Source organism: Achromobacter spanius (genome assembly GCF_039673305.1).
Classification (GTDB): domain Bacteria; phylum Pseudomonadota; class Gammaproteobacteria; order Burkholderiales; family Burkholderiaceae_B; genus Achromobacter; species Achromobacter spanius_F.
In genome coordinates, this window is the sequence record NZ_JBDJLJ010000014.1 from 1 (window position 1) to 112,854 (window position 112,854).

The window sequence follows — 112,854 nt, forward strand, 5'->3', positions numbered from 1 at the left end:
GCGCCGGTCGCCAGGGAGGCGCCGGCGGGAGGTTGGGTGTTCTGGGGCAGGATGTGCACGAACACTTCGCCGTCGCGCATCATGCCCAGTTCTCCGCGCGCCCGTTCTTCGATGGCGCCGGAGCCGCCTTCAAGATCCCGCACTTCGGCTTCGAGCGCGGCGTTGCGCGCGCGCAGGCCTTCGTTGGTCTCGCGCTGCTCCGCCACCTGGCGTTGCAGATCCCAGACCTTGAACCACCCGCCCTTACCCAGCCACAGCGGGTATTGGATCAGGCCTAGCAGCACGAACAGCACCAGGAACAACAGGCGCATACGCGGGAACCCTCAGCAGTCGTGGCGTGGATGCGGCCCCGGCGTCATGCCGCGGCCGCGCTTCTCATCAACGCAGGTTGTAAAAAGCTTCCAGGCCGGGGTACGACGCCACTTCAGCCAGTTCCTCTTCGATACGCAGGAGCTGGTTGTACTTGGACATGCGATCCGAACGCGACAGCGAACCGGTCTTGATCTGCATGGCGTTGGTTGCCACGGCGATGTCGGCGATGGTCGAGTCTTCGGTTTCGCCCGAACGGTGCGACACGACGGCGGTGTAGCCGGCGCGCTTGGCCATTTCGATGGCGGCGAACGTTTCCGTCAGGGTGCCGATCTGGTTGATCTTGATGAGGATCGAGTTGGCGACGCCCTTCTGGATGCCTTCGCGCAGGATCTTGGTGTTGGTGACGAACAGGTCGTCGCCCACCAGCTGCACCTTCTTGCCCAACTGGTCGGTCAGGAGCTTCCAGCCTTCCCAGTCGTTCTCGGCCATGCCGTCTTCGATCGAGATGATCGGGTACTTGTCGCACCAGGTGGCCAGCAGGTTGGTGAATTCCTGCGAGGACAGCGAGATGCCGCCTTCGCCGGCCAGCGTGTACTTGCCGTCGCGGTAGAACTCGGAGCTGGCGCAGTCCAGGCCCAGGGCGATCTGCGTGCCCGGCTCGTAGCCGGCTTCGGTGATGGCCTTGAGGATGAGCTGGATGGCTGCTTCATGGCTGGGCACGTTGGGCGCGAAACCGCCTTCGTCGCCCACGGCGGTGGACATGCCTTGGCCGTGGATCAGCTTCTTGAGCATGTGGAAGACTTCAGCGCCCCAGCGCAGGGCTTCGCGGAAGCTGCCCGCGCCGACCGGCAGAATCATCAGTTCCTGCAGGTCGAGCGTGTTGTTGGCGTGCGCGCCGCCGTTGATGACGTTCATCATCGGGACGGGCATGCTCATGGGGCCGCTGCCGCCGAAATAGCGATACAGGGACAGGCCCGATTCGTCGGCGGCGGCGCGGGCCACGGCCATGCTGGCCGCCAGGATCGCGTTGGCGCCCAGGCGCTCCTTGGACTCGGTGCCGTCCAGCTCGATCAGGGTGCGATCGACGAACGTCTGTTCCTGGGCGTCCAGGCCCATCAGGGCCTCGGAGATTTCCGTATTCAGGTTTTCAACGGCGCGCAGCACGCCCTTGCCCAGATAACGGCTCTTGTCGCCGTCGCGCAGCTCGATGGCTTCGCGGGCGCCGGTGGATGCGCCCGACGGCACGGCCGCGCGGCCCATGGCGCCGGATTCCAGCAGCACATCGCATTCCACGGTGGGGTTGCCGCGCGAATCCAGAATCTCGCGGCCGATGATGTCGACGATTGCACTCATGACTTTACATTCCCTGAACGATAAACATATTCATGACGGCCGCGCCTTCGCGGGCATTGCGGGCGCGGCGGTACTGCCAGGAGTCGTAGAAGGCCTGGGCCGCGGCCATGGACGGAAACTCCATGACGACGGTGCGGCCGGGCTCACGCCCCTCGAGGTGCCGGGATTCGCCGCCGCGCACCAGGATCTTCGCATCGTACGCGCGCATCGCGAGCGTGGACAGACGCTTGTAATCCTCGTACTGCGCGGGCTTGGTGACTGTGACGTCGGCGATCAGATAGGCACTCATGGGGTTCCTTCAGAGCAGTTGCGTTAGTTTCGGTCTGACGCCGGATACGGCGCCGCCGCCAGTGTCGCGCAAGGCGGACGGGCGACGCATATCCGATGCTAATCGGTTGTATCCGAAAGAAGCGCCGCCGTATAGGGCGGCGCTGGGGAAACGGCCCGCGGCCCCGAAGATCCGCTTACGGAACTCGAGACCGCGGACGCGCATCAGGCCTCCTGGCCGCGGCGAGCCTTCTGCTCGATGGCGGCGCGGATGTAGCTGGAGAACAGCGGGTGGCCGTCGCGCGGGGTGGACGTGAACTCCGGGTGGAACTGCACACCCACGAACCACGGGTGGTCGGGCAATTCCATCATTTCCGGGAGGTTTTCGGTCGGGGTACGGGCGCTGATCACCATGCCGGCCTCTTCCAGGCGCGGCACGTAGACGTTGTTGACCTCGTAGCGGTGACGGTGACGCTCGTTCACCTCGTCGCCGTAGATGGACTGGGCGCGGGTGCCCGACTTGATCGGCACGCGCTGTGCGCCCTTGCGCATGGTCCCGCCCAGGTCGGACGAGTTGTCGCGCTTTTCGACCTTGCCTTCGCGGTCCATCCATTCGGTGATGAGGGCGACCACGGGGTGCGGCGCGGAAGGATCGAATTCCGTGCTGTTGGCGCCGCCCAGCCCGGCGACGTGGCGCGCGAACTCGATGACGGCCAGTTGCATGCCCAGGCAGATGCCCAGGTAGGGCACGCCATTTTCGCGGGCATAGCGGATGGCGGCGATCTTGCCCTCGGTGCCGCGCTTGCCGAAGCCGCCCGGGACCAGGATGGCATCCAGGTGCTTGAGCTGGTCGGTGCCGCGGGTTTCGATGTCTTCCGAGTCGATGTATTCGATGTTGATCTTCGAGCGCGTGTGGATGCCGGCGTGGACCAGGGCTTCCGTCAGCGACTTGTACGACTCGGTCAGGTCGACGTACTTGCCGACCATGCCGATGGTGAGTTCGTGCTCGGGGTGTTCCAGCGCTTCGACCAGGTTGTCCCACATGGACAGGTCGGCCGGCGGCGGCGTCAGGCCCAGGGCCTCGCAGACGATGTTGTCCACGCCCTGCTTGTGCAGCATGGCCGGGATCTTGTAGATCGAGTCGGCGTCCCAGACGGAAATGACCGCGTCCAGGGGCACGTTGGAGAACATCGAGATCTTGGCGCGCTCGTCGTCGGGAATACGGCGGTCGGCGCGGCACAGCAGCGCGTTCGGGTAGATGCCGATTTCGCGCAGCTTCTGCACCGAGTGCTGGGTGGGCTTGGTCTTCAGTTCGCCGGCGGAGGCGATGAAGGGCACCAGCGTCAGGTGGACGAAGGCCGCGTTGTTGCGGCCCATGCGCAGGCTCATCTGGCGGGCGGCTTCCAGGAACGGCAGGGACTCGATGTCGCCCACCGTGCCGCCGATTTCGACGATGGCGACGTCGGTGTTGCCATTCCAGCCGGCTTCAGCGCCACGGGCGATGAAGTCCTGGATTTCATTCGTGATGTGCGGAATGACCTGGACGGTCTTGCCCAGGTAGTCGCCACGGCGCTCCTTGCGCAGCACGGATTCGTAAATCTGGCCCGTGGTGAAGTTGTTCACCTTGTGCATGCGGGCGGAGATGAAACGCTCGTAGTGGCCCAGGTCCAGGTCGGTTTCGGCGCCGTCTTCAGTGACGAACACTTCACCGTGCTGGAAGGGGCTCATCGTGCCCGGATCGACGTTGATGTAGGGGTCGAGCTTCAGCATGGTTACCTGCAAACCACGCGACTCAAGGATGGCGGCAAGCGACGCAGCGGCGATGCCCTTGCCCAGGGAAGACACCACACCGCCGGTGACAAATACGTATTTGGTCATCGTAATGAGCACCCGGGACGAGCGGGCGCGTGCGGGAAATTTGGATTATAGCCGGGTGGCGCGACTTATTTGGGTTTTCCCCTAGCGCCGCTCACGTAACATTTGGCTGCACTCGGCATGAAGCCGCTGCGAAGCGCGCGGCGCCGTCGTGCTATGTTCGATCCCTATTTTTTAACCGCTGTTTTTCTACAGCCCCCCTTGTCCTCTGCAAGACGCCGATGACCACCCCTTCCCAACCCGCCTACTCCCTTGCCTGGCGCCTTGCCGTCGCTGCAGTCCTGCTGCGCCTGGCCTATACCGCGCTCGTTCAGGCCTATTCCCTGATGGGCCCTTCGCCCTACCTGGACCAGGTCCGGGAGAGCTTCACGCAGCCGCCGGTGCTGGCGCCGCTGCTGTCCAACGTGGTGTCCACCCTCCTCATCGTCGGACTCGCCGCCTGGGGCGCGACGCGCCAGTGGCTGGCGCGGCATGACACATCCACCGTCGACCAGCCTGGCCGGCTGCTGGCCACGTTCCTCGCGTTGCAGGCGCTTTATACGCTCTGCCTGACGAGCGGCATGGGCATCGCGCAGAATGCGCTGCTGGGCAACCTGATCAAGAGCGGCTCGCTGCTCGAGGAATGGTTCGGCCTGGGCATCGCCGGGCGGTTCCTCGCCATGAATCTGCTGATCCGGGCAATCACCATCCCGCTGGAAATCATCGGCATCTGCCTGGCGCTGCGCATCGCGGCCTGGACGGCCGCGCCCGCCGGCCCCTCAGGCAGCCCGGCCCTGACGCGGCGGCACGTGGCGTGGATCTGCGGCCTGACCGTCCTGGCCTGGCAGACGAGCGTCTCGATCATGCTGGGCGGCTATCTGCAGATGCAGACGCTGGAAGCGGGCTGGGCGGAATACGCGCTGGGGTACTGGATGCTGCCCATCGCCCTGCTCGCGCTGTCCTCGCTGGTCAGCCTGAACGTCCTGCCCCGCCGCCTGGAGCGCCCGGGCCTGGGACGCGCCGTGGCGCTCGGCAGCCTGGCGTTCTGGTTCGCCCAGGCGGTGGGCATCGGACTGGGCCTGGTGGTGCTGACTTCCATGACCTGGGAGCAGCTTGCCTGGGCCAGCCAATCCCAGGCGGCAGCCGGCCTGGCCCTGCTGGCCTATGGCGCGCTGCTGGCGCTGGGCTGCCGCATCGGCTCGCGCGTGCTGTACCGCGAGCGCGCCGCCTAGCCTCGGGCGTACGCCGCAAACAAAAAAGCCGCGGGCATGGCCCGCGGCTTTTTACATTGCGCCGGCGGTTTCACGCCAGCACCGCGATCGGCCTCAGATGGCCGCGCAGCGCAGCGTCAGCCAGGCCAGGGCCTCACCGTCGACCAGCGGCGACAGGCGTTCGAACACCGTCTTGTGATAGTCGTTCAGCCAGTCGATCTCGTCCTCGCGCATCAGCGAGGGTTCGATGCAACGCGTGTCGATCGGACACATCGTCAGGGTTTCGAAGCACAGGAATTCGCCCAGCTCGGAAGTCAACCAGCTGCGGTTGGCCACCAGGTTCTCGATGCGCACGCCCCAGCGGCCCGGGCGGTAGATGCCGGGTTCGTTCGACGTGATCATCCCCGGTTCCATGGCCGTGTGCGGACCCGGCATTGCGCGGTACGAAATGACCTGCGGACCTTCGTGCACGTTCAGGAAGTAGCCCACGCCATGGCCGGTGCCGTGGCCGTATTCCGCGCCGCCCGCCCAGATGGGCGCGCGCGCGATGGCGTCCAGCATCGGGGACGGCGTGCCGCGCGGGAACGAGGCGATCGACAGCGCGATCATGCCCTTGAGCACCAGCGTGAAGTCGACCTTCTGGTCCGCGCTGGGCGTGCCCACCGCGACCACGCGGGTGATGTCAGTGGTGCCGCCCAGGTATTGGCCGCCCGAGTCGATCAGCAGCAGGCCATCGCCTTCGATGGTGGCATGCGATTCCGCGGTGGCGCGGTAGTGCGGCATGGCGCCGTTGGCGTTGAAGCCGGCGATCGTGGCGAAGCTGGGGCAGACATACGCGGGCCGGCGCGCGCGGGCGGCCGTGATCTGCTCGTCGATCGTCAGCTCGGTGATGGTTTCCTTGCCCAGCGCGCCTTCGAACCAGGCGAAGAACTCGCAGAGCGCCGCGCCGTCCTGCGCCATGGCCTGGCGCACGTTGGCCAGTTCAGCGTCGGTCTTGCGGGACTTCAGGAGCGTCGACGGATTGATGGCCTCGACGCGCGGCACCGCGGGATCCATGGCATGGAACACGCCGCAGGTCACGCGGGCCGGATCGATCAGGAGCTTCTGGTCTAGTTCCAGCGAAGCCAGGGCGTCCGCGGCCTGAACGTAGTCGGCCACTTCCACCCCGTCGGCGGACAGGATGGCGCGCAGGGCGTCATCCACTTTGCCGTCCGCCACGAACAGCGTGGCGTGGTCCTGGCCGATCAGCGCGTGTCCGACGAACACGGGGTTGTAGTCCACATCCGCGCCACGCAGGTTGAACAGCCAGGCAATGTCGTCCAGCGTGGAGATGAAATGCACGTCGGCGCCGTGCGCGCGCATGGCCTGGCGCACCTGGGCCAGCTTGTCGGCGCGCGACACGCAGGCCTCGGGCGCCACGTGCTCGTAGATCCTGGCGTCCGGCAGGCCGGCGCGATCCGGCCAGACCTCGTCCAGCAGGTCCTCGCGGATTTCCAGCACGGCGCCGGAAGCGGCCGCCGCGGCGGACAAGGCGCGGAAAGCGCCCAGGCCCAGCACCTGACCATCCACGCCGATGACGTCGCCCGCCTTCGTGTTGGCGGCCAGCCAATCGACGTGGCCGGGCGTCGTGGCCAGCGCGATCTTCATCAACTGCACGCCGGTGCCGGCCAATTGCGCTTCGGCCTGCACCCAATAGCGGCTGTCGACCCACAGGCCGGCGAAGCCGGGCGTGACGACCAGCGTGCCCACCGACCCCGTGAAACCCGACAGCCAGCGCCGCCCCTGCCACCGGGCCGGCAGGTATTCGGACAGATGCGGGTCCGAGGAGGGAACGACATAGGCGGACAGGCCGCGGCGGCTCATGGCCTGCCGCAACTGGGCGATACGGGCGTCGGTGCTAGACATGGGGGAAGGGATCCTTAGCGCAACATGAAAGACATGGCGGCCAGGCTGTTCAGCGTGCGGACGGCCGACTGCATGCTATCCGTGGTGAATCGCAAGGTGACGCCGTCCACGCGTTCCAGCGTGGGCCACATGCAGAACAGGTCGGCCAGCGCCGCGCTCTGCGTCTGCAACCGGCATTCTATAGGGGCGGGAATGCGGAAAGGAACCGCTTTCCCCTCTCCGCCACGCTTGAATTTGCGCACGGCGCTTTCGGCCGCGGCGGCGATCGCGCGGCGCGAGGCCGCGGGCGACAGCGTGACGCCGCTGCCCTGGCCGTGCGCCACCTTGGTCTGGACCCATTCCGCGCCAGGGAAGGTCTCGCGGGTTTCGTCGATGAACACGTCGTCGCCGGTGCCCAGGATGACGGGCACGCCCATCTCGCCGGCCAGCGCGCCGTACAGCCCGGCTTCGCCCAGCTCCATGCCGTTGATGACGACACGCGCGAACGCGAAGCTGTTGATAGTGTGGGCCAGGATGCCGCGGCCCTGCGAACGCGAGTGGTAGCCGATCATGAAGACGGCGTCGCAGCCCTCTTCCAGCCCGCCCATCATGCCCAGGTAGCGGGGCTTGCCCAGCACCAGGCGCGCGCGTTCGTCCAGGCCGTCGGGCAGCAGGTTGCGAAACCCGCCGTGCGAATCGTTGACCAGGATCTCTTCGGCGCCGCCGGCGATCGCGCCCTGCACGGCGGCGTTGGCCTCGGCGGTCATCCAGGCGCGGGCGCGCTCGTATTCGCCATTGCCGGCGCGGACCTGTTCGGCGTGGAAGACGCCGGCGACGCCTTCGATATCGGTGGAAATGAGGATCTTCATGGAATGCGCCTTCGAAATGTTCAGAACTCGGTATCGGACAGCCACTGGCGCCATTCGGGCGCGGCCTGGCGGATGGAATCGCGGTGGTGGCCGTCGCGGCCGGTCACGCCCTCGGCGTGCCACAACGCGGAAATGATGGCCTGCTCGCAGGCTTCCGCGGCGGCCTCGAACAGGGGATCGATGCGGGCCTCGTGCAGCATCGCAATGGCGGGCATGGCCGATTCGGCCAGCTGCGGAATCGTGTAGGCGGTCGAGAAGGCCAACGCAATGTCGCCGCTGCCGTGGCCGAACACCGAACCGGTGCGCGCCAGGCCGGCGCCCGCGCGCAGCGACAGGCGCCGCAGCTGGCGCGAATCCAGCGGCGCGTCGGTGGCCAGCAGCAGGATGATGGAACCCTTCTCCGGCACGATCGCCGCGTTCTCGCCCTGCTGCGCCAGGCCCCGGTCCAGCCATTCGGCCAGGCGGCGGCCGAATGGCCGGCCCGCGACGGTCAGGTTGGGCAGGCGGCCGAAGTTGGCCAGCACCAGCGCCCCGACCATGTACGGCTGCCCGGGCTGGACCTGCGCCACCCGCGACGCCGAGCCGATGCCGCCCTTGAACGAAAAGCACGACATGCCGCGGCCGGCGCCGACGGCGCCCTGCGCGAACGGCTTGTCGGCCGCGGCAAGCGCGGCGGCGTAATGCGACTCCTGGACCGCAAGCGCCTGGATGTCGTTCAGATAGCCGTCGTTGCACTCGAAGACCAGCGGATTGACGGTAGCCATGCCGCGGCCGATACCCGGATTGGCCGCGACCGCGGCGCGGATCTGGGCGTTGGCCACCGTGCCCACGCCAAACGTGTTGGTAAGTCCAATGGGCGTTTCCAGCACGCCCAGTTCCTGCACCTGGACCAGCCCGGTGCTCTTGCCAAAGCCGTTCAGCACGGTAGCCGCGGCCGGCGTCTTGTCCAGATAGGGATCGCCGCCATGCGGCCGCACGACGGTCACGCCGGTCTGCAGCGGGCCGTCGGCCAGCGTGCAGTGGCCGACGGTGATGTCGCCCACGTCGCAGATCGAGTCCAGCGGCCCCGAGGGCAGTACGCCGATACGGGGGATGTCCAGCGCTTGTTTGTCCATGTTCATCTACGTGTCGCCACGTTCCAGAATGCAAAACGCCGCCACCCTGGGTCCGGGACACGCGCAGTCAAGCACGTGGCGGACGGAGGCGGCGGCGGAATAATCGCCCTCCACGCCGGTCCTCGCGAGAGGCCCGGCGGCAGGTTTACTTGCGGTCGATCTTCGGATCGAGCGCGTCGCGCAGGCCGTCGCCCAGCAGGTTGAACGCCAGCACCGTCAGGAAGATCGCCAGCGCCGGGAAGATCGCGACGTGCGGAGCGATGACCATGTCGGCGCGCGCTTCGTTCAGCATCGCGCCCCACTCGGGCGTGGGAGGCGATGCGCCCATGCCCAGGAACGACAGGCTGGCCGCGGTGATGATCGACGTGCCGATCCGCATCGTGCCGTACACCACGATGGGCGAGATCGTGCCGGGCAGGATGTGGCGCATGATGATGGTCCAGTCGGACGCGCCCACGCTCTTGACCGCTTCGACGTACGTCATCTGCTTGATCGACAGCGTGTTGCCGCGCACCAGGCGGGCAAACGCCGGCACGCTGAACACGGCCACGGCCACGATCACGTTGACCATGCTGGAACCCAGGATGGCGACCACCCCGATGGCCAGCAGCATGCCGGGGAACGCCAGCAGCACGTCGGAGATGCGCATCGTGATGCGTTCCCACCAGCCCTCGTAATAGCCCGCCATCAGGCCCATGAAGGTGCCGACGATGGCGCCCATGGCGACTGACAGGAAACCGGCGGCCAGCGAGATGCGCGCACCCATGACGATGCGGCTGAAGATGTCTCGGCCCAGCGAATCCACGCCCAGCCAGTGGGTCAAGGACGGGCCGGCGTTCAGCGCGTCGTAGTCGAAGAAGTTCTCCGGGTCGAACGGCACGATCCACGGCGCGAAAGCCGCGACGACGACCAGCAGCAGGACGAAGACGCCGGCGCCCACGGCCAGCTTCTGCTTCTTGAATTTGCGCCAGAACTCGGTGGCGGGCGTGCGCACGTCGTTCTTGGGAGCGGCGGCGATGGTCGCGGCGGGTGTCGTATTGCTCATGGCCGCCTCACTTGTAACGGATGCTGGGATTGATGACGCCATAGAGCACGTCGACAATCAGGTTGATCAGGATGAATTCCAGCGAAAACAGCAGCACGAGGCCCTGGATCACCGGATAGTCGCGCTGGGTCACGGCGTCCACCAGCAGGCGGCCAAGGCCGGGCCAGTTGAACACGGTCTCGACCACGATGGAGCCGCCCAGCAGGAAGCCGAACTGCAGGCCCATCATGGTCACGACGGGGATCAGCGCATTGCGCAATGCGTGCTTGATCACGACGCGGCGCTCGGTCAGGCCCTTGGCGCGCGCCGTGCGCACGAAGTCTTCCTGGATGACTTCCACGAAGGACGCCCGGGTAAAGCGCGCCATGACGGCGGCCACCGCGGCGCCCAGTGTGATGGACGGCAGAATGTAGTGTTGCCAGGTCGAGGCGCCCACGGTCGGAAGCCAACCCAGGTTCACGGAGAACACCTGCATCAGCATCATCCCCAGCGCGAACGCGGGGAAGGAAATTCCGGACACCGCCAGCGTCATGCCAAGCCGGTCAGGCCAGCGATTGCGCCAGACGGCGGACACGATCCCGATGATCATGCCGAACGAGACGGACCAGACCATGCTCGCAAGCGTCAGCCACAAGGTGGGCATGAAGCGGTCGGCGATTTCGGTCGAGACGGGGCGCTTGGTGCGCAGCGAGGTCCCGAGGTCGCCTTGCAGCATGTGGCTGAAATAGCGCACGAACTGCTGCGGCAGGGGCAGATCCAGCCCAAGTTCCTTGCGCACGAGCTCTACGGTCTGCTGGTCGGCCTCCTGGCCCGCGGCCAGTCGCGCCGGGTCGCCCGGAAGCATGTGCACAAACAGGAACACGACCACCGCTACCAGCAGCAGCGTGGGGATCATGCCCAAAAGACGTTTGACGATGTAGGTCAGCATTGAAATTCCTGCAACATCGGCGGGGACACCGCGCCCCCGCCGTATGTGGCCTTACAAGGGCCCGTGGGCCCCGAGAGTTACTGCTTGGTTTACTGCTTCAGGTCGATGTCGCCGAACCAGAACGAGGTGTCCGGCTCCACGTACACGCCCGACAGGTTCTTCGACTTGACGTACAGGTTGTTCTGGGTCACCAGGAAGGCCCACGGGGCGTCCTTCCAGATGGTTTCCTGAACGTTCTTGTAGATCTCGGTCTTCTTGGCGCGATCGGTGGTGGCCAGGGCTTCCTGGATGCCAGCGTCAACCGACTTGTTCGAGTAGTACGACACGTTGTTCAGCACCGGCGGGAAAGCGGCGGTGGTCAGCAACGGGCGCAGGCCCCAGTCGGCTTCGCCGGTCGACGAGGACCAGCCGGCGTAGTACATGCGGACCTTGGCGTCCTCGGGCTTCTGCACCTGCTGGACGCGCTGGACGCGCTGGCCCGATTCCAGGACTTCAACCGACACCTTGATGCCGACCTGGGCGAGCTGCTGCTGCAGGAACTGAACCACCTTCACCGAGGTGCCGTCGTTGTAGGCGGACCAGAGCTGGCTTTCGAAGCCGTTGGGGTAGCCGGCTTCGGCCAGCAGGGCCTTGGCCTTCTTGATGTCGTACGGCCATGCGCCGATCTTGTGCGCGTAGTCCACGCCTTGCGGCACGACGCCGTCGACGACGGTGGCGTAGCCCGAGAACGCGACCTTGGCCAGGGCGTCCTTGTTGATGGCGTAGTTGATGGCTTCACGCACCTTGACGTTGTCGAACGGCTTTTGCTGCGTGTTCATCGACAGGTAGCGGGCCATGATCGAGTTCTGGTGATCGACCACGTCCAGCTTGTCGTTCTTCTTCAGCACGGCGGCCTGCTCGAACGGCACCGGGAAGGCGAAATGCGCTTCGCCCGTCTGCACCACGGCGGCGCGGGTGTTGTTGTCGGTCACGGTGCGGAAGGTCAGCGTGTCGACCTTCGGGTAGCCCTTCTTCCAGTAGCCGTCGAACTTCTTGACCTTCAGGTATTCGGCCGGCTTCCATTCGACGAATTCGAAGGGACCGGTGCCGACCGGGTGGAAGCCGATCTCCTTGCCGTACTTGGCCAGCGCGGCGGGCGAGATCATCATGGCGGCCGGGTGGGCCAGCGCGTTGATGAAAGCCGAGAACGGCTTCTTCAGCGTGATCTTGATGGTCATCGGGTCAACCACTTCGGTCTTGTCGATGACGCTGAACTGGATGTAGCGCGACAGGCGGTTTTCCGGGTTGGCCGGACGATCGAAGTTGATCTTGACCGCTTCGGCGTTGAAGTCGGTGCCGTCGTGGAACTTCACGCCGGGACGCAGCTTGAACGTGTAGACCAGGCCGTCTTCGCTGACGGTGTAGTCCGTCGCCAGGACCTTCTGGACCTTCAGGTCCTTGTCGAATTCGAACAGGCCTTCGTAGTAGGCCTTGCCGGCCGCCTGGTTCAGCGTGCTGTTGGTGTTGTAGGGATCGAGCGTTTCCAGCGCGATCGAGACGGCGAACGTCACGTCCTTGGCAGCGTGGGCCAACGGCGCGGTGAGCACGCCGAAGGCCACCGCGGCGGCGGCCATCAGTTTGGTGGGGCGCAGAACTTTCATCATTGCAACTCCTGGTTCCAAAAAAAGGTCAACTACTGACTCAATACGCGCCGCCGACAGGGTGGCGGGCTACAAAATGATCCGTACCGACCTGAACCAGGGGTTGCACCACCGGTTCGTCATTCAGTTTGCGGATCGGGCTGGGGATTTCATCGGACAGCAAGGTGCGCTTCATGTGGCGGCGCGCCGGATCGGCGATCGGCACGGCCGACATCAGCTTCTTGGTGTACGGGTGCTGCGGGTTCTCGAAAATCGCGCGGCGCGGGCCGATCTCGACGATCTGGCCCAGGTACATCACCGCCACGCGGTGGCTGACGCGTTCGACCACGGCCATGTCGTGCGAGATGAACAGGAACGAAATGCCCATGTCGCGCTGCAGATCGATCAGCAGGTTCACGATCTGCGCCTGGATCGACACGTCCAGCGCCGACACCGATTCGTCGGCGATCACGACCTTCGGGTTCAAGGCCAGGGCGCGCGCGATGCAGATGCGCTGGCGCTGGCCGCCCGAGAATTCATGCGGATAGCGCTGCGCCATTTCCGGCGGCATGCCCACGCGTTCCAGCAGTTCGGCCACGCGGCGCTCGGCATCCTTGCCCTTGGCCACGCCGTGCACCAGCAGCGGCTCCATGATGGAGAAGCCGACGGTCACGCGCGGATCCAGCGAGGCGAACGGATCCTGGAACACGAACTGGATGTCGCGGCGCAGGGACTGCAGCTCGGTGTTCTTCAGGCGCACGATGTCGCGGCCGCCGAAGCGGATCTCGCCGCCCTGGCTGTCCACCAGGCGCAAGAGCGAACGGCCGGTCGTGGACTTGCCGCAGCCGGACTCGCCGACCAGCGACAGGGTTTCGCCCGGGTATAGATCGAAGCTGACCTTTTCCACGGCATGCACGCGACGCTGCACGCGGCTCATGATGCCGCCGCGCAGATCGAAGCGCGTCACCAGGTTGCGCACGCTCAGGATGGGCTCGCGCTTGGCGGCGGGCACTTCCTGCGTGCTGGCGGCGCCGGGCTCGGCCACGGGCTGGGCTTGGCCTTCCACCTGCAGCAGCGGGAAGCGCGCGGGCAGGTCCGTGCCCTGCATGGCGCCCAGCTTCGGCACGGCGGACAGCAGCGCCTTGGTGTAGCTGTGCTGGGGCGCGGCGAACACGCGTTCGGACGGGCCTTCCTCGACTTTGTCGCCGCGGTACATGACCAGCACGCGGTCGGCCACTTCGGCCACCACACCCATGTCGTGGGTAATGAACACCACGCCCATGTGCATTTCTTCCTGGAGCTGGCGGATCAGCTGCAGGATCTGGGCCTGGATCGTGACATCCAGCGCGGTGGTCGGCTCGTCGGCGATCAGCAGGGCCGGCTTGCACGCCAGCGCCATGGCGATCATGACGCGCTGGCGCATGCCGCCCGACAGTTGATGGGGATAGCGGTCCAGCACCGACTTGGCTTCCGGGATCCGGACCTGCTCCAGCATGCGCAGCGCCTCGGCGCGCGCCGCCGCCGCGTCCATGCCCTGGTGTTCGCGGATCGATTCGGCGATCTGGTCGCCGGCCGTGAACACCGGGTTCAGGGAGGTCATGGGCTCCTGGAAGATCATGGCCATATCGGCGCCGCGCACGTTGCGCATGACGCGTTGGCTGGCATTGGCCAGATCGATCACGGAGCCGTTGCGCCGGCGCAGGGCCATGCTGCCCTGGGCGATGCGCCCGCCGCCGTGTTCCACCAGACGCATGAGCGCCAGCGACGTCACCGACTTGCCCGAACCCGATTCGCCCACGATGGCCAGGGTTTCGCCCCGGTCCACATGGAACGACAGATTGCGCACGGCTTCGACCGTGCGCTCCGAACCCACGAAGCGCACCGTCAGGTCGTCGACCTGGACCACGCGGTTATCCGGCAGCGCCAGGCTGTTTGCGCGATCAACCATCTTCATTGTTCCCCAATATCAATACAGAACCCGCCGCCGCTCATCGATAGATGGCGGTAACGGGCTTTTCGCCTACGCGGGCGTAACCCCGATACATGCCTTCCGTGTTGAACGGCAAGGCCACATTGCCCTGGGCGTCGACGGCCACCAGGCCGCCCTTGCCGCCGATGGTGGGCAGTTTTTCCATCACGACGCGGTCCGCGGCCGCTTCCAGCGACGCGCCGCAATATTCCATCTGGGCCGCCACGTCGTACGCGGCAACCATGCGGATGAACATCTCGCCCGTGCCCGTGGTGGACACGGCGCAGGTCTTGTTGCTGGCATAGGTGCCCGCGCCGATCAGCGGCGCGTCGCCGACGCGGCCGACCTGCTTGTTGGTGATGCCGCCAGTGGACGTGGCCGCGGCCAGATTGCCCTGGGCATCCACGGCCACCGCGCCCACGGTGCCGAACTTCTTGTCGGCGTCCAGCGGATCGGCGGGCGCGGGCTGGCCGCGCGCAACCATGGCCTGGCCGTCGTGATCCAGCACAGCGGCGTCCGGCGTCTCGCGCTGCACGCGCAGCAACTGCTCGCGGCGGGCGTCGGTCGAAAAATACGACGGGTCGACGAGTTCCACGCCTTCCTGGGTGGCAAACGCTTCGGCGCCCTCGCCCACGAAGAAAACGTGCTTGCTGTTTTCCATGACCTTGCGCGCGGCAAAGATGGGATTGCGCACGCGGTTCACGTTGGCGATGGCGCCCGAACGCAGCGTGGCGCCGTCCATGATGGCGGCGTCCAGCTCGTGCGTGCCGGCGCTGGTGAACACGGCGCCATGGCCGGCGTTGAACAGCGGACAGTCCTCGAGCAGGCGGACGGCTTCGGTGACGGCGTCCAGGGCGCTGCCGCCCTTGGCCAGCACGGCCTGGCCGGCGGTCAGGATGGACTCCAGGGCCGCAAGGTATTCCTGTTCTTTTTCGGGCGACATGGCCGCGCGGGACATCGCGCCGGCGCCACCGTGAATGGCGATCACGGGTTGAATCATCGTTTACCTACTCCATGGATGAGCCACGGCATCACGGACTGGGTCACCCCAGCGGCGGCCGCGACGGAATTCTTGGCCCGATAGGCCACCGCGGCGGACAGGGCTTCAATCAGCCCGAGCGCGGCGGTTTCGGAATTGGGAATGAGCTGGCGCGCGGAATACGCATACAGCACGACGGTTGCCGTGGGCGCCAGCGGAGACGTGGGCTTGTCGGTCAGCACCAGCACGGGCACGCCGGCCTGCTTGGCCGCGCCGGCCAGCGTCACGGTGTCGGCCAGGTAGCGCGGAAAGCCGATGGCGATCACCAGGTCATTGCTGGTCATGCGCGACATCTGGCGCGCCGCGTGCGACACGCCGCCGGGGCCGGCCAGCGATTCGACGGAATGCAGGTGCATGCACAGGCCGCGCTGCAGCAGCCCGGCCAGGAAACCGCTGGCGCCGAAGCCGATGATGAACACCCGGTCGGCGGCCAGGATGGCGTCGACCGCCTGTTCACAGGCGGCGGAATCCAGCGCCTGCAGGTTGCGCTGCGCGTTGCGGATGTCTTCTTCCAGCGTCGCCGCGAAGATCTGGACGGCGCTGGCCGAGTGGGCCAGTTCGGTGCGCAGCTTTTCCACGGGCTCCAGCGCGGCCTCGAAGCCGCGCGCCAGCTCGGCGCGGAATTGCGGGTAACCCGGCAGATCCAGGGCGCGCGCGAAGCGGTTGGCCGTGGCCACCGACACCCCCACCGCGACCGCGAACTCGTCGATGGTCATGGTGGCGACGCGGAATTGATGCGCCAGGACGTACTCGGCCATCTTGTGCTGGGTCCGGCTCAGCGCGGGCTGTGCCCGGGCGATCCGATCAGCGATCGTGAGTGCGGCCTTGTTCATCAACTTTGGGGGATTTCTTGGCGGGGTTTGTGTAAATCTGTTTACACACAAATTTTAGTTAAGAAAATAGATTTTCATACTAAGGGTATACCCGTGAATGGATGTAACAATAGCGCTCTAAAAACGGGGTCGGTTTGAGGTACGCTAGTTGCCCGCCTTTATTTCCCGCTATCTGGAATTGCCCGCATGCTGCCCTCCTGGACCTGCAAACCCCACGCCGACCTGACCCCCGCCGAGCTCTACGCCATCCTGCGGCTGCGCTCGGAAGTCTTTGTCGTGGAACAGAATTGCGTCTTCCTGGACATGGACGGCAAGGATCTGCAAGGGCAGACGGAGCACCTGATGGCGTGGCGCGATGGCGAGTTGCTGGCGTATTGCCGGCTGCTGGAGCCCGCCCTGAACGACGGCCGCGCCGTCATCGGCCGGGTGATCACCGCGCCCGCCGCCCGCGGCACGGGCCTGGGCCACGAACTGATGCGCCGCGCCAAGCAGGAAGCGCAGCGGCTCTGGCCGGACCAGCCGGTCTACCTGGGCGCGCAGGCCCGCCTGAAAAAGTACTACGGCGGCCACGGCTTCGTGCCGGTCACCGAGGAATACATGGAAGACGGCATTCCGCATGTGGGAATGCTGCTGCAGGAAGCCGTGTAGCGGCGCGCGCCAACGCATTCGCCCGGACAAAAAAAACGCCCCGCAAGGGGCGTTTTGGTCTGCGCGCGGCGAATCCTTACCGGACCGCCGAAACATCCAGCTTCGCGCCGGTCTTGGACTTGATCTCGTCCACCGTGACGCCGGGCGCCGTTTCCAGCAGCTTCAGGCCGTTTTCGGTGACTTCCATCACGCCCAGGTCGGTGATGATCAGGTCGACCACGCCGACGCCGGTCAGCGGCAGATTGCATTCGGGCAGCAGCTTGATGTCTTCCGTGCCGTCCTTCTTCTTGGCGACGTGCTCCATCAGCACGACCACGCGCCCGACGCCGGCCACCAGGTCCATCGCGCCGCCCATGCCCTTGACCATCTTGCCCGGGATCATCCAGTTGGCCAGGTCGCCCTTTTCGGAGACCTGCATCGCGCCCAGGATGGCCAGGTTGATCTTGCCGCCGCGGATCATCGCGAACGAGTCGGCCGACGAGAAGATCGAGGACCCGGGCAGGGTCGTGACCGTCTGCTTGCCGGCGTTGATGAGGTCGGCATCGACTTCGGCGTCGGTCGGGAACGGACCGATGCCCAGGAGGCCGTTTTCGGATTGCAGCCACACTTCCACGCCCTTGGGCACGTGGTTGGCGACCAGCGTGGGCAGGCCGATGCCCAGGTTCACATAAAAGCCGTCTTGCAGCTCGCGCGCCGCGCGCGCCGCCATTTCATCGCGGGACCATGCCATGTCGTCTTCTCCTTAGGCCGGGCGAGTGGTGCGTTGTTCGATGCGCTTTTCGGGGGTCGTGTTGAGCACGATCCGCTGCACATAGATGCCGGGCAGGTGGATCTGATCCGGGTCCAGGCTGCCGGTGTCGACGATTTCCTCGACCTCGACCACCGTGAACTTGCCCGCCATGGCGACGTTCGGATTGAAGTTGCGGGCGGTCTTGCGGAACACCAGGTTGCCGCTGCGGTCGGCGATGTGCGCCTTGACCAGCGACACGTCCGGCACGAGCGAGCGTTCCATCACGTACTGATGGCCGTCGAATTCGCGGATTTCCTTGCCTTCGGCCACGATGGTGCCCACGCCGGTGCGGGTGAAGAACGCCGGAATGCCGGCGCCGCCGGCGCGCAGCTTTTCGGCCAGCGTGCCCTGGGGCGTGAATTCAAGCTCGAGCTCGCCCGACAGGAACTGGCGTTCGAATTCCTTGTTCTCGCCCACATAGGACGCGATCATCTTGCGCACCTGGCGGGTATTGAGCAACTGGCCCAGGCCGAAACCATCGACGCCCGCATTGTTGCTGATGCAGGTGAGGTCCTTGACGCCCGAATCGCGCAACGCGGCGATCAGGGCCTCGGGAATACCGCAAAGGCCGAAACCGCCCACGGCGATCATCTGACCGTCCTTGACGATGCCTGCCAGCGCCTCCTGGGCGCTTGCATAAACCTTGTCCATCGCTCCAACTCCTAGTTAAGGTCTAACCAAAGAGAGCCCGCCCCGCCGCTTGCGCGTCGGGTCCCGCAAAGGGGTCGGTAAACCGGGGCAAGCCCTGTCTTTCCTTGGGGCGCGGCTGCCGGCGCCAGCTTCGCGGGCATCGCGGCAAGGCCCGATTTCCGTGGAGCGGCGGCGCCGAGGGTGGCGCGCCCTCATTGCTTTTCTGATTTTGCGCTAGATTTTACCGGCATGCCCCGCCAAAGCACGCCCTATTTTGGCTGGCTTGCCGCAGGCGGCCCGATGGCCGGTCATGCGGCCGGCGCGAACTGCGTGGCCATCTGCGCCAGGACCTCGGGTGGCCACGGCGCGGACGTATTGGCCACGTAGTCCATCCAGACTAGCACGTTGCGCCCGCGTGCATAGGGACCCGCGTCGTCGCCCACTTTTTCAAGCAGCAGCTCGAACTCGGCGCTGGAGCGGCCGATGCGCGTCACCTTGTGCGTGACGCGCACCGTGGCCGGATAGGTCAGCGGACGCAGGAAATCGCAGGATGCGTGCGCCAGGATGGCGCCGTTGTCGGCCGGCAGTTCAAAACCCGCGCGATACAGGATCTGCATGCGCGCCTCTTCCATGAGGCGGAAGTACAGCGTGTTGTTCAGATGGTTCAAGGCGTCTGAATCGCCCCAACGCAAGGGCAATTCCAGTTGATGGGTGTCGCCCACCGCAAGAAGCCGCGCAGACAGATTGTCCGGGTTCACCGATTACTCCTGAAGGCTGAAAGAAATGCGAAGGCATACTCGGCCTCCGCCTGCAATACAATCGCCGATAATACTTCCAGCCATATATGGAATACATACGGGGAGCTTTGCAAATGTCTGAACGCGAGTCGATGGAATATGACGTGGTCGTGGTTGGCGGTGGACCCGCCGGCCTGGCCACAGCAATCCGTCTGAAGCAGCTGGCCGCTGAAAAGAATCAAGAGATCGGCGTCTGCGTCCTTGAGAAGGGCGCGGAACTGGGCGCCCACATCCTGTCCGGCGCCGTCATGGACCCGCTGGCGCTGACCGAGCTCATCCCCGACTGGAAAGAGAAAGGCGCGCCGCTGAATGTGCCCGTCACCCAGGACAAGTTCCTGTTCCTGTCCGAAACCGGCGCGCGCGCCACGCCAAACTGGCTGCTGCCGCCGTGCTTCCACAACGAAGGCAACTACATCGTCCGCCTGGGCGACGTCGTCAAGTGGATGGGCGAACAGGCCGAGGCGCTGGGCGTGGACATCTTCCCCGGCTTTGCCGCCGTTGAAGTCCTGTACGACGAAAACGGCGCCGTGCGCGGCGTGGTCACGGGCGACATGGGCGTGGCCCGCGACGGCAGCCACACCGACCACTACCAGCCCGGCATGGAACTGCATGCCCGCTACACGGTGTTCGGCGAAGGCGCGCGCGGCCAGCTGGGCCGCCAGCTCATCGAACGCTACAAGCTGGACGACGGCCGCAATCCGCAGTCCTACGGCATCGGCATCAAGGAAATGTGGGAAGTCGATCCGGCCCAATCCAAGCCCGGCCTGGTGATCCACACCGCCGGCTGGCCGCTGGACGCCGACACCTACGGCGGTTCGTTCCTCTATCACCTGGACAACAACCTGGTGGCCGTCGGCATGATCGTCGGCCTGGACTACGCCAACCCCTGGCTGTCCCCCTTCGACGAGTTCCAGCGCTACAAGACGCACCCGGCCATCCGCGGCACCTTTGAAGGCGGCAAGCGCATCGCCTACGGCGCGCGCGCCATCACGGCGGGCGGCCTGCTGGCGCTGCCCAAGCTCACGTTCCCCGGCGGCGTGCTGGTCGGCTGCGAAGCCGGCTTCCTGAACGCCTCGCGCATCAAGGGCAGCCACGCCGCCATCAAGTCGGGCAAGCTGGCCGCCGAAGCCGCCTTCGACGCCCTGGCCGCCGACCGCCGCCAGGACGAGCTGACCGCCTACCCCAAGGCCTTCGAAGCGTCCTGGCTGCACGCCGAACTGAACAAGGCGCGCAACTTCAAGCAGTGGTTCAAGAAGGGCCGCACGATCGCCACGGTGATGACCGGCGTCGAGCAACTGCTGCTCAAGGGCAAGATGCCCTGGACCCTGCGCCACAACAAGCCCGACCACGCCTGTCTGCAGCCGGCGTCGGAATGCGCGCGCATCGATTACCCCAAGCCCGACGGCAAGCTCACCTTCGACAAGCTCAGTTCGGTATTCATTTCCAACACCAACCACGACGAGAACGAGCCCGTCCACCTGACCCTCAAGGACCCGTCCGTGCCGGTCAAGGTGAACCTGGCCAAGTACGGCGGCCCCGAATCGCGCTACTGCCCGGCGGGCGTGTACGAATTCGTCAAGGACGACCACGGCGAAGACCGCCTGCAGATCAATGCGCAGAACTGTGTGCATTGCAAGACCTGCGACATCAAGGATCCCACGCAGAACATCGTCTGGGTGGCCCCGCAGGGCGGCGAAGGCCCCGTCTACAGCGGCATGTAATCCCCCGGGCGCCAGCCGCCCGCCCAAAAGGCGCCCCGCGGGGCGCCTTTTTTTCCGACCACCAGGAGAGTGACACCATGAGCGAACGCGTACTTCTCATCGGCTGCGGGGACCTCGGCCAGCGCGTGGCGCGGCGCTTCCTGGCGCGCGGCGACGAGGTCCATGCCCTGCGCCGCCATCCTCCGGCCGGGGACGCCAGCGGCATCCGGTGGCTGCAGGCCGACATCACCCGCCCCGACACCTTGCGCGCCCTGCCGCAAGGCGTGACGCGGCTGATCCATCTGCCCTCGCCCGGTGGGCGCGACCCCGAGGCGTATCGCGGGGTCTTCGTCGACGGCCTGGCCAACGTGCTGACGGCGCTGGATGTTTCCAGGCTTGAACGGATCGTGTTTGTTTCCTCCAGCGCGGTGTATGGCGAACATCACGGCGACTGGGTGACCGAGGACACGCCGCCCGCGCCGCAAGGCTTCAATGGCCGCGTGCTGCTCGAGGCGGAGGCCGCGCTGGCGGCCCGGCCCGTCTCGTCGACGGCCCTGCGGCTTGCGGGCCTGTACGGCCCCGGGCGCATGCAGCTGATCGAACGCCTGCGCGGCGGCGCGGCCGGCGCCCCGGTCCAGCCCGAACACTGGGCCAACCGCATCCACATCGACGACGCCGCGGCAGCGGTAGTCCATCTTGCGCTGCTGCCCGACGTGGCGCCGGTGTACATCGGCTGCGACGACACGCCCCTGCCCCTGCATGTCCTGTATGCGGAGCTGGCCCGGATGATCGGCGCCCCCGAGCCGCGCATCGCGCCGGCGCCCGCCAACGTCGGCAGCAAGAAGCTCAGCAACGCCCGCCTGCGCGCCAGCGGATTGACGCTGCAATGGCCGGATTCGCGCCAGGGCTACGCCGCCCTGCTGGCCGACGGCGGCACAATGCAGGCATAGTTCGCCCCGCGTCGAATCGTTGCCTGCAAGGGGAGCGGATACTGGCGGCCGGATCCACTCCATGCCACCGCCATGCCGCCCGCCCATCCGCTGGAAGCCGTCACCCACCCCGCCCCCTATCCGTATTACGCCGCGCTGGCGCGCGACCGGCCGCTTTACCGGGACACGGCGCTGGGCCTGTGGGTGGCCGCGCATCCGGACGCCATCGGCGCCGTCATGCGCCATCCGGCCGCCCGCGTCCGCCCGGTGGCGGAACCAGTCCCGCGCGGCCTCGGTCCGGGACCGGCAGCGGACATGTTCGGACGCTTCGTGCGCATGAACGACAGCGCGCGGCATGACGGCCTGAAGGCCCTGCTTGCGGACTTCATCCGCGCGCAGGCCCTTGCGCCGCCCCCGCAGGCATGGCGCCAGCCCGCACCGCAAGACGCCGCCGCGCTCGACCGCTATCTCGCCGCCGCGCCCGTGCATGCGCAGGCCGCCTTCCTGGGGCTGCCGCCGGCCGTCCATGCCGAATGCGCGATGGATATCGGCGCCTTTCTCGCCGCCTTGCCGGCCGATGCAGCCGCGGACCGGATCGCCGCGGGGCATGCCGCGGCCGCGCGCCTTCAAGGCCGCCTGGCATCCCACCTGGCGGGGCCGGACGCTTCCCCGGCGCTGCGCGCGCTGAGCGCGCAGGCGGCCCGGTCCGGCATCGAGCCCGATCTGCTGGCGGCGAACCTGGCCGGCCTGCTCTTCCAGTCCTGCGAAGCCGGCGCCGGCCTGCTGGGCAATGCGCTCGTCATGGCCGGACGGCGCCGCACGCCGGCGACGCTCACGCTTGAAGAAGCCGGGACGCTGATCGACGACGTCGTGCGCCTGGATCCCCCCCTGCACAACACGCGGCGCTTCATGGCCCACACCGCCGACATCGGCGGACAGCGCATCGAGGCCGGCGAGCCCATCCTGCTGGTGCTTGCCGCTGCGGCGATGATCCAGCCGGACGCGGGCTGGACCTTCGGCGCGCACCGCCATGCCTGCCCGGGCGGCCTTCCTGCGCGCCGCCACGCGGCCGATGCGCTCGTCCACCTGCTGCGCGCGGGCGTGGACCCGGTCGCGCTGGCGGCGCGATTCCGCTACCGTCCGCTGCCCAACGCCCGCCTGCCCCGATTCGATTTACCCAAGGAAGACAACTGATGATTGCCGTGATATTCGAAGTCGAGCCCGCCCATGGCGACCCCGCTCCCTACCTGCACATCGCCGCCGGCCTGATCGACGAGCTGCGGACCATCGACGGGTTCATTTCCGTCGAGCGCTTCCAGAGCCTGTCCACGCCGGGCAAGCTGCTGTCGCTGTCGTTCTGGCGCGATGACGCCGCGGTCCAGCGGTGGAGGTCGCTGGAGTCTCACCGCCGCGCGCAGGAAGCCGGACGCGGCGGCGTCTTCCAGGGCTACCGCCTGCGCGTCGCGCAGGTGCTGCGCGACTACGGCATGAACGAACGCGAGCAGGCGCCCGCCGACAGCCGCGCCCATCACGGCTGACGGAGGCTCAGGCCGCGATGGTCTCGGCCAGCGCTTCGCCCGCCGCGAGCGCCACCCGGTGGGACTGGCCGGACGCAGCCACGGCCGCCATCCAGGGCGCGGCCGCCGCGTCGGATGACGGATCGAAGTACGCCGAATCGTCCCGTTCCTGCCCGGCGGGCAGGTCGCGCAGTTCCACCCGGAAGCCCTCGGCGGCGCTGCCGCGCAACTCGGGCACCGCCTGCAGCAGCCGGCGCGTATACGGATGCGCCGGATGATCGAACACGTCGTCGCGCGTTCCCTGTTCGACGATATGGCCGCGCAGCATGACCACCACGCGATCCGCGATCTGCTCGACCACGCCCAGGTCGTGCGAGATCAGCAGGCACGCGAACCCGTGCGAACGCTGCAGCGACATCAGCGTCTCCAGTACCTGCTTCTGCACCGTCACGTCCAGCGCGGACACCGGCTCGTCCGCGATGATGACCTCGGGGCGCATGACCAGCGCCCGCGCGATCGCCACGCGCTGGCGCTGCCCGCCCGAGAGTTCATGCGCATAGCGCCCGGCGTAGCCATCGCCCAGGCCCACGTCGCGCAGCGCCTCGGCCACGCGCCTGCCGCGCTCCGCCGTCGTCATGCCCGCCTCGAGCCGCAGTCCTTCGCCCACCAGCGCGCCGATGGTCATGCGCGGATCCAGCGACGAGTACGGGTCCTGGAACACCATCTGGACGCGCCGCCGCGCGGAACGCCAGGCGGCGCCGGCCCCGCCCGGCGGCAGGGCCTGCCCGTCCAGCGCGATGCTGCCCTGCGCCTGCGGCACCAGACCCAGGATGGACATCATCACGGTCGTCTTGCCGCTGCCGGACTCGCCGACGATCGCCAGGGTCTCGCCGGGCGCGACCGAAAAGCTGGCGTGGTGCACCGCCCTGACGGCGCGCTTGCCGCGCCATCCCGCGCGCACCGCGTAGTCGATCGCCAGCTTGTCCACCTGCAGGATCGGCGGCCGGACAACGGGCGCGCGCGCCTCGCCGCGCTTGGGCAACGCATCCAGCAGGCTGAGGGTGTAGGGGTCGGCGGGACTCGACAGCACCTGCGCCACCTCGCCGGTTTCCACGGCGCGGCCCCGGCACATCACCAGCACGCGCTGCGTGTAGGCCGCCACCAGCGCCAGGTTGTGGCTGATGAAGATCAGCGCCGTGCCCTGCTCGCGCGTCAGTTCGCACATCAGGTCCAGCACTTCCTTTTGCACCACGCAGTCCAGCGCCGTCGTCGGTTCGTCGGCGATCAGCAGCCGGGGCTTGAGCAGCATCACTCCCGCCAGCAGGATCCGCTGCCGCATGCCGCCCGAGAACTCGTGCGGATAGCGCGTCATGCAATCGCGCGCATCGCGCACCCGCACGCGCTCGAGCATCTGGACGGCCGCATCCCAGGCGGCGCGGCGCGCCATGCCCCGACGCAGCACCAGCGCTTCGATCAGCTGCTCGCCCACCCGGAAGGCCGGATTGAGCGACACCATGGGCTCCTGGAACACCATGCCGATACCGGTGCCGCGCACCGCCAGCCATTCGCTGGCGCTCTGCCCCAGCAGATTGCCGCCGTCAAAGAAAGCCCTGCCGCCCGTGATGCGGGCGGCGTCGGGCAGCAGGCCCAGCAGCGCCTTTCCGATCAGGGTCTTGCCGCTGCCGGATTCGCCGACGATGGACAGCGACTCGCCGGCGTGCAGGTCGAACGACACGCGGTTCACGACAGGCGCCGCATCGCGCTTGCCCGGAAAGCGGATCTCCAGGTCGCGCACCGACAACAGAGGTTCGCGCGCGCTCATGCCATCACTCCCCGCATGCGCGGATCAAGCCGGTCGCGCACCGCGTCGCCCAGCAGGTTGATGCCCAGCAGGCTCAGCGAAATCATCGCGCCGGGAAACACGGCCAGCCAGATGGCCTGGTCCATGGCGTTGCGGCTTTCGGACAGCATGCCGCCCCAGGTCGCCAGGGGCGGCGGCACGCCCAGGCCCAGGAAGCTCAACGCGCTTTCGGCCAGCAGCGCCGAGCCGAAGATCGACGTGGCGAAGATCAGGAGCGGCGCCACGCAATTGGGCAGCACGTGGCGGAACACCGTCCACAGGCCGCCGTGGCCGGTCGCGCGCGAGGCGATGACGAAGTCGCGCTGACGCAGGGACAGCGCCGCGCCGCGCGCGATGCGCGACACGGACGGCGAGTAGGCCAGGCCCAGCGCCAGCACCACGCCCCACTTCGACGGCCCCAGCACGGTCATGATGCCCAGCGCCAGCAGCAGGCCCGGAAACGCCATCATGGATTCGACCAGCACCGAAATGCCGCGATCCACCCAGCCGCCGGCGTAGCCCGCCGTCACGCCGATGGTCGTACCCAAAACCAGCGCCAGCAGCACCGAGAACACGCTGACCGCCACGCTGACGCCCGCCCCGGCCATCAGGCGGGACAACACGTCGCGGCCGAACTCGTCCGTACCCAGCCAGTATTCGGCCGAAGGCGGCGAAAAGCGAGCCAGCAGGTCGCCCTCCAGCGGATCGTGAGGCGTGTAGACCAGCCCCACCAGCGCCAGCAGCACCACGGCGCCGACCAGAAAGCCGCCCAGGACGGCATTGGTATGCTTGAAACCCGACATGATGATCCTATTGAAGCTTCACGCGCGGATCGAACAGCGGATACAGCAGATCCACCACCAGATTGACCGCCACGTACAAGAGCGCGATGAACAGCAGGCAGCCCTGCACCACCGGATAGTCCCGCGCATAGATGCTTTCCACCAGCAGCCGGCCGATGCCCGGCAGCGTGAAAACGGTTTCGATCACGGCCGCGCCCGACAGCAGATGGCCCAGCATCAGGCCGATCACGGTCAGCGTGGGGCCGAAGGAATTCGGCAGCACGTGGCGCAGCATCACCCGTTTTTCAGGCAGGCCTTTCGCCCGGGTGTGCGCCACGTACTCCAGCCGCAGCGTCTCGATGGTGCTGGCTCGCATCATGCGGGTGATCGCCGCGATCTCGGTCAGCACGATGGCGAACACCGGCAGCACCAGGTACTTCGCCGCGCCCAGGCCACCCTGCAGGACCGACTCGAATCCATAGACGGGCAGCCAGTTCAGCTTCACGCCGAATAGCCAGATCAGCAGGATGCCCACCCAGAAACTGGGCATGGAGACGAACAGGATGGACGTCGACACGATGGCCGTGTCGGCGCGCCGGTTCTGGCGCCACGCGGCGACCATGCCCGCGGGAACGGCCACCAGGCAGGCCAGCAGCGTGGCCGTCAGCACGACCTGCGCCGTGACCGCGAAATGCGTCAGCACCAGATGCGTGACCGGCTCGCGCCGGGCGATGGACATGCCCAGGTCGCCTTGCAGCGCATGGCCGACCCAGATCATGAACTGCTCGCCCACCGGACGGTCCAGGCCCAGCGCATGGCGCATGTCGGCCAGCAGCGCGGGGTTGTCGATGTCGCCCAGCATCAGTGATGCCGGGTCTCCGGGAATGGCGCGGATCATCGCGAAGACCAGCACCGTCACGACGATGACGGTGGGCACCGCCGCCGCGATGCGCTTGAGTAGATAGCCCAGCACGGCGCCTCAGTTCTTGGTGACGTTGAAGAAGCGCGGCTTGCGCAGCGGCCAACCGGTGAATCCGTGCAGCTGGCTCGACACCACCACATAGCCGGGCTTGTTGTAGTACATCAGCAGCGGCGTGTCGCGCAGCATCAGCGCGTGCAGCTTGTCGAACGCCTGCTTGCGCGCGGCCGGGTCGGACTCGGCTTCGATGGATTCGAGAATGGCGGACGCCTCCGGACTTTCCCATTGCGCCATCGGGGCCTTGGACTTGTCGCCGACCACGTCGCGGAACATCAGCGCGGGTTCGGTGCGCGCGGAATAGGCGAAGGCCATGAGCTGGAACTTGCCCTCGCGGAAATTGGTCACCTGCGTGCCCCATTCCAGCATGTCGAGTTCGGTCTTGATGCCGGCCTTGTTCAAAAGCTGCTGCGTGACGACCGCCACGCGGTACAGGTACGGATAGCGCTTGTTGGCCTGCAGCTTCAGTGGTTCGCCGCGATAGTTGGCGGCCTCGAGCAGGCGCTTGACCTCCTTCAGGTTCTTTTCATAGCCCGCGCGATCCGCGGCCGAGTAATAGGCGCTGGCCGCCGGCACCAGGGACGGGTTGTAGGCCGCCTGACCATTGTTCAGCGCCTTGGCGATGGCGGGAAAATCCAGCGCCAGCGCGATTGCGTGGCGCATGTTCACGTCCGACAGAAGGGGCGAACGCGTCTGCATGAGCAGGTTGACGGTGTCCAGCCCCTGCTCGGTCACGATGTTCCAGCGCAGGTCCTTGGCGGGCAGGTTGTCTTCGTCGGCGTTATAGGCGTCGACCTGTCCGGCCATCAGCGCGGCCTTCTGCGCCGCGGCATCGGGAATCACCACGAAGCGCACGTTCGCCAGGGCGGACTTCTTGCCCGCCATGCCGCTGGCCGCCTCGGTGCGCGGCGCATAGCCCGCATACGGCGTCAGCAGCACATGCTGTTCCTTCTTCCATTCCGCCAGCACATACGGGCCGGTGCCGACCGGCTTGACCCAGTTGCCGTCCGCGTCCACGCTTTTCGGGCTGAGCACCGGCATCGGGCACTGCACGCTGGCCATCTGGTCCAGGAACAGCGCATAGGGCTGATCCAGCTTGAACACGACGGTGGCCGGGTCGGGCGTTTCGACGCCGACGACCTTGGCGCCCTTGCTGCCGTCATACAGGTTCTTGCACGAATATTCCGACTTGGCGCCCGTCAGGTAGTCGTAGCTCCATTTGACGTCGGCCGATGTCATCGGCGATCCATCGTGGAAGGTCACGCCCTGGCGCAATTTGAAGGTGTAGGTACGCTTGTCGTCCGACAGCGCCCAGCTGTCGGCCAGCATGGGCGCGACGCTCATGTCGGCGCGCAGCGCGACCAGGGCCTCGACCACGTGCGCCAGCACGTTGTCGGTGGAGGTGTTGCGCGAACGGCCGCCGGGCAGCGACGTGGGCGTGCCCGAGCCTTCCGCATAGCGGATCTCGGGCAGCGCGGCCTGGGCCTGGGTCTGGGTTTGGGTCAGCCCTGGCAGGCCCGTGAAGGCGCCGGCCAGGGCGGCGGATAACATCAGCGCGCGCTTGGCGCGCAAGGCTTGCTCGGTCATGGAAGTTTCCCCCTGGAATCGGATCAGAACAGCCGGTACTCGGCGAAGTTGCGCCCTTCATAGGGCTTGCGCGCAATCCACATCACCCCGCTTTCGGGCTCCATCAGGGTCGTCGCCACCGTCGCGGAAATGCTGTCGAAGCTGGCCGGCTTGGGCGAACGCAGCACGCCATCGGGCGCGGCGAAGTCATCGGCAAGAATGCGCTTGACCGTGTCCCAGTCGACGCTGCCGCCCGCGCGCGCCAGCATGTCCTGAACGCGGCGCTGGCGGTAGATGGAATCCGGATTGGCGGCCAGACCCTTGTCGAACAGCTTGGCGCGCGCGGGCGGACTGATCCAGTGGTTGGCGTGCACCAGCAGGCCGTTTTCGGGCGTGATCCAGAAGATCTCGTCGGGCGCGCATTCCAGGTCGACGGCTTCGCCCTGGGCCTGCGCCAGCATCAGGTTGTTGGAGCAGAAGCGGCGCGACGCCCAGAGCACCTTCATGGCATTGCAGATGTTGGTGGATTCCAGCATCTTGCGGCGCACCAGCACCAGCGGGACCTCGGCGGGACGCTGGTAGTCCTGCTCGCAGGACAGGAAATTGCCGGACAGGGACACGCCGGCGCTGTTGAAGCCGTGGCGTGCCAGGCTGCCCGCCTCGGTGAACACCAGCAGGTCCGGACCGTCTTCGCGACGCATGCGCAGCACGATGCCGGTGTCCACGCATTCTTCGCGCCAGTCCCAGTTGTGGGCGTGCATCAGCTTGCCGCCGGCGGCAGCCTCGGGCAGCACGACCAGGCCGGTGCAGCCATCGTCCAGGCCCTTGCGGGCGCGGCCCAGTTCGGCGTGGCCGAACATCATCTCGGTGCGGCAGTTGATCACCACCACGTCTTCCAGCGCCTGGCCGGCGCCGTCGGCGATGCCGCGCAACTCTTCAAGGTAGGCGGCGTCGTAGTCGCCCACCACCGGCACCATGGCGGCGGCCAGCTCCTTGAGCCGGGCGGCGCCCACGCCGCGGCGTTCCAGTTGGCCGCGGTACAGCGCGACACTGCGCGCGACGCGTTCGGGCACGGCGGCGCCGTGCTGGCGACCGCGTTCGTAGGGACTGCCCTGTACGTCGACCAGGGGAAAGGGGGTAGGCATAGTCACGCTGGCAATGCTCCAGATTCAAGCGATGGCATAAAGTCCGGCAGATTTTGTACTAATATATAGAAAAGTTCAATACTAGGGTTTGCCCAGGATATCGCCGCAGCCCGCCGCGCCCGCACCGCGAACCCCGGGCTCTCCGGTACCATTCCGACTCCGCCGCCCCCAATCCGCCATTCCGACGCCCCATGCCCGCCGCCGCTTCCGCCCGCCCCACCCCGCTGCAGGTCGACCTGGCGCGCAATATCGCGCAGGACATCGCGGCGGGGCGCTACGCGCCGGGCGACCACCTCTCCGAAGAGGCGCTGGCGGCGGACTACGACGTCTCGCGCACACCCGTGCGCGGCGCCCTGCGCCTGCTTGCGGCGCAGGGGCTGATCTCGCACCGCCCCAACAGCGGCTACACCGTGGCGGACAACGCGGCGGCCGCGGCGTCCCCCATCGAAGGCGCCGGCCCCACGCTCGACGAACTCTACCGGCGGCTCATCGACGACCGCGCCTCGCGCGGCCTGCCCGAAACCTTCACCGAACGCGACCTGCTGCAGCGCTATGAGGCGCCGCGCAGCCTGCTGACCAAGACCCTGCTGCAGTTGTCCGCCGACGGCCTGATCGAAAAGCGCAAGGGCCACGGCTGGCAGTTCGCCCCCTCGCTTGAAAGCGCCGAGGCGCTTGCGGAGAGCTACCGGTTCCGCATGACCATCGAATGCGCGGGCCTGCTCGAACCCACCTTCCGGCTGGACAAGCCTGCGCTGGCGCGCATGCGCGCCGCGCACGAGGCGCTTGTCCAGCGCGACGACGCCGCGATCTCCGCCACGGAGTTCTTCGCGCTGAATGCCTCATTCCACGAGATGCTGGCCCGCTTCTCGGGCAACCGCTACATCCTGCAGGCCGTTCAACAGCAGAACCAGCTGCGCCGCCTGGAAGAGCATGCGGCCTTCTACCGCGACGCCCGCTTCGTCAACTCCAGCACCGAACACCTGCAGATCATCGAAGCCCTGGAGGCCGGCGACCAGGAATGGGCCTCGCAGCTCATGCGCCGCCACCTGAAGACTTCGCTGCAGGCTTCCTGCCCCCCCCCCCCCTTCAAATGCCCGCCCGCTGCGGACGGGCAGCGCCGCCGTGCGCGCACGCCGCGTCTGCGCATTTCCCATTATTGTATTTATCATTTATTTAATACAAAATAGACAGACCTGAACCTCACGTCTAAGCAGGATCTGTCCCATGCCCTCGCCTTCCCCCCTTTCCGCCAATCCCGAAGCCTATTGGATGCCCTTCACCGCCAACCGCCGGGCCAAGCGCGATCCGGTGCTGTTCAGCGCCGCCGAGGGCATGCACTACATTCGCCCCGACGGCCGCCGCGTGCTGGACGGAATCGCGGGCCTCTGGTGCGTGAACGCCGGCCACCGCCGGCCCGAGATCGTGCAGGCCATTTCACGCACCGCCCATGACCTCGACTACGCTTCGTCGTTCCAGATGAGCCACCCGCTGGCGTTCGAACTGGCGGACGCCCTGCGCGCGGAGGCGCCGGAAGGCTTTTCCAACATATTCTTTTCAAACTCGGGGTCGGAGGCGGTGGACACCGCGCTGAAGATCGCGCTGGGCTACCACCGCGCGCGCGGCCAGGGCCAGCGGGTCCGGCTGATCGGACGCGAACGTTCCTATCACGGCGTGGGCTTCGGCGGCCTGTCGGTGTCCGGCATCGCAGGCCACCGCAAGCCCTTCGGCAACCTGCTGCCTTACGTGGACCACCTGCCCCACACCTACGACCGCGACCAGATGGCCTATACGCGCGGGCAGCCCGACTGGGGCGCCCATCTGGCCGACACCCTGGAGCGCATCGTCGCCCTGCATGACGCGTCGACGATCGCCGCCGTCATCGTGGAACCGGTGGCCGGATCCACCGGCGTGATCGTTCCGCCCAAGGGCTACCTGCAGAAGCTGCGCCAGATCTGCGACGCGCACGGCATCCTGCTGATATTCGATGAAGTGATCTGCGCCTTCGGCCGCATCGACGGCGCGTTTGCCTCGTCGTACTTCGGCGTCAAGCCGGACATCATCACCAGCGCCAAGGGCCTGACGAACGGCGCCATCCCGATGGGCGCGACGCTGGTGCAGCAGCACGTCTACGATGCCTTCATGCAAGGCCCCGAAAGCGCCATCGAGTTCTCTCACGGATACACCTATTCCGGGCATCCGGTGGCCTGCGCGGCGGGCCTGGCGACACTGGAAATCTGCAAGCGCGACGGCCTTTTCCAGCGCAGCCGCGAACTGTGGAACTACTGGGAAGACGCGGCGCACAGCCTGAAGGGCCTGCCGAACGTGATCGACATCCGCAACATCGGCCTGCTGGCCGCCATCGAACTGGCGCCGCTGGAGGGCAAGCCCGGCCAGCGCGCCTATGCGGTGCACACCGCCTGCCTGGAGCGCGGCTGCCTGATCCGGTCGGCGGGCGACACGATGCTGCTATCGCCCCCGCTCATCATCGAGCGCGCCCAGATCGACGAGCTGTTCTCGGTGCTGGCGGACGTGCTGCGCGCCAGCGCCTGACAACGTTCCCGCCTACGCCAGCAGCCGGCCCACCGTGTCCACCACCCGCCGCACATCCGCGGCGGACACGTCCAGGTGCGTCACCAGACGCGTCGGGCCGCCGTAGACGGCGCGCATCAGGATGCCTTCCTTGGCCAGCGCGGCGGTCAGCGCGTCGCAGCGAGACGGCTCGAACTCCGCGAAGACCATGTTGGTGTCCTGGCTCAGCACCTTCACGCCGGCAATGCCGCGCAGGCCCTCGGCCAGTTGCCGGGCGTTCTCGTGGTCTTCGGCCAGCCGGTCCACGTTGTGCTCCAGCGCATACAGGCAGGCGGCCGCCAGCACGCCGGACTGGCGCAAGCCGCCGCCCAGCATCTTGCGCCAGCGGCGGGCGCGGGCAATCAGCTCTTCGCTTCCCACCAGCACCGACCCCACCGGCGCGCCCAGGCCCTTGGAAAAGCAGATGGACACCGAATCGAACGGCTGGCACAGGTCCGCCACAGGCTTGCCGCTGGCCACCGCCGCATTGAACACGCGAGCGCCGTCCAGGTGCGTGCCCAGACCCTGCTCGCGCGCCCACGAGGTCGCGGCCTGGATGTAGGCGGCCGGGATCAGCTTTCCGTGGAAGGTGTTCTCCAGGGCCAGCAGGCGCGTGCGCGCAAAGTGCGGATCGCCCTTGGGCTTGAGGGCTGCCGCCAGCTTTTCCAGCGGCAGGGAACCGTCCGCCGCATGCTCGATCGGCTGCGGCTGGATGCTGCCCAGCACCGCAGCTCCGCCCCCTTCGTACTTGTAGGTGTGCGCAAGCTGGCCGACAAGGTACTCGTCGCCGCGGTCGCAGTGCGCCATCAGCGCGGCCAGGTTGCTTTGCGTGCCGGAGGGAAAGAACAGCCCCGCGGCCTTGCCGGTGCGCTGCGCCAAGGCTTCCTGCAGCCGGATGACGGTAGGGTCGTCGCCCATCACGTCGTCGCCCAATGGCGCGCTGGCCATCGCCTGCAACATGGCGGCGCCGGGCCGGGTGACGGTATCGCTACGCAGATCGATCATGAAAGATTCCAGGAAAGAGGGAGAAGGTCGTCGGAAAAGTCAGTCGGCGCGCGCCGCGGGCGCCGCGCGGCTCACGACCCAGATGCCGGCCAGGATCAGCACCATGCCGCCCAGTTCGACGGGCGTGGGCCGTTCGGAGAGGATCGCCCACGCCAGCAGCATGGCCACCACCGGCACGCCCAGGCTGGACAGGCCCGCGATCGACGCGGGGACGCGCCGCACCACCTGCAGCCACAGCAGCCAACCCGCGGCGGTGGCGATCAGCACGATGTAGGTCATGCCGGTCCATAGGGGCCAATCCCATTGGGCCGTCATCTGCGGCACCAGGTAGGCCACGGGCACCATCACCAGCCCGCCGAACAGCATCTGCCAGGCCGTGAACGTCATCACATCGGGCGCATGCCGCTCGAACATGCGCTTGGACAGCACCGTGCCCACGCCCCAGCACAGGCCGCTGCCCAGGCCCAGCAGCACCGGGCGGATGTCGCCCAGCCCGTTCCAGGGCTCGACAAAACAGACCAGTCCGACCGCAGCGAGCGCGATGCCGGCCCCGTGCCGGGCCGTGGGACGTTCGCCCAGCAGCCACCAGGCAAACAGGATCACCCAGAACGGCATGGTGTAGGCCATGAGCGACACCTTGCCCACGCCGCCCGACACCAGCGCCGTCTGCACGAAGCCCTGGAATCCGGCCGTCTGCGTCAGGCCGATCAGCAAGGTCAGCTTCCAGGGCGGCATCGCCAACGGGCGGCGCGTGATGATCACCAGCGCAAACAGCACCAGGCTGCCCACCACGTAGCGCAGCGCCACGAAGTCGAACGGGCCGATGTAGGGAACGATCAGCTTCATCGCGATCCAGCTGCCCGCCCAGACCAGGATGGTGCTGAACATCAGGGCCAGCCCTGCGCGATCGAAACTGCTGCTGCTCACGGGTGAGCCTCCGTACAAAAGAAAAGGGATGCCAAAAGAATACGCCCGTGCCGGAGTTTGCCGGCACGGGCGTGGACATTATGCGCCTGTCGCGTTGCAAATGGCCGGCCGAAGCCGGCCGGTCTTGCTTACAGGGGCTTGGACAGCTGCTCCAGGATGGCGGGGTTCTCGAGCGTGGACACGTCCTGCGTGACTTCCTCGCCCTTGGCGACCACGCGCAGCAGGCGGCGCATGATCTTGCCGGAACGGGTCTTGGGCAGGTTGTCGCCGAAGCGGATGTCCTTGGGCTTGGCGATGGGACCGATTTCGCGGGCCACCCAGTCGCGCAACTGCTTGGCGATGGCTTGCGCCTCTTCGCCTTCCGGGCGCGACCGCTTGAGCACCACGAAGGCGACGACGGCCTCGCCGGTGGTGTCGTCGGGGCGGCCCACGACGGCGGCCTCGGCCACCATTTCATGCGCCACCAGCGCCGATTCGACTTCCATCGTGCCCAGGCGATGGCCCGACACGTTCAGGACGTCGTCGATGCGGCCCATGATCCAGAAGTAGCCGTCCGCGTCGCGCTGCGCGCCGTCACCGGCCAGGTAGTAGCCGCGCAGCTCGGACGGGAAGTAGCTTTTCTTGAAGCGTTCGGGGTCGCCCCAGATGTTGCGGATCATCGCCGGCCACGGGCGCTTGATGACCAGGAACCCGCCATTGCCCTTTTCGACATCGCCGCCGGTTTCATCGACGATGGCCGCGGCGATGCCCGGCAGGGGCAGCGTGCACGAGCCAGGCTTGGTCGGCGTGGCGCCGGGCAGCGGGGTGATCATGTGGCCGCCGGTTTCCGTCTGCCACCAGGTATCCACGATGGGGCAGCGCTCGCGGCCCACATTCTTGTGATACCAGATCCAGGCTTCGGGGTTGATGGGTTCGCCCACCGTGCCGATGATGCGCAGGCTGTCCAGGTCGTAGTTCTTCGGGTGCGCTTCCGGGGCGGCCTCGGCCGCCTTGATCAGCGAGCGGATCGCAGTGGGCGCCGTGTAGAACGTGGTGACCTTGTGGCGGGCGATCATGTCCCAGAAACGGCCGGCATTCGGGTAGGTCGGCACGCCTTCGAAGACGACCTGCGTCAGCCCGGCGGCCAGCGGGCCGTACGTGATGTACGTGTGGCCGGTGACCCAGCCCACGTCGGCCGTGCACCAGTAGACGTCGTCCTTGCGCGCGTCGAAGGTCCACTTGACGGTCAGGAGCGCCCAGAGCAGATAGCCCGCCGACGAATGCTGCACGCCCTTGGGCTTGCCGGTGGAGCCGGAGGTATAGAGGATGAACAGCGGATGTTCGGCATTGACCGCGACGGGCTCGCAGGTGTCGGGCTGGCCGGCCTCGACGTCGTGCATCCAGAGGTCGCGGCCTTCGTTCCATTGCACCTTGCCGCCGGTGCGGCGGTACACGACGACCTTGGTCACGGCCTCGCAGCCGCCCATCGCGATGGCTTCTTCCACGGCGGGCTTGAGCGGGATGGTCTTGCCGCCGCGCACCTGTTCGTCGGCGGTGATGACGAGCGATGCGCCCACGTCCACGATGCGTTCCTGGAGGCTCTTGGCCGAGAAGCCGCCGAACACCACCGAGTGCGTCACGCCCAGGCGGGCGCAGGCCTGCATGGCCACGACGGCTTCGATCGACATGGGCATGTAGATGATGGCGCGGTCGCCCTTCTTGTAGCCCAGCGCGGCCAGCCCGTTGGCGAAGCGGCACACGCGCGCCAGCAGTTCGCGGTAGCTGACCTTGTCGACCTTGCCGTCGTCGGATTCAAAGATGATGGCAGTCTTGTCGGCGTTGCCGTTGGTCAGGTGCACGTCCAGGCAGTTGGCCGAGACGTTCAGTTCGCCGTCGCCGAACCAGCGATAGAACGGCGCATCGGATTCGTCCAGGACCTGCGTGAAGGGCTTGGTCCATTGCAGGTTGTCGCGGGCCTGTCCTGCCCAGAATCCGTCGAAATCGTTCTCGACCTGCGCGCACAGCGCGTTGTAGGCGTCCATGCTGGGGATCGCGGCGCCCTGCGACGCGCGCTCGGGCGGCGGAAACACGCGGTTTTCCACCAGTACGGACTCAATAGCGTTCGACATGATCTTTGTCTCCAATCGGTGATTCTGTTGTTTATGCCGCTTTTTTATTACCCACCTGCAACCGTATCGCCGCGCTCTTACGGGCACCTTACGCAAAAAGCGGGCCGGAGCCCGCGCATTTGCGTGTAGCGCAGCGACCTGGCAGCGCCGGTAAAGGGCAGGCAAGCGCCCGAAGGCGGCCCCGCACGGCATGCACAAGCAAACGACGCACCAGCGCACAGTGCGAAAACAATGCCAAGCAATCAGCAGGCGCCGCCGCGTTTGTGGTCGGCAGCGCCGGGCAGTCCATAAGGATAGCAGCCGGCGCGGCCTTGGCGCATGCAGCGTTCAGCCGGCCTGGCGCGCCAGGCCGGCCTTCATGTCCACGCGCGACAAGAGGATCAGCCCGCCGACGAAGAACAGCCCCGTGACCAGGATGGCCAAGCGATGGTTGCCGTGCGTGGCCCAGGTCACCAGGCCATAGGTCAGCGGCCCGATCACCGCGGCCAGCTGCACCGCGAAGGTCCACAGCGAATAGAACTCGGCCAGGCGTCCGGCCGGCGCCAATGCGCCGGTCATCGCCCGCCCCGCGCTCTGCGTGGTGCCCATGCACAGTCCGGCCAGCGTGGCGGCGACCCAGAACACGGGCGCGGTCACGGCCGCGTAGGCCACCAGCACCATGACGATCCAGCCGCACAGCGTGATGGCCAGCGCCGGCTTGTGGCCGATGCGGTCCTGCACGTAGCCGAACGAAAACGCGCCCGCCGCCGCGCCGATGTTCACCGTGAAGACCAGCAGCATGATCTGCGGCGTGGTGAAGCCCATGACCTCCGAGGCGTAGACCGCGGCCAGTGTGATCACCACGGCAATGCCCGCCTGGTAGCAGGCGATGCACATGAGCAGGCGCCGGAACTCCGGGAAATGCTGCCCGGTCTCGCGCCAGGCGTAGGCCAGGCGCCTGAGCACATCCAGCGCAAGCTGATTGCCGGGCTTCGGCCGGGCGCGCTCGCGCAGCAGGAAGAACGATGGCAGCGAGGCCAGCGCAAACACCGAGCAGGTGACCACGACGACCCACGGCACGAACTGTTCCGCCGTGGCGCCGCGCGCCTCGGCCAGCGTCACCACGACCAGGGACAGCCCCAGCGTGAGCATGCCGCCGAAGTAGCCGAAGCTCCAGCCCCAGCCCGACACGCGCCCCAGCGCCGCGGGCTTGGCCAGTTCGGGCAGGAACGCCGCAACCACGGATTCCCCGACGCAATAGCAGTAGTTGGACACGACGATGGCGGCGAGCGCCAGCCATACGTCGCCCGGCCCGGCCTGCGTCAGGACCAGGGTGGCCGCCACGCAGCCCGCCGTGCTCGAGTAGAGCAGGCGGCGCTTGCTGGCCCGCGCATCGGCGCGGGCGCCCAGCGTGGGCATGGTCAGCATGATGAGCAGGTAGGACAGCGACAGCGCCGCGGTCCAGGCCAGCGTGGCCCACGGGGCGCGCCCGCCGACCACGCCGACGAAATAGGTGCTGAAGACCGCCGTGAGGATGACGGTGGTGTAGCCGGAATTCGCGAAGTCGTACATGGCCCAGGCCCAGACTTCGCGCTTGGCCACGCCGGGGTTCAGCGGACTTGCGTCCGCCGCCCCGGCGGCCTGCGCGGAAACGCCGGCAGGCGTTTCCGGCGGAAGCGCCTGGCTCATAGGCCCAGCGCGGCGATGCCTGCTTGCGCGATCTGCACGTCTTCGGTGGACTTCACGCCCGAGACGCCCACCGCGCCGATGACCTGGCCGTCGGCCACGACCGGCACGCCGCCCTCGAGCATGCCTTCGATCAGCGGCGCCGACAGGAACGAGTAGCGGCCGTTGTTGATGATCTCTTCATAAATGCGCGACTCGCGGCGGCCCAGCGCGGCGGTCTTGGCCTTGGCGGGTGCGATGTGCGACGAGATCGGGGCCGCGTCGTCCAGGCGCAGCATGCCCAGCAGGTGGCCGCCGTCGTCGGTCACCGCGATGGTGACGGCCCACTTGTTCTGCAAGGCGTGTGCTTCGGCCGCGGCCAGGATCTTCTTGACGTCTTCGGCGCTCAGCACGGGTTTGGTTTTCATTGCAGTGACTCCTTGATCTGTTCGAGGGCGTTGGGATCTTCCATGGTGGTCAGGTCGCCGGGATCGCGCGCTTCGCACACCGCGACGATCGCACGGCGCAACACTTTGCCCGACCGGGTCTTGGGCAAGGCGCCCACGAACCGGATCCGGGCCGGCTTCGCCACCGCGCCCAGCTGTTCCTCCACCAGCCGCATGATATCGCCTTCCAGCTGCTTTGCCCCCTCCGGCGTTTCGGCGCCGGCGGGATTCTTCAAGACCGCGAAGGCCATCGCGACCTGGCCCTTGAGCGGGTCGGCAACCCCAACCACCGCGCACTCCGCGATGCTGCTGTGGCTGTTGACCGATTCCTCGATCTCGCGCGTGCCCAGCCGGTGGCCCGCCACGTTGATCACGTCGTCCGTGCGGCCCAGGATGAACCAGTAGCCGTCCGCGTCCACCAGCCCCCAGTCGAACGTCGAGTACACCTGCCGTCCGGGAATGGACGTGAAATAGGTCTGCACGAAGCGCTCGTCGTCGCCCCAGATGGTGGACATCGCGCCGGGTGGCAGCGGCGGCACAATGGCGACCACGCCTTTCTCGTCGGGACCCAGGTCCTCGCCGCTGGATTCGCTGACGATGCGCGCGTCAAATCCATAGACCGGAAACGAGGGGCTGCCGAAGCGGGTGGGCACCTTCTCCACGCCGGGCTGGGCCGACAGGATCGGCCAGCCGGACTCGGTCTGCCAGTAGTTGTCGATGATGGGCTTGCCCAGCCCTTCGGAAATCCACTGGGCGGTCGGCTCGTCCAGCGGCTCGCCCGCCAGGTAGACGGCCCGCAGCGTCGACAGGTCGTGCTGCCTGAGCAGCGCCGGGTCCTGGCGCTTGAGGACGCGCACGGCCGTGGGCGCCGAGAACAGTGTGTTCACGCCGAACTGCTCGACCAGCTTCCACAGGATGGCGCCATCGGGGCGCACCGGCGTGCCTTCGTACAGGATGGTCGTCTGCCCGCCGATCAGGGGGCCATAGACAATATAGGAGTGCCCCACCACCCAGCCGATGTCGCTGGTGCAGAAATAGGTGTCGCCGGGGCGACCGTCGAACAGGTATTCCATGGAGGAAGCCAGCGCCACCGCATACCCCCCCGTATCCCGCTGCACGCCCTTGGGGCGGCCCGTCGTGCCCGAGGTATACAGGATATAGCTGGGCTCGGACGACTCCAGCCATTGCACGGGCACCCGGGCGCCGCGGTGGCGCTCGCGCAGGGTGGCGTAGTCCAGGTCGCGTCCGGCCACGGGTTCAAAGGGCGCCAGGCCGCGGTCGAACACCACCACGGAAGCCGGCGGAGACTTGGCCAGGCCCAGGGCGCGGTCCAGCAGCGGCTTGTAGGGCACGATCTTGCCGGCGCGCGAACCGCCGTCGGTGCACACCACCACCTTGGGCGCCGCGTCGTCGATGCGCTGGGCCAGGTTCACCGAGGCAAAGCCGCCGAACACCACGGAATGGACCGCGCCGATCCGCGCGCATGCCAGCATCGTGAAGACCGCTTCCGGCACCATGGGCATGTAGAGCAGGACGCGGTCGCCTCGGCCCACGCCCAGTTCCCGCAGCATCGCGGCCGCGGCGTTGACCTCTTCGAAGACGTCCTGGCGCGTGTAGATCTGCTCGCGGTCGACCTCGGTGGACACCCAGATCAGGGCCGGCTTGTCGGCCTGGGTGGGCAGCCAGCGATCGACGGCGTTGTAGCAAAGATTGGTGCGACCGCCCACGAACCACTTGGCGAATGGCGGACGCGAGAAGTCCAGCACAGACTCGAACGGCGTTTCCCAGTGGATCCGGCTGGCCTCTTCGCGCCAGAACGCGTCGCGATCATGTACCGAGCGGTAATGGAAATCCCGGGTTCTTTGCATTTTTGTCTCCTGGTATTGTTCATAGGCCTTAAGGCTGATTGATTTCTTTTCGAATCTTTTCGGTCATTCTGGTAGGCAAACCTTGCACGAGGCTTGCCGCAAGTCAAAAAATTCTCCCAAATGTCCACGCTGCATGGATATTTAGGGCCGTTACGTCACGAATCGGCCTTAAAAGTTTGGTAGAATCCCCGCGAAGTTGCACATAATTGTTGATTTTGCTGACATTTCGGCCTCATCCGCGGCGAATGCCGTGGTTTGCGCTGTTATCGGCGAATCATCCCCAGGCGAATGCATCGACACTCCTTACTCGCGCGATTCAATTCATCCTCCGGCCAGGCAAAGCGCGGTCTGCGCATGCTCGCGCTGGTTGCATGCGTCGCGAGTCTGGCGGGTTGTGCGGGTTCTGGTCAAAAGTCAACCGCCCATACGTCCGAGATCGACCCCTACGAAATGGAGTGGGTCGCCACCGCGGATGACCCCATCGGTCTCCTGGTGGTACAGAAATTCAAACGCGAACGCCAGCGCACCCATTCGGCCGTCGGCAGCGACAACGCCATGGTCAGCGAAGCCCTGAACCACCTTGGCATCCGCTACCGCTTCGGCGGCAGCACCCCCGATACCGGCTTTGACTGCAGCGGACTGGTCGCGTATTCGGCCGAACGTTCGCTGGGCCTGAAACTGCCCCGCAACGCCGCCGAAATCGCCCAGCAAGGCGTGGCCGTCAACAAGAACGAACTCAAGGCCGGCGACCTGGTCTTCTTCAACACGATGGGCCGCCGTTATTCCCACGTGGGCATCTACCTGGGCGACGACCGCTTCGTGCACTCCCCCAGCGCCGGCGGCGTGGTTCGTGTCGAAAGCATGACCATGGCCTACTGGACCAAGCGCTACAACGGCGCCCGCCGCCTGGACAACAGCCTGATGGCATCGGCCCGCGCGGCCAACTGACCGCGCCGCTTTTCAGCTGCATGTTCGCACGCCGGCAACACGGCGCGCCATCCCCCAGAATGCAAAACGCCGCCAGACATCCCTGTCCGGCGGCGTTTTCAATTTCTCTTCGCGGCTTTCAGGCCGCAGGCCTTTGCGGCCTCCCCAGTTTTTCGTAGCTGATCGGCAAGATGCCTGCGGTCAATGAACCGTGCCGGCTCGCGGGCACAGGCCGCATTGCTGCAGGGCCTGCTGCATGCTGCACACCGAACGGCGACAAGCGACGACCCGGATGCCGCCGCGCTGAGCCGCGTTGCGGAAGGTCTTCATGACGTTGTGACCCAGGAAATCGGTCAGCAGGATGACCAGCTGCGTGCCGGACGGCAGCTGCAGCGTCTTCTTCTGGTGAGAGGGATCGCGCCCGCTGATGTGGTGCGTGATCGAGATATTGTGTCCTTTGAGCAGATCGGGAATATTGCCGAGGCGGTCGGCGCCCACTACCACTGCACTAAGTCCTGCCGTCATGATGAACCTCACTGGGTCGTTGAGCCTGGATGTAATGATAATGATTCCTATTTTTTCGTCAACTCAAATGAGATCGGTTCTTATTTAATTATTTTTATGAGCTTATGGATGGGGATAGTCAGCCCCTCCCCCAAGGCGAAAAAAAAGCGCGGCGCCTTCGAGACGCCGCGCTTGCGCGCGAGTTAGGGGGTGGCTGCCGCTTACTTGGGAGCCCCTTGCACGGCATCGGTGACGACGGCACGGGTCAGCGACGGCGCCAGCATCTCCAGGAACGTGTAGACGTAGTCGCGCAGGAATACGCCCGCCTTCACGCCCACGCGGGTCGTGTGCGTGCCGAAGAGATGCCCCACCGGCAGACCGACCAGATTGGAGTCGCGGCGCGGATCGTAGGCCACGCCGGCGATGATGCCGATGCCCAGCCCCACGTCCACGTAGGTTTTGATCACGTCGGCGTCGATGGCTTCGAGCACGATGTCCGGATGGATGCCCTGATTGGCGAAGATCTCGTCGATCGTGCTGCGGCCGGTAAAGGCGCGGTCGTAGGTCACGATGGGATATTCGGCCAGTTGCGCCAGCGACAGGCGCTTGGCGGCGCTGGAGGTCAGCTCGGCCAGCGGATGGTCCGGGCGCACCACCACGGTGTGCTCCCAGGCATAGACGGGCAAGGTCGCCAGGCCGGGCGTCAGGGCCAGCGATTCGGTTGCCAGCGCCAGGTCGGCCTGCTCGTGCAGCACCATTTCGGCGAGTTGCGCGGGGCTGCCCTCGGCCAGCGACAGGTGAACCTTGGGGAACTGCTTGCGGAAGGCGGGAATCACGCGGGGCAGCAGGTAGCGCGCCTGCGTGTGTGTGCAGGCGATGACCAGGCCGCCCTCGTCGCGGCGGGCGAATTCGTCGCTGACCTTCTTGAGGTTGTCGACCTCGCGCATGATGCGGTCGATGACCTGGGACACGGCCAGCCCGGGCTTGGTCAGCCCCTTGATGCGCTTGCCGTGGCGCTCGAAGATCTTGATGCCCAGCTCGTCCTCGAATTCGATGATCGCCTTGGACACGCCGGGCTGCGAGGTATAGAGCATCCGGGCGGCTTCGGTCAGGTTGAAGTCGCGCCGGATGGTTTCACGCACGAAACGAAATTGCTGGAGGTTCATTAATTGGCCCCTGATAGACGGGCCAATTATAAGTAATAAGAACGCCTTGCTATATGAATTATTCGTATAAGCTTAGGAGCAAGGCGTCCCCCTTTCAGCGCATCGAGATTGTGGTGTTCACGGTCTTGGCATGCGCCGACCAGCGTGCGGTAACGGTCTTGGTCTGCGTCCAGAACTGCACCGCCTGCTTGCCGTTGGGGCCCAGGTCGCCCAGCTTGGAGCCGCGCGATCCCGTGAAGCTGAACCACGCCACCGGCACGGGGATCGGCACGTTGATGCCCACCTGGCCCACGTCGATGTTGTTCTGGAAGTAGCGCGCCGCGCCGCCGTCCTGGGTGAACAGCGCCACGCCGTTGCCGTTGGGGTTGCGGTTGATGAAGGCCACCGCGTCTTCCAGCGTTTCGGCGCCGACGCAGCACAGGACCGGGCCGAAGATTTCCTCGGTGTAGATGGTCATGTTTTCCGTCACGGCGTCGAACACCGTCGGGCCCACGAAGTTGCCTTCCTCGAAACCCGCGACCTTCAGGTTGCGGCCGTCCAGAAGCAGCTTGGCGCCTTCGTCCACGCCCTTCTGGATCAGGCTTTCGACGCGCTTCTTGGCATTGGGCGACACCAGCGGGCCCAGGTCGGCTTCGCGGTCGGTGCCGGAATTGACCTTGAGCTTCTTGGCGCGCTCGACGAAATCGGGCAGCCAGTTGCGCGCATCGCCCACCAGCACCGCCACCGACGAGGCCATGCAGCGCTGACCGGCGGCGCCGAAGGCCGCGCCCAGCAACTGGTTCAGGGCCACTTCCGGATCCGCGTCGGGCAGGATCACGCAGTGGTTCTTGGCGCCCATCATGGACTGGCAGCGCTTGCCCGCGGCCGAGGCGCGGTTGTAGATCTCGGTGCCGACGCGGGTGGAGCCGATGAACGACACCGCCTTGATGTCGGGATGCTCGCACAGGCCATTGGCCGTCTCGGGGCCGCCATGCACCACGTTCAGCACGCCCGCGGGCAGGCCGGCTTCCAGCGCAAGCTGCGCCAGGAACAGCGACGAGGTCGGGTCCTGCTCGGACGGCTTGAGCACGAAGGTGTTGCCGCAGGCGACGGCGATCGGGAACATGAAGCAGGGCAGCATCACCGGAAAGTTGAACGCGGTGATGCCCGCGCACACGCCCAGCGGCTGGATCAGGGTGTAGACGTCGATGCCGGACGCGGCATTTTCGGCGTACTCGCCCAACTGCAGGTTGGCGATGGAGCACGCATGCTCGACCACTTCCAGGCCGCGGCCGACTTCGCCTTCGGCGTCGGGCAGCGTCTTGCCGTGCTCACGGGTGATCATCTCGGCCAGCTTGCCGGTGTTGGCGCGCAGCAGTTCCTGGAACTTCAGCATGACGCGCATCCGCGCGCCCTGCCCGCTGTTGCGCCAGGTCTTGAAAGCCTCCTTGGCGTTGGAAACGGCCAGGTCCAGTTCTTCGCGCGTGGCGAAGGGAACCTTGGCGACGACTTCCTGGGTGGCGGGGTTGATCACGTCTCGCCATTCGGTGGTTTTGGACTGCACAAGCTTGCCGCCGATCAGTAGCGGAACGCGCGGGACTTCACTCATTTTGATGCTCCTCACACTGCGTAGTCGATGCGGATGGAATCCGCGTTCTTGGATGTTTCGGCGCGCCGCGGAACGCGTCCGCGGGCGCCGGCGGGCGACCTGCCCGGACTATTTCTTCACCAGCGGGCACAGGGAATCGGACAGGGGCTGGAAGGCTTCGGCCGCCGGAATGGTGGCCACCAGCTTCGAATAGTCCCAGCCGCCCTTGGAATCCGCGGGCTTCTTCACTTCGTACAGGTACATGTCGTGGATCACGCGGCCGTCCGGACGGATCGACGCATTGCGCATGATCGGGTCCTTGATCGGCAGTTCGCGCATCTTGTCGGCCACGACCTTGCCGTCGGTGCTGTTGGAAGCCGCCACCGAGCGCAGGTAATGCAGGACGCTGGAATACACGCCGGCCTGCGTCATGGTGGGCTTCAGGCCGCGGAAGGCCTTTTCGAAGCGCCCGGACCATTGCCGCGTCGCGTCGTCGTAATCCCAGTAGAAGCCGTCCACGTAGGACAGCCCCTGGGCGTTCTCCAGGCCCAGCGCACGCAGGTCGGACAGGAAAATCAGCAAGGACACCAGCCGCTGCCCGCCGGCCACGATGCCGAACTCGCGCGCCTGCTTGACGGCGTTGACGGTGTCCTGGCCGCCATTGGCCAGCGCCACCACCTGCGCCTTGGAGCTTTGCGCCTGCAACAGGTAGGACGCGAAATCGGGCGCGTTCAGGGGATGGCGGACGCTGCCGGCGACGGTGCCGCCCAGGGCCTGCACGGCCTTGACCGTATCGGCTTCCAGCGAGTGCCCGAACGCGTAGTCCACGGTGATGAAGAACCAGGACTTGCCGCCCGAGCGCACGGTCGCCTTGGCGCCGCCCGCGGACTGCGAGTACGTATCGAACATCCAGTGAAAGCCCACGGGCGAGCATTCCTTGTTGGTCAGCGCCGTGGTGGCCGGACCCGAGAACATCACCACCTTGTTCTTTTCGCGGGCGATGCCCTGCACGGCCAGCGCCACCGCGGAGTTCGTCAGGTCGGCGATGGCGGTGACGCCGTCGCGGTCGAACCACTCGCGCGCCCGGGCCGCCCCGACGTCCGCCTTGTTCTGGTTGTCCGCGGACACCAGTTCGATCTTCATGCCCTTGCATTCCGCGGCCAGGCAGTCGTCGATGGCCAATTGCGCCGCCGCCACCGAACCGGGCCCCCCCATGCCGGCATAGGTGCCCGACATGTCCGTCAGAATGCCGATCTTCACTGGCGGCTTGTCCGCCGCGCAAGCCTGGCCCACCAGTGCGGCGCCCAGACACAAGCCTGCGGCCAGCCCGCGTGCGTGCAATTTCATGGATTTGTCTCCTGAGTTTTTATGCGCTGAGTTCTAGCGTTATCGCGCCGTCTTCGCGGCCTGCGGTCCCAGGGCACAGCCCCAGGCCTGCCAACCCAGTGTAGATGTGTGAAAATCAACAAGCAACACCAGAAATGCACATTCCTTGTGCATTCCTGCACAATGGGAATTTGCCTTCGGCGCGCACTCGCGCACGGGGCGGGAGAGCCGGATCTTGCTTGATTGGGACAGCCTGCGGTACTTCCTGGAAGTGGCCCGCACCCAGCGCGTCAGCGCCGCGGCGCGCAAGCTCGGCGTGGAGCACACCACCGTCTCGCGCCGCATCCGCGCGCTGGAAACGGAACTGGACACCTTGCTGTTCGAGAAATCGCGCAGCGCCGGATTCGTGCTGACCGACGACGGCCAGCGCCTCTTCGTCCATGCCGAGCAAATGGAAAGCGTCGTGCACACGGCGCGCGAAAACCTCTCCGGCATCGGCCAGGCGCTGTCGGGACATCTGCGCATCGGCGCCACGGAAGGCTTCGGCAGCTACGTGCTGACGCCGCTGGCCGCCGACTTCCAGCGGCGCTACCCGCACATCACGCTGGATATCCTGCCGGTGCCGCGTTTTGTCAGCCTGTCCAAGCGCGAGGCCGACCTGGCCATCACCATCGAACGGCCGCAGCGCGGCCCCTATGTGTGCAGCAAGCTGTGCGACTACACGCTGCGCCTCTATGGAACGCCGGGGTATCTGGCGCGCCACGCCCCCATCCAGGAACGCGCGGACCTGGCCGACCACACGTTCATCGGCTATGTCGACGAACTGCTGTTCAGCGAACGCCTGCGCTATCTGGAAGACCTGCTGCCCGCAAGCAAGGTGGTGCTGCGCAGCACCAGCGTGGTCGCGCAGTACCACGCAGCCTTGCAGGGGCAGTCGCTGGCCATCCTGCCCTGCTTCATCGCGGCGCAGGACCCGAGGCTCAAGCCGGTGCTCGAGAACGAGATCGCGATCACGCGCTCATTCTGGATGTACTGCCATGAAGACCTGCGCAAGCTCAAGCGCGTGACCGCGCTGTGGGAGTTCATTCGCAAGTCGGTGCTGAAGAATGCCGACCTGCTGGCCGGGCGCCGCGGGACGATGAAGTACCTGCCCTAGCGGGCGCCGCCGCGCGGCCCGGCAAATGGCCCCGCGCACGCGAGGCCTGCGCCGCCTGACTTTACGCGCTGTTCTTGGGCGCCTTCACGCGCAGGCGCCGCATCAGCAGGAAAGCGGTCAGCAACGCCACCGCGCCATGGATTGCCCAGACGCCCAGGCCGAAGCTGAGCTTGCCGCTCGAGATCCAGGCGCGCGACAGGTTGATCAGGTTCATGTACAGCAGGCCGACCAGGCCGGCGATGAGCAGGTCGCCGGACCGCCCCAGGCGCGGATTGACCGCCCCGAGGGGAATGGCCAGCAACGCAAGGTTAAGCGCCGCCAGCGGCAGCGAAATGCGCCACATAACCTGCGACCAGCTGCTGTCGGTATTGTCTTCCATGAGCTGCGGCGTGGTGCGCGCCTTGGAGGAACGCTCCGCCGCCGCGCGGGCCTCGGCCACCGGATCGCCGCCCGACTTGCTTTCCAGCCGCAGGCCGTATTTTTCGAAGTGCACCAGCCGCAGTTCAGGCGTACCCGGCTTCAGGTCGTAGCGGTGGCCTGCGCCCAGCACCAGGAAGCGATCGCCGTTGGGCTGGGTTTCGCTGTGGGCGCTGCTTGCGGTCAGGACGCTGAGCCATTCGGGGCCGATCTCGCGCGCGAATACGTTGCCCAGTTCATCGGAAGGATTGACCGGGTCTTCGGCGAAGAACACACGGTTGCCGCCGGAAGATTCGGCGAACTGGCCGGCCGTGACCTTGGACAGGTCGGAGCGCTGCTCGAAGCGCTCGTGGTATTCGGCGATCTGGCGATAGGCCCACGGCGACGCCACCAGCGTCAGGCCGGCCACGGCCAGCGCCACCGGCACCGCGACGCGCAGCACGGGCTTGAGCCAGTCGGCAAGCGAAAGGCCGCTGGCGAACCACACCACCATTTCGGATTCACGATAGTTGCGCGTCACCGTGGTCAGCACGGCGATGAAGATGGACACCGCCAGGATGGTCGGCAGCGCGGTAATGGTCGAGAGCGCAGCCAGCACCACGACGACGTCCGCTCCGATGTTGCCGCCCGCGGCCTCGCCGAGCAGGCGTACGAGAAGCACGCTGAGCCACACGATGAGCAACGTGGAAAAGACAACGCCAGCGTGACTGGTGATCTCGCTGACGACCGAGCGTTTAAATAGAGACATGGGAGAATATGCGGGATAATCGACCGCATCATACACAGACGCACACGGGAAACCCTCATGGAATTTAGCACACAGACCACTGCTTCCCTGCACCAGGTCAAAACCGCCGCCCTCGCCGTCGGCGTGTACGCGGACGGCGTGTTGAGCCCCGCCGCCGATCTCATCGACCGCGCCTCCAACGGCGCCGTCCGTTCGGTGGTCAAAAGCGAATTCCGCGGCCGCGCCGGCTCCACGCTGACGCTGCGCAATCTGCCGGGCGTGTCCGCGCAGCGCGTGGTCCTGGTCGGCCTAGGCAAGCAGGACGAATATTCGGCCCGCACCCATGCATCGGCCGAGCAGGCGTTCGCCGCGGCCTGCGTCGCCGCGCAGCTCGCCGAAGGCGTTTCCACCCTGGTTGCCAACCCGATCGCCGATGTCGCCGTCGTGTCGCGCGCCCGCAGCGCCGCCATCGCGGCCGGCAGCGCCACCTACCATTACGACGCCAGCTTCGGCAAGCCCGACCGCGATGCCCGCCCCAAGCTCAAGAAGATCGTGCAGGTCGTTGAACGCGCCGACGCGGCCCAGGCCCAGAAGGGCCTGCGCGAAGGCAGCGCCATCGCCAACGGCATGGAACTGACCCGCACGCTGGGCAATCTGCCGGGCAACATCTGCACGCCCACCTACCTGGGCGACACCGCCAAGCGCCTGGCGCGCGAGTTCAAGTCGCTCAAGGTCGAAGTCCTGGACCGCAAGCAGGTCGAGGCGCTGGGGATGGGCTCGTTCCTGTCCGTCGCCCGCGGCTCCGAGGAAGCGCTGCGTTTCATCGTCCTGCGCCATGCCGGCGCCAAGACGGCCAAGAAAGGCGCCAAGGCGGCGCAGGGCCCGATCGTGCTGGTCGGCAAGGGCATCACCTTCGATGCCGGCGGCATCTCGCTCAAGCCCGCCGCGACCATGGACGAAATGAAGTACGACATGTGCGGCGCCGCCAGCGTCCTGGGCTCGTTCCGCGCCCTGGCCGAACTCGAGCTGCCGCTGGACGTGGTCGGCCTGATCCCGGCTTGCGAGAACCTGCCCAGCGGCAAGGCCAACAAGCCGGGCGACGTCGTCACCAGCATGGCCGGCCTGACCATCGAAATCCTGAACACCGACGCCGAAGGCCGCCTGGTCCTGTGCGACGCGCTGACCTACGCCGAACGCTTCAAGCCGTCTGCCGTCATCGACATCGCCACGCTGACCGGCGCTTGCGTCGTGGCCCTGGGCAACGTCAACAGCGGCCTGTTCTCCAAGGACGACGGCCTGGCCGAGGCGCTTGCGTCCGCCGGCCGCCAGTCGCTGGACACCGCGTGGCGCATGCCCATGGACGACGCCTACCAGGAACAGCTCAAGTCCAACTTCGCCGACCTGGCCAACATCGGCGGTCCTCCGGCCGGCGCGGTCACGGCGGCATGCTTCCTGTCGCGCTTCGCCAAGGCCTATCCCTGGGCGCACCTGGACATCGCCGGCACCGCGTGGCGCGGCGGCAAGGACAAGGGCGCCACCGGACGTCCCGTGCCCCTGCTGATGCAGTACCTGCTGGACCAGGCTTGAAGCGCCTGCACCGGAAGCCCGCATGACGCGCATCGACTTCGCCTTCGGCGCGCCCGACCGCTTGCGCATGGCCTGCCAGGTCGTGCGCAAGCGTTTCCTGGCCGGACAGCGGCTGGTGGTGTACTGTAAGGACGGTACCCGCCTGGCCGCGTTCGACCGCATGCTCTGGGCATTCGACGACACGGCCTTCGTGCCGCATGTGTTGGCCAACGATCCCCTGGCGTCGGAAACCCCGGTGGTGCTGACCGCCGGCGATCCCCGCCAGGCCGCCGAGGCGGCAGGCCAGGACGACCAGCCGCAGCCCTGGCTGCTGAACCTGGACGACGACTGCCCGCCGGGATTCGATGCCTTCGAGCGGCTGCTTGAAATCGTCTCCGACGATCCCGACGACAAGCAGGCTGCCCGCCAGCGCTGGCGGACCTACCAGACGGCCGGACATGCGCCGCAAAGCCACGACCTGAGCCGCAAGCCCGCAGGCGGCTGATCGACCTATCCGTCCCCGGCGCGCGCGCCAGCCCGCCGCGCCATCCAGACATTCGGGAGTTTCCATGCCCTCTCGCTCTTCCGACCCCGGCATCCCCACCCTGACCCACCGGGCCGAGCCCTCGCTTTATGAACCCGCCGGCGACGACGCGGACGCGCCCCTGCTGACGGAACTGGCCGACGACGCGGATTCGGCGTCCGACGACCCGTTCCCACTGCTGACCGACGTGGCGGACGAGGCCGGCCCGGCGCAATCCGCGCCCGCCCCTGAGCTGGCCGCCTCGCTGCCCGACCCGACCGTGCTGGCGGCGCGGCTGCAAGCCGAGGTCGAACAGCTCATGCGGGTGGCCCTGGCCGATGCCATCGAACAGATCCAGGCCCGCATGGACGCGGAGTTGCCAGCCATCGTCTCCCGGGTGCTTAATGGCGTCAGACCGGGATAGCGCTTCCGGGCTGGCGGCCTACAGCTTCCAAAAACTGGATTCTTCAGGGAACTGTAAGGTATCCTTCGCATCTAAGCCTTCTAGGCAATCACCATATTTGCCGTACACAGGAGTTCTCCATGAACGAATATCGTCCGTCCCCTTTTAACCGTTCCGGCTCGATGGCCGGCGCGCCGGGCGAGGTCGCTCGCAACCAGGTCCTGCGCAATACCTACTGGCTTCTGGCCCTGTCGCTGATTCCCACGGTGCTGGGCGCGGCCGTCGGCCTCTATACCGGCATCAACCGCGTCATGGGCGCCAGCCCGGGCCTGTCGGCCATCGTTTTCCTGGTGGGCGCCTTCGGCCTGATGTTCGCCATCGAAAAGAACAAGAACAGCTCGCTGGGCGTGGTCCTGCTGCTGGCCTTCACGTTCTTCATGGGCGTCATGCTGTCGCGCCTGCTCGGCTTCGTCATGGGCATGAGCAACGGCTCGCAGCTCGTCATGACGGCGTTCGGCGGCACCGCGATCGTCTTCGGCACGATGGCCACCCTGGCCACGACCATCAAGCGCGACCTGTCGGGATTGCAGAAATTCCTGTTCATCGGCGCAGTCGTGATTCTGGTGGCGGCCCTGGCCAACATCTTCCTGCAACTGCCCGCGCTGATGCTGACGATTTCGGTCCTGGCCATCGTCATCTTCTCAGCGTTCATGCTGGTCGACCTGCAGCGCGTGGTCAACGGCGGCGAAACGAACTACGTCTCCGCCACCCTGGCCATCTACCTGGACGTCTACAACGTCTTCTCGAACCTGCTGATGCTGCTGGGCATCTTCGGCGGCAATCGCGAGTAACACCCGATCGCCAGACGGGTACCCAAGGGCCTACATTCGCATGTAGGCCCTTTTTCTTTGCCTGACGGAGCTCCGCCCATGCCAGACCGCCGCCGCTTCCTCCAGACCGCCGCCGGCGCCGCCCTGTTCGGATCCGCGTGGCCGGCGCTGACGCTCGCCGCGCCCCCGATGCTGACCCGAGCGATTCCCACGTCGGGCGCGACGCTGCCGGTGATCGGCCTTGGCACCGCGGACACCTTCAACGTGCCGCCCGGCGACGCGGCGGCCATGGCGCCGCTGGCCCAGGTGCTGGATACGCTGCTGCAGGCCGGCGGCACCCTGATCGACACCGCCCCCAGTTACGGCGACGCCGAGGCCGTCACCGGAACCCTGCTGGCGCGCGACGCCGCGCTACGCCCCCGGGTCTTCCTGGCCACCAAGATCAGCACGCGCGGCCATGATTCGGCGATGCGCCAGATACGCGAATCGCAAAAGGCGCTGCGCAGCGACAAGCTGGACCTGATCCAGGTGCACAACCTGATCGACACCCGCAACCAGCTCGCCCTGCTGCGGGACCTCAAGCAGCAAGGCCTGACGCGCTACATCGGGATCACGCACTACACCGACCATGCCCACGACGAACTGACCGAGCTGGTCGAGCGGGAAAAGCCCGACTTCCTGCAGATCAACCTGTCGGTGGGCGCCCGCAGCGCGGAAAAGCGCCTGCTCCCGGCGTGTCAGGCCAACGGCGTGGCGGTGCTGATCAACCGGCCGTTCCAGGACGGGGCGCTGTTCCGCCAGGTCAAAGGCGTGGAACTGCCTACGCTTGCCGCGGAAATCGACTGCACCTCCTGGGCGCAGCTCTTCCTGAAATTCATCATCGGCCATCCGGCCGTCACCGCCGTCATACCCGCGACGTCCAAGCCCGCCAACATGGCGGACAACGCCCGGGCGGGCTTCGGCCGCCAGCCCGACGCGGCCATGCGCGAACGCATCGCCGCGCTGCTCGCCTGACGCCATGGCGGCCGTCCTGGCATCCTGGCGCACCCGGGCGGCGCGGGCCCTGGGCATAGGAGAAGACGAACTGGCCCCCGCCGCGTGCGGCTTCGCCTTTTTCTTCTTCCTGTTCTGCGGCTATTTCATGCTGCGCCCGATCCGCGAGACCATGGGCATCCAGGCCGGCGTGAACCAGCTGCAATGGCTGTTCACCGCCACCTTCGTCGCCACGCTGGCCGTGGTGCCGCTGTTCGGCTGGATTTCCGCCCGCGTCCCGCGCGCCACCCTCGTGACCTGGGTCTACGCCCTGTTCGCCCTGACCATGGCCGGGTTCGCCCTGCTGCTACACCTGCGGCCGGGCAGCATCTGGGCCGCGCGCACGTTCTACGTCTGGCTGTCGGTATTCAACCTGTTCGTTGTCTCCATCGCCTGGAGCCTGATGGCCGACGTGTTCCGCATGGATTCGGCCAAGCGGCTGTTCGCGCTGATCGCCGCGGGCGCCAGCGCCGGCGGGCTCTGCGGTCCGCTGCTGGGCGCGCTGCTCGCGGGCGCCTTGGGCCCCGCGGGCCTGCTGCTCCTGTCCGCGCTCTTGCTGACGGCCACGCTGCCGCTCAAGCAATGGCTGCTGCGCTGGCGGGCGGCCACGCGCACGGATGTCGCCACCGAAGACATGCAGCGGCCGATCGAGGGCACGATCCTCGCCGGCATCACGCGCATATTCCAGTCGCGCTATCTGCTGGGCATCTCGCTGCTGGTGGTGCTGCTGGCCACGCTCAACACCTTTCTGTATATGGAGCAGGCGCGGCTGGTCGCCGATGCGTTTCCGGATACGGCCCAGCGCATCCGCGTCTTCAGCGCGCTGGACTTCACCGTGCAGACGCTGGCGCTGCTGTCGCAGATTTTCATTACGGGCCGCGTGGCCGCCCGCCTGGGCCTGCGCTTCCTGCTGACCGCGGTGCCGCTTGCGGTGGCGCTGGCGTTCCTGGCGCTGGCCGCCTTCCCCGTCTTCGCGGTGCTGGCGGGCGCCATGATCCTGCGCCGGGCCGGCGAATACGCCCTGATCAGGCCAGGGCGGGAAATGCTGTTCACCGCGGTATCGCCCGAAGACAAATACAAGACCAAGAACGTCATCGACACCGTGGTCTACCGGGGCGGCGACGCGGCCAGCGGCTGGGTCAAGGCGGGGCTCGACATGCTGGGCTACGGGGCGTCGCTGATCGCGCTGCTGGGCGCCTTCGTGGCCCTGGCTGCTGCCGCCGTCGGGTTCGCCCTGGGCAGGCAGGCGGACCAGCGCAACTCGGAAAATCGTTAGATTTTCTTAAATATCCATCTTATAAAAACAAACGGATTCCGCGCAGGGCCGCCGCACAATGGCGCTGCCCTCAACGCCTCGGGAATCGTCATGAAACGCTCCGCCTGCCTTGCCGCCCTGCTGCTTTGCCTAGCCGCGCCCCACGCGCATGCCGACTACCCCGAACGCGCGATCACGCTGATCGTGCCGGCCGCGGCGGGCGGCAACGCGGACATCACCGCCCGACTCGTCGGCCAGGAAATGAGCCGGCTGCTGGGCCAGCCCGTGGTCATCGAGAACCGCGTCGGCGCCGGCGGCCGCATCGGGACCCAGGCCGTGGTGCGCGCCCCGGCGGACGGCTACACCATCGGCTACGCGCACGTGGGCACGCTGGTGCTGCACCGTTTCCTGTTCAAGCAGCAGCTCTATGACCTGGACCGCGACGTGGCGCCGATCGGCCTGGTGGCCGAAACGCCCAACGTCATCGTGGTGAACGCCGCTTCGCCGTATCGCGACCTGAAGGGCTTCATCGAAGCCAGCCGCGCCCAGCCCGACCGCCTGACCATGACCTCGGCGGACCCGGGCACCACCAGCGAAGTCGGCGTCAAGCTGTTCATCGCCCAGACTGGCGCCGCGGTCCGCCAGATTCCCTACAAGGCGACGGCCGCGCAGCTCTCCGACCTGCTGGGCGGCCACGTCGACTCAATGATGGAAAACCTGCCGCCCCTGATCGGCAACCTGAAGGACGGGCGGCTGCGCGCGCTCGCCGTCACGACCCGGAACCGCGCGGCGTCCAACCCGGACGTGCCGACGGTGGCCGAGCAGGGCTATCCGAATTACGAGCAGTCCGCCTGGAGCGCCCTGGTCGCGCCGGCGGGCACCCCCAAGGCCGCCATCGCCCGGCTGAATTCCGCGATGAACCAGGCGCTGCGTTCGCACAGCGTCAGCCGCGAACTGCGCAGCCGCTCCCAGGAACCGCTGGGCGGAACGCCGCAGGACGTAGAGACCCAGATTCGCAAGGAGCTGCCCAAATGGGAGAGCATCATCAAGGCCGCCACGCTGGATTGAGTCCGGCGCCGGCACACATGGGAGCCACCGCATGGTCCGCGTAAGCCGCGAAGACTTTACCGTGGCCGCCGCCACCAACGCGTCGGCCTACCGCCGCGTCACCATCCCCGTGCTGCGGGTGGAGGCGGGTCCGGGACCCGCCGTTGCCCTGATCGCCGGCGTGCATGGGGATGAATGGGAAGGCCAGGCGGCGATCCTGGACCTTTGGCATGCGCTGCCGGATATCCTGCAGCGCGGCACGGTCTATCTGCTGCCTGCCGTCAATGCGGAGGCGTCGCTGGCCGGCACGCGGCTGTCGCCCTCCGACGGCGGCAACCTGAACCGCGCGTTCCTCGGCGCCCCCGCGCGCGGCTACACGGAAAGCGTGGCCGCCGCGCTGGAAGCCCGACTGCTGCCCCGCGTGCAGGCCATGGTGGACGTGCACAGCGGCGGCGCCTCGCTGCGCTACCTTCCGTCTTCGGTAATCACGCGCTACGGCGACGACGCCTACGACGCCCGCCTCCCGGCGCTGGCGCGCGCTTTCGGCTTGCCCCACTGCATGTTCTTCCGCGGCGGCGAAGTTGGCTCCATGCCGGCCGCGGCCAGCCGGCATGGCATCCTGCGCCTGAGCGCGGAGATCGGCGGCGGCAGGGAAACCAGCCAGTCGCTGGCGGACCGCTGCCGCGAAGGCCTGCTGGGCTGCCTGGCCGAACTGGGGCTGCTGCCGGCGCGCACCCCGCCACGCGACGCGGAAGTGCGGCTCTACGACCTGGACGCGCCCGCCGCCACGCTGCGCGCGCGAGAGCCCGGCGTGTTCATCCCCAGCGTCGAACTCGGGCAGGCGGTCTGCGCGCTTGCGCCCGTCGGCCGCCTGATTGAACCCGCACGCCCGGACAGCCCCATGCGCGCCCTGCTCAGCCCTCAGGCGGGCACCGTGGTGTGCCTGCGGCCCATCGCCCGCAGCGACGACGGCGACTGCCTGCTGCAGGTCGCGCCGGCCCTTCCCCTGGACTCCCTTGCTTCAAGATACTGATCCATGCAGATGAACCCCCGATTGTCCAACCTGCGCTGCATCCGCTGCGCAAGCCTCTGGCCTGCCGGCGACTACCCCGAAGGCTGCCCGGACTGCCTCGCGGCGGGCCATCCCGCCACGCTGGAATGCCTGTATTCCCCCGCCGGGCACGACCTCGCCATTCCCTTGCCCGTGCTCGCGCCCGTCACCCTGGGCGAAGGCGGCACCCCCAGCCTGGACGCGCCGGACCTGGCGCGCGCCGAAGGCGTCGGGCAACTGTGGATCAAGTGCGAAAGCGCCAATCCCACCGGCAGCCACAAGGACCGCATGGCGGCCCAACTGGTGTCGCGGGCGCGCCTGGCCGGCGCCGAACGCGTGGCCGCGGCCTCCAGCGGCAATGCCGGCGTGTCGCTGGCCGCCTACTGCGCCGCCGCCGGCCTGCAGGCCGACATCGCCATCACCCGCAACTGCCCGCCCCTGCAACGCGAAGCCATGGAGCGCTTCGGCGCGCGCCTGCGCGCCTTCGAGGACAGCCTGGGCCGCTGGCCGTACGTCCAGGACCTGTGCCGCAACCACGGCGCGTTCGCCGGCACCAACTACCTGAACCCGCCGGTGGGCACGCACCCCTACGGCGTCGAGGGCTACAAGCCCATCGCGCAAGAGATCCTGGACGATTGCGGCCTGCCCACCGACATCATCGTGCCGACGGCGCGCGGCGACCTGCTCTGGGGCATCTACCTGGGCTGGCAGCATCTGCACCAGACGGGCCGCATCGCGCGCCTGCCCCGGCTGCACGCGGTGGAGCCCTATGCCCGCCTGTCCCGCGCACTGGCCACGGGCGATGCGCGCGGCCAGTGGGAAAGCGCGACGGAACAGTACTCCATCGCTGGCGGCACGTGCACGCTGCAGGCGCTGGAGGCGCTCGCGCGCTCGGGCGGCGTGCCGGTGGAAACCCCGGACGCCGAAGCGGGCAAGGCGCGGCAGCGGCTGGAGCGCATGGGGCTGGGCGCGGAACTGTCTTCCGCCGCGGGGCTCGCGGCCGTATCCCGGCTCCGGCTGGCGGGCATGCTGGACGCCGAATCTTCCGTGGTGCTGATCCTCACGTCCGACGGGCGCCGCGGCTAAGCGACGACGAGCCTCGCGGGACCTACACGCCGAAGCGCTCGACCAGCGGCGCCAGCGCCCCGCGCAGGCACGTCGCCCAGAACTTGCCGGCTTCGGACAACGGCCGGGTGCCATGCAGGATCATGTGGCATTCGAAATGCACGGGCGCCGCCAGCGGGCGGTAGCACAGCCCCGCCGCCTCCATGCCCAGCGCCGTCGCGGGGTTGGCGATGCCGACACCGTGCCCGGCCAGCGCCAGCTGGCAGACGGTGCTGGAGTACGGCGTTTCTATCGCCACCCTGAGGCTAAGGCCCGCCTGGCGCAGCAAGGCATCCAGGCGCTTGCGCGAGCCGTCCTCGGCGTTCAGGGCAATCACATCCGCATCCGCCAGATGCGCGAAATCCACTGACTCCAGGCGCGCCAGCGCATGCCCGGCCGGAAACACGGCCACCGCGCGCAGGCTGGCCAGCCGGTGCCCGCGCAGGCCTTCCAGTTCGGATTCGTCGGCGACCGCCGCCAGGTCCAGCTCGCCCGACACGACCATGTCGCGAAGGGTATTGGAATCGCGGATCTGCAGATAAAGCGGCGTGTCGGGATAGCGCGCGCGAAAGCGCGAGATGGCATCGCTGACGATGGCGCCGCTGTAGGCATGGATGCAGCCGATGCGCAGCCGCGGCTGGTCCGCGCCGCGGATCGCGCGGATCTTGCGGCCCAGGCTTTCCAGGCCGACATTCAGCCGGCGGATTTCCTCGTACAGCAGCGTGGCCTCGGGCGTGCGCTGCATGCGCTGGCGCACCCGTTCGAACAGTCGCAGCTCGATGCTGGCCTCCAGCGCGGCCAGCGTGGCGCTGACGGTGGCGGGCGACACATCCAGCCGCCGGGCGGCGGCCGTCACGCTTTCCGTTTCGTAGACAGTGCGGAAGGTCTCGACCTGCTTGAGCGTAAAGGTCATGGGCCGCCTGTCGGGAATTCAGATGCGCTGCAGGTCCAGCAGCACACGCCGCGTCGACAGCGGGCGGCCTGCCAGGTTCTCGGCCAGACGCGCGCGCAGATCGGTGCGCAGCGCGGGCTCGATCACGGGATCGTCGAAATCGGGAGGCGCCTCGTCCACCCCATAGCCCGTCTCGCGCAGCAAGGTCCATTCGAAGCGGCGCAGTGCGCCGGCCGCGCGGGTGCCGCCGGACAATTGCTGCAGGGCCATGTCGTAGGCGTCGAACAGCAGCGGATGCGCGTCTTCGCGCGGAAGCAGCCGCAGCAGCAGTTCGTTCATGTACCACGCCGACATCAGGGCCGAACCAGCAAGCGGGCGGATGCCGGCGATCTCGGCGCGCGTCAGCGTCTTGACTTCGCCGTTGCCTGTCCAGGACAGCAGCAGCGGCTGGAAGGCGGACAGCACGGGACGCAGGACGGAATACGGGCGCTTGGCGCCCTTGGCGACCATGGCCACGCAGCCATGATCGCGCGAGAAGGTCTGAACAATCAGGGAAGTTTCACGCCACGCCGTGGCGTGCAGCATGAATCCCGGGCGATCCTGGACGCGAGGCGCCCTTCTACTCATATCCCAGGTCGCGCAGCGCACCCTCGCGGTCGGACCAGCCCTTGCGCACCTTGATGTAGACCTCCAGGTGCACCGGCTTGTCCAGCAGCTTGGCAATGTCCTGCCGCGCCTCCGTGGCGATACGCTTCATGTGCATGCCGCCCGTGCCCAGGAGGATGGGCTTGTGGCTGTCGCGCTCGACCACCACGCAGGCGTTGATGCTGGCGCCCTTGGCAGTCTCTTCCCACTGTTCGATGACGACGGTGCAACCGTAGGGCAGTTCGTCGCCAACCAGGCGGAAGATCTTCTCGCGCACGAGTTCGGCGGCGATGAAGCGCATGGGGCGGTCGGTCAGCGTGTCCTCTTCGAACATCGGCTCGCCTTCCGGCAGGCGCGACGCGATTTCTTCCAGCAACTGGTCCAGCTGCTGGTTCTTCGTGGCGCTGACCGGCACCACGGCGCCGAACGGATGCAACGCCATGATCTTGGAAACGAAAGCGAACAGGTCGTCGCGGTTCTTCAGCGCATCGATCTTGGAGACGACCAGGATCGTGCGTTCCGGATTGGGCAGCAACGGCAGCAGCTTGGCGTCCCCTTCGGACCACTTGCCGGCTTCAACCACGTGCACCACCACGTCGACGTCGGCCAGGGCCTGCGTGACGACGCGGTTCATCATGCGATTCATCGCGCCGCCGTGGCGGGTCTGGAAGCCGGGCGTGTCGACGAATACGAACTGTTCGTGCTCGCGCGTCAGCACGCCGTGGATACGGTGGCGAGTGGTCTGCGCCTTGCGCGACACAATGGAGATCTTGGAACCGATCAGGGCGTTCGTCAGCGTGGACTTGCCCACATTGGGACGGCCGACGATGGCAACGAAGCCGGTACGAAAAGGGGTATCGCTCATTTAGTCTCTTGAGCCACTGCCACGGGCAGCGACAATTGCGCGGTTTTGCGCGCCTTGCCCGACTTGCGGGCAGCCTTGGTTGCCGGGCTGACGGCCAGCGCGGCCTCCAGCGCCAGCTTGGCCGCCGACTGTTCGGCGGCGCGGCGGCTGGCGCCGGGCGCCATCACCTTGATATCGAGCGCCGGAATGGCGCATTCGACTTCGAACTGCTGGCTGTGGGCCGCGCCGTGCGTGGCCACCACCGTATACAGCGGCAGGGCCAGCTTGCGGCCCTGCAGGAATTCCTGCAGCAAGGTCTTGGCGTCCTTGCCCAGGGTCTTGGGATCCACCGAGGCCAGCACCGGCTGGTACTGGCGCACGATCACGCGACGGGCGGCATCGAAGCCGGCATCCAGGAAGACCGCGCCGAAGATTGCTTCGACGGTGTCGGCCAGGATGGACGGGCGGCGAAAGCCCCCGCTCTTGAGTTCGCCTTCGCCCAGCCGCAGATACTGCGACAGTTCCAGGCGCTGGGCGATATCCGCCAATGACGCCTGCTTGACCAGATTGGCCCGCAGGCGCGACAGATCGCCTTCGTCGATTTTTGAATAGCGTTCGAACAGCATCGCCGCCACGACGAAGTTCAGCACGGAATCCCCAAGGAATTCCAGCCGCTCGTTATGGCGCGCACCATGGCTGCGATGCGTCAGGGCCTGTTCAAGCAAGGCCGGATCACCGAAGTGGTGGTCCAGGCGGTTTTCTAGCGTGGCTAGCGACATAATCAGTTGAATCGGCCGATACGGCTGAGATCGCTGAAGTTCATCCAGATGAAGAAGGCGCGGCCGACGATATTGGATTCAGGTACGAAGCCCCAGTACCGGCTGTCCGCGCTGTTATCCCGATTATCGCCCATGGCGAAAAAATTCCCTTCGGGTACTTTGCAGCGTACCCCATTGCGGCTGTATTGGCAGTTTTGGCGGTTGGGAAATTGCCACATCGGGGAATATTCCTGCGGCTTGCCCTCATCCAGCAGGATCTTGTGCTCAACGTCGCCCAACTTCTCTTTATATTGGGCAATATAGGAAACCCGATCCGGCTCGAAATAGTCGCCGTCGCGCACATGCGGCACCAATTCGCCGTTCACGTACAGTTTTTTGTCCAGGTAGGCGATTTCGTCGCCGGGCAGGCCCACCACGCGCTTGATGTAGTCGACGTCCGGATCCACCGGATAGCGGAAGACGAAGACATCGCCGCGCTGCGGCGAGCCCACGGGGATGATCTTCTTGTCGATCACCGGCAGGCGCAGGCCATAGCTGAACTTGTTCACCAGGATCAGGTCGCCCGACTGCAGCGTGGGCAGCATCGACCCCGACGGAATACGGAACGGCTCCACCACGAACGAACGCAGCATGAACACGAACAGGATGACGGGGAAGAAGCTGACCGCGTATTCGATCCACCACGGCACGCGCCGCGCGGCGTCGCCGGCTTCGCGGCGCAGGCGTTCGGCCTCCTGGGCATCGCCGACCAAAGCGGCGTCGTACTGCGCCATCACGGCCTGCGCGCGGCGCTCGCGCCCCTTGCGCAGCACCGCCAGATCAAGCACCCAGATAATGCCGGTCACGACCAGCAGAACAAACAAGATCAGGGCAAAGTTCCAACTCATCAGCTAACCGCCTTCTTTTTGGTTCTATTTGTCTTCCACTTGCAGGATGGCCAGGAACGCCTCCTGCGGGATTTCCACGCTGCCCACCTGCTTCATGCGCTTCTTGCCAGCCTTCTGCTTTTCCAGCAGCTTCTTCTTGCGCGAGATGTCGCCGCCGTAGCACTTGGCCAGCACGTTCTTGCGCAGCGCCTTCACGTTTTCACGCGCGATGATCTCGGCGCCGATGGCCGCCTGGATCACGACGTCGAACATCTGGCGCGGGATCAGGCCGCGCATGCGGGTGACGACGTCGCGGGCGCGGTGGCGCGCATTGCTGCGGTGGACAATGACGGCCAGCGCATCGACGCGGTCGTTGTTGATCAGCAGGTCCACGCGCACCACGTCCGCCGAGCGGTATTCCAGGAATTCGTAGTCCATCGAGGCATAGCCGCGCGACACCGACTTCAGCTTGTCGAAGAAGTCCAGCACGATCTCGGCGAGCGGGATTTCGTACACGAGGTGGACCTGGCGGCCGTGGTAGCTCATGTTGACCTGCACGCCGCGCTTGTTGTTGCACAGCGTCATGACCGGACCCACGTAGTCCTGCGGCATGAACAGCGTGACCTTCACGATGGGCTCGCGGATATCCTGGATCTTGCCGATCTCGGGCATGCGCGAGGGGCTTTCCACGGTGATCACGGAACCATCGCGCTGCTCGACCTCGTACACCACCGACGGCGCGGTGGTGATGATGTCCATGTCGAATTCGCGCTCGAGGCGCTCCTGCACGATTTCCATGTGCAAGAGGCCCAGGAAGCCGCAGCGGAAGCCAAAGCCCAGCGCCTGCGAGACTTCGGGCTCGAACATCAGCGCCGCGTCGTTGAGCTTGAGCTTTTCGAGCGAGTCGCGCAGTTGATCGTATTCGGAACTTTCCACCGGATACAGGCCGGCGAACACCTGCGGCTTGACTTCCTTGAAGCCGGGCAGCGGACTGGCCGCGGGCTTGTTGGCGAGCGTGACCGTGTCGCCGACCTTGGCGTCTTCCAGCTGCTTGATGCCGGCGATGATGAAGCCCACCTCGCCCGCCGACAGGTGCGGGCGCTGCTGCGACTTCGGCGTGAACACGCCGGTCTGCTCGCACAGGTGGGTGGCGCCGGACGCCATCAGCAGGATCTTGTCCTTGGGCTTGAGCACGCCGTTGATGATGCGCACCAGCATGACCACGCCCACGTAGTTGTCGAACCACGAGTCGATGATCAGCGCCTGCAGCGGCGCCTCGGGATCGCCCTTGGGGGCCGGGACCTTGGCGACAATGGTCTCCAGGATCTCGTCGATGCCCATGCCGGTCTTGGCGCTGGCCAGCACGGCGTCCGTGGCGTCGATGCCGATCACGTCCTCGACTTCCTGGCGCGCGCCTTCCGGATCGGCTTGCGGCAGATCCATCTTGTTCAGCACCGGCACGACTTCCACGCCCAGTTCGATGGCGGTGTAGCAGTTGGCCACCGTCTGCGCTTCCACGCCCTGCGACGCGTCCACCACCAGCAGCGCGCCTTCGCACGCGGACAGGGAACGGCTGACCTCATACGAGAAGTCCACGTGCCCCGGGGTGTCGATCAGGTTCAGGTTGTAGATCTTGCCGTCCTGCGCCTTGTAATGCAGGGCAGCCGTCTGGGCCTTGATGGTGATGCCGCGCTCGCGCTCGATTTCCATGGAATCGAGGACCTGCGCAGACATTTCGCGATCCGCCAGCCCGCCGCAGCGCTGGATCAGGCGATCGGCCAGGGTCGACTTGCCGTGATCGATGTGGGCAATGATGGAGAAGTTGCGGATATGCTGCATGCTTGAATTTATAAGGGACGGAACGGTCGGCACACTGCCGGATGACACCGCCGCCGGAGTACACACGGCCGGCGTGTAGGGCGCTGACGGGCTGGGCCCGGACAAAAACGAGGGGGCGCCTGGCGCCCCCTCTTGTGGCAACCAGCCATTTTAGCTGGTCTTGGGCCATTTTATTTGCCCGAAGGCTCCGATCACTTCGACGCCGGCACCGCCACCCACTGCGTCTGGTCTCCGCGGCGCACCAGCAGGCCGGCCGAACGGGTCTTGTCGAGCTTGCCGACGAGTTCTCCGAACTGCTTGGCGCCGGTGACGTCGGTGTCGTTCAGAGCCAACACAATGTCGCCTTCCTGCAGGCCCGCCTTCCCGGCCGCGCCCTCGGCGACCTTCACCTGCACGCCGCCCTTGATGCGCAGCTTCTTCTGGACGTCGGCGGGCACATCCACCACGCTCAGGCCCAGCGCATTGGTGACCTCGGGCACGGGCGCCGCCTTCTTGCCGGCCGCGGCCGTCTTCTCGGCGGGGATCTCGCCCACCTTGACCGACAGTGTCATGCTCTTGCCCTTGCGCCAGACTTCCATGTCGGCGCGGGTGCCCGGCTTGGTCTCGCCCACGATGCGGGGAAGGTCGGACCAGCGCTTGATCGGCTCATTGTTGAACTTGAGGATCACGTCGCCCGGCTGCACGCCCGCCTGCTCGGCCGGACCTTCGGCTTCCACGCTGCTGACCAGCGCACCCTCGGCCTTGGGCAGGCCGATGGCTTCGGCCACGTCCTTGCCGACTTCGCCGATCTGCACGCCGACGCGGCCGCGGGTGACCTTGCCTGTGGTGCGCAGCTGATCCACCACGCGCATCGCCTCGTCGATCGGAATGGCCAGCGAGATGCCCATGAAGCCGCCGCTGCGCGAAATGATCTGCGAATTGATGCCCACGGCCTCGCCGTCCAGGTTGATCAGCGGACCGCCCGAATTGCCGGGATTGACCGCGACGTCGGTCTGGATGAACGGCAGGTATTCGCCGGTGTCCCGGCCGATGGCGCTGACGATGCCCGACGTCACCGTCGAATCCAGGCCGAACGGCGAACCGATGGCCAGCACCCACTGCCCTTTCTTCAGCTTCTTGGGGTCGCCGATGACCAGCGGGGTCATGTCCTTGGCTTCGATCTTGATGAGCGCCACGTCCGTGCGTTCGTCGGTGCCGATGACCTTGGCCTTGAACTCGCGCCCGTCGGTCAGGGTGACATAGATGTCCGTCGCATCCACCACCACGTGGTTGTTGGTCAGGATGTAGCCGTCGGAGGAAATGAAGAATCCTGAACCGACGCCGCGCGGCACCGTGCGCTCTTCCGGCTGGGAAGGCTGCGGGCGCTGGCGCGGATTGGGCGACGGCTGGCCGCCGCCCGGGGGCTGGAACTCCGGCCCGAAGAACCAGCGGAACAGTTCGTAGGGGTCGCTGCCGCCAGGACCGGTGCCGCCGCCCCGCACCGGCACCGTGGCCGTGGTGCGGATGTTGACGACCGCGGGATCGGCCTTTTCAACGATGGCCGTAAAGTCGGGCAGGCCGACCGCCGCGGGCGGCGTCTGCGCGGCAGATACCGGAACGTAGGCGGCGGACAGCATCACACCCGCCGCGACAGCCGCGACAAAGCGCCGGAAAGTAGCGTTCGAGACCGTCATTGCTTTCATAAGTGGTGACTCCGAAATTACTGCTTGCGGACGGGCAGGATCACTTGGATCCTGCCTCCGCCGGTGCGGCTGCCGCGGGTGCGGGAGGCACGTACTCAGTGGCTTGCGCAAGCTGCTCCAGCGTGGCCGCGGGGACTTCGCCCACCGCCGTCAGCCAGAAATCCGCGATGCGCGCGCCGTAGACATTGATCGCGCCCCGCTGGGCCGCGCCATGCGGCGGAGGATGGCCGCGCTGGTTGTCGTAGGGTTCGATGAACACGGAAATCGCGGCAAGGCCGTCGGACAGCACCATCTGGCTCACGGGCGAGCCGCGCCCCATGGAGCGCGCCACCTGCATGATCGCCTTGAATCCCTTGGGCGCCGGAATGCGCCACCCCTGCGCCGCAAGGTCCACGGGCTTCATGCTAGGCTCGAGCACCTTCCAGTCGCGCGTGTTCCAGCGCGAGGACAGCGATTGCGGATCCACTTCCGACCCCAGCCGCAGCGAGGTGAAGGACACCTGCTCGACCACGCCCCGCGAGGCATTCAGGGTCTGGGCCTTCAGCAGGAGGTTGGTCTCGACGTCCGCGCACAGGCGGTACCCGTAGCGCAGTTTATCCAGCGGTTCGATGGTGATCAGGCGGCATTCGCGGCCGGCCACGCGATGCAGGGCTGGCTCGGTGCGGATCTTGTAGTGCTCGGACAGATTGGCCGGATCGCCCAGCAGCAGGCCCGGAAAACGGTCGCCGCGGCGGCGTTCGACCAGGACGGTCTTGCGCTCGGGAATCAGGCACTGCACGTCGTCGTTGTGGCGCAGGTATTCGCGGGGCTGGCCGTCGAGGATCTCGAGGCGTTCGCGCTCGCCCGTGCCGTCCAGCACGTGCACGAGGCGCGACGACTGGATCATCTCGCCTTGCTGGTACATGAAGACGCCGGCGTAGTCCTGCTTGCGCGCCGCCTGCTGGATGCGGGAAAGCAGTTGCACGACATCGTCTGTCTGGCCTGCCGGCGTGGCGCCCGCGGCCGCGGCGGGTTCATGCGCGGCCAGGAAAGCAGCCAGGAGCGTTGCAGCGAACCAGCCGGCACGGTGCGCCTGCCATGAGGCAGCGCGTCCCAGCACCGGCCAGCGAGACGGAAGCACAAGCGCCATCAACGTCCCGCTCCGGCTTCGAACGACACCTGCCGCACCGCGCTGGGACCCGCCATCTGGCGATGGGCCTCCAGGTAGTCGCGCAAGCCCGAATCGTCGGAGGCCGCAGCCGGGGAGCTGGCGTCGGCCAGCACGCGTACTTCAGTGGCGGGCACACCCGTTACATACGGCTGCGCCACCCAGGCGACCGTCGCGACTGCCGCCGCCACGGCCAGGCCGGACAGACCCATGCGCAAAGGCGAGCGGCGCCGGGGCGCCGCTACGATGGGCAATTCCGCGTCCAGCGCCCGTGCCAGCCGGGCCTGGAAGGCCGCGCTGGGCGTCAGCGCCAGGTCGGAATTACGCAGGGAATCACCGATCAGATGATAGGTGTCCCAGGTCTGACGTCCCTCTTTGGACAACAGACTGGGAAGAATATCGTCGGAATCCTCTCCGTCCATCCAGGCGGAGACCGATTCCTCCCAGGAGGACTCGGCGATCTCAACGGATTTGGCTGCTGTTTGCATGACTGCCACTCCTTACCAGCGACGCTCGACATCGGTGTCGAGCAATGGACGCAACTTGGTGGCAATGGCTTCGCGCGCACGAAAAATGCGGGAGCGCACCGTACCAATCGGGCAATCCATGCTCTGGGCGATGTCTTCGTAACTCATACCTTCGATTTCACGCAGGACAATTGCGGTGCGCAATTCTTCAGGCAATTCCTCAATGGCCGCGTTCACCGTCTCGGCGATTTCGCGGCTGGCAACCATGGATTCCGGCGTGCTTATATCGGTTAGGTTGTCGGTTTCGTTAAAAGTTTCACCATCTTCCGTTTCTATCGCATTTGGCGCGCTGGGGCGCCGCCCCTGGGAGGCGAGCCAATTCCGGGCCGTATTGATGGCAATGCGGTATAGCCAGGTGTAGAAGGCGCTTTCCCCCCGGAACTGGGGCAAGGCACGGTAGGCCTTGATGAAGGCTTCCTGGGCGACGTCCTCGATCTCGGCGGGATCGCGGATCATCCGGGCGAGCAGGCGCAGGATCTTGCGCTGGTACTTGAGCACCAGTAGATCGAACGCCTTTTTGTCGCCCCGCTGGACGCGCGCGACGAGCTCGGCGTCGACTTCACGCTCGCTCATGAGGCCTCCTGCGGACGGAGCGCCGGACGCGCGCGCCGCGCCGCATCCGCGAGCAGGCGCAGGCGCCGCCAGGATTCGGGTCGCAGCGTCTGCCGCCAGACGGTGAGAGTGATTTTGCTAGTGGTAAAGGCCGTACTCCCGGTGGGCAAGGGCTGCAAAGTGAGCGTCAGCCAGGCAGGGCCCCGCTGCTGGTCCACCAGCAGCGCATCTTGCCAGCCTTGCGGCCGGCGCACCTGCCAGCGGCCAGTCCCGGTTGCGGTGCGTAGCGCCGTTACCGGGGACGGGGTGCTCCGTGCCGAGTGTAACAGGCCGGCCAGCACGAACAGAAGCGCAAGCAACGCCGCCGCCATCCAGGCCTGCCCATGCCAGGAGGCCGCTGTCATCGCGCTGGCGCTGGCCGCGGCCAGCGCCAGCCCGAAGAGCGCGGACGCGCTTCCGGGCTGGGAGACAGGTACGCGAAACGACCAACGCTCCCCGACCGAGCCTTCCAAATCAGACCCGGCGAACGGCCATCGAGCCGTTGGTGCCGCCAAAGCCGAACGAGTTGGACAGGCCGACTTCGATCTTCATCTGCCGCGCCTCGTTGGCGCAGTAATCCAGATCGCATTCCGGATCTTGATTGAAGATGTTGATCGTCGGAGGCGAAACCTGGTTGTACACGGCCAGGGTCGTGAACACGGCTTCGATGCCGCCCGCGGCGCCCAGCAAGTGGCCGGTCATCGACTTGGTCGAATTGACCACCAGCTTCTTGGCGTGATCGCCAAACGCCAGCTTCAGCGCATCGGTTTCGTTCTTGTCGCCCAGGGGCGTCGACGTGCCGTGCGCATTGACGTACTGGATGTCTTCGGGGTTCAGGCCGCCGTTACGCAGGGCGTTCATGACGCCGCGGCGCGGGCCGTCCTTGTCCGGAGCCGTGATGTGGTGAGCGTCCGAGCTCATGCCGTAGCCGGCGAGTTCGCCGTAGATGCGCGCGCCGCGCTTCTTGGCATGCTCGTATTCTTCCAGCACCAGCACGCCCGCGCCTTCGCCCAGGACGAAGCCGTCGCGGTCGCGATCCCAGGGACGCGACGCCGTCTGAGGATCATCGTTGCGGGTCGACAAGGCGCGCATCGCGGCAAAGCCGCCAATGCCCAGCGGCGAAACGGTCGATTCGGCGCCACCGGCGACCATCACGTCGGCATCGCCGTATTCGATCAGGCGCGCCGCATCGCCGATGCAATGCAGGCCCGTGGTGCAAGCCGACACCACGGCGTAGCTGGGGCCCTTCATGCCGTAGGTGATCGACAGATGGCCGGAAATCAGGTTGATCAGCGAACCCGGGACGAAGAACGGCGAAATGCGCCGAGGTCCCTTGGCCAGGTATTCAACCTGGGTTTCTTCGATGCGCGGCAGGCCGCCGATGCCGGAGCCCACGATCACGCCGATGCGCTCGGCATTGGCTTCGGTGACTTCCAGGCCGCAATCGCGCCATGCCTGCATCCCGGCAGCCAGGCCGTAATGGATGAACGTATCCATCTGGCGGGCTTCCTTGGCCGAAACGTAGGTGCTGATGTCGAAGTCTTTGACTTCGCCGGCAATGTGGGTGGTGATGGCCGAGGGATCGAAACGGGTGATACGGCTGATGCCAGAACGTCCGTTGACGATATTGTCCCAAGCGGTGGTCAGATCATTTCCTACGGGGGAAACGATACCCAGGCCGGTGATGACGACACGTCGCTTCACGGATGACTCCTCAAACAGACAAAAGAAAGGCGGTTTTCGGGATGCACTGCGCGTGTGGACCACACGAAAGCGAGTGAGGCATTACGACGCCCCATCCCGCAGGTGGACCACACGGCAAATTCCTGAAACCGCCCCGATTCCCGGTTGGCCGAGGTCAGGCTCGGGCAACCAGAACGATATAGGCTGAGCTTACTGCTTACCGTGCGAATTGATGTAGTCAATCGCTTGTTGCACGGTCGTGATCTTTTCGGCCTCTTCGTCGGGGATCTCGGTCTCGAATTCGTCTTCGAGGGCCATGACCAGTTCGACCATGTCGAGCGAATCGGCACCGAGGTCGTCAAGGAAGGAGGATTCGTTCTTGATCTCGGCTTCGTTGACGCCAAGTTGTTCAGCGACGATCTTCTTGACGCGCTGTTCGATGCTTTCCATGCAGATCTCCAATTGGGAAAAATCCCGCGAATTATAGCCAAGCGCGGAGCGATGCAACGCCTGACCGTGACAAAAATAACACCGCGCACCAGTTCTGTCGCCGAGAGGGGCGCAGGATGTCCGTGTGCGGCGTTTCCGGTGAATCGCGCGCTGCGCCGCCGGCTGGCCGGCGACAACGTGACGGCGCAAGCCGTCACGCGCGATTCGTGATTTATTGCATATACATCCCGCCGTTGACGTGCAGGGTGGTGCCGGTAATGTAACCCGCCTGCGGCCCGGACAAAAATGCCACGGCGTGGGCGATGTCCGAGGGCGAACCCAGACGGCCAAGCGGAATCTGCTGCAGCAACGCGGCGGTCTGGTTTTCACCCAGCGCGCGCGTCATGTCCGTGTCGATGAAACCCGGCGCAACGCAGTTGACGGTGATGTTGCGGCTGCCCAGCTCGCGCGCCAGCGCGCGCGACATGCCCGCCACGCCCGCCTTGGCGGCGGCGTAGTTGGCTTGCCCGGCGTTGCCGCTGGAGCCCACGACGGAAGTCACGTTGATGATCCGTCCCCAACGCGCCTTCATCATGCTGCGCAAAACGGCGCGCGACAGACGGAAGACCGACGCCAGATTGGTGTCGATCACGGCCGACCAATCGTCGTCCTTCATGCGCATCGCCAGCGTATCACGGGTGATGCCCGCGTTATTGACGAGGATGTGCGGGCCGCCGCCTTCCTTGCCCAGCGCGTCGATCAGCGCATCGCAGGCTTCGGCGTTGGTGACGTCGAGCACCACGCCACGGCCGCCAAACGGGGCCAGCGCTTCGGTGATGCCGGCCGCGCCGGATTCGGAGGTGGCGGTGCCGACCACCGTGGCGCCGCGGGCGGCCAGTTCCTGGGCAATGGCGCGGCCAATGCCGCGCGTGGCGCCGGTCACGAGCGCGATCTTGCCCTGCAGTTCGATCGAGGTGTTATCCATGTGTTCAGTTTCCGTTAACGGCGGCCAGCGCGGCTTCGAGCGACGCCGGATCAGTGATGGCCAGGCCGGTAAGTTCGGGGTCGATGCGCTTGGTCAGGCCGGCCAGCACCTTGCCGGGGCCGCATTCGATGACATGCGTGACGCCTTGCGCCTTCATGGCGCGCAGGGTTTCAACCCAGCGCACAGGATGCCATGCCTGGCGCACCAGCGCATCCCGGATTGCCCCGGGTTCCGTGGGAGATGCCACGTCGACGTTGTTGATGACCTGTACCTGCGGCGCCGCAACGGCCACCGCGGCAAGCGCGCCGGCCAGCACATCGGCTGCGGGCTTGAGCAGGCTGGAATGGAACGGCGCGGACACCGGCAGCAGCAGCGCGCGCTTGGCGCCCGCGGCCTTGGCCAATTCGCAGGCGCGCTCGACGGCAGCCTTGTGGCCGGCGATGACGACCTGCGCGGGCGCGTTGAAATTGACGGCCTCGACCACTTCGCCTTGCGCGGCTGCCGCGCAGGCGGCGCGCACGGCATCGTCGTCCAGGCCCAGGATCGCGGCCATGGCGCCGGTGCCCACGGGCACGGCAGCCTGCATGGCATCGGCGCGCACGCGCACCAGACGCACGGCGTCCTCGAGCGCCAGCGAACCGGCGGCGGTCAGCGCGGCGTACTCGCCCAGGCTGTGGCCGGCCACGACGTCAGGCTTGCGGCCACCCGCCGCGCACCACGCCGCGTAGAACGCGACGCCGGCGGTCAGCATGGCCGGTTGGGTGTTGGTGGTCAGGTTGAGCTGTTCAGCGGGCCCCTGCGCGATCAGCGCGCCCAGGTCCTGCCCCAGCGCCTGCGACGCGCGCGCGACGGTGTCGGTGACCGCGGCCACGTCCGACCACGCATCCAGCATGCCGACTGCCTGAGAACCCTGGCCAGGAAAGACAAAAGCGATTTTCATGATTAGCGTATGGATTGATTCAGTGTCTGTGAGGAACGGCAGGCGCGCTCTCCAGGCGGGGCGGCACGCATGCCGCCTCGCCTGGGGCCAACCTTTACATGCGGGCCAGGACCGAGCCCCAGGTGAATCCGCCGCCTACACCTTGCATCAGGATGAGCTGGCCCGGCTTGACGCGGCCGTCGCGGCGCGCGGCGTCAAGCGCCAGCGGCACACTGGCCGCCGACGTGTTGGCGTGGCTGTCCACCGTGATGACGACCTTCTCGACCGGCACGCTCAGTTTGCGCGCCAGGAAATTCAGGATGCGCACGTTGGCCTGGTGCGGAATCAGCCAGTCCACATCGGCGACGTCCACGCCGGCCTCGGCGCACGTGTCGCGCGCGGAGCGGTCCAGCACGGTCACGGCCTGCTTGAACACGGCCTGGCCGTCCATGCGCAGGAACGGGTCGCCGGTCACGTCGCCATAGGCCACGTTGCCCGCCGCGCTCAGGATCTTCATCTGGCTGCCGTCGGCATGCAGTTGCGCGGCCAGGATGCCGGGCTTGTCCGATGCCTTCAGCACCACCGCGCCGGCGCCGTCGCCGAACAGCACGCAGGTGCTGCGGTCGTTCCAGTCGAGGATGCGGGAGAACACTTCGGCGCCGATCACCAGGGCGCAACGCGCGCGGCCGGCGCGGATGAAGCTGTCGGCGGTGGTGAGCGCGTAGACGAAACCGCTGCAGACGGCCTGCACGTCGAACGCGGCCGAACCCTTGGCGCCGAGATTGGCCTGCACCAGGCACGCCGTGCTGGGAAACACGAAATCCGGGGTGGACGTGGCCACCACGATCAGGTCGACTTCGGAAGCATCGACGCCGGCATCGGCCAACGCGCGGCGCGAAGCCTCGGTGGCCAGCTGGCTGGTCGTCACCCCGCGGTCGGCGAGGTGGCGCTGCCGGATGCCCGTGCGCTCGACAATCCATTCATCGGAGGTGGCGATGTCGCGCGTCGCCAGTTCCGCAGCCAGTTCATCATTCGAAACCACGCGTTCCGGCAGGAAGCTGCCGGTGCCCGCGATCACGGAATATTTCATTGCGGTATCCATCAAGCGGTGTCCCCAGCCACGTTTGGCGCCGCCGCCGAAGGGCGATCGCCTGATTGAACGCGCTTGGTAATTTGAGCGACCGTCTGAGCGGTGCGCTCCAGCAGTTTACTCACTACGGCTTCGCGGGCTCGTTGCAACGCAAAACCGAAGGCGTAAACGTCCGCGGAACCGTGGCTCTTGATGACCACGCCACGCAAGCCCAGCAATGCGGCGCCGTTATAGCGCCGGTTGTCGACCCGGTGGCGCAGGCGGTTCAGCACCGGCTTGGCCACCGCGCCGGCTAGCAGCGTGATCAGATTGCGTTTGAACTCTTCGCGAATGACGCTGGAAAGCATCTTCGCCAGCCCTTCGACGGACTTGAGCACGACATTGCCGACGAAACCGTCGCAAACGACGACGTCGACCGTGCCCTTGAAGATGTCATTGCCTTCCACGTTGCCGTAGAAGTTCAGCGGGCTGCCCCGCAGGAGCTCGGCGGCTTCCTTGACGACTTCGTTGCCCTTGATGACTTCTTCGCCAATGTTGAGCAAGCCCACGGTGGGGTTGTCGCGATGGTCCACCGCCTGCGACAGCGCGGCGCCCATGATGGCGAATTGCAGCAGGTGCTCGGCCGTGCAGTCCACATTTGCCCCGAGGTCCAGCACCGTGGTGGCGCGGCCCGTCTGGTTGGGAATGGACGTGGCGATCGCGGGCCGGTCGATGCCGTCCAGCGTCTTGAGCACATAACGTGAAATGGCCATCCAGGCGCCGGTGTTGCCCGCGGAAACGCAGGCGTCCGCGCGCCCGTCCTTGACGGACTGGGCGGCGAGGCGCATGGAGGAGTCTTTTTTGCGGCGCAGGGCGACCTCGACCGGGTCGTCCATGGTGACGACTTCGGAAGCCGCCACGATCTCAAGGCGATCGCGCGCCACGTTGCGGTGCTCGGAGAGCGCCGCTTCGATAGCATCGGGAAGCCCGACCAGCAATAGCCGGGTATCCGGAAATTGCCGGGCGAACTCGATCGCAGCCGGAATCGTGACGGGCAGACCGAAGTCTCCGCCCATACAGTCTATGGCGATGCGTATCACGGGTGCCAGGTATCAGCGCTCAGCCGAATTGGTCCGAGTACGAGTTCGGCCCGGGGGCCTTATTCGTCGGCCTTGGTCTTCAGGACCTTGCGGCCGCGGTAGAAGCCGTTGGGGCTGATGTGGTGACGCAGGTGCGTTTCACCGGTGTTGGGCTCGATGGCGGTGGACGGGCTCACCAGAAAATCGTGCGAGCGGTGCATACCGCGCTTGGAGGGGGACTTCTTGTTTTGTTGAACGGCCATGATGACTCCTAGAAACGGGGCGCATTGTACGCGAAGCGGCCCGATGTTGATCTCAATCTTTGTGCTTCAGTTGTTCCAGCACCGCAAACGGCGACGGACGCTTGACAGCGGGCTCCTCTTCAGGAGCTTCACTGACCTTGGCCTGCGCGCCCGGGCATACATCATGCTTGGGCACATACGGAATGCTCAGAATGAGCTCATCTTCGATCTGGGCCAGCAGATCAAAATGATGCGACCCCACCACCTTTTCAGGCAGGTTGGCCACAGAATCCCTTTCTTCGCCGTCGTCGTCCTCGTCGTAGCCGTCGCCTTGTTCAGCAACGGAATACCCATCGTCGAGGTCGTCTTCGGATTTGACCAGCTGCAGCAGGACTTCGCTGTCGACCGGATACGCAAACGGCGCATTGCACCGCTGGCAGATCACGACCGGATTCGCCCGCACACGCAGACGCAAAAGCGGCTGGCCCATCAAGAGGCCGATCTTGCCTTCTTCGCCGCGCACGGACCAAGTCACAAGACCGGCCTCGCCCGCAGGCTGTTCAGGCAAGCCTTCGACCGCGCGCGCAAGCCGCACCAGGGCAATGACGCCCTGCGCCTGCTTGCCCAAGCGGGCAAATGCGAAGGCATCGATGCGCTTTACATCTGTACTGGCAGTGCTGTCCGGCGTTGCCGCCGCAGTTTCCACCACAGGCGTTGCAGTCCCGGTAGCCGCGGCTTTACCCGCAGTTCCATCCGCAGTTCCACCCGTCTTTGCACCTGCCGATCCGCCTGCACCGCGGCTAGCGCCGCCAGGCAATCCCTTAGGTGTCATGTTGATGTTCCTGCAAAAATGCCGCAAAACGTTAGATAATACTGTGACTTACGTAATACCGTCAAATGCCGCATGCCTTCGAAGCCTAGCCTGATCCTCGCGTCCAGCTCTCGTTACCGTAAAGAACTGCTGTCGCGCCTGCGACTGCCCTTTGCCGCGATTTCCCCCGATGTAGACGAAACGCCACAACCCGGCGAAACCCCCGAGGCGCTGGCCTTGCGCCTGTCCGTGGCCAAGGCCATGGCGGTGGCGGCAAATCACCCTGGCTGCATCATCATCGGGTCGGATCAGGTGGCCACCATAAATGGGGAGCCCATCGGCAAGCCAGGCGATTTCCCGCGTGCCCAGGCGCAGTTGCGCGCATTGTCGGGCAAGCTTGTGGAGTTTCACAGCGCCCTGGCGGTTACCGACGGCCAACGGGTGGAAAAAGCCGATATCGTCACCCGTTGCCGCTTCCGGCAACTGCCGGATCACGCCATCGACGCCTATCTGCGCGCCGAGGAACCTTACGATACCGCAGGCAGCGCCAAGGCGGAAAGCCTGGGCATTGCCCTGATGGAAAGCATCCAAAGCGACGATCCCACGGCCATCATAGGCCTGCCCCTGATCGAATTGACGCGCATGCTCGCGAAATTCGGACTGGATCCGCTGGATGCCCCTGGAGCCCCCGCATGAGCGGCGCCCTGCACCTGATTCCCGTGAGCCTCGGCGACGCGCCGCCCGAACGCTGGCTGCCGGCCGAGGTCCGCGCACTGGCCGGCAGGCTGGACACCTACATCGCCGAGAACGCCAAGACGGCCCGCGCCTTCCTGAAGCTCATCGGCACCACCCGGCCGCTGCAGGAAATCACGATACACACGCTGACCGAAAAAGCCGACGCCGCGCAGATCAAGGCCTGGCTCGAACCCGTGAAGCACGGCGCCGAGATCGGGCTGGTTTCCGAGGCCGGCTGCCCTGCCGTGGCCGACCCCGGCGCCAAGGTCGTGGACGCGGCACACCGCCTGGGCATCGCCGTGAAGCCCTGGGTCGGCCCCTCTTCCATCCTCCTGGGCCTCATGGCCAGCGGGCTGGACGGGCAACGCTTCGCCTTCCATGGCTACGCGCCCGTGGATCCCGCCGAACGCGCCAAGCAACTGCGCGCCTGGGAGCAGCATTCGGCCCGGCACAACCAGACCCAGCTCCTGATCGAAACGCCCTACCGCAACGCCGCCATGTTCGCCACGCTGGTGGCGACCCTGAAGGGCGACACGAAGCTCTGCGTAGCTCGATCCGTCACGACCGCCGACGAATGGGTCGTCACGCACACGGTGGCCGACTGGAAAAAGCTGCCGGCGCCCCAGCTGGACAAGCTTCCCACCCTGTTCCTCTACCTGGCCCGCTGATCATGTTGCGCCTCATCTGCACGCTGCTGGCCGCGGCGGCCCTTGCGGGCTGCGCCACGCGGGGCCCCGCGGGCCTCGACCTGGACACCTCGGTCAAGGCGGTCAGCCAGAGCAGCCGCGTACGCGCCATCGTCCTGCACTACACGACCGTGGACGACGCCCGGTCGATGCAGCTGCTGTCCAAGGGGAAGGTCAGCGCCCACTACCTGGTGAACGACGCCGGACGCGCCTACCGCCTGGTCGACGAGGACCGCGCCGCCTGGCACGCCGGGGCCAGTTCCTGGTACGGCAACATTGCCATGAACAGCACTTCGATCGGCATCGAAATCGTCAATCCGGGCTGGACGGAAGGCGCGGACGGCAAGCCGCTATGGCACGCTTACAACGACCGGCAGATACGCGCGCTGACAATCCTGCTGCGCGACATCATCCAGCGCCATGGCATCGCGCCGGAAAACGTCGTGGGCCACAGCGATATCGCGCCGCAGCGCAAGGTGGACCCCGGCCCGCTCTTTCCCTGGAAGGCGCTGGCAGCGGCGGGCATCGGCCGCTGGTACGACGAAACCGGCGCGGCCGAGCACCTGGCGCGCCTGCAGGCGGAGGGCACGCCGGATGTCGCCTGGTTCCAGAAACAGCTGCAGCGGCTCGGCTATGCATGCCCGCAGGACGGCACGCTGGACCGCGCCACCATCAACACCCTGGCGGCCTTCCAGATGCACTACCGGCCGGCGCTGCACGATGGCCAGCCCGACGCGGAGACGGCCGCCATCATGCTGGCAATGCTATAGCGCAGCCGGGAAGCCGCCCCTAGGGGCGACGCCTCCACCACGCCGCCACGCGCCAGCCCAGCAGCAAGGCCAGTACCGCGGCGTATATCGCGGGTTGCGTCAGATCGTTCTTGCCCGCCTTGTGCCACCAGTAATGCAGGATCGCCAGCAGGCCGATCGCGTAGATGGCGCGGTGCAGCGTCTGCCAGCGCTTGCCCAGGCGCCGCATGGCCCACTGCGTGGAGGTGGCGGCCAGCGCCGCCATCAGGACGAAGGCTGAAAATCCCACCATGATGAAGGGGCGTTCGCCGAGATCCCCCAACATTTCCGCCGGATCGAAGCCCCGATCCCACCACACCCAGGCCATGAAATGCAGGCTTGCGTAGAAGAACGCAAAGAGCCCGCACATGCGCCGCACCCGCACCAGCGCCGGCTGTCCGGTCAGGCGGCGCAAAGGCGTGATTGCCAGCGTGACCAGCAGGCAGACCAGAGTCCAGGTCCCGGATGACCGCGTCAGGAACTCCACGGGATTCGCCGTCAGGCCGTTGTTCATCCCCAACCAGATCCAGCGCGCGAATGGCGCCAACCCCAGCAAAAACAGGAGCGGCTTGAAGCGCCCTACCGTCCTGGCCGACCACTGCGCTTTGCGCGGCGCCGAAGCCGCCTGGGGAGCACTTGCGGACATCGGCGGCGCCTCAGTAGTTCGCCTTCAGGTCCATGCCCTGATAAAGCGACGCCACCTGGTCGCCATAGCCGTTGAACACGAGCGTCTTGCGCTTGGGACTGAACAAACCGTCCTCGCCGATGCGGCGCTCGGTGGCCTGGCTCCAGCGCGGATGGGGCACATTGGGATTCACGTTGGCGTAAAAGCCGTATTCCTGCGGCGCCGCCTTGATCCACGACGAAACCGGCGGCTTTTCCACCAGGCGGATCTTCACCAGGGATTTGGCCGACTTGAAGCCGTACTTCCAGGGCACGGCCAACCTCAGCGGCGCGCCATTCTGGTTGGGCAGGACCCGGCCATAGACGCCGAACACCAGCATCGCCAGCGGATGCATGGCCTCGTCGATGCGCAACCCTTCCACGTAGGGCCATTCCAGGATCGCCGTGCGCACGCCCGGCATATTTTCGCGCTGCACGGCCGTCACGAATTCCACATATTTGGCATTGCCGGTGGGTTCGACCTGCTTGAGCAGCTCGGACAGCGAGTAACCGACCCACGGAATGACCATGGACCAACCTTCGACGCAGCGCAGGCGGTAGACGCGCTCTTCCATGGGGGCCAGCTTGAGGAGTTCCTCGATGGTGAAGACGCGCGGCTTTGCGACTTCCCCCTCCACGACGACGGACCACGGACGTGTCTGCAACTTGCCGGCATTGGCGGCGGGATCGCCCTTATCGACGCCGAACTCGTAGTAATTGTTGTACGACGTGACATCGGCAAGCGAGGTCTGCTTGTCCATCACGCTGAAGGCCGCGTTGGACTTGCCCGGCAACGCGCCCGCATCCTGGGCACGGGCGCTGCGCGCCGCCCACCCCGGCAGCCCCACGGCGGCGGCCGTCAGCCCCGCGCGCAGCATCAGCTCGCGCCGCGAACGCCATACGGCCTCGGGCGTGATGTCGGACGGAACAAAATCGTCGGGCTTGCGTATCAGCATCGTCGTCTCCGGTATGGCGCCCCCAAGGCGCCATGAGCGCGCCCCGCGCACCCCATGGACGCTGGACGACCCAATGATATTCCGCGGCGCCGGCCCGATGGCGAAAGCGCCCGTCGTTATCCGATAGACAGTCTGGCCCGGCGGACGTTCCTCGCCCGCGGGACGTCGGTGCCCTGCCTAGACGCCGGCGCCGACCCGCTGCAGCAGCCATTCGCGCACCAAAGGCACGCTGTCGAGCACCGCCTGCGGCGCACACCCCTGAAGCTCCTTCAGGGTATGCGCGCCATAGGTCACGCCCAGGCCATGGACGCCCGCATTGCAGGCCATCTGCAGATCGTGCGAGGTATCGCCGACCATCACCACGCGGGCCGGATCCACGTCCAGTTCTTGCATCAGTTCGTGCAGCATGGCGGGATGCGGCTTGCTGAAGGTCTCGTCGGCGGTGCGGGTGGCGTCGAACATCGGCCCCAGGCCGGTGGCGGCCAGCGCGCGGGTCAGGCCAACCCGGCTCTTGCCCGTGGCGACCGCCAGCCGCACATTCTGCCCCGCCAGTTCCGTCAACAGCCCCTCCACGCCTTCGAACAGGCGCAGTTCGGGATCCCGCAGGAGGTAATGCGTGCGGTAGCGTTCGAGAAAGCGCGGCAGCATCGCCTGGGTGAGTTCGGGCACCGCCCGGCGCAGGGCGCTTTCCAGGGACAGACCGATCACCCAGCTCGCGTCGGACGCCGACGGCACCGCCAGTTCCAGGTCGCGGCAGGCGCCCTGGATCGCAGCCACGATGCTGTGCGTGGAATCCATGAGGGTGCCATCCCAGTCAAAGACGACCAGCGAATACGACATATCAGACCGACTCCAGTGATTTCAGAATATTCCGGCAAGCGGGCGGCAGCTCGGCGGTAAGGGTCATGACCTCGCCCGTCAGGGGGTGGGGCAGGGTCAGGCTGTGGGCGTGCAGGAACATCCGGCCGAACCCTTGCCGCGCAAATTGCGCGCGCACGTCGTCGCTGCCGTATTTGTCGTCCCCCACGATGGGAAAGCCGCTGGCGGCCAGGTGCACCCGGATCTGGTGGGTGCGGCCGGTGCGCAGTTCGGCGTCCACCAGACTGTACCCGCCAAACCGCTGCTTGAGCGTGACGATGGTATGCGCAGCCTGGCCGTCCCGGTCCACCTTGACGCGGCGCTCGCCCGTCTGCGTGGTCCATTTGGACAGCGCCAGCTTGATGTGCTGGCGGTCGTTGACCCAATCGCCCTCGACCAGCGCCAGGTAGTGCTTGTCGCTCCTGCCCTCGCGCAGCATCGCGTGCAGCGCCAGCAGCGCGCTGCGTTTCTTGGCGACCATCAGCAGTCCGGAGGTTTCGCGATCCAGCCGGTGCACCAGTTCCAGGAACTTGGCGTCGGGACGGGCAGCGCGCAACTGCTCGATCACGCCGAACGACACGCCGCTGCCGCCATGGACCGCCACGCCGGCGGGCTTGTCCACCACCAGCATCGCATCGTCTTCGAACACGATGGGAAATTCCGCGCCCGGCACAGGCTTGGGCTTGCCGGGATCGGGCAGGCGCAGCGGCGGAATGCGGACGATGTCGCCTTCCGCGACGCGGTAATCGGCCGAGATGCGTCCCTTGTTTACGCGCACCTCACCACCGCGGATGGCCTTGTAGATGTGCGTTTTGGGGACGCCCTTGCAAAGCCGCATGAGGTAGTTGTCGAGGCGCTGGCCGGCATGTTCGGCGTCCACTTCCACCATTCGGACGGTGGGGGTGGCTTTAGAGGCGGATTCAGGGGAGGAAGTTTCTTTGCGCATTGCGGAAAGCGACATATAATCGGGACAGCCTTAAGGGGCTGAACTAGCCGCCTGGCGTAGAGATGCAACCAACACGCAACTCCGTCGAGCGCGCGGGCCGCCATTGTACTGCCTGCTCATTCAACCCCTGGGTCTCTTGGTCGCCGGCGCAACCGCGCCCTGCGGGATAGTGGTGTGGCATTCATTTTGCCCGCTGTCTCAGCAGGTCCGTTGCATGCCGCAAGCGGCTCTGAAGCACTGCAAGAATCGTCGCATATTTAAAGCACCAGCTGCGTGTAGGCAACCAATCCAACCGCAGCTGCCGTTCACAGCATCTTTTCCGTCAAACCACATTCAGTGAAGCTGACCCTCCTGCTGACAGAACCCCGTGCCCCACGGCACGACGTGCCCGCCTGACCCGCGGCGGATACGCCTGGGCGCCGCCCAGGTACGGTCCGCATCTCTTGCCCGCTTCAGCCGCAGCCCGAGTGGCCCGAGGTCACGCGCCGATATCGGCGCGTCATGACAACGGAGAAACCCTCTCATGAAGCGCATGCTGTTCAATGCGACGCATCAGGAAGAATTACGCGTCGCTATCGTCGATGGGCAAAAACTCATCGACCTTGACATCGAGACTGCCGGCCGCGAACAACGCAAAGGCAACATCTACAAAGGTGTCATCACCCGGATCGAACCCGGCCTCGAAGCTTGCTTCGTCAACTACGGCGAAGACCGCCACGGCTTTCTGCCCTTCAAGGAAGTTGCCCGCAGCTTCTTCAAGGAAGGCGTGGATGTCCGCAGCGCCCGCATCCAGGACGCCCTGCGCGAAGGCCAGGAGCTGATCGTCCAGGTCGAAAAGGAAGAGCGCGGCAACAAGGGCGCTGCCCTGACCACGTTCATCTCGCTGGCCGGCCGCTACCTGGTCCTGATGCCCAACAACCCCCGTGGCGGTGGCGTTTCGCGCCGCGTCGAGGGTGAGGACCGCCAGGAACTGCGCGACACCATGGAGCAGCTCGAACTGCCCCAAGGCATGAGCATCATTGCCCGCACCGCGGGCATTGGCCGCAACGTCGAAGAACTCCAGTGGGACCTGTCCTACCTGCTGCAGCTCTGGACCGCCATCGACGGCGCCGCGCGCGACAACTCCGCGCCCATCCTGATCTATCTGGAATCCAGCCTGGTCATCCGGGCCATCCGCGATTATTTCTCGCCCGAAATCGGCGAGATCCTGATCGACACCGACGAGATCGCCGACCAGGCCACCGCCTTCATGAGCGTGGTGATGCCGGACAACGTCCAGCGCGTCAAACGCTACCGCGACGACATCCCGCTGTTCTCGCGCTTCCAGATCGAACACCAGATCGAAACGGCCTACTCGCGCACCGTGCAGCTGCCTTCGGGCGGCGCCATCGTGATCGACCACACCGAAGCGCTGGTTTCCGTCGACGTCAACTCCGCCCGCTCCACCCGCGGCGCCGACATCGAAGAGACCGCGCTGCGCACGAACTCCGAAGCCGCCGACGAAGTGGCCCGCCAGTTGCGCTTGCGCGACCTGGGCGGCCTGATCGTCATCGACTTCATCGACATGGAAGACAGCAAGAACCAGCGCGCCGTCGAACAGCGCCTGCGTGATGCCCTCCATTTCGACCGCGCCCGCGTGCAGATGGGCAAGATCTCGCGCTTCGGCCTGATGGAACTGTCGCGCCAGCGCCTGCGCCCGGCCCTGAACGAAGGCTCGCACATCACCTGCCCGCGCTGCAACGGCACCGGCGTGATCCGCGACGCCGAGTCCAGCGCGCTGCACGTGCTGCGCCTGCTGCAGGAAGAGGCCATGAAGGAGAACACCGCGGCGGTCCACGCCCAGGTGCCCGTCGACGTCGCCACCTACCTGCTGAACGAAAAGCGCTCCGACATCACCAAGATGGAGGCCCGCCTCAAGGTCAACCTGATGCTGATCCCCAACAAGCATCTGGAAACGCCGCACCACCACATCGAGCGCCTGCGCCACGACGATCCGCGCCTGGAAGAAGTGAAGACCAGCTTCGAACTGGTTGAAGCCCCGGCCACCGACGCCCCCTGGCAGCCGCGCGAAAGCGAAGTCAAGGCTCGTCCGGAAGCGCTGGTCAAGGGCATCACGCCCTCGCAGCCCGCTCCCGTCTCGACGCCCGCAGCCCCGGCTGCGGCGCCCGCGGCGCCCGCCGCGCCTGTCGGCCTGTTCAAGCGCCTGTTCGGCTGGCTGACCGGCAACGCCGAACCCGCCAAGCCCGCAGCCCCCGCCGCCACGGAAGAAAGCGCCAAGCGTCCCGCTTCCAGCCGCGGCAAGGGCCGCAGCGGCCATGACGGCCAGGAACGCCGCGGCGAGCGCCACGGTTCGGACCGCAACCGCAATCGCCGCGGCGAATCCCGCGCCGAGGGCGCCGAAGGCACCGAAGGCGGCCGCCACCACGTGCGCGGCAACCGCCGCCCCGAAGGCGAACGCGGCGATCGCCGCAACGAAGGCCGCGCTGAACGCGACACGCAGGCCGTCCAGGCATCCCTGGCGTCCAGCCGTCCCGAGCAAGCCGTGGAACTCAATGGCGAAGACGCCGGCGCCGGCCGCAACCGCCGTCGCGGCCGTGGCCGCAACCGCCGCGAGGAAGGCCAGTCCGACGCCCCGATGAGCGAACAGGAAAGCATGGTCGCGGCCCTGGCCCAGACCGTCGCTACCGCGCTGCCCGAAACCAAGGCATCCGCCGAACCTGCCCAAGATGCCGCCGACGCCGTCGAACAGACCGCCGATGCGATCCCGGGCGCTGAAGGCGCCGAAGGCGCGGCCGATCCCGAGCGCAAGCGCCGTCGCCGCCGCAGCCGCCGCGGCCGCCGCAGCCCGGACGAGGCAGGCTTGGCCGGCAGCGACGAGCAGCAGGAAGACGGTTCGGACGAGGCCGGCGATCAGCAGGCCGAAGGCGTAGCCGACCAAGGCGAACAATCGGCCGAACAGGCTGAAACCGCCAAGGTGCAGGCCGCTCCGGCTCCGGTGCAGCAGGTAGAAGCCGCCCCGGTGCAACAGGCCGAGGCCACCCCGGCCCAGCCCGTGCAAGCCGCCGCGCAGCCGGTCCAGGCACAGGAAGCACCGGTCGAGCAGGCCGAAACCGTCAAGGCCGAGCCCGTGCAAGCCGCAGCGGAACCCGTGGCTCAGCCCGTGCAAACGGCCGCTCCCGAGGCAACCCAACCGGTCGCCGTGGAACCCGCCAGCGTGGCTTCCGTCCCGGCGACGCCGGTGCAGACGCCTGCGGAAGCGCCGGCTGTCGAGCCCGTGGTCGAGGCCCCCGTGCAAGCGGCTCCGGTTGCTCCGTCGCCCGCGCCCGTGGCGCCGGCCAACGCAGATCAGCCCATCGTGGTGCCCGCAACCGTGCCCGCGGCCAAGGCCCAGGCACTGCATGACGTGGTCAACGCCGCCGGCCTGCAGTGGGTGGAAACCGATCCGGAACGCCATGCGCAGACGCAACTGCGCATCGCCGCCGCTCACACGCCGGTCCGCCTGGGCCGCGAGCGCAAGCCCGTGGCTGCCGTTTCCAACGAGCCGCTGGTGCAAGTCGAAACGCGCCACTAAGCCGCAAGCCCGAAAGGGCTTCGGCCCGGCAGCAAACCGCGCCCCGCAAGCTGGATACCAATCCGGCTTGCGGGGCGTTTTTCATGGTGCTCGTGAATGCGGCCGGCGCCTTGACCTGCACGTTGCGTGCCGGATGCTCAGTCCACGTCCGTCCGCGTATCCGGCAGGTTCAATGCCCGCCCGGCCTCTTCCACGAAGGCCTCCGCAAGCGCGGAATGCGGCATGTGCCGCGCCCACAGGATCCCCATCCGGCGCAGCGGCGCGCGCCCCGGAAGCAGCACGCGCTTGACGCGCCGGCTGTCGAGCCAGTCCGGCGCCCAGTCCGGCACCAGGGACACGCCCAGTCCTTCGGACACCATGCAGGCGATCCCCATCAGGCCGTCGACCTCCAGGCGCTCGCGCGGCGTGATGCCATGTTGGCGCAGATACTGGTCCGCGAGACGGCCTCCCCAGACATTGCGGTCGTAGCGAATGAAGGGCTGCGTGCTCATGAGTTCATGCGCATCGTTGCTCGCGGTGCCCGGCGGAGCGAGCACCACGAGCGGTTCCTCGGTGACCAGCCTCCAGGCCAGGCCCTTGGACAGGCTGAACTGCGGCTTGACGATGAAGGCGGCGTCCAGGTCGCCATTGATCACGCGGTGATACAGATGATTGGACGTGCCCGGCTCCATGAAGACGGCAAGCTTGGGCAGGCGCCGGTACAGGCGCGCCAGCACAATCGGCATGATGCCCGTCAGCGCCGAAGCCGACACGCCCAGGCGCAACTCGCCCAGCGGGGCGTCGTCCGCGGCGCTGGCCCGAAGGTCGCGCACTTCGCGCAGCACGGACCGCGCTCGCTCCAGGACCTTGAGGCCCGCTTCGGTGGCCTTGACGCTGCGGCCCACCCGCTTGACGAGTGTGGCGCCCAGCTCCTCTTCCAGCGTGCGCACGCGCGCCGCAATGGCGGCGGGCGTCAGGTCCAGCCGCCGCGCCGCCTCGGCCAGCGATCCGCTTTCGATCACCGACACGAAGCTCTGCACATACCGAGTATCCACGGTCTCCCCTTGTTTTGACGTGCGGCTTGAACCCTGCCAAACCACAAGAATTTTATGGATTGAACCCATTAAACAGCAGATGTTCATCGGCGGGTTCGGTGCCAGAATCAAGTGTTGCCGCCGCGCCGCCGAGGTGCGCCATTCCCGTTCATTTCACACGAGTAGAGATCATGACGACCCATGCCCGCATTCCCGGCGTTTTTTCTCCGGTCCTGACACCGTTCGATGAACACCGTCGCCCGGCCCTGGGCCGCTACGTGAAGCACTGCCGCTGGCTGCGCGAGCAATCGGTCGGGCTGGCCATTTTCGGCACCAATTCGGAAGCCAACTCGCTTGCGCTCGCCGAAAAGCACAGCCTGCTGGATGCGCTGCTGGAAGCCGGCGTCGAACCTCACGCGCTGATGCCCGGCACCGGCGCTTGCGCGCTGCCCGACGCCGTGGCGCTGACCCGGCACGCGGTGCGCAGCGGCAGCATGGGCGTACTGGTCCTGCCGCCCTTCTACTACAAGGGGGTCAGCGACGAGGGCCTGTTCCGCTACTACGCCGAACTGATCGAAGGGGTGGGCGACGACACGCTGCGCCTGTACCTGTACCACATCCCGCCCGTGAGCCAGGTGCCGCTGAGCCTGGACCTCATCGGCCGCCTGCTGGACCGCTACCCCGGCATCGTCGCGGGCGTCAAGGACAGCGGCGGCGACTGGAACAATACGGCGGCCATGATCGAACGATTCGGGCCGCGCGGATTCCAGGTCTATGCGGGCAGCGAGGCCTTCCTGCTGCAGACCCTGCGCGCGGGCGGCGTGGGTTGCATCACGGCCACGGGCAACGTCAATCCCGGCCCCATCGTCGCGCTGCAGCAGCGCTGGCGGGATGCCGACGCCGACGCCCTGCAGGCCGGGCTGAACGCGACGCGCGGCGTGTTCCAGCAGTTTCCGATGATCCCCGCCATGAAGGCCGCCATCGCCTGGAAATCCGGCGATCCCGCCTGGGCCACGGTGCGTCCTCCCCTGGTCGAACTGGACGCGGCGCAAACCTCGGCGCTGAGAGCCGCGCTGGACAGCAACGGCTTCGACATGCCGGGTGCGGCCGCGCTGGCAGACGCCTGACGCGGTCGGCTCACATGCCCGCGGCCGGTCGACCTTGACCGGCCGCGCGGCGCGGCTATTGCCCCACCACGATCAGCTGACCACGCCGATATTCCAGGGAACGAATTCGTGGTCGCCCAGGCCCAGCAATTCGCTCTTGCTGCGCTCGCCCGAGGCCACCCGCAGGATCGTCTCGAAGATGCGCTGCGCCACGTCCTGCAGGGTGGCCGTGCCGTCCAGGATGTCGCCGCAATTGACGTCCATGTCCTCTGTCAGCCGTTGGTACATCGGCGTATTGGTCGCCAGCTTCAGCGAAGGCACGGGCTTGGCGCCGAACATCGAGCCGCGGCCCGTCGTAAAACAGATCATGTTGGCGCCGCCCGCGATCTGCCCCGTCGCGGACACGGGATCGAATCCGGGCGTGTCCATGAACACCATGCCCGGCTGGCGCACCGGCTCGGCGTAGCGGTACACCTGCATCAGTCCCGTCGTGCCGCCCTTCATCGAGGAACCCAGCGATTTCTCGAAGATGTTGGCCAGGCCGCCCATCTGGTTGCCCGGGCTGACCTTGCCGTTGATCTGCACGTCGCGGCCTGGCGAATACTCTTCTTTCCACCAGCGGATGCGCTGCACCAGCTTCTCGCCCACCTCACGGCTGCGGGCCCGCGAGGTCAGCGTGTGCTCGACGCCGTAGATTTCCGGCGTCTCGGACAGGATGGCCGTTCCGCCGTGGCGCACCAGGATGTCCATCGCCGCGCCCAGCGCCGGGTTCGCGGTGATCGACGAGAAGCCGTCGGATCCGCCGCATTGCAGCCCGATGGTCAGGTGCCGCGCGGGCACGGGCACGCGCGTTACGTCATTGGCCTGGGGCAGCATGGCCGTGACCGCGGCGATGCCCGCCTCGATGGTTTTGCGCGTGCCTCCGGTCTCCTGCATGATGAACGTCTGCAGGCGCGCCCCCGCCTCGAGCCCCTGGTCCTTGAGCAAGGCGTCCAACTGGTTGCGTTCGCAGCCCAGGCCGACGATCAGCACCCCCGCGAAGTTCGCATGACAGGCGTACCCGCCCATGGTCCGGCGCAGCAGGTCCATGGGCTCGCCCGACATCTCCATGCCGCAGCCCATGCCGTGGCTCAGCGCCACCACCCCATCCACATTGGGGTATGCCGCCATCAGGTCGGGCGTGAACGCGGCGGCGATGCGGTGCACCACCGTCGCCGAGCAATTGACCGTGGCCATGATGCCGATGTAGTTGCGCGTGGCCACCTGCCCGTTGGCGCGCACGATTCCCTGGAAGCGCGCCTGCTCCGATTCGGGCAGGACGGGCGTCGGCACATAGTCGCGGGCGTGGGCGTAATCCCGGTCGAACTCCTGGAAGTCCATGTTGTGCGAATGCACGTAGGTCCCGGCCGGGATGTCCGCGGCCGCAAAGCCGATGCAGACGTTGTATTTCAGGATGGGCTCGCCGGCGCGCAGGTCCCGCGCGGCGATCTTGTGGCCGGCCGGCACCTGGCTGCGGCTGACGATGCCCTCGGAGGGCACTGCCGTGCCGATGCCGATGGGCAGGCGCGCCACCACGACGTTGTCCGCGGAATGCAGCCGGATGACGGGACCGGCGGCGCGCTTTTCGGTGAAATCGATCATTTGCTTTGTCTCGGAAGGAAAGGGAAGCGTCCCGCGGAAACGCCTCCGGCGGCGTTGGCCGCGCTATTCGGGCTTGATGCCGATGTCGCGGATGAGCACCGACCAGCGTGGCAGTTCGGCGCCCACGAAGCGGGTGAAGGTGTCGGAATCACTGCCCACGATGGTGAATCCCTGTTCGCCCAGCTTGGCCTGCATGTCGCCCTGGCCCAGCGCCGTGCGGATGGATCGCGAAAGCTTGTCGACCACGGGCCGCGGCGTATTGGCCGGCGCAAAGACGCCGTACCAGGTCGAGACCTCGAAGTCCTTGAAGCCGGACTCGGCCAGCGTGGGAATCTGAGGCGCCTTGGGATCCCGCTTCAGGCTGGTGATCGCCAGCGGCCGGACCTTGCCGGAATTGATGTGGGGCAGCGCCACGGGCAGATTGGCGAACATGTAGGGCACATGTCCGCCCAGCACGTCGGCAATGGCCGCCGACTCGCCCTTGTAGGGCACGTGCGTCACCTTGGTTCCGACCATGTGCGCATAGAGTTCGCCCGCGATGTGCTGCGGGCCGCCCTGCCCGGACGACGCGTAGCTCAACGCGCCGTCGCCGGACTTGCGGATGTATTCGGTAAGTTCCTGCACGGTCTTGGCGTTGACCAGCGCGGGATTGACCACCAGGATCAGGGGCATGGTGACAACCTGCGATACCGGCGAGAAGTCCTTCTCGGGCTTGAACGGCAGCGACGGGAACAGCGAGGGCGCCACCACCATGGTGGACTGCGACCCCAGGAACAGCGAATAGCCATCGGCGGGCGAGCGGGCGACATTGTCGGCCGCAATCGTGCCGGTGGCGCCGGCGCGGTTCTCGACCACGACCTGCTGCCCCAGGCTCTCGGCCATCTTGGCGCCGACGAGACGGGCCACGATGTCCGCGCCGCCGCCGGGGGCAAAGCCCACGACCATGCGCAGCGGCTTGTTCGGGAATTGCTCAGCCATCACGGCGGACGAGGCGCCCGACAGCGCCAGGACCAGGCTGATCGTTCTTGCCATGCGCGCCATCGGACGCGCGTGCGTACAGGGGTTGTTCATTTGACGGTCTCCGTTTGCCGTCGTCGTGGTCGCCCCGGGATCCGCACGCGCCGCGGCGGACCGGAGCCCTGCGACGGCTCATTGTGTGTTTTGTGTGATGCCAGGGCATTCTGGCCATTGCACTCCGCACCAACAAGTACGCGGACACGCCGTCAAAACATAATATTTTTGTGGTGTGGGCCTGGCGCGGCGTAAACCGCGCGCAAAAAAAATCCACCCCTTGGGGTGGATTCAACGGATTCGTCCGCGCCGCGGGCCCTCGACGCAGAGGGCCGCAACGCAAGGCGCGGCGGAATCAGAACTGGTACGTGTAGGTCAGCTGCACCACATCCAGACCCGGGTTCGGGCGCTTGATGCTGGCGTTCGAGAAGTGCGAATAGCGCACGCCGATGCGGTTGTTCGGCGTCAGCAGGAAGCCCAGGCCGACGTGGTCGCCGAACTGGAACGCCGTGCTGATGTTCTCGTTGGCGAAACGCGTGCTGGAGAACAGCGTGGCGCCGATGCCGGCTTCGATGTAGAAACGTTCGCCGGTCCACCAGCGGAACATCGGGATGGCGCTGAATTGCCAGACGTGCCCCGGCGAGCGCGAGCCATCAGCCTGCCAGTACGAGGCGCCGAACTCCGGCGTCAGGTCCAGCCGGCCCCAGTTGCCGCCAAATTGATAGGTCCAGAGCGAGGCGGTCTCGTAGTTCAGCGTCAGGCGCTGGTAATGGTCGCCGATACCGTAGTGCAGGCTTACGCCGCCCTGCGTGCCCTCGGACGACTGGGCGCTTGCGATGGTGGCGGCTCCCGCCAGGGCGAGGCCGGCAAGGCGCGTAAGCATTTTCTTCTTCGTCGACTGCATTGGAATAACTCCATGTATTTCTGGACTAACGGGGAACCATAGCAAAATCCGGATCAGCTGGCTCAATACATGTCGCAATATGACAACAATTCAGACTGAAAAACACTGTTCCGAAAACCACGCGATTCGATGTGCCCAATCGCGTCGGGGCCGTGATAGCAAGCCGCATGCCCGCAAAACAAAATGCCGCCCGCAGCCCGAGGCTGCTGGCGGCATCCACGCAGCGGCCGGAAGGCGGCAGTCGCCGCGCCGGCGCGCATCTGCATGATCAGGCAGTGACCACGTCGGCCGGCTGATTGTTCAGGAGGGCCAGCAGGCGGGCGATTTCCTCGCGCAGCTGGCGGCGGTCAACGACCATGTCGATCGCGCCCTTCTGCAGCAGGAATTCGGCGCGCTGGAAACCTTCGGGCAGCTTCTCGCGCACGGTTTGTTCGATAACGCGGGGGCCGGCAAAACCGATCAGCGCCTTGGGCTCGGCGATGACCACGTCGCCCATGAAAGCGAAACTGGCCGACACGCCGCCCATGGTGGGGTCGGTCAGGACGCTGATGAACGGCAGACCGGCCGCCGCAAGACGGGTCAGCATGGCGTTCGTCTTGGCCATCTGCATGAGCGACAGCAGGCTTTCCTGCATGCGCGCGCCGCCGGAGGCCGCCACGCAGATGAACGGCGTCTTGTTGTCCAGGGCGGCCTGCGCGCCGCGCGCGAAGCGCTCGCCCACGACCGATCCCATGGAACCGCCCATGAATTCGAATTCAAAGCAGGCCAGCGTGGCGGGCACGCCGCGGATCGAACCGCTCATCACCACCAGCGCGTCGGACTCGCCGGTGGCCTTGACGGCCTCTTGCAGGCGTTCGGGGTACTTGCGGGTGTCCTTGAACTTCAGCGTATCAACCGAACGCGTGGTCTGGCCGATTTCCACGCGGCCTTCCATGTCGAGCAGCGAATCGATGCGGGCGCGAGCCCCGATCCGCATGTGGTGGTCGCACTTGGGGCAGACGTGGAGATTGGCTGCCAGGTCTTCGCTATACAGCACCGATTCGCACGACGGGCATTTCACCCAAAGGCCTTCGGGAACGCGGCGGGCGCCGCTGTCGCTGGTTTTATTGATGCGAGGAGGCAGGAGTTTATCGATCCAGCTCATTGATTTTTCATCCCGTTTGAAGTCGCGCCCGGCCGCTCAGGCCGACGCGTTCTCTCGTTTTACTTGGTCCAGCGCCTGCCGGATGGTCCGCAGCCAGCCGCTGGCGGCGGCGACTGCGGCGTCGGTTTTCTGGCCGGCGGGCGCGTCGGCGGCCGCCTGTTCCATGGTTTCGATCAGTTTGCTGCCGATGACGACCGCGTCGGCGGCGCGCGCCACGCGCTGGGCGCTTTCGGCGTCGCGGATGCCGAAGCCCACGCCCACCGGAATGTCGCGCACATGGCGGCGAATCAGGGCCACGCGTTCGGCCACATCGTCCGTATTGAGCGAGCCTGCGCCCGTCACGCCCTTGAGCGACACGTAATAGACATAGCCGCGCGCCACGCCGGCGACGGCCTTGATGCGCGCCTCGGTGGACGTGGGGGCCAGCAGGAAGATGGGGGCAATGCCGTGCTCGCCAAGGGTGGCGGCGAAGTCAATGACCTCTTCGGGCGGATAGTCCACGACCAGCACGCCATCCACGCCGGCCTGGCCGGCCCGGCGGGCGAATTCGGACTGGCCCATGCGTTCGATCGGGTTGGCGTAGCCCATCAGCACCACCGGGGTGGCGGCATCGCGCTGGCGGAATTCGGCGACCAGATCGAGCACGCGCGACAGCCCCACGCCCTGCGCGATGGCACGATCGGCGGCGCGCTGGATCACCGGGCCGTCGGCCATCGGGTCGGAAAACGGCACGCCCAGTTCAATGACGTCGGCGCCGGCGTCAACCAGGGCGTGCATCAGGGGAACGGTGGCGGCCGGGGAAGGATCGCCTGCGGCGATGTAGGGAATCAGGGCCGCGGCGCGGCCGGATTCTGCGGTGCGCGCGAATGCGGCGGCGATGCGATCGGTGCGAGTTGTCATGGTGTTAGAGCTCGATACCGGCACGTTCGGCGACGGTATGCATGTCCTTGTCGCCACGGCCCGACAGATTGACGAGGATCACGGCATCGCGCGGAAGCGTGGCCGCCATCTTCACGGCCTGGGCGATGGCATGGGACGATTCCAGCGCGGGCATGATGCCTTCGATGCGGCAGCAATCGTGGAAGGCCTTCAGGGCTTCGTCGTCGGTGATGCCGACGTACTCGGCGCGGCCCGAGTCCTTGAGCCAGGCGTGCTCGGGGCCGACGCCGGGATAGTCCAGGCCGGCGGAGACGGAATGCGTTTCCTGGACCTGACCGTCGGCGTCCTGCATGACATAGGTGCGGTTGCCGTGCAGCACGCCAACCTGGCCCGCGGCCAGCGACGCGGCGTGCTTGCCGCTGTCCATGCCTTCTCCGGCGGCCTCGACGCCGATCAGGCGCACGTTCTCGTAGGGAATGTAGGGATGGAAGATGCCCATGGCATTGGAGCCGCCGCCTACCGCCGCCACGACGTAGTCGGGCTGGCGGCCGATGGCCTCGGGCATCTGGGTCAGGCATTCATTGCCGATCACGGTCTGGAAGTCGCGCACCATGCGCGGATAGGGGTCGGGCCCCGCCACCGTGCCGATGATGTAGAACGTGTTCTCGATGTTGGTGACCCAGTCGCGCATGGCTTCGTTCAGCGCGTCCTTCAGGGTGCGCGAGCCGGACGTGACCGGCACCACCGTCGCGCCCAGCAGCTTCATGCGGTAGACGTTGGAAGCCTGGCGGCGGATATCCTCGCTGCCCATGTAGACCACGCATTCCATGCCGTAGCGGGCCGCCACCGTGGCTGTGGCCACGCCGTGCTGGCCCGCGCCGGTTTCGGCGATGACGCGCGGCTTGCCCATGCGCTTGGCCAGCAGCGCCTGGCCGATGCAGTTGTTCACCTTGTGGGCGCCGGTGTGGTTCAGGTCTTCGCGCTTGAACCAGATCTGGGCGCCGCCCAGCAGGTCGGACCAGCGGCGGGCGTGATACACCGGGCTGGGCCGGCCGACGAAATGCTTGAGTTCATAGTTGAACTCTTCCAGGAAGGCGGGATCGACACGGCAATGGTCGTAGGCCGCGCGCAGCTCATCGAGCGCGTGCATGAGCGTTTCCGCCACGAAAACACCGCCATAAGGCCCGAAATGGCCCTTGTCATCCGGAAAGTCGTAAGGTTTCACCAAGCATCTCCCCCGGCATCGCGGCAGGCCAGTGCCGGCCGCAAATCCGGTTTGCAACCCGTCATTTTACCTGACGCGGGCGGCGGCGGGGCAGCGCCCGCCCCTGGCCCGCGCCCCTGCCCCTCAGAGCGACTGCCCCATGCGGCGCAGGAAGGTCTCGCACGCGGCGAGCTGATCCACGGCCACATATTCGTTCGGCTTGTGGGCCTGCTCGATATGGCCGGGGCCGCACACCACGGTGGGGATGCCGATGCCCTGGAACAGGCCGGCCTCGGTGCCGTACGCGACCTTGCGCGTGGCGCGGTCTTCGGTCAGGGCGCGCACCAGCTGGGTGATGGCGGCTTCTTCCGAGGCCTCCAGGGCGGGCGCCGCGGCGCCGGTCTCGATTTCGATGCTGGCGCCGTCGAATTCGGCTTTCATGCGCGGCAACAGCTCTTCGCGCACGTATTTTTCGACTTCCGCCTGGATCGCGTCGGGCTGCATGCCCGGCAGGTTGCGGAATTCATAGGTGAATTCGCACAATTCCGGAATGGTGTTGACCGCGATGCCGCCACGAATCTGGTTGGTGGTCATCGTGGAGAACGGCACGTCGTAGAACTGGTCGTACGGGCCGTTGGCCTTGAAGCTGTCGGCCAGGTCCCGGATACGGCAGATGAGGCGCGCGGCGTATTCGATGGCGTTGCAGCCGCGGGGCGTCAGCGACGAATGGGCGGCCTTGCCGTGCACCTTGCAGCGGAAGAGATTGATCCCCTTGTGGGCCACCACCACCTGCATGCCCGTGGGCTCGCCCACCACGCAGCCTTCGGGGCGGATGCCGCGTTCGTGCAGGTCGGCCAGCATGTAGGGCGCGCCGGCGCAGCCGACTTCCTCGTCGTAGGAGAACGCCAGGTGAATCGGCTTCTTGCGCGGCATGGCCAGGAATTCCGGCACCAGCGCCAGCGATCCGGCGATGAAGCCCTTCATGTCGCAGGCGCCGCGCCCATAGAGCAGCCCGTCTTTTTCGACGAGCTTGAACGGGTCCGTGCTCCAGTCCTGGCCATCCACGGGCACCACGTCGGTGTGGCCCGACAGGACGATCCCGCCCTGCTGGTTGCCGTCCTGCGCGGGCAGCGTGGCAAACAGGTTGGCCTTGGTGCGCTCGGGGTTGTGCGCCAGCCATGCGTCGACGCCCTGGCCCTTGAGCCAATCACGGACGGTTTCGATCAGGGCAAGATTGGAATTGCGGCTGGTCGTGTCAAAGCCAACCAGCGTTTCCAGCCAGGTGCGCGCGTTCATGTCACTACTCTCTTGGGGAAAAGGTGCAGTGTAAAGCCAGGAAGCGGCCGCGTCCCGGGCGTCGGGGGCAACTAGCCTAGAATGGCGCCCGGATTGAAAACGCCCCCAAGGAGAAAACGTGCAGCACAAAGCAGTCCCCACGCGCAACATCGTGGCAGCAGTGATAGGCAACGCCCTCGAATGGTATGACTTCCTGGTGTTCGCATTCATGACGCCGATCATCGCGAAGCTGTTCTTCCCCACGGACCCCAGCATTCCCGGCAGCGAACTGAACGCCATCCTCATGACCACCGCCATCTTCGGCGTCGGCTTCTTCATGCGCCCGGTCGGCGGCATCATCCTGGGCCTCTACGGCGACCGGAAAGGCCGCAAGTCCGCCATGGTGCTGGTGACTTCGCTGATGGCCGTGTCCATCGCGCTGATCACGGTCGCCCCGACCTACCACGCCGCCGGCATCCTGGCGCCCATCTTCATCCTCATCGCGCGCCTGCTCCAGGGCTTTTCGGCGGGCGGCGAATTCGGCACGTCGACCGCGCTGCTGATCGAGATGGCGCCCAACGGCAAGCGCGGCTTCTATGGCTCGTGGCAGATGGCGGGCCAGATGCTCGCGCTGCTGATCGGCGCGGCCTGCGGCACGCTGATCACCGAGTTCTTCACCGAGCAGCAGATCGCCGACTGGGCATGGCGCCTGCCGTTCGCCCTGGGCCTGGTAATTGTCCCCATCGCGATCTATATCCGCCGCAACGTCGACGAAACCGACGCCTTCAAGCAGATGAAGGAAGACGACCGCCAGGCCGCCGCGCGCGGCGAGGTCAAGCGCCTGAGCCTGGGCCAGATGCTCAAGACCCACACGCGCGAAACGCTGATTGGCGTGGGCCTGGTCGTGACGGCCACGGTGTCCATCTACATCACCTTCACCTACCTGGTGACCTACTCGACGCAGATCCTGAAGCTGCCGCTGAACCAGACCTTCCTGGTGCAGATGGTGGGCGCGGCGCTGATGGTGCTGATGACGCCGTTCATGGGCGCCTGGTCGGACCGCATCGGCCGCCGTCCCCTGGTGATCGGCTCGCTGATCGGCTACCTCGTGGTGCTGTACCCGCTGTATTTCTGGCTGTCGGATGCGCCGTCGATCGGCCGCCTCCTGACCGTGCAGGTCGTGGTGTGCCTTTTCGTGTCGGCCTTCTTCGGCGTGTTCAGCACCGTGATGGCCGAGCTGTTCCCCGCCCGGGTGCGTTCGGTTGGCCTGTCGCTGGCCTACAACGTGGCCGTGATGATTTTCGGCGGCTTTGCGCAGTTCATCGTGACGTGGCTGATCAAGACCACCGGCTCGCCGATGGCACCGGCCTACTACGTGATGTTCGGCGTAGCCCTGGGCCTGGTCGCCGCGTTTTACATGCGCGACCGCGCGCATGAGGACCTGGAGCACTGAGTTCCGGGCCTGAAAAGCCCGGACCGGTCGGCCCTGCCCGGCCGCCGGGCTGTGGCGGAACGGCTTGAAGCCGTGTCCCGCCAACCCTGCCCCCCCCGGCCTAGCGCCGGGTTGCCGAGGAAACGCCCGGCACTTCAGCCAGGGCATCCAGCGCGCGCGTCAGCGATTCCCCGCCGCGCACCTCCACCGTGAACACCATATGAGCCAGCGACTGCTTGCTCTGGGTGTTCACGCCCACCACGTTCAGGCGCAGCCGCGCGAAGACTTCGGACAGGTCGCGCAGCAGGCCGGAGCGGTCGTGTGCGCGCACGCTGACGTCCACCGGATAGAAATTGTCGGCCGTTTCGCCCCACGCCACCTCGATGACGCGTTCGGGTTCGCGCGCCGCGAGCGCCAGGTAGCTGTGGCAGTCGCGGCGATGGATGGAGACGCCGCGCCCCCGCGTGACGAACCCGGAGATCGCGTCAGGCGGCGCCGGGCGGCAGCAGCGCGCCAGTTGCGTGAGCAGCGACCCCACCCCCACCACCAGCACGCCGCTCTTGCCGCTTTTCTCGGCGCCGCCGGCGTTGGCGTGCCGCAAGGCGGCCGGCGTGGGCTCGGCCGCGGGCGCCGGCTGCTGGAACAACGCGTCGATCTGCCGCAGGCTGAATTCTTCCTTGGCTGCGGCGACGTACAGGTCGTCGGCACGCGCAAAGCCCAGGTTCTGCGCCAGTTGCTCGAGATTGACCGCCGTCTTGCCCAGCCGCTGCAGTTCCTTTTCGACGAGCGCCTGGCCCTGGGTGATGCGCTGCTGCAGTTCGATGGCGTTGAACCACATGCGGACCTTGGCCCGCGCGCGAGGGCTGGCCAGAAACCCCAGTTGGGGATTGAGCCAGTCGCGCGACGGCCCGCCGGACTTGGCGGAAATGATCTCCACGGTCTGGCCGGTGGACAGGCGCGTCTGCAGCGGCACCATCTGGCCGTCGACCCGCGCGCCGCGGCAGCGGTGGCCCAGGTCGGTATGCAGGTGATAGGCGAAATCCACCGGCGTGGCGCCTGCGGGCAGTTCGATCACGCGCGCCTGCGGCGTCAGCACGTAGATGCGCTCGTCGGTGTGCGCGGGCGCCGCCACGGCGCCGCGGCTCTTGCCCGAGGCCTTGCCCGGCGCGGCCTTGACGGCTTCGGGCGCGGGCTCCGCGCCCCCTTCGACATCGCTGTTCCAGGCCAGCAGCTGCCGCATCCACGCCAGTTGCCGGTCGTATTCGCTGGAGGCCGCCACCTGGCCGCCCTTGGCCCCCGCTTCTTTGTAGCGCCAATGCGCGGCCATGCCGTACTCGGCGAACTGGTGCATGTCGCGCGTGCGGATCTGCACCTCGAAGGGCCGGCCGTCATCATCAGCCACCACCGTATGCAAGGACCGGTAGCCGTTGGGCTTGGGCCGCGAGATGTAGTCGTCGAACTCTTCCGAGAGCGGCGTCCACATTTCGTGGACCATGCCCAGGGCGGTGTAGCACGCCCGAACGTCATCGACGATGATGCGCAGCGCGCGCAGGTCGTACATCTGGGAGAAGTCCAGGCGCTTGACGCGCATCTTGTTCCAGATGCTGTAGATATGCTTGGGCCGGCCGCTGACCTCGGCGTCGATGCCGCTCTTGGCCAGGGCCTGCTGCAGGCGCTCGACGGCGCCGGCGATGAAGGCTTCCCGCTCCACCCGCTTTTCTTCGAGCAGGCGGGCAATGTGCTTGTATTTTTCCGGCTCGAGGAAACGGAACGACAGGTCTTCCATTTCCCATTTGATCTGCCAGATGCCCAGCCGGTTGGCCAGGGGCGCATACAGGTCGAGGGTTTCGCGAGCGAATTCGGGCGAGCAAGGCGCCTTGCTTTCCGCATGCCACCGCAGGGTGCGCAGCCTGGACGCCAGGCGCATCAGCACGATGCGCAGGTCGGCCGCCATGGCCAGCAGCATCTTGCGCTGCATTTCCTTCTGGGAGCCGGTTTCGGCCGACGCATCGCTTGCCTGGCGGGCGACGACGCCCAGGCGCAGCAGCGCGCGCGCGCCTTGCACCAGGCGGGCGATCTCGGCGCCGAACGCCGTGGCGACCGGATCGCTGCGCAAGGACGGCGCGGGCGCCATCAGGTCGGTGGGCAAGGCGGCCAGCAGCGCGGCGGCGCGCGTGGCGGCATCGGTATGCAACGCCGCCAGGATGCGCGCCACGCCCGCGCCATGCCCGGCCAGGGGCTCGCCCGTCAGCGCATTCTGCCCCTCGAAGCGAGGCTCGCACCAGGCGACGGCGCGGTCGAGCAGGGCCAGGCCGTCGGCATCCAGGCCCGCCCCGGCTTCCTGCCGCCAGGAAACGTCGAAAGGCGTAGGCGCATCGGGAACGGGCGGGGCGGACATGACGGGCTTGGAGCAGCTATTTGGTTGAGTATCCCGACACTCTACACTAGGGTTCAGTCACCCTGAACACCCTGCCGCATCCCGGCATATAGAAGGAACCGAAGCTTATGTTGCGCTGGCTCAAGGGCCGGGGCGCCCGCCCCTCCGCGGTGGCCGACATGCAGGCCCGCATCCCGCCGGAACTCTGGCGGCAGGTGCTGGATGCCCACCCATTCCTGGCGGCGCTGACCGCCGACGAAGCCGCCCAGTTGCAGGCGCGCTCCGCCTGGCTGCTGGCCAGCAAGACCATCAACGGCGCGCAGGGCCTCGAGGTCTCCGACTTCATGCGCCTGTCCATCGCGGCGCAGGCCAGCCTGCCGATCCTGAACCTCGCGCCGGAACTGTACGAAGGCTGGGACGAGATCATCGTGTATCCGGCCAGCTTCCGCATTCCGCGCTCCCGCCAGGACGAAGACGGCGTGGTCCACGAATACATCGAGGACGCGGCAGGCGAAGCCTGGGAAGGCGGTCCCCTGGTGCTTTCCTGGGAAGACACCCAGCTTTCCGAGGGCGGCTTCAACGTGGTCATCCATGAATTCGCCCACAAGCTGGACCTGCGCTCGGGCGATGCGGACGGCATGCCGTCGCTGGCGGCGCATCCCGACCTGAGCCCCCGCGCCTGGCGTCGCGTGCTGGACGACAGCCTGGACCGCTTCATTGCCGCGGTGGATGCGGTGGAGGCCGCCATCCCGCGCGACGTGGATCCCGAAAGCGAGGAAGCCGACGCCTGGTACGGCCAACTGCCCATGGATCCCTACGCCGCCACCGACGAAGCCGAGTTCTTCGCGGTCAGTTCGGAGCACTTCTTCGTGGACCCCTACCCCATGCAGCAGGCGCTGCCCGAATGGTATGCGATGCTGCGGGCCTACTACCGTCAGGACCCCATGGAGCGCTACGCATGAAGCAGCTGCTGATCGTCTGGCATTCGCGCACCGGCGCGGCGCGGCAGATGGCGCAAGCCGCCGCGCGCGGCGCCGCGGCAGCCGCCAGCGCCATGGATCTGGCGGACGAGCTGCGGATCGAAATGCGGCACGCGCCCGACGCGGACGCCAGTGTGCTCCTGGCCAGCCAGGGCTATCTGTTCTGCGCCCCCGAGAACCTGGCCAGCCTGAGCGGCGAGATGAAGGAATTCTTCGACCGCAACTACTACGCCGTGCTGGACCGCATACAGGGCCTGCCCTATGCCGCGCTGATCAGCGCGGGCAGCGACGGCTCCGGCGCGGCGCGGCAGGTGGAACGCATCTGCACCGGCTGGCGCCTCAGCGCCGTGGCCCCGGCCCTCATCGTCAACATGGGCGCGCAGACCGCCGAGCAGATCCTGGCGCCCAAGACCGTGGCGCAGGCTGAGCTTGCCCGCTGCGAGGAACTGGGTGGACTGCTGGCAGGCATGATGCTGATGGGCGCGTGACGCGCTTCGGCCGGCACGCGCGAAAAAAAGTCCGGCGGCGCCGGACTTTGTTGTGCTGGTCACAAGCCCCGTGGGGCCTGTTGCAGGGCCGGCCTCAGAGGGCGGCCGTGACGACGATCTCGACCTTGTAGTCGGGGTTGGCCAGGCGGGCCTCGACGGTGGCGCGCGGAGGCGCATTGCCGTCGGCGACCCAGGCGTCCCACGCCTTGTTCATGCCGTCGAATTCCTTCATGTTGGCCACGTAGATCTGGGCCATCAGGATCTTGGTCTTGTCGGTGCCGGCCTCGGCCAGCAGGCGGTCGATCGTGGCGAGCACTTGCTCGGTCTGGCCGGTGATGTCCAGCGTGGCGTCGTCCGGCACCTGGCCTGCCAGGTAGGCAACGCCGTTGTACACGGCCATGTCCGACAGGCGCTTGGCAACGTGGAAGCGCTTGATGCTGCTCATGAATAATCCCCTAGAGTCGTATGGGTTGGATGGAACAAGGAATGCGCAATTTACCCCGAGCCGGCCTCAAGCGGGCGGCAATTGAAACACCTGGCGCAGATAGGCCAGGTAGGCGGGATCGTCGCACATGGTCTTTTCCGGCGCGTCCGATACCTTGGCCACTGGCTGCCCGTTGCAACGGACCATTTTCATGACGATCTGCAGCGGTTCGTGGCCCAGGTCGTTGGTGAGGTTCGTGCCGATGCCGAAGGACACCTTGCAGCGGCCGGAGAACTGCCGCGCCAGTTCGATGGCGCGCGGAAAAGTCAGTGAATCCGAGAACACCAGCGTCTTGGCGCGCGGATCCACGCGGTTCTTGCGATAGTGCTCGAGCAGGCGCTCGCCCCAGATGAAGGGGTCGCCGGAATCATGGCGGGCGCCGTCGAACAGCTTGCAGAAATACATGTCGAAATCGCGCAGGAAGGCGTCCATGCCGTACACGTCGGACAGCGCGATGCCCAGGTCGCCGCGATATTCCTTGGCCCAGACTTCCAGCGCGAACACCTGCGAATCGCGCAAGCGCGGTCCCAGCGCCTGGCAGGCCTGCAGGTATTCATGGCCCATCGTGCCCAGCGGCAGCACGTCGTGCTCCTTGGCGAGCAGCACATTGCTGGTGCCGGCGAAATGCGGCCCCATCTCGGCCTTCATGGTGGACACGATTTCCTCGTGCCAGACCTTGGAAAAGCGTCGGCGCGTGCCGTACTCGGCCACGCGGAAGTCCGCCAGCGCCGGATCGTCCAGCACCAGGTGCATCTTGGACTGCAGGCGCTTGCGGCCCTCTGCCCAGTCGGGATGCTTGCGGGTGTTGCGGAAATAGACCTCGTTGACGATGGCCAGCACCGGGATCTCGAACAGGATCGTGTGCAGCCACGGACCCTTGACCTCGATGCTGATTTCGCCGGGGCCCTCGCCTTCGCTGATGTGGATGCAGCGCTCGGGCATGTGGAACAGCTCAAGGAAATCGACGAAGTCGCTTTTGATAAAGCGCAAGCTGCCCAGATATTTAAGTTCGTCTTCCGTGAAGCGCAATTGGCAGAGCTCGTGCACTTCCTGGCGGATTTCGTCCAAATAAGGGCGCAAATCGGCGCCCTGGGTGCGGCATTTGTACCGGTACTCGACCTGGGCAGCCGGGAAGTGATGCAGAACCACCTGCATCATGCTGAATTTATACAGGTCGGTGTCGAGCAGCGAAGTAATAATCATGATTGCGCGTTTCGTTTCGCGACACCATAGCATAGAGCGCTGGCCCTTCGGCACGATGGGCCACTATGTCAATACGGGTATTGCCGGCACATTGGCGCGGCATTGGGTAAAATCCGCCCAACAAGACACAAATGCCGCCGAGCCCGGAGTTCCTGAATGACCCACGTAGTCACCGAAAACTGTATCAAGTGCAAGTACACCGATTGCGTAGACGTGTGCCCGGTGGACTGTTTTCGTGAGGGTCCGAACTTCCTCGTGATCGACCCCGACGAATGCATCGACTGTGCCGTTTGCATCCCGGAATGCCCGGCCAATGCCATCTACGCCGAAGAAGATGTGCCGCAGGACCAGCTGAATTTCATCGCGCTGAACGCTGAACTCTCCCCCGAGTTCGCCAGCATCAGCCGCGCCAAGAAGCCCCTGCCCGACGCCGACGACTGGAACGGCAAGCAGGACAAGCTGCAATACCTGGAAAAATAATCCGCGAGCACCGGCCGCATTCCTGGCGGCCGCGCCGCGCGATGCCCCGATGACCGACGACTCCAAATACACGCGCCAGACCATCACCAGCGTCCATACCTGGGTGCCGGACAAGTTGTTCTCCGTGCGCGTGACGCGGGACGACGCCTATGCGTTCCTGCCGGGCCAGTTCGCCCGGGTCGGCCTGCCGGGCGCGGATGCCCCCGACGGCCCGCCCACGCTGTGGCGCGCCTATTCCATGGTTTCCGCCCCGCATGAGCCCTGGCTGGAGTTCTATTCCATCGTGGTTCCGGAAGGCCTGTTCAGTCCACGCATGGCGCGCCTGCTGCCCGGCGACGCCCTCTATGTCGAAAAGGCGCCCTACGGGTTCCTGACGCTCGAGCGCTTCGCGCCGGGTGGCGACCTGTGGCTGCTGGCCTCGGGCACCGGCCTGTCGGCCTACCTGTCCATCCTGCGCGATCCCGCCGTCTGGCGCGCCTATCGCCGCATCATCCTGGTGCATGGCGTGCGCACCGCCGCAGAGCTCGCTTACCGCGACGAGATCGAATCCTGGCGCCGGAATCCCGAACTGGCCGAGCTGTTCGCGGCCGATCCCGACAAGCTGGTCTACCTGCCGATCGCCACGCGCGAAGCGCTGCCCGGCGTGCCCCAGGAGCGCATCACCACCCTGATCGCCGACGGCCGCCTGGAGCAATTGGCGGGCGCTCCCCTCGATCCGGAGTTCGCCAAGGTCATGCTTTGCGGCAATCCCGCCATGCTGGCCGAGGCACGAAAATTGCTGGGTGATCGTGGGTTCAAGCCCGGTCGGCGCGGTATCCCCGGCAACCTGGCAGTAGAAAACTACTGGTGATGCAGCACGTTCCGGCGTAGTGCATAAATCCTCCTTTTGGTATCACCGCAAGGCATGAAACCCGCCCTAAACTGGTGCGAAACACATTACGGGTCGCTTTTTAGCAACAAAAACCGGGCTTTTGCCGGACATTCTTCAGTCTGATTGGAAATATCGTTACGCCCCGGGGCAATAATCGGGGCACACGCTCGACCCAGAAGGACTTCCCCGAAATGCTGTACCAATTGCACGAAATGCAGCGCGCCTTCCTGACTCCGTTTGCTGCATTCACGGACGCCGGTTCCCAGCTGTTCTCCAGCCCTTACAGCCCGCTCGCCTATACCCCGATCTCTCGCCAGATGGCCGCCGGGTACGAGCTGATGACCCGTATCGGCAAGGAATACCAGAAGCCCGCCTGGAATCTCCCCGCCACCCAGATCGACGGCAAGTCCGTCCGCGTGATCGAGGCGGTGGCGCTGGACAAGCCGTTCTGCCGCCTGGTGCATTTCCAGCGCGACGTCCGCCTCGCCGGCAAGAACGACCCGAAAGTCCTGCTTGTCGCCCCGCTGTCGGGGCACCATGCCACCCTGCTGCGCGATACCGTTCGCGCCCTGCTGCCCGCCCATGACGTCTATGTCACGGATTGGGTCGACGCCCGCATGGTGCCGCTGTCGGCCGGCCCCTTCCACCTGAACGACTACGTCCGCTACGTCCAGGACTTCATCCGTCACCTGGACCCGGACGTCCACGTCATTTCGGTCTGCCAGCCCACCGTGCCGGTGCTGGCCGCCGTGTCGCTGATGGCCACGGCCAACGATCCCTGCCAGCCGCGCAGCATGGTGATGATGGGCGGCCCCATCGATCCGCGCCAGTCGCCCACGCAGGTCAACCGCCTGGCCACCACCAAGCCCTACGCCTGGTTCGAGAACCAGGTCATCCATCCCGTTCCGCCGCGCTATCCGGGCGCGGGCCGCAAGGTCTACCCGGGTTTCCTGCAGCATGCGGGATTCATGGCCATGAATCCCGACCGCCACATGAAGTCGCACTACGACTTCTACCTGGACCTGCTGCGCGGCGACGACAGCGACGCCGAAATGCATCGCCGCTTCTACGACGAATACAACGCGGTCCTGGACATGCCGGCCGAGTTCTACCTGGACACGATCCGCATGGTGTTCCAGGACTTCGCGCTGCCCAACGGCACCTGGGAAGTGGACGGCAAGCTGGTCCGCCCCGCGGACATCAAGGACGTCGCCCTGTTCACCATCGAAGGCGAACTGGACGATATTTCGGGCCAGGGCCAGACGCGCGCCGCGATCAAGCTGTGCAAGAACATCCCGGCCGATCGCAAGTCGCACTACACCGCGCCCAACTGCGGCCATTACGGCATTTTCTCGGGCCGGCGCTGGCGCGAAATGATCTGTCCTAAAATTGCGGAGTTCATCCGGCAATCGGCATAAGAACGGCGCTGCGCCGTCCGCCAGGCGGCGCGCGGGAAAACACCTCGCGCCGCCGGCAGCCTGATCCGTATCCACGGGGCCCGAGCGGCCCCTTTTCATTTATTGGCTTTACATGTCCTGTCGCTCACTTGCCGACCGCATTGACGCCTTGCTGCCTCAGACGCAATGCACCAAATGCGGGTACGACGGCTGCCGGCCCTACGCCGACGCCATCGCCGAGGGCGCCGCCCCGATCAACCGCTGCCCGCCCGGCGGGGATGAAGGCGTCGCGGCGCTGTCCGGGCTGCTCGGCGTCCCGGTACTGCCGCTGGACCTTACGCGCGGCGAGCCCGGTCCGCTGCTGGTCGCCCGCATCGACGAATCCCATTGCATCGGCTGTACGCTGTGCATCCAGGCCTGTCCGGTGGATGCCATCGTGGGGGCCAACAAGCACATGCACACGGTCCTGGAAGACTGGTGCACCGGCTGCGACCTATGCGTGGCGCCCTGTCCCGTGGACTGCATTCAGATGGTGCCCGCCGGACGCATCTGGAGCGCTCAGGACGCCGCCATCAGCCGCCAGAGGCACCGCAGCCACCTGGCGCGCGCGGAGCGCCTGGCCGCCGACAACGCACGCCTGATGGCGCCCGAGGCGCCCGACGTTCCCGCCCCCGCCGCGCCCGCCGCCGACGACGCGCAGAAAGAAGACCGCAAGCGCTCGGCCATCGAATCCGCCCTGGCTCGTGCCCGTGCCCGCCGCAACCCCACGCAGTCATGAACGCCGCCAAACGCCGAGAAATCTTCGCCCGCCTGCAGGCGGCCAACCCCCACCCGACCACCGAGCTGGAATACGGCACGCCGTTCCAGTTGCTGATCGCCGTGCTGCTGTCGGCGCAGGCCACCGACAAATCGGTCAACATCGCGACGCGAAAGTTCTTCTCGCAGTACGGCACCCCGCAAGCTTTGCTGGCGCTGGGCGAGGAAGGCCTTGCGGATTACATCAAGACCATCGGTCTGTACCGCACCAAGGCGAAGAACACGATCGCCACGTGCAGGATCCTCATCGAGCAGCATGGCGGCCAGGTCCCGCAAACCCGCGAGGCGCTGGAAGCCCTGCCCGGCGTGGGACGCAAAACCGCGAACGTGGTGCTCAACACCGCGTTCGGCCAGCCCACGATGGCCGTCGACACGCACATATTCCGCGTGTCCAACCGCACCGGCATCGCGCCCGGAAAAAACGTGCTGGAAGTCGAGCAGAAACTCGAGAAATTCGTGCCGCGCGAATATATGCAGGACGCCCATCACTGGCTCATCCTGCAAGGCCGCTACGTCTGCGTGGCGCGCAAACCGAAATGCCCCCAATGCGGCATTTCCGATCTCTGCGAATTCAAGCAGAAAACCCCGGCATGACGAATCCGGCCGTGTGCCGGAAAGCGATTGGAGCGAGCGGAAAACCGGGTTTTCCCTCGCCCCTTTTCCGCGTGACATGTTGATGACGATCAACGCTTATTTGCTGCAACGCATTTCCATATTGGAAAGGCTTTATCCCCATGCAGGCACAGCATTGTCGGCATGCCGACAATTGACCTTTCCGCAGTGCAAAACCTATGACAAACCCTCATGGAATTTTGATTGCGACGTCCGCATACTCGCCGGCAACTCATAAGAAAACTAAGCACGCAGTTAGTTTTCCCGACCCTGCGGGGGCCTGACGCAATGACGCCAGGCGGAGTCCATATAAATACAACGCTGGTGCAGCGAACATGGATGACACAATCCTGGAGACAAAAGGCCTCACCAAGGAATTCCGCGGTTTCGTCGCGGTCAATGGGGTCGATTTGCGTATCAAGCGGGGCGAGATTCATGCCTTGATCGGGCCTAACGGCGCGGGCAAGACCACATGCTTCAACCTGCTGACGAAATTTCTCTCTCCCACTTCGGGCAGCATCAAGTTCAACGGTATCGACATTACCGGCGAGCGGCCAGCGCAGATCGCGCGGCGCGGCATCATCCGTTCATTCCAGATATCGGCGGTGTTCCCGCACCTGACCGTGCTGGAGAACGTGCGGATCGGCCTGCAGCGCAAGACGGGACTGTCGTACCACTTCTGGCAAAGCGACAAGCGCCTGGCCGTCCTGAACGAACCCGCGCGCGCCTTGCTCGAACAAGTGGACCTGGGCGGCTTCGCCGACGAGACCACCGTCAACCTGCCGTACGGCCGCAAGCGCGCGCTGGAAATCGCCACGACACTGGCGATGGAGCCCGAGCTCATGCTGCTGGACGAACCCACCCAGGGCATGGGCCACGAAGACGTGGACCGCGTCACGCAATTGATCAAGCGCGTCAGCGCCGGGCGCACCATCCTCATGGTGGAACACAACATGAATGTCGTGTCCTCCATCGCCAACACCATCACCGTGCTGGCGCGCGGTTCGGTGCTGGCTGAAGGATCCTACGCCGAAGTCTCCCGCCATCCGGCCGTGATGCAGGCTTACATGGGCACGACCGACGGCGAACTTCAAGGAGCGCACGCATGAGCACGCCCGCACTCGAAATCTCGGGCCTGCACGCCTGGTACGGGGAATCGCATATCCTGCACGGCGTGGACATGCGCGTGGGACAAGGCGAAGTCGTCACGCTGCTGGGCCGCAACGGCGCCGGCCGCACCACCACGCTGCGCGCGATCCTGGGCCTGACCGGATCGCGCAAGGGCTCGGTACGCATACACGGCACCGAGGCCATCGACCTGCCCACCTACAAGATCGCTCACCTGGGCGTCGGCTATTGCCCGGAAGAACGCGGCATCTTCGCAAGCCTGTCCTGCGAAGAGAACCTGCTGCTTCCACCCGTCGTGGGCTCGCTGGGCGGGGGCATGTCGCTGGCCGAAATCTACGACATGTTCCCCAACCTGCAGGAGCGCCGGAATTCGCCGGGCACGCGCCTGTCGGGCGGCGAACAGCAGATGCTCGCCGTGGCGCGCATCCTGCGCACCGGCGCGAACCTGCTGCTGCTGGACGAAATCTCCGAAGGCCTTGCGCCCGTCATCGTCCAGGCCCTGGCGCGCATGATCACGGCGCTCAAGCAGCGCGGCTACACCATCGTCATGGTGGAACAGAACTTCCGCTTCGCCGCGCCGCTTGCCGACCGCTTCTACGTCATGGAACACGGGCAGATCGTCGAGCATTTCGAAGCCGCCGAACTTTCAGAAAAACAGGACACGCTCAACGAACTGCTGGGCGTCTAAAACAACCTGTCATCCGCCGGAACCCCGGCAACACCACACCGTAGGGAAGAGGAGTCATCCCATGAAGCTGCACACCATCACTGCTGCACTGGCCATGGCGGGCCTGGGATTCGCGGGGGCAACCGCCCACGCTCAAGGTATCTCCGACGATGTCATCCGCATCGGATTCATCACCGACATGTCGGGCGTCTACTCCGACATCGACGGCAAGGCCGGCCTGGACGCAGTCCGCATGGCGATCGAGGACTTTGGCGGATCCGTCAACGGCAAGAAGATCGAAGTGGTCTCGGCAGACCACCAGAACAAGGCCGACGTGGCGTCGGCCCGCGCGCGCGAATGGTTCGACCAGCAGAAGGTCGACGTCATCATCGCCGGCACCAATTCGGCCACCAGCCTGGCCATGGCGGCCGTTGCCGCCGAAAAGAAGAAGCCCTTCATCGCGGTCGGCGCCGGCTCGTCCGACCTGACCAACGCCCAGTGTTCGCCCTACACCGTGCACTACGCCTACGATACCGTGGCCCTGGCGCGCGGCACCGGTTCCGCGGTGGTGAAGGATGGCGGCAAGAGCTGGTTCTTCCTGACGGCCGACTATGCGTTCGGTCATGCGCTGGAGCGCGACACGATGGCGGTCGTCAAGGCCGCCGGCGGCGAAGTAAAGGGCCAGGTGCGCGCGCCGCTGGGCGCGTCGGACTTCTCGTCGTTCCTGCTGCAGGCGCAAGCCTCCAAGGCCCAGATCCTGGGCATGGCCAATGCCGGCGGCGACACCATCAACACGGTCAAGGCCGCCAACGAATTCGGCGTCACCAAGACCATGAAGCTGGCCGGGCTGCTGGTGTTCATCAACGACGTCCACTCGCTGGGCCTGGACGCCACCAAGGGCATGTACCTGACCGATGGCTGGTACTGGGACCAATCCGACGCCTCGCGCGCGTGGGCCAAGAAGTTCGAAAGCAAGGTGGGCCGCAAGCCTTCGATGCTGCAGGCGGGCGACTACTCGTCGGCGACCTTCTACCTGAACGCCGTCAAGGCCACCGGCTCTGATAACGGCGACGACGTCATGAAGTGGATGAAGTCGAACAAGGTCAACGACTTCTTCGCGCAAGGCGGCTACGTGCGCGAAGACGGCCGCATGATCCACGACATGTACCTGATGCAAGTGAAGAACCCTGCAGATTCCAAGGGCCCCTGGGACTACTACAAGGTAGTGGCGACGCTGCCTGGCGACGAGGTCTACACCAAGCTGTCCGAGTCCACCTGCAAGCTGGTCAAGAAGTAAACCAGCCCGTTTGATCCCGGATGCGGCGCGGCCACACAGGCCGGCCGCATCCCGACTAACACGCTTCCTTCCGTACCGCGCAGGATTTCCACAAGATGACTGACATTTTCGGCATCCCCATACAGGCCTTGTTCGGCCAGCTGTTATTGGGCCTGGTCAACGGTTCCTTCTATGCAATGCTGTCGCTCGGACTTGCCGTCATCTTCGGGCTGCTGAACGTCATCAACTTCGCCCACGGCGCGCTCTACATGCTGGGCGCCTTCATTGCCTGGATGGGGCTGTCGTACTTTGGCCTGAACTACTGGGTCATGCTGATCCTGGCGCCGCTGATCGTGGGCCTGTTCGGCATCATCATAGAAAAACTTTTGCTCAAGCACCTGTACAAGCTCGACCACCTGTACGGGCTGCTGCTCACCTTCGGGTTGACGCTGCTGATCGAAGGGCTGTTCCGCAGCTTCTACGGCGTGTCCGGCCAGCCCTATCCCACGCCCGAAGCCCTGCGCGGCGCGACCAACCTGGGCTTCATGATCCTGCCGAACTATCGGGGCTGGGTCGTGGCGGCGTCGATCGTGGTCTGTTTCGCGACGTGGTTCGTCATCGAGCGCACCCGCCTCGGCGCGCTGCTGCGCGCGGGAACCGAGAATCCGCGGCTCGTCGAGTCCTTCGGCGTCAACGTGCCGCGCATGATCACGCTGACCTACGGGTTCGGGGTGGCGCTTGCCGGCTTCGCGGGCGTGCTGGCCGCGCCGGTGCTGCAGATTTCGCCGCTGATGGGCTCCAACCTCATCATCGTGGTGTTCGCGGTGGTCGTGATCGGCGGCATGGGGTCCATCTTCGGCGCCATCGTCACCGGGCTGGGCCTGGGCGTGATCGAAGGCCTGACCAAAGTGTTCTGGCCCGAGGCCTCCAGCACGGTCGTCTTCATCATCATGGCCATTGTTCTGTTGATCCGCCCGGCCGGGCTGTTCGGAAAAGAAAAATGAATCGTCAATTCCTGGGCTATGCGGTCTTGGCCATCGTGGTGGCCTTGCTTCCCTTCGCGGGCGTTTATCCGATCTTCGCCATGAAGGTCATGTGCTACGCGCTCTTCGCCTGCGCGTTCAACCTGCTGCTGGGCTTCACCGGGCTGCTGTCCTTCGGGCACGCCGCCTTCCTGGGCAGCGCGGCTTATGCGGCCGGGCACAGCATGAAGGTCTGGGGCCTGCCCACCGAGCTCGGCCTGCTGTTCGGCGTGGCCGTGGCGGCGCTGCTGGGCCTGGCGATGGGCGCCCTCGCCATCCGGCGCAGCGGCATCTACTTCGCCATGATCACGCTGGCGCTGTCGCAGATGGTGTTCTTCTTCTTTCTACAGGCCAAGTTCACCGGCGGCGAAGACGGCCTGCAAAGCGTGCCGCGCGGCACCTTGCTGGGCCTGGTCGACCTGTCCAAGGACATCAACCTGTACTACCTCGTGATGGCCATTTTCATCATCGGCTATTTCATCATCTGGCGCACCGTGAACTCGCCCTTCGGGCAGGTGCTGCAGGCGCTGCGCGAAAACGAGCCGCGCGCCATTTCGCTGGGCTACGACGTGGACCGCTTCAAGCTGGTGGCCTTCGTGCTGTCGGCCGCGCTGGCCGGCCTGGCCGGCGCCACCAAGACCCTGGTGTTCGTGTCGGCCACGCTGTCGGACGCCACCTGGCAGATGTCCGGCCTGGTGATCCTGATGACGCTCATCGGCGGACTGGGCACGCTGACCGGCCCCGTACTGGGCGCGTTCATCGTGGTGCTGCTGGAAAACAAGGTCGGCGACTTCGGCCAGATGATGGCCAACCTGACCGGTGTGGAATGGTTCCTGCGCCTGGGCGAGTCCGTCACGATCGTGAGCGGCCTGATCTTCGTGATCTGCGTGCTGGCCTTCCGGCGCGGCATCGTGGGCGAGCTGGGCGCACTTTTCAACCGGCGGCGCACTGCCCGCGCCTGATCCGGTACCTGCTGGACAGACCGAAGGGGCCGCGCTGCGGCCCCTTCCGCATTCCGGGATACGCCAGTGCGCGGGCAACGCCCCTTACAATGACCGGCACCCCACTACACAGGTGCCGACCATGCGCAACACGCATCTCGCCGCCGGCCTGGGCGCATTCACCCTGGCCGCCGCCCTGCTGTCATCTCCCGCCGCCGCCGCGGCGCCCACCTGCGAAGTCGATCGTCCGGTGCGCTTCAGCGGATTGAACTGGGAATCCAATCTGGTGCTGGCCGGCATCGAACGCTACGTGCTGGAACACGGCTACGGCTGCAAGACCTCCGTGGAAATCGGTGAAACCCTGCCCATGCTGGCCGCCCTGCAGCGCGGCGACGTGGACGTCACCCCCGAAGTCTGGCCCGGCCAGATCGAAGGCGCCTGGAAGAAGGCGCTGGCCAGCGGCAAGGTGCTGGGCGTGGGGCACGTCTACGACGCCGGCGAAGGCTGGTACGTCCCGCGCTACACGGTCGAACGCCACCCGGACCTGAAGGCCGCCGCCGACCTGGCGCGCTTCAGGGACGTGTTCGCGGACCCCGAGGAGCCGGGGCGAGGCCGCATCTACGGCTGCCCCGCCGGCTGGGCCTGCGGGACGCTGAACGACAACCTGCTGCGCGCCCTGAATCTGGACAAGGACTATTCGCTGTTCGCGCCCGGCTCGGGCGCCGCGCAAAAGGCGGCCATCGTGTCGGCCTACAAGCGCAAGCGGGACATCGTCTTCTACTACTGGACGCCCACGTCGCTTGTCGGCGCGCTGGACCTGGTGAAGCTGGAACTGCCCCCCTTCGACCAGGCGGCCTACACCTGCATGACCGATCCCAAATGCGCGAAGCCGGTGGCCACCGAGTTCAAGCCCAATCCCGTGGTCACGGGCGTGAATGCCGATTTTGCCAAGGCGGCGCCGCGCCTGGCCGAGTTCCTGTCCAAGCTGACGGTGCCCGACGACGCCATCGACGCCACGCTGGGCTGGCTGGAGACAGAAGGCAAGGAACCCGAGGACGCCGCGCGCTATTTCCTGAAGCAGTACCCCACCGTCTGGCGGCAATGGATGCCGGCCGACGTCGCCGACCGCGTGCAGGCGGCGCTGGCGCACGAATAGCCCCGTGCGCAGGCCGCGGCGCATCGGCTGTCCGGCTCTCATGTATCCTGACGTTTCGGCGGGGCCGCCGAGGCGCCGCCCGCAGGCGCCAACCCGATTCAAGCGAAGGAAAGACAATCATGGATGCCTTGTTCTGGCACAACGGTCACTGGACCAGCGAAAACCCCAAACTGCTCGGCCCGGCCGACCACGCCTTCTGGATGGCCAGCATGGTCTTCGACGGCGCCCGCGCGTTCCGCGGCCTGACGCCCGACCTGGACCTGCACTGCCAGCGCGTGGTGCGCTCGGCCGAGAAAATGCTGATGAAGCCGCAGATGGACTGGGAAGAAATCCAGCAGCTGTGCCTGCAGGCGGTCGCCAAGTTTCCGGAAGGCTCGGAGCTCTACATCAAGCCCATGTTCTTCTGCGCCGACGGATTCCTGCTGCCCGACGCCGACAAGACCCAATTCGTGCTGCACGTGTTCAAGGTGCCGATGCCCGGCGACCAGGGCTTTTCCGCCTGCTTCTCCAGCTTTGCGCGGTCGTGGCCCAACATGGCGCCCACCGACGCCAAGGCATCGTGCCTCTATCCCAACGGCCAGCGCGCCATCCGTGAAGCCGCGGAAAAGGGCTTCGACAACGCCATCATGCTGGACGGCGCGGGCAACATCGCCGAATTCGCCACCAGCAACCTGTGGCTGGCCAGGAACGGCGTCGTGTCCACGCCGGTGGACAACGGCACCTTCCTGAACGGCATCACGCGCCGCCGCGTGCTGGCGCTGCTGAAGGCCGACGGCATCGAAGTGCAGGAGCGCAGCCTGACCCGCGCCGACGTCGAGGAAGCCGACGAAGTGTTCTCGTCAGGCAACTACGGCAAGGTGGTGCACGTGAACCGCGTGGAAGCGCGCGCCCTGGAGTACGGCCCGCTCGCGCGCCGCGCCCACCAGCTCTACATGGACTACGCGGAAAGCACCCGCCGCAACTGAGCGCCAGACCCGTACCCGCCCTTTCCGCCCTTCGGAATCCGCCGGCTCGCCGCGGACTTCCGAAGGGCGCGGGACAGACAGCCAGCCGTCAGGAAAACGGGGCGAAAGGCGCGTACGCTGTGGGCTTCCGACCGTCAGGCGAGCCCATGAATAGCAGACGCGATTTTCTACGCAACAGCGCCGCCCTGGCCGGCGCCGGCAGCGCGCTGGCGCTGTTTCCCGCGGCGATCCGCCGCGCCCTGGCCATCCCCGCCAACCACCGCACGGGCACGATCCGCGATGTCGAGCACATCGTGATTTTCATGCAGGAAAACCGCTCGTTCGACCACTATTTCGGCGGACTGGACGGCGTGCGCGGCTTTGGCGACCGCTTTCCGATTCCCGTGCCGGACAGCCCGGATGCGCGCCATCGCACCGTCTGGGCCCAGTACAACGACAAACCCGACGAAGGCGCGCCGCGCACCGTGCTGCCGTACCGCCTGGACACGCGCGAGGCCTACGAAACCATGCGCGTGGCCAGCACGCCGCACACCTGGTCGAACGCGCAGGACGCCTGGGACGCGGGCCGCATGGGCAACTGGCCCGCCGCCAAGAAGAACCATTCGATGGCGTACTACACGGAAGCGGACATGCCCTTCCAGTACGCGATGGCGCGCGCCTTCACCGTGTGCGACGCCTACCACTGTTCGTTCACCGGCGGCACCAACACCAACCGCCTGTTCGTCTGGAGCGGCACCAACGACGGCCTGGCGCGCGGCAACGGCCCGGCGCTGGGCAACGTGTACAACAAGCTCACGGGCGGCGATCCCGCCGGCGCCTATACCTGGACGACCTATCCGGAACGGCTGGAACGCGCCGGCGTCAGCTGGCGCATCTACCAGAACATGGCGGACAACTATTCGCTCAATCCCACCGCCGGATTCAAGGCCTACCGCGACGCGTATCAGGGCCTGCCCGGGTCCCTGGCGGCATTGAAGGAAAAGGCGCTGACCACCCGCGACCTGGACCTGCTGCGCCAGGACGTGCTGGACGGCACGCTGCCGCAGGTGTCGTGGATCTGCGCCACCAAGGCGGGCTCCGAACACCCCAGCCCGTCCAGTCCGGCCCAGGGCGCGGACTACACGGCCCGCGTGCTTGACGCCCTGACGGCGAATCCCGAGGTCTGGAGCAAGACCGTCCTGCTGCTGATGTTCGACGAGAACGACGGCTTCTTCGACCACATGCCGCCGCCCGCGCCGCCCTCGCGCAACGCCAAGGGCGAATTCGCCGGCGCGTCTACGGTGGACACGGTCGGCGAATACCACGAGCACCTTGCCGGCGTGGAAAAAGACGATACGCCCGCGCACCTGCACGGCGCCTATGGCC

Annotated in this window: 105 protein-coding genes (1 of these 105 only partly in view); 40 read left to right on the forward strand and 65 right to left on the reverse strand. The window is 66.4% G+C overall.

Annotated elements, in window-relative coordinates; translation table 11 throughout:
* The 4 genes from ftsB to ABE485_RS13915 all read right to left on the reverse strand — a co-directional run.
* On the reverse strand, positions 1 to 311 hold a 311-nt coding region (ftsB, locus tag ABE485_RS13900; RefSeq protein ID WP_346515874.1), incomplete at its 3' end, for a cell division protein FtsB.
* A 67-nt stretch (positions 312 to 378) separates the two neighbouring features.
* A complete protein-coding gene (gene eno, locus ABE485_RS13905; protein WP_346515875.1) occupies positions 379 to 1,665 on the reverse strand; it encodes a phosphopyruvate hydratase in 1,287 nt (428 codons plus the stop codon).
* Positions 1,666 to 1,669: 4 nt separating this feature from the next.
* On the reverse strand, positions 1,670 to 1,954 hold the full coding sequence (locus ABE485_RS13910; protein ID WP_006389344.1) for a DUF1330 domain-containing protein: 285 nt from the start codon (positions 1,952 to 1,954) through the stop codon (positions 1,670 to 1,672).
* Between the two features lie 203 nt (positions 1,955 to 2,157).
* Positions 2,158 to 3,810, reverse strand: coding sequence for a CTP synthase (locus ABE485_RS13915; protein ID WP_346515876.1), 1,653 nt, complete (start codon positions 3,808 to 3,810; stop codon positions 2,158 to 2,160).
* Between the two features lie 218 nt (positions 3,811 to 4,028).
* On the opposite strand from ABE485_RS13915, the gene ABE485_RS13920 reads away from it, so the two are divergent.
* Positions 4,029 to 5,018 carry a hypothetical protein gene (locus ABE485_RS13920; RefSeq protein ID WP_346515877.1) on the forward strand — a complete coding sequence of 330 codons (990 nt, stop codon included), beginning with the start codon at positions 4,029 to 4,031 and terminating at the stop codon, positions 5,016 to 5,018.
* A gap of 93 nt (positions 5,019 to 5,111) precedes the next feature.
* Here ABE485_RS13920 and ABE485_RS13925 read toward each other — a convergent pair whose 3' ends face one another.
* From ABE485_RS13925 to ABE485_RS13965, 9 genes are all read right to left on the reverse strand, one after another.
* A complete protein-coding gene (locus ABE485_RS13925) occupies positions 5,112 to 6,902 on the reverse strand; it encodes an aminopeptidase P family protein (RefSeq protein ID WP_346515878.1) in 1,791 nt (596 codons plus the stop codon).
* Between the two features lie 14 nt (positions 6,903 to 6,916).
* A complete protein-coding gene (locus ABE485_RS13930; RefSeq protein ID WP_346515879.1) occupies positions 6,917 to 7,750 on the reverse strand; it encodes a M55 family metallopeptidase in 834 nt (277 codons plus the stop codon).
* A 20-nt stretch (positions 7,751 to 7,770) separates the two neighbouring features.
* On the reverse strand, positions 7,771 to 8,865 hold the full coding sequence (locus ABE485_RS13935) for a P1 family peptidase (RefSeq protein ID WP_346515981.1): 1,095 nt from the start codon (positions 8,863 to 8,865) through the stop codon (positions 7,771 to 7,773).
* A 145-nt stretch (positions 8,866 to 9,010) separates the two neighbouring features.
* Entirely contained in the window at positions 9,011 to 9,910 is a 900-nt protein-coding gene (gene gsiD, locus ABE485_RS13940) for a glutathione ABC transporter permease GsiD (RefSeq protein ID WP_346515880.1), read from the reverse strand.
* Positions 9,911 to 9,917: 7 nt separating this feature from the next.
* Complete coding sequence (gsiC, locus tag ABE485_RS13945) at positions 9,918 to 10,838, reverse strand: glutathione ABC transporter permease GsiC (protein WP_057284822.1); 921 nt, start codon at positions 10,836 to 10,838, stop codon at positions 9,918 to 9,920.
* Positions 10,839 to 10,927: 89 nt separating this feature from the next.
* Positions 10,928 to 12,481, reverse strand: coding sequence for a glutathione ABC transporter substrate-binding protein GsiB (gene gsiB, locus ABE485_RS13950; RefSeq protein WP_346515881.1), 1,554 nt, complete (start codon positions 12,479 to 12,481; stop codon positions 10,928 to 10,930).
* A gap of 37 nt (positions 12,482 to 12,518) precedes the next feature.
* Positions 12,519 to 14,405 (reverse strand): dipeptide ABC transporter ATP-binding protein, encoded by a 1,887-nt coding sequence (locus ABE485_RS13955; RefSeq protein WP_346515882.1) that lies wholly within the window; start codon positions 14,403 to 14,405, stop codon positions 12,519 to 12,521.
* 40 nt (positions 14,406 to 14,445) lie between these two features.
* Positions 14,446 to 15,426 carry an isoaspartyl peptidase/L-asparaginase family protein gene (locus ABE485_RS13960; protein WP_346515883.1) on the reverse strand — a complete coding sequence of 327 codons (981 nt, stop codon included), beginning with the start codon at positions 15,424 to 15,426 and terminating at the stop codon, positions 14,446 to 14,448.
* Positions 15,423 to 16,298, reverse strand: coding sequence for a MurR/RpiR family transcriptional regulator (locus ABE485_RS13965; protein ID WP_346515884.1), 876 nt, complete (start codon positions 16,296 to 16,298; stop codon positions 15,423 to 15,425). Before ABE485_RS13965 ends, ABE485_RS13960 begins: the two co-directional genes overlap by 4 nt.
* A gap of 189 nt (positions 16,299 to 16,487) precedes the next feature.
* On the opposite strand from ABE485_RS13965, the gene ABE485_RS13970 reads away from it, so the two are divergent.
* Entirely contained in the window at positions 16,488 to 16,946 is a 459-nt protein-coding gene (locus ABE485_RS13970) for a GNAT family N-acetyltransferase (protein ID WP_346515982.1), read from the forward strand.
* A gap of 76 nt (positions 16,947 to 17,022) precedes the next feature.
* Here the strand turns inward: ABE485_RS13970 and ABE485_RS13975 are convergent, their stop codons facing one another.
* The 3 genes from ABE485_RS13975 to ABE485_RS13985 all read right to left on the reverse strand — a co-directional run bounded on the left by ABE485_RS13975 (position 17,023) and on the right by ABE485_RS13985 (position 19,124).
* Positions 17,023 to 17,676, reverse strand: coding sequence for a CoA transferase subunit B (locus ABE485_RS13975; protein ID WP_346515885.1), 654 nt, complete (start codon positions 17,674 to 17,676; stop codon positions 17,023 to 17,025).
* A 12-nt stretch (positions 17,677 to 17,688) separates the two neighbouring features.
* Positions 17,689 to 18,387: a CoA transferase subunit A gene (locus tag ABE485_RS13980; protein WP_346515886.1), complete on the reverse strand. Its 699-nt coding sequence runs from the start codon at positions 18,385 to 18,387 to the stop codon at positions 17,689 to 17,691.
* A 287-nt stretch (positions 18,388 to 18,674) separates the two neighbouring features.
* Positions 18,675 to 19,124 carry an acyl-CoA thioesterase gene (locus tag ABE485_RS13985; RefSeq protein ID WP_346515887.1) on the reverse strand — a complete coding sequence of 150 codons (450 nt, stop codon included), beginning with the start codon at positions 19,122 to 19,124 and terminating at the stop codon, positions 18,675 to 18,677.
* 113 nt (positions 19,125 to 19,237) lie between these two features.
* Here ABE485_RS13985 and ABE485_RS13990 point away from each other — a divergent pair, with 113 nt between their 5' ends.
* The 4 genes from ABE485_RS13990 (at position 19,238) to ABE485_RS14005 (ending at position 23,330) form a co-directional block, all read left to right on the forward strand.
* A complete protein-coding gene (locus ABE485_RS13990) occupies positions 19,238 to 20,884 on the forward strand; it encodes an electron transfer flavoprotein-ubiquinone oxidoreductase (RefSeq protein ID WP_346515888.1) in 1,647 nt (548 codons plus the stop codon).
* A gap of 77 nt (positions 20,885 to 20,961) precedes the next feature.
* On the forward strand, positions 20,962 to 21,813 hold the full coding sequence (locus tag ABE485_RS13995; RefSeq protein ID WP_346515889.1) for an NAD-dependent epimerase/dehydratase family protein: 852 nt from the start codon (positions 20,962 to 20,964) through the stop codon (positions 21,811 to 21,813).
* Between the two features lie 72 nt (positions 21,814 to 21,885).
* Complete coding sequence (locus ABE485_RS14000; protein ID WP_346515890.1) at positions 21,886 to 22,986, forward strand: cytochrome; 1,101 nt, start codon at positions 21,886 to 21,888, stop codon at positions 22,984 to 22,986.
* Positions 22,986 to 23,330 carry an antibiotic biosynthesis monooxygenase family protein gene (locus ABE485_RS14005; protein ID WP_346515891.1) on the forward strand — a complete coding sequence of 115 codons (345 nt, stop codon included), beginning with the start codon at positions 22,986 to 22,988 and terminating at the stop codon, positions 23,328 to 23,330. The genes ABE485_RS14000 and ABE485_RS14005 overlap by 1 nt, the downstream gene beginning before the upstream one ends.
* Before the next feature lie 7 nt (positions 23,331 to 23,337).
* On the opposite strand, the gene ABE485_RS14010 is transcribed toward ABE485_RS14005, so the two are convergent.
* From ABE485_RS14010 to ABE485_RS14030, 5 genes are read right to left on the reverse strand one after another with little or no spacing between them, the layout of a single operon-like run.
* The gene (locus ABE485_RS14010; RefSeq protein WP_346515892.1) at positions 23,338 to 25,131 is read right to left on the reverse strand and encodes an ABC transporter ATP-binding protein; all 1,794 of its coding nucleotides are present in this window, start codon (positions 25,129 to 25,131) and stop codon (positions 23,338 to 23,340) included.
* Positions 25,128 to 25,952, reverse strand: a complete 825-nt coding sequence (locus tag ABE485_RS14015) for an ABC transporter permease (protein WP_346515893.1) — start codon at positions 25,950 to 25,952, stop codon at positions 25,128 to 25,130. Before ABE485_RS14015 ends, ABE485_RS14010 begins: the two co-directional genes overlap by 4 nt.
* A 7-nt stretch (positions 25,953 to 25,959) precedes the next feature.
* Positions 25,960 to 26,904, reverse strand: coding sequence for an ABC transporter permease (locus ABE485_RS14020; protein ID WP_346515894.1), 945 nt, complete (start codon positions 26,902 to 26,904; stop codon positions 25,960 to 25,962).
* A 6-nt stretch (positions 26,905 to 26,910) separates the two neighbouring features.
* On the reverse strand, positions 26,911 to 28,494 hold the full coding sequence (locus tag ABE485_RS14025) for an ABC transporter substrate-binding protein (RefSeq protein WP_346515895.1): 1,584 nt from the start codon (positions 28,492 to 28,494) through the stop codon (positions 26,911 to 26,913).
* Positions 28,495 to 28,517: 23 nt separating this feature from the next.
* A complete protein-coding gene (locus tag ABE485_RS14030) occupies positions 28,518 to 29,618 on the reverse strand; it encodes a C45 family peptidase (protein WP_346515983.1) in 1,101 nt (366 codons plus the stop codon).
* A gap of 191 nt (positions 29,619 to 29,809) precedes the next feature.
* On the opposite strand from ABE485_RS14030, the gene ABE485_RS14035 reads away from it, so the two are divergent.
* Both ABE485_RS14035 and ABE485_RS14040 read left to right on the forward strand, forming a co-directional pair.
* The gene (locus tag ABE485_RS14035; RefSeq protein ID WP_346515896.1) at positions 29,810 to 30,805 is read left to right on the forward strand and encodes a GntR family transcriptional regulator; all 996 of its coding nucleotides are present in this window, start codon (positions 29,810 to 29,812) and stop codon (positions 30,803 to 30,805) included.
* Between the two features lie 37 nt (positions 30,806 to 30,842).
* Complete coding sequence (locus ABE485_RS14040) at positions 30,843 to 32,168, forward strand: aspartate aminotransferase family protein (protein WP_346515897.1); 1,326 nt, start codon at positions 30,843 to 30,845, stop codon at positions 32,166 to 32,168.
* Positions 32,169 to 32,180: 12 nt separating this feature from the next.
* Here ABE485_RS14040 and ltaE read toward each other — a convergent pair whose 3' ends face one another.
* The 6 genes from ltaE to ABE485_RS14070 all read right to left on the reverse strand — a co-directional run bounded on the left by ltaE (position 32,181) and on the right by ABE485_RS14070 (position 40,223).
* A complete protein-coding gene (ltaE, locus tag ABE485_RS14045; protein ID WP_346515898.1) occupies positions 32,181 to 33,191 on the reverse strand; it encodes a low-specificity L-threonine aldolase in 1,011 nt (336 codons plus the stop codon).
* Positions 33,192 to 33,230: 39 nt separating this feature from the next.
* Positions 33,231 to 34,079 (reverse strand): DMT family transporter, encoded by an 849-nt coding sequence (locus ABE485_RS14050; RefSeq protein WP_430795424.1) that lies wholly within the window; start codon positions 34,077 to 34,079, stop codon positions 33,231 to 33,233.
* 167 nt (positions 34,080 to 34,246) lie between these two features.
* Positions 34,247 to 36,226, reverse strand: a complete 1,980-nt coding sequence (gene acs / locus ABE485_RS14055) for an acetate--CoA ligase (protein ID WP_346515900.1) — start codon at positions 36,224 to 36,226, stop codon at positions 34,247 to 34,249.
* 327 nt (positions 36,227 to 36,553) lie between these two features.
* Entirely contained in the window at positions 36,554 to 37,894 is a 1,341-nt protein-coding gene (locus ABE485_RS14060; protein WP_346515901.1) for an MFS transporter, read from the reverse strand.
* Entirely contained in the window at positions 37,891 to 38,298 is a 408-nt protein-coding gene (locus tag ABE485_RS14065; protein WP_008161933.1) for a GlcG/HbpS family heme-binding protein, read from the reverse strand. Before ABE485_RS14065 ends, ABE485_RS14060 begins: the two co-directional genes overlap by 4 nt.
* Positions 38,295 to 40,223, reverse strand: a complete 1,929-nt coding sequence (locus ABE485_RS14070) for a propionate--CoA ligase (protein WP_346515984.1) — start codon at positions 40,221 to 40,223, stop codon at positions 38,295 to 38,297. The genes ABE485_RS14065 and ABE485_RS14070 overlap by 4 nt, the downstream gene beginning before the upstream one ends.
* A gap of 249 nt (positions 40,224 to 40,472) precedes the next feature.
* Here ABE485_RS14070 and ABE485_RS14075 point away from each other — a divergent pair, with 249 nt between their 5' ends.
* Positions 40,473 to 41,132 carry a C40 family peptidase gene (locus ABE485_RS14075; protein ID WP_346515902.1) on the forward strand — a complete coding sequence of 220 codons (660 nt, stop codon included), beginning with the start codon at positions 40,473 to 40,475 and terminating at the stop codon, positions 41,130 to 41,132.
* Between the two features lie 180 nt (positions 41,133 to 41,312).
* On the opposite strand, the gene ABE485_RS14080 is transcribed toward ABE485_RS14075, so the two are convergent.
* The 4 genes from ABE485_RS14080 to ABE485_RS14095 form a co-directional block, all read right to left on the reverse strand.
* Complete coding sequence (locus tag ABE485_RS14080; RefSeq protein WP_035212827.1) at positions 41,313 to 41,636, reverse strand: DUF2325 domain-containing protein; 324 nt, start codon at positions 41,634 to 41,636, stop codon at positions 41,313 to 41,315.
* A gap of 200 nt (positions 41,637 to 41,836) precedes the next feature.
* On the reverse strand, positions 41,837 to 42,781 hold the full coding sequence (locus ABE485_RS14085) for a CysB family HTH-type transcriptional regulator (protein WP_008161940.1): 945 nt from the start codon (positions 42,779 to 42,781) through the stop codon (positions 41,837 to 41,839).
* Positions 42,782 to 42,875: 94 nt separating this feature from the next.
* A complete protein-coding gene (locus tag ABE485_RS14090) occupies positions 42,876 to 44,369 on the reverse strand; it encodes a CoA-acylating methylmalonate-semialdehyde dehydrogenase (RefSeq protein WP_346515903.1) in 1,494 nt (497 codons plus the stop codon).
* Between the two features lie 108 nt (positions 44,370 to 44,477).
* Entirely contained in the window at positions 44,478 to 45,695 is a 1,218-nt protein-coding gene (locus tag ABE485_RS14095) for an ABC transporter substrate-binding protein (protein ID WP_346515904.1), read from the reverse strand.
* Between the two features lie 214 nt (positions 45,696 to 45,909).
* Here ABE485_RS14095 and ABE485_RS14100 point away from each other — a divergent pair, with 214 nt between their 5' ends.
* On the forward strand, positions 45,910 to 46,830 hold the full coding sequence (locus tag ABE485_RS14100) for a LysR family transcriptional regulator (RefSeq protein WP_346515905.1): 921 nt from the start codon (positions 45,910 to 45,912) through the stop codon (positions 46,828 to 46,830).
* Positions 46,831 to 46,891: 61 nt separating this feature from the next.
* Here ABE485_RS14100 and lptF read toward each other — a convergent pair whose 3' ends face one another.
* Complete coding sequence (lptF, locus tag ABE485_RS14105) at positions 46,892 to 47,995, reverse strand: LPS export ABC transporter permease LptF (RefSeq protein WP_346515906.1); 1,104 nt, start codon at positions 47,993 to 47,995, stop codon at positions 46,892 to 46,894.
* 57 nt (positions 47,996 to 48,052) lie between these two features.
* Between lptF and ABE485_RS14110 the strand changes: the two genes are divergently transcribed.
* The 9 genes from ABE485_RS14110 (at position 48,053) to ABE485_RS14150 (ending at position 56,767) form a co-directional block, all read left to right on the forward strand.
* On the forward strand, positions 48,053 to 49,561 hold the full coding sequence (locus ABE485_RS14110) for a leucyl aminopeptidase (RefSeq protein ID WP_346515907.1): 1,509 nt from the start codon (positions 48,053 to 48,055) through the stop codon (positions 49,559 to 49,561).
* Between the two features lie 22 nt (positions 49,562 to 49,583).
* Positions 49,584 to 50,045: a DNA polymerase III subunit chi gene (locus ABE485_RS14115; protein ID WP_346515908.1), complete on the forward strand. Its 462-nt coding sequence runs from the start codon at positions 49,584 to 49,586 to the stop codon at positions 50,043 to 50,045.
* 64 nt (positions 50,046 to 50,109) lie between these two features.
* Positions 50,110 to 50,487 carry a hypothetical protein gene (locus ABE485_RS14120; RefSeq protein WP_346515909.1) on the forward strand — a complete coding sequence of 126 codons (378 nt, stop codon included), beginning with the start codon at positions 50,110 to 50,112 and terminating at the stop codon, positions 50,485 to 50,487.
* A 119-nt stretch (positions 50,488 to 50,606) separates the two neighbouring features.
* Positions 50,607 to 51,317 carry a Bax inhibitor-1/YccA family protein gene (locus ABE485_RS14125; RefSeq protein ID WP_346515910.1) on the forward strand — a complete coding sequence of 237 codons (711 nt, stop codon included), beginning with the start codon at positions 50,607 to 50,609 and terminating at the stop codon, positions 51,315 to 51,317.
* Positions 51,318 to 51,395: 78 nt separating this feature from the next.
* On the forward strand, positions 51,396 to 52,310 hold the full coding sequence (locus ABE485_RS14130) for an aldo/keto reductase (protein ID WP_346515911.1): 915 nt from the start codon (positions 51,396 to 51,398) through the stop codon (positions 52,308 to 52,310).
* 4 nt (positions 52,311 to 52,314) lie between these two features.
* Entirely contained in the window at positions 52,315 to 53,604 is a 1,290-nt protein-coding gene (locus ABE485_RS14135; protein WP_346515912.1) for an NTP/NDP exchange transporter, read from the forward strand.
* A 90-nt stretch (positions 53,605 to 53,694) separates the two neighbouring features.
* Positions 53,695 to 54,651 (forward strand): Bug family tripartite tricarboxylate transporter substrate binding protein, encoded by a 957-nt coding sequence (locus ABE485_RS14140; RefSeq protein WP_346515913.1) that lies wholly within the window; start codon positions 53,695 to 53,697, stop codon positions 54,649 to 54,651.
* Between the two features lie 31 nt (positions 54,652 to 54,682).
* The gene (locus ABE485_RS14145) at positions 54,683 to 55,663 is read left to right on the forward strand and encodes a succinylglutamate desuccinylase/aspartoacylase domain-containing protein (RefSeq protein WP_346515914.1); all 981 of its coding nucleotides are present in this window, start codon (positions 54,683 to 54,685) and stop codon (positions 55,661 to 55,663) included.
* 3 nt (positions 55,664 to 55,666) lie between these two features.
* Positions 55,667 to 56,767: a pyridoxal-phosphate dependent enzyme gene (locus ABE485_RS14150; RefSeq protein ID WP_346515915.1), complete on the forward strand. Its 1,101-nt coding sequence runs from the start codon at positions 55,667 to 55,669 to the stop codon at positions 56,765 to 56,767.
* Between the two features lie 22 nt (positions 56,768 to 56,789).
* On the opposite strand, the gene ABE485_RS14155 is transcribed toward ABE485_RS14150, so the two are convergent.
* From ABE485_RS14155 to ABE485_RS14240, 18 genes are all read right to left on the reverse strand, one after another.
* Positions 56,790 to 57,698, reverse strand: coding sequence for a LysR family transcriptional regulator (locus ABE485_RS14155; RefSeq protein ID WP_346515916.1), 909 nt, complete (start codon positions 57,696 to 57,698; stop codon positions 56,790 to 56,792).
* 18 nt (positions 57,699 to 57,716) lie between these two features.
* On the reverse strand, positions 57,717 to 58,304 hold the full coding sequence (recO, locus tag ABE485_RS14160; RefSeq protein ID WP_346515917.1) for a DNA repair protein RecO: 588 nt from the start codon (positions 58,302 to 58,304) through the stop codon (positions 57,717 to 57,719).
* Positions 58,297 to 59,187: a GTPase Era gene (gene era / locus ABE485_RS14165; protein WP_346515918.1), complete on the reverse strand. Its 891-nt coding sequence runs from the start codon at positions 59,185 to 59,187 to the stop codon at positions 58,297 to 58,299. Before era ends, recO begins: the two co-directional genes overlap by 8 nt.
* The gene (rnc, locus tag ABE485_RS14170) at positions 59,184 to 59,945 is read right to left on the reverse strand and encodes a ribonuclease III (RefSeq protein ID WP_043518115.1); all 762 of its coding nucleotides are present in this window, start codon (positions 59,943 to 59,945) and stop codon (positions 59,184 to 59,186) included. The genes era and rnc overlap by 4 nt, the downstream gene beginning before the upstream one ends.
* A gap of 2 nt (positions 59,946 to 59,947) precedes the next feature.
* Complete coding sequence (gene lepB / locus ABE485_RS14175; protein WP_346515919.1) at positions 59,948 to 60,832, reverse strand: signal peptidase I; 885 nt, start codon at positions 60,830 to 60,832, stop codon at positions 59,948 to 59,950.
* A 24-nt stretch (positions 60,833 to 60,856) separates the two neighbouring features.
* Positions 60,857 to 62,650, reverse strand: coding sequence for a translation elongation factor 4 (lepA, locus tag ABE485_RS14180; RefSeq protein WP_346515920.1), 1,794 nt, complete (start codon positions 62,648 to 62,650; stop codon positions 60,857 to 60,859).
* 191 nt (positions 62,651 to 62,841) lie between these two features.
* Positions 62,842 to 64,332, reverse strand: a complete 1,491-nt coding sequence (locus ABE485_RS14185; RefSeq protein WP_346515921.1) for a DegQ family serine endoprotease — start codon at positions 64,330 to 64,332, stop codon at positions 62,842 to 62,844.
* Positions 64,333 to 64,372: 40 nt separating this feature from the next.
* Entirely contained in the window at positions 64,373 to 65,461 is a 1,089-nt protein-coding gene (locus tag ABE485_RS14190) for a MucB/RseB C-terminal domain-containing protein (protein ID WP_346515922.1), read from the reverse strand.
* On the reverse strand, positions 65,461 to 65,967 hold the full coding sequence (locus tag ABE485_RS14195; protein WP_346515923.1) for a sigma-E factor negative regulatory protein: 507 nt from the start codon (positions 65,965 to 65,967) through the stop codon (positions 65,461 to 65,463). The genes ABE485_RS14190 and ABE485_RS14195 overlap by 1 nt, the downstream gene beginning before the upstream one ends.
* A gap of 12 nt (positions 65,968 to 65,979) precedes the next feature.
* Entirely contained in the window at positions 65,980 to 66,579 is a 600-nt protein-coding gene (rpoE, locus tag ABE485_RS14200; RefSeq protein ID WP_008161984.1) for an RNA polymerase sigma factor RpoE, read from the reverse strand.
* 492 nt (positions 66,580 to 67,071) lie between these two features.
* Positions 67,072 to 68,301, reverse strand: a complete 1,230-nt coding sequence (gene fabF, locus ABE485_RS14205; protein WP_346515924.1) for a beta-ketoacyl-ACP synthase II — start codon at positions 68,299 to 68,301, stop codon at positions 67,072 to 67,074.
* Positions 68,302 to 68,490: 189 nt separating this feature from the next.
* Entirely contained in the window at positions 68,491 to 68,730 is a 240-nt protein-coding gene (gene acpP / locus ABE485_RS14210) for an acyl carrier protein (RefSeq protein WP_003813816.1), read from the reverse strand.
* Between the two features lie 211 nt (positions 68,731 to 68,941).
* Complete coding sequence (gene fabG, locus ABE485_RS14215) at positions 68,942 to 69,694, reverse strand: 3-oxoacyl-ACP reductase FabG (RefSeq protein WP_346515925.1); 753 nt, start codon at positions 69,692 to 69,694, stop codon at positions 68,942 to 68,944.
* 4 nt (positions 69,695 to 69,698) lie between these two features.
* Positions 69,699 to 70,634: an ACP S-malonyltransferase gene (gene fabD, locus ABE485_RS14220; RefSeq protein ID WP_346515926.1), complete on the reverse strand. Its 936-nt coding sequence runs from the start codon at positions 70,632 to 70,634 to the stop codon at positions 69,699 to 69,701.
* Positions 70,635 to 70,728: 94 nt separating this feature from the next.
* Positions 70,729 to 71,715: a beta-ketoacyl-ACP synthase III gene (locus tag ABE485_RS14225; protein ID WP_346515985.1), complete on the reverse strand. Its 987-nt coding sequence runs from the start codon at positions 71,713 to 71,715 to the stop codon at positions 70,729 to 70,731.
* Positions 71,715 to 72,782, reverse strand: coding sequence for a phosphate acyltransferase PlsX (gene plsX / locus ABE485_RS14230; protein WP_346515927.1), 1,068 nt, complete (start codon positions 72,780 to 72,782; stop codon positions 71,715 to 71,717). Before plsX ends, ABE485_RS14225 begins: the two co-directional genes overlap by 1 nt.
* A 59-nt stretch (positions 72,783 to 72,841) precedes the next feature.
* The gene (rpmF, locus tag ABE485_RS14235; protein ID WP_006223822.1) at positions 72,842 to 73,024 is read right to left on the reverse strand and encodes a 50S ribosomal protein L32; all 183 of its coding nucleotides are present in this window, start codon (positions 73,022 to 73,024) and stop codon (positions 72,842 to 72,844) included.
* A 52-nt stretch (positions 73,025 to 73,076) separates the two neighbouring features.
* Positions 73,077 to 73,709, reverse strand: a complete 633-nt coding sequence (locus ABE485_RS14240; RefSeq protein ID WP_346515986.1) for a YceD family protein — start codon at positions 73,707 to 73,709, stop codon at positions 73,077 to 73,079.
* Positions 73,710 to 73,907: 198 nt separating this feature from the next.
* Between ABE485_RS14240 and ABE485_RS14245 the strand changes: the two genes are divergently transcribed.
* The 3 genes from ABE485_RS14245 to ABE485_RS14255 are packed head-to-tail and all read left to right on the forward strand — an operon-like array spanning position 73,908 to position 76,005.
* On the forward strand, positions 73,908 to 74,510 hold the full coding sequence (locus ABE485_RS14245; protein WP_346515928.1) for a Maf-like protein: 603 nt from the start codon (positions 73,908 to 73,910) through the stop codon (positions 74,508 to 74,510).
* Entirely contained in the window at positions 74,507 to 75,217 is a 711-nt protein-coding gene (locus ABE485_RS14250; protein WP_346515929.1) for an SAM-dependent methyltransferase, read from the forward strand. Before ABE485_RS14245 ends, ABE485_RS14250 begins: the two co-directional genes overlap by 4 nt.
* 2 nt (positions 75,218 to 75,219) lie before the next feature.
* A complete protein-coding gene (locus ABE485_RS14255; RefSeq protein ID WP_346515930.1) occupies positions 75,220 to 76,005 on the forward strand; it encodes an N-acetylmuramoyl-L-alanine amidase in 786 nt (261 codons plus the stop codon).
* A gap of 19 nt (positions 76,006 to 76,024) precedes the next feature.
* On the opposite strand, the gene msrQ is transcribed toward ABE485_RS14255, so the two are convergent.
* From msrQ to ABE485_RS14275, 4 genes are all read right to left on the reverse strand, one after another.
* On the reverse strand, positions 76,025 to 76,669 hold the full coding sequence (msrQ, locus tag ABE485_RS14260) for a protein-methionine-sulfoxide reductase heme-binding subunit MsrQ (RefSeq protein WP_346515931.1): 645 nt from the start codon (positions 76,667 to 76,669) through the stop codon (positions 76,025 to 76,027).
* Positions 76,670 to 76,679: 10 nt separating this feature from the next.
* Positions 76,680 to 77,642 (reverse strand): protein-methionine-sulfoxide reductase catalytic subunit MsrP, encoded by a 963-nt coding sequence (msrP, locus tag ABE485_RS14265; protein WP_346515932.1) that lies wholly within the window; start codon positions 77,640 to 77,642, stop codon positions 76,680 to 76,682.
* Between the two features lie 177 nt (positions 77,643 to 77,819).
* Positions 77,820 to 78,482: an HAD family hydrolase gene (locus ABE485_RS14270; protein ID WP_346515933.1), complete on the reverse strand. Its 663-nt coding sequence runs from the start codon at positions 78,480 to 78,482 to the stop codon at positions 77,820 to 77,822.
* Between the two features lies 1 nt (position 78,483).
* Positions 78,484 to 79,446: an RluA family pseudouridine synthase gene (locus ABE485_RS14275; protein WP_346515934.1), complete on the reverse strand. Its 963-nt coding sequence runs from the start codon at positions 79,444 to 79,446 to the stop codon at positions 78,484 to 78,486.
* A 523-nt stretch (positions 79,447 to 79,969) separates the two neighbouring features.
* Here ABE485_RS14275 and ABE485_RS14280 point away from each other — a divergent pair.
* Positions 79,970 to 83,017 carry a ribonuclease E/G gene (locus ABE485_RS14280; RefSeq protein ID WP_346515935.1) on the forward strand — a complete coding sequence of 1,016 codons (3,048 nt, stop codon included), beginning with the start codon at positions 79,970 to 79,972 and terminating at the stop codon, positions 83,015 to 83,017.
* A 137-nt stretch (positions 83,018 to 83,154) separates the two neighbouring features.
* On the opposite strand, the gene ABE485_RS14285 is transcribed toward ABE485_RS14280, so the two are convergent.
* Positions 83,155 to 84,051 (reverse strand): LysR family transcriptional regulator, encoded by an 897-nt coding sequence (locus tag ABE485_RS14285; RefSeq protein ID WP_346515936.1) that lies wholly within the window; start codon positions 84,049 to 84,051, stop codon positions 83,155 to 83,157.
* A gap of 170 nt (positions 84,052 to 84,221) precedes the next feature.
* On the opposite strand from ABE485_RS14285, the gene ABE485_RS14290 reads away from it, so the two are divergent.
* Positions 84,222 to 85,157, forward strand: coding sequence for a dihydrodipicolinate synthase family protein (locus ABE485_RS14290; protein ID WP_346515937.1), 936 nt, complete (start codon positions 84,222 to 84,224; stop codon positions 85,155 to 85,157).
* Positions 85,158 to 85,229: 72 nt separating this feature from the next.
* Here the strand turns inward: ABE485_RS14290 and ABE485_RS14295 are convergent, their stop codons facing one another.
* The 7 genes from ABE485_RS14295 to argE all read right to left on the reverse strand — a co-directional run bounded on the left by ABE485_RS14295 (position 85,230) and on the right by argE (position 93,215).
* A complete protein-coding gene (locus ABE485_RS14295; protein WP_346515938.1) occupies positions 85,230 to 86,777 on the reverse strand; it encodes a UxaA family hydrolase in 1,548 nt (515 codons plus the stop codon).
* Positions 86,778 to 86,840: 63 nt separating this feature from the next.
* Complete coding sequence (locus ABE485_RS14300; protein WP_346515939.1) at positions 86,841 to 87,848, reverse strand: Bug family tripartite tricarboxylate transporter substrate binding protein; 1,008 nt, start codon at positions 87,846 to 87,848, stop codon at positions 86,841 to 86,843.
* A 295-nt stretch (positions 87,849 to 88,143) separates the two neighbouring features.
* Positions 88,144 to 88,692: an acyloxyacyl hydrolase gene (locus ABE485_RS14305; protein ID WP_346515940.1), complete on the reverse strand. Its 549-nt coding sequence runs from the start codon at positions 88,690 to 88,692 to the stop codon at positions 88,144 to 88,146.
* A 268-nt stretch (positions 88,693 to 88,960) separates the two neighbouring features.
* A complete protein-coding gene (gene accD, locus ABE485_RS14310) occupies positions 88,961 to 89,836 on the reverse strand; it encodes an acetyl-CoA carboxylase, carboxyltransferase subunit beta (protein ID WP_346515941.1) in 876 nt (291 codons plus the stop codon).
* Between the two features lie 36 nt (positions 89,837 to 89,872).
* Positions 89,873 to 90,736, reverse strand: coding sequence for a tryptophan synthase subunit alpha (gene trpA / locus ABE485_RS14315; protein WP_346515942.1), 864 nt, complete (start codon positions 90,734 to 90,736; stop codon positions 89,873 to 89,875).
* Between the two features lie 4 nt (positions 90,737 to 90,740).
* A complete protein-coding gene (gene trpB, locus ABE485_RS14320) occupies positions 90,741 to 91,940 on the reverse strand; it encodes a tryptophan synthase subunit beta (protein WP_346515943.1) in 1,200 nt (399 codons plus the stop codon).
* A gap of 123 nt (positions 91,941 to 92,063) precedes the next feature.
* Entirely contained in the window at positions 92,064 to 93,215 is a 1,152-nt protein-coding gene (argE, locus tag ABE485_RS14325; protein ID WP_346515944.1) for an acetylornithine deacetylase, read from the reverse strand.
* A gap of 118 nt (positions 93,216 to 93,333) precedes the next feature.
* Here argE and ABE485_RS14330 point away from each other — a divergent pair, with 118 nt between their 5' ends.
* Positions 93,334 to 94,647 (forward strand): MFS transporter, encoded by a 1,314-nt coding sequence (locus ABE485_RS14330; protein WP_346515945.1) that lies wholly within the window; start codon positions 93,334 to 93,336, stop codon positions 94,645 to 94,647.
* Between the two features lie 100 nt (positions 94,648 to 94,747).
* Here ABE485_RS14330 and ABE485_RS14335 read toward each other — a convergent pair whose 3' ends face one another.
* The gene (locus ABE485_RS14335; RefSeq protein WP_346515946.1) at positions 94,748 to 97,024 is read right to left on the reverse strand and encodes a RelA/SpoT family protein; all 2,277 of its coding nucleotides are present in this window, start codon (positions 97,022 to 97,024) and stop codon (positions 94,748 to 94,750) included.
* Positions 97,025 to 97,131: 107 nt separating this feature from the next.
* On the opposite strand from ABE485_RS14335, the gene ABE485_RS14340 reads away from it, so the two are divergent.
* Both ABE485_RS14340 and ABE485_RS14345 read left to right on the forward strand, forming a co-directional pair.
* Positions 97,132 to 97,965, forward strand: coding sequence for a zinc-dependent peptidase (locus ABE485_RS14340; protein WP_346515947.1), 834 nt, complete (start codon positions 97,132 to 97,134; stop codon positions 97,963 to 97,965).
* A complete protein-coding gene (locus ABE485_RS14345; RefSeq protein WP_346515948.1) occupies positions 97,962 to 98,471 on the forward strand; it encodes an NAD(P)H-dependent oxidoreductase in 510 nt (169 codons plus the stop codon). The genes ABE485_RS14340 and ABE485_RS14345 overlap by 4 nt, the downstream gene beginning before the upstream one ends.
* A 94-nt stretch (positions 98,472 to 98,565) precedes the next feature.
* On the opposite strand, the gene ABE485_RS14350 is transcribed toward ABE485_RS14345, so the two are convergent.
* Complete coding sequence (locus tag ABE485_RS14350) at positions 98,566 to 98,916, reverse strand: RidA family protein (protein ID WP_346515949.1); 351 nt, start codon at positions 98,914 to 98,916, stop codon at positions 98,566 to 98,568.
* A gap of 66 nt (positions 98,917 to 98,982) precedes the next feature.
* The gene (gene pncB / locus ABE485_RS14355) at positions 98,983 to 100,158 is read right to left on the reverse strand and encodes a nicotinate phosphoribosyltransferase (protein ID WP_346515950.1); all 1,176 of its coding nucleotides are present in this window, start codon (positions 100,156 to 100,158) and stop codon (positions 98,983 to 98,985) included.
* Positions 100,159 to 100,314: 156 nt separating this feature from the next.
* On the opposite strand from pncB, the gene fdxA reads away from it, so the two are divergent.
* The 13 genes from fdxA to ABE485_RS14420 all read left to right on the forward strand — a co-directional run.
* Entirely contained in the window at positions 100,315 to 100,638 is a 324-nt protein-coding gene (gene fdxA / locus ABE485_RS14360; protein WP_006218015.1) for a ferredoxin FdxA, read from the forward strand.
* Positions 100,639 to 100,687: 49 nt separating this feature from the next.
* Positions 100,688 to 101,488: a ferredoxin--NADP reductase gene (locus ABE485_RS14365; RefSeq protein ID WP_346515951.1), complete on the forward strand. Its 801-nt coding sequence runs from the start codon at positions 100,688 to 100,690 to the stop codon at positions 101,486 to 101,488.
* Positions 101,489 to 101,700: 212 nt separating this feature from the next.
* A complete protein-coding gene (locus ABE485_RS14370) occupies positions 101,701 to 102,927 on the forward strand; it encodes a polyhydroxyalkanoate depolymerase (protein WP_346515952.1) in 1,227 nt (408 codons plus the stop codon).
* 112 nt (positions 102,928 to 103,039) lie between these two features.
* Entirely contained in the window at positions 103,040 to 103,684 is a 645-nt protein-coding gene (gene rsxB, locus ABE485_RS14375) for an electron transport complex subunit RsxB (RefSeq protein ID WP_346515953.1), read from the forward strand.
* Positions 103,681 to 104,316: an endonuclease III gene (nth, locus tag ABE485_RS14380; protein WP_346515954.1), complete on the forward strand. Its 636-nt coding sequence runs from the start codon at positions 103,681 to 103,683 to the stop codon at positions 104,314 to 104,316. Before rsxB ends, nth begins: the two co-directional genes overlap by 4 nt.
* Positions 104,317 to 104,669: 353 nt before the next feature.
* Positions 104,670 to 105,443, forward strand: coding sequence for an ABC transporter ATP-binding protein (locus tag ABE485_RS14385; protein WP_346515955.1), 774 nt, complete (start codon positions 104,670 to 104,672; stop codon positions 105,441 to 105,443).
* Positions 105,440 to 106,150, forward strand: coding sequence for an ABC transporter ATP-binding protein (locus ABE485_RS14390; protein WP_008162066.1), 711 nt, complete (start codon positions 105,440 to 105,442; stop codon positions 106,148 to 106,150). Before ABE485_RS14385 ends, ABE485_RS14390 begins: the two co-directional genes overlap by 4 nt.
* Positions 106,151 to 106,211: 61 nt before the next feature.
* A complete protein-coding gene (locus tag ABE485_RS14395) occupies positions 106,212 to 107,426 on the forward strand; it encodes an ABC transporter substrate-binding protein (protein WP_346515956.1) in 1,215 nt (404 codons plus the stop codon).
* Positions 107,427 to 107,521: 95 nt separating this feature from the next.
* Positions 107,522 to 108,409, forward strand: coding sequence for a branched-chain amino acid ABC transporter permease (locus ABE485_RS14400; RefSeq protein WP_346515957.1), 888 nt, complete (start codon positions 107,522 to 107,524; stop codon positions 108,407 to 108,409).
* Positions 108,406 to 109,389, forward strand: coding sequence for a branched-chain amino acid ABC transporter permease (locus ABE485_RS14405; RefSeq protein ID WP_346515958.1), 984 nt, complete (start codon positions 108,406 to 108,408; stop codon positions 109,387 to 109,389). The genes ABE485_RS14400 and ABE485_RS14405 overlap by 4 nt, the downstream gene beginning before the upstream one ends.
* Positions 109,390 to 109,510: 121 nt before the next feature.
* On the forward strand, positions 109,511 to 110,524 hold the full coding sequence (locus ABE485_RS14410; RefSeq protein ID WP_346515959.1) for an ABC transporter substrate-binding protein: 1,014 nt from the start codon (positions 109,511 to 109,513) through the stop codon (positions 110,522 to 110,524).
* 119 nt (positions 110,525 to 110,643) lie between these two features.
* A complete protein-coding gene (locus ABE485_RS14415) occupies positions 110,644 to 111,489 on the forward strand; it encodes a branched-chain amino acid aminotransferase (protein WP_346515960.1) in 846 nt (281 codons plus the stop codon).
* Between the two features lie 146 nt (positions 111,490 to 111,635).
* A protein-coding gene (locus tag ABE485_RS14420; RefSeq protein ID WP_346515961.1) for a phosphocholine-specific phospholipase C crosses the window boundary here: on the forward strand, positions 111,636 to 112,854 show its 5' portion. The gene runs 932 nt beyond the window's last position; only the first 1,219 of its 2,151 coding nucleotides appear in the window; it begins with the start codon at positions 111,636 to 111,638; the stop codon falls past the right edge of the window.

What these genes read in the sequence shown, in the direction of transcription:
- eno (WP_346515875.1), bottom strand. Translation starts at nt 1,665, where the DNA reads ATGAGTGCAATCGTCGACATCATCGGCCGCGAGATTCTGGATTCGCGC.
- ABE485_RS13910 (WP_006389344.1), bottom strand. Translation starts at nt 1,954, where the DNA reads ATGAGTGCCTATCTGATCGCCGACGTCACAGTCACCAAGCCCGCGCAG.
- ABE485_RS13915 (WP_346515876.1), bottom strand. Translation starts at nt 3,810, where the DNA reads ATGACCAAATACGTATTTGTCACCGGCGGTGTGGTGTCTTCCCTGGGC.
- ABE485_RS13920 (WP_346515877.1), top strand. Translation starts at nt 4,029, where the DNA reads ATGACCACCCCTTCCCAACCCGCCTACTCCCTTGCCTGGCGCCTTGCC.
- ABE485_RS13925 (WP_346515878.1), bottom strand. Translation starts at nt 6,902, where the DNA reads ATGTCTAGCACCGACGCCCGTATCGCCCAGTTGCGGCAGGCCATGAGC.
- ABE485_RS13930 (WP_346515879.1), bottom strand. Translation starts at nt 7,750, where the DNA reads ATGAAGATCCTCATTTCCACCGATATCGAAGGCGTCGCCGGCGTCTTC.
- ABE485_RS13935 (WP_346515981.1), bottom strand. Translation starts at nt 8,865, where the DNA reads ATGGACAAACAAGCGCTGGACATCCCCCGTATCGGCGTACTGCCCTCG.
- gsiD (WP_346515880.1), bottom strand. Translation starts at nt 9,910, where the DNA reads ATGAGCAATACGACACCCGCCGCGACCATCGCCGCCGCTCCCAAGAAC.
- gsiC (WP_057284822.1), bottom strand. Translation starts at nt 10,838, where the DNA reads ATGCTGACCTACATCGTCAAACGTCTTTTGGGCATGATCCCCACGCTG.
- gsiB (WP_346515881.1), bottom strand. Translation starts at nt 12,481, where the DNA reads ATGATGAAAGTTCTGCGCCCCACCAAACTGATGGCCGCCGCCGCGGTG.
- ABE485_RS13955 (WP_346515882.1), bottom strand. Translation starts at nt 14,405, where the DNA reads ATGGTTGATCGCGCAAACAGCCTGGCGCTGCCGGATAACCGCGTGGTC.
- ABE485_RS13960 (WP_346515883.1), bottom strand. Translation starts at nt 15,426, where the DNA reads ATGATTCAACCCGTGATCGCCATTCACGGTGGCGCCGGCGCGATGTCC.
- ABE485_RS13965 (WP_346515884.1), bottom strand. Translation starts at nt 16,298, where the DNA reads ATGAACAAGGCCGCACTCACGATCGCTGATCGGATCGCCCGGGCACAG.
- ABE485_RS13975 (WP_346515885.1), bottom strand. Translation starts at nt 17,676, where the DNA reads ATGGCATGGTCCCGCGATGAAATGGCGGCGCGCGCGGCGCGCGAGCTG.
- ABE485_RS13980 (WP_346515886.1), bottom strand. Translation starts at nt 18,387, where the DNA reads ATGGACAAGGTTTATGCAAGCGCCCAGGAGGCGCTGGCAGGCATCGTC.
- ABE485_RS13990 (WP_346515888.1), top strand. Translation starts at nt 19,238, where the DNA reads ATGTCTGAACGCGAGTCGATGGAATATGACGTGGTCGTGGTTGGCGGT.
- ABE485_RS13995 (WP_346515889.1), top strand. Translation starts at nt 20,962, where the DNA reads ATGAGCGAACGCGTACTTCTCATCGGCTGCGGGGACCTCGGCCAGCGC.
- ABE485_RS14000 (WP_346515890.1), top strand. Translation starts at nt 21,886, where the DNA reads ATGCCGCCCGCCCATCCGCTGGAAGCCGTCACCCACCCCGCCCCCTAT.
- ABE485_RS14005 (WP_346515891.1), top strand. Translation starts at nt 22,986, where the DNA reads ATGATTGCCGTGATATTCGAAGTCGAGCCCGCCCATGGCGACCCCGCT.
- ABE485_RS14010 (WP_346515892.1), bottom strand. Translation starts at nt 25,131, where the DNA reads ATGAGCGCGCGCGAACCTCTGTTGTCGGTGCGCGACCTGGAGATCCGC.
- ABE485_RS14015 (WP_346515893.1), bottom strand. Translation starts at nt 25,952, where the DNA reads ATGTCGGGTTTCAAGCATACCAATGCCGTCCTGGGCGGCTTTCTGGTC.
- ABE485_RS14025 (WP_346515895.1), bottom strand. Translation starts at nt 28,494, where the DNA reads ATGACCGAGCAAGCCTTGCGCGCCAAGCGCGCGCTGATGTTATCCGCC.
- ABE485_RS14030 (WP_346515983.1), bottom strand. Translation starts at nt 29,618, where the DNA reads ATGCCTACCCCCTTTCCCCTGGTCGACGTACAGGGCAGTCCCTACGAA.
- ABE485_RS14035 (WP_346515896.1), top strand. Translation starts at nt 29,810, where the DNA reads ATGCCCGCCGCCGCTTCCGCCCGCCCCACCCCGCTGCAGGTCGACCTG.
- ABE485_RS14040 (WP_346515897.1), top strand. Translation starts at nt 30,843, where the DNA reads ATGCCCTCGCCTTCCCCCCTTTCCGCCAATCCCGAAGCCTATTGGATG.
- ltaE (WP_346515898.1), bottom strand. Translation starts at nt 33,191, where the DNA reads ATGATCGATCTGCGTAGCGATACCGTCACCCGGCCCGGCGCCGCCATG.
- ABE485_RS14050 (WP_430795424.1), bottom strand. Translation starts at nt 34,079, where the DNA reads ATGTTCAGCACCATCCTGGTCTGGGCGGGCAGCTGGATCGCGATGAAG.
- acs (WP_346515900.1), bottom strand. Translation starts at nt 36,226, where the DNA reads ATGTCGAACGCTATTGAGTCCGTACTGGTGGAAAACCGCGTGTTTCCG.
- ABE485_RS14060 (WP_346515901.1), bottom strand. Translation starts at nt 37,894, where the DNA reads ATGAGCCAGGCGCTTCCGCCGGAAACGCCTGCCGGCGTTTCCGCGCAG.
- ABE485_RS14065 (WP_008161933.1), bottom strand. Translation starts at nt 38,298, where the DNA reads ATGAAAACCAAACCCGTGCTGAGCGCCGAAGACGTCAAGAAGATCCTG.
- ABE485_RS14075 (WP_346515902.1), top strand. Translation starts at nt 40,473, where the DNA reads ATGCATCGACACTCCTTACTCGCGCGATTCAATTCATCCTCCGGCCAG.
- ABE485_RS14080 (WP_035212827.1), bottom strand. Translation starts at nt 41,636, where the DNA reads ATGACGGCAGGACTTAGTGCAGTGGTAGTGGGCGCCGACCGCCTCGGC.
- ABE485_RS14085 (WP_008161940.1), bottom strand. Translation starts at nt 42,781, where the DNA reads ATGAACCTCCAGCAATTTCGTTTCGTGCGTGAAACCATCCGGCGCGAC.
- ABE485_RS14090 (WP_346515903.1), bottom strand. Translation starts at nt 44,369, where the DNA reads ATGAGTGAAGTCCCGCGCGTTCCGCTACTGATCGGCGGCAAGCTTGTG.
- ABE485_RS14095 (WP_346515904.1), bottom strand. Translation starts at nt 45,695, where the DNA reads ATGAAATTGCACGCACGCGGGCTGGCCGCAGGCTTGTGTCTGGGCGCC.
- lptF (WP_346515906.1), bottom strand. Translation starts at nt 47,995, where the DNA reads ATGTCTCTATTTAAACGCTCGGTCGTCAGCGAGATCACCAGTCACGCT.
- ABE485_RS14110 (WP_346515907.1), top strand. Translation starts at nt 48,053, where the DNA reads ATGGAATTTAGCACACAGACCACTGCTTCCCTGCACCAGGTCAAAACC.
- ABE485_RS14115 (WP_346515908.1), top strand. Translation starts at nt 49,584, where the DNA reads ATGACGCGCATCGACTTCGCCTTCGGCGCGCCCGACCGCTTGCGCATG.
- ABE485_RS14120 (WP_346515909.1), top strand. Translation starts at nt 50,110, where the DNA reads ATGCCCTCTCGCTCTTCCGACCCCGGCATCCCCACCCTGACCCACCGG.
- ABE485_RS14125 (WP_346515910.1), top strand. Translation starts at nt 50,607, where the DNA reads ATGAACGAATATCGTCCGTCCCCTTTTAACCGTTCCGGCTCGATGGCC.
- ABE485_RS14130 (WP_346515911.1), top strand. Translation starts at nt 51,396, where the DNA reads ATGCCAGACCGCCGCCGCTTCCTCCAGACCGCCGCCGGCGCCGCCCTG.
- ABE485_RS14135 (WP_346515912.1), top strand. Translation starts at nt 52,315, where the DNA reads ATGGCGGCCGTCCTGGCATCCTGGCGCACCCGGGCGGCGCGGGCCCTG.
- ABE485_RS14140 (WP_346515913.1), top strand. Translation starts at nt 53,695, where the DNA reads ATGAAACGCTCCGCCTGCCTTGCCGCCCTGCTGCTTTGCCTAGCCGCG.
- ABE485_RS14145 (WP_346515914.1), top strand. Translation starts at nt 54,683, where the DNA reads ATGGTCCGCGTAAGCCGCGAAGACTTTACCGTGGCCGCCGCCACCAAC.
- ABE485_RS14150 (WP_346515915.1), top strand. Translation starts at nt 55,667, where the DNA reads ATGCAGATGAACCCCCGATTGTCCAACCTGCGCTGCATCCGCTGCGCA.
- ABE485_RS14155 (WP_346515916.1), bottom strand. Translation starts at nt 57,698, where the DNA reads ATGACCTTTACGCTCAAGCAGGTCGAGACCTTCCGCACTGTCTACGAA.
- recO (WP_346515917.1), bottom strand. Translation starts at nt 58,304, where the DNA reads ATGAGTAGAAGGGCGCCTCGCGTCCAGGATCGCCCGGGATTCATGCTG.
- era (WP_346515918.1), bottom strand. Translation starts at nt 59,187, where the DNA reads ATGAGCGATACCCCTTTTCGTACCGGCTTCGTTGCCATCGTCGGCCGT.
- rnc (WP_043518115.1), bottom strand. Translation starts at nt 59,945, where the DNA reads ATGTCGCTAGCCACGCTAGAAAACCGCCTGGACCACCACTTCGGTGAT.
- lepB (WP_346515919.1), bottom strand. Translation starts at nt 60,832, where the DNA reads ATGAGTTGGAACTTTGCCCTGATCTTGTTTGTTCTGCTGGTCGTGACC.
- lepA (WP_346515920.1), bottom strand. Translation starts at nt 62,650, where the DNA reads ATGCAGCATATCCGCAACTTCTCCATCATTGCCCACATCGATCACGGC.
- ABE485_RS14185 (WP_346515921.1), bottom strand. Translation starts at nt 64,332, where the DNA reads ATGAAAGCAATGACGGTCTCGAACGCTACTTTCCGGCGCTTTGTCGCG.
- ABE485_RS14190 (WP_346515922.1), bottom strand. Translation starts at nt 65,461, where the DNA reads ATGGCGCTTGTGCTTCCGTCTCGCTGGCCGGTGCTGGGACGCGCTGCC.
- ABE485_RS14195 (WP_346515923.1), bottom strand. Translation starts at nt 65,967, where the DNA reads ATGCAAACAGCAGCCAAATCCGTTGAGATCGCCGAGTCCTCCTGGGAG.
- rpoE (WP_008161984.1), bottom strand. Translation starts at nt 66,579, where the DNA reads ATGAGCGAGCGTGAAGTCGACGCCGAGCTCGTCGCGCGCGTCCAGCGG.
- acpP (WP_003813816.1), bottom strand. Translation starts at nt 68,730, where the DNA reads ATGGAAAGCATCGAACAGCGCGTCAAGAAGATCGTCGCTGAACAACTT.
- fabG (WP_346515925.1), bottom strand. Translation starts at nt 69,694, where the DNA reads ATGGATAACACCTCGATCGAACTGCAGGGCAAGATCGCGCTCGTGACC.
- fabD (WP_346515926.1), bottom strand. Translation starts at nt 70,634, where the DNA reads ATGAAAATCGCTTTTGTCTTTCCTGGCCAGGGTTCTCAGGCAGTCGGC.
- ABE485_RS14225 (WP_346515985.1), bottom strand. Translation starts at nt 71,715, where the DNA reads ATGGATACCGCAATGAAATATTCCGTGATCGCGGGCACCGGCAGCTTC.
- rpmF (WP_006223822.1), bottom strand. Translation starts at nt 73,024, where the DNA reads ATGGCCGTTCAACAAAACAAGAAGTCCCCCTCCAAGCGCGGTATGCAC.
- ABE485_RS14245 (WP_346515928.1), top strand. Translation starts at nt 73,908, where the DNA reads ATGCCTTCGAAGCCTAGCCTGATCCTCGCGTCCAGCTCTCGTTACCGT.
- ABE485_RS14250 (WP_346515929.1), top strand. Translation starts at nt 74,507, where the DNA reads ATGAGCGGCGCCCTGCACCTGATTCCCGTGAGCCTCGGCGACGCGCCG.
- ABE485_RS14255 (WP_346515930.1), top strand. Translation starts at nt 75,220, where the DNA reads ATGTTGCGCCTCATCTGCACGCTGCTGGCCGCGGCGGCCCTTGCGGGC.
- msrQ (WP_346515931.1), bottom strand. Translation starts at nt 76,669, where the DNA reads ATGTCCGCAAGTGCTCCCCAGGCGGCTTCGGCGCCGCGCAAAGCGCAG.
- msrP (WP_346515932.1), bottom strand. Translation starts at nt 77,642, where the DNA reads ATGCTGATACGCAAGCCCGACGATTTTGTTCCGTCCGACATCACGCCC.
- ABE485_RS14270 (WP_346515933.1), bottom strand. Translation starts at nt 78,482, where the DNA reads ATGTCGTATTCGCTGGTCGTCTTTGACTGGGATGGCACCCTCATGGAT.
- ABE485_RS14275 (WP_346515934.1), bottom strand. Translation starts at nt 79,446, where the DNA reads ATGCGCAAAGAAACTTCCTCCCCTGAATCCGCCTCTAAAGCCACCCCC.
- ABE485_RS14280 (WP_346515935.1), top strand. Translation starts at nt 79,970, where the DNA reads ATGAAGCGCATGCTGTTCAATGCGACGCATCAGGAAGAATTACGCGTC.
- ABE485_RS14290 (WP_346515937.1), top strand. Translation starts at nt 84,222, where the DNA reads ATGACGACCCATGCCCGCATTCCCGGCGTTTTTTCTCCGGTCCTGACA.
- ABE485_RS14295 (WP_346515938.1), bottom strand. Translation starts at nt 86,777, where the DNA reads ATGATCGATTTCACCGAAAAGCGCGCCGCCGGTCCCGTCATCCGGCTG.
- ABE485_RS14300 (WP_346515939.1), bottom strand. Translation starts at nt 87,848, where the DNA reads ATGAACAACCCCTGTACGCACGCGCGTCCGATGGCGCGCATGGCAAGA.
- ABE485_RS14305 (WP_346515940.1), bottom strand. Translation starts at nt 88,692, where the DNA reads ATGCAGTCGACGAAGAAGAAAATGCTTACGCGCCTTGCCGGCCTCGCC.
- accD (WP_346515941.1), bottom strand. Translation starts at nt 89,836, where the DNA reads ATGAGCTGGATCGATAAACTCCTGCCTCCTCGCATCAATAAAACCAGC.
- trpA (WP_346515942.1), bottom strand. Translation starts at nt 90,736, where the DNA reads ATGACAACTCGCACCGATCGCATCGCCGCCGCATTCGCGCGCACCGCA.
- argE (WP_346515944.1), bottom strand. Translation starts at nt 93,215, where the DNA reads ATGAACGCGCGCACCTGGCTGGAAACGCTGGTTGGCTTTGACACGACC.
- ABE485_RS14335 (WP_346515946.1), bottom strand. Translation starts at nt 97,024, where the DNA reads ATGTCCGCCCCGCCCGTTCCCGATGCGCCTACGCCTTTCGACGTTTCC.
- ABE485_RS14340 (WP_346515947.1), top strand. Translation starts at nt 97,132, where the DNA reads ATGTTGCGCTGGCTCAAGGGCCGGGGCGCCCGCCCCTCCGCGGTGGCC.
- ABE485_RS14345 (WP_346515948.1), top strand. Translation starts at nt 97,962, where the DNA reads ATGAAGCAGCTGCTGATCGTCTGGCATTCGCGCACCGGCGCGGCGCGG.
- ABE485_RS14350 (WP_346515949.1), bottom strand. Translation starts at nt 98,916, where the DNA reads ATGAGCAGCATCAAGCGCTTCCACGTTGCCAAGCGCCTGTCGGACATG.
- pncB (WP_346515950.1), bottom strand. Translation starts at nt 100,158, where the DNA reads ATGATTATTACTTCGCTGCTCGACACCGACCTGTATAAATTCAGCATG.
- fdxA (WP_006218015.1), top strand. Translation starts at nt 100,315, where the DNA reads ATGACCCACGTAGTCACCGAAAACTGTATCAAGTGCAAGTACACCGAT.
- ABE485_RS14365 (WP_346515951.1), top strand. Translation starts at nt 100,688, where the DNA reads ATGACCGACGACTCCAAATACACGCGCCAGACCATCACCAGCGTCCAT.
- ABE485_RS14370 (WP_346515952.1), top strand. Translation starts at nt 101,701, where the DNA reads ATGCTGTACCAATTGCACGAAATGCAGCGCGCCTTCCTGACTCCGTTT.
- rsxB (WP_346515953.1), top strand. Translation starts at nt 103,040, where the DNA reads ATGTCCTGTCGCTCACTTGCCGACCGCATTGACGCCTTGCTGCCTCAG.
- nth (WP_346515954.1), top strand. Translation starts at nt 103,681, where the DNA reads ATGAACGCCGCCAAACGCCGAGAAATCTTCGCCCGCCTGCAGGCGGCC.
- ABE485_RS14385 (WP_346515955.1), top strand. Translation starts at nt 104,670, where the DNA reads ATGGATGACACAATCCTGGAGACAAAAGGCCTCACCAAGGAATTCCGC.
- ABE485_RS14390 (WP_008162066.1), top strand. Translation starts at nt 105,440, where the DNA reads ATGAGCACGCCCGCACTCGAAATCTCGGGCCTGCACGCCTGGTACGGG.
- ABE485_RS14395 (WP_346515956.1), top strand. Translation starts at nt 106,212, where the DNA reads ATGAAGCTGCACACCATCACTGCTGCACTGGCCATGGCGGGCCTGGGA.
- ABE485_RS14400 (WP_346515957.1), top strand. Translation starts at nt 107,522, where the DNA reads ATGACTGACATTTTCGGCATCCCCATACAGGCCTTGTTCGGCCAGCTG.
- ABE485_RS14405 (WP_346515958.1), top strand. Translation starts at nt 108,406, where the DNA reads ATGAATCGTCAATTCCTGGGCTATGCGGTCTTGGCCATCGTGGTGGCC.
- ABE485_RS14410 (WP_346515959.1), top strand. Translation starts at nt 109,511, where the DNA reads ATGCGCAACACGCATCTCGCCGCCGGCCTGGGCGCATTCACCCTGGCC.
- ABE485_RS14415 (WP_346515960.1), top strand. Translation starts at nt 110,644, where the DNA reads ATGGATGCCTTGTTCTGGCACAACGGTCACTGGACCAGCGAAAACCCC.